The sequence below is a fragment of the Paenibacillus sp. NN59 genome, from assembly GCF_057597225.1.
Map to the genome: position 1 here is coordinate 4498109 of NZ_CP199678.1, position 115343 is coordinate 4613451.

102 protein-coding genes and 1 other RNA gene (2 of these 103 running past the window's edge) are annotated in these 115343 nt (G+C 46.4%); 7 read left to right on the forward strand and 96 right to left on the reverse strand.

Annotation, left to right across the window (positions count from 1 at the left end; all coding sequences use genetic code 11):
* The 30 genes from ACT89M_RS19740 to ACT89M_RS19885 all read right to left on the reverse strand — a co-directional run.
* Window positions 1–261 carry the 5' portion of a YggS family pyridoxal phosphate-dependent enzyme gene (locus ACT89M_RS19740; RefSeq protein WP_090923747.1) on the reverse strand. Its footprint begins 441 nt before the window's first position, so 261 of the gene's 702 nt are visible here — the first part of the coding sequence; the start codon lies at window positions 259–261; the stop codon falls past the left edge of the window.
* Window positions 262–267: 6 nt separating this feature from the next.
* A complete protein-coding gene (gene pgeF, locus ACT89M_RS19745) occupies window positions 268–1167 on the reverse strand; it encodes a peptidoglycan editing factor PgeF (RefSeq protein ID WP_154888125.1) in 900 nt (299 codons plus the stop codon).
* Between the two features lie 54 nt (window positions 1168–1221).
* Window positions 1222–1614, reverse strand: coding sequence for a YlmC/YmxH family sporulation protein (locus tag ACT89M_RS19750; protein ID WP_244159411.1), 393 nt, complete (start codon window positions 1612–1614; stop codon window positions 1222–1224).
* A 218-nt stretch (window positions 1615–1832) separates the two neighbouring features.
* Entirely contained in the window at window positions 1833–2615 is a 783-nt protein-coding gene (sigG, locus tag ACT89M_RS19755; protein WP_110898501.1) for an RNA polymerase sporulation sigma factor SigG, read from the reverse strand.
* Window positions 2616–2726: 111 nt separating this feature from the next.
* Window positions 2727–3449: an RNA polymerase sporulation sigma factor SigE gene (sigE, locus tag ACT89M_RS19760; protein ID WP_090923750.1), complete on the reverse strand. Its 723-nt coding sequence runs from the start codon at window positions 3447–3449 to the stop codon at window positions 2727–2729.
* Between the two features lie 11 nt (window positions 3450–3460).
* The gene (spoIIGA, locus tag ACT89M_RS19765) at window positions 3461–4441 is read right to left on the reverse strand and encodes a sigma-E processing peptidase SpoIIGA (protein ID WP_154888637.1); all 981 of its coding nucleotides are present in this window, start codon (window positions 4439–4441) and stop codon (window positions 3461–3463) included.
* A 355-nt stretch (window positions 4442–4796) separates the two neighbouring features.
* Window positions 4797–5906, reverse strand: a complete 1110-nt coding sequence (ftsZ, locus tag ACT89M_RS19770) for a cell division protein FtsZ (protein WP_090923751.1) — start codon at window positions 5904–5906, stop codon at window positions 4797–4799.
* Window positions 5907–6056: 150 nt separating this feature from the next.
* The gene (ftsA, locus tag ACT89M_RS19775) at window positions 6057–7331 is read right to left on the reverse strand and encodes a cell division protein FtsA (protein WP_308722815.1); all 1275 of its coding nucleotides are present in this window, start codon (window positions 7329–7331) and stop codon (window positions 6057–6059) included.
* 295 nt (window positions 7332–7626) lie between these two features.
* Window positions 7627–8394, reverse strand: coding sequence for a cell division protein FtsQ/DivIB (locus ACT89M_RS19780; protein ID WP_090923799.1), 768 nt, complete (start codon window positions 8392–8394; stop codon window positions 7627–7629).
* A gap of 59 nt (window positions 8395–8453) precedes the next feature.
* Entirely contained in the window at window positions 8454–9737 is a 1284-nt protein-coding gene (murA, locus tag ACT89M_RS19785; protein WP_154888123.1) for a UDP-N-acetylglucosamine 1-carboxyvinyltransferase, read from the reverse strand.
* A 412-nt stretch (window positions 9738–10149) separates the two neighbouring features.
* Window positions 10150–11259: an undecaprenyldiphospho-muramoylpentapeptide beta-N-acetylglucosaminyltransferase gene (gene murG, locus ACT89M_RS19790; RefSeq protein ID WP_154888107.1), complete on the reverse strand. Its 1110-nt coding sequence runs from the start codon at window positions 11257–11259 to the stop codon at window positions 10150–10152.
* Window positions 11260–11267: 8 nt separating this feature from the next.
* Window positions 11268–12365, reverse strand: a complete 1098-nt coding sequence (spoVE, locus tag ACT89M_RS19795) for a stage V sporulation protein E (protein WP_154888105.1) — start codon at window positions 12363–12365, stop codon at window positions 11268–11270.
* 48 nt (window positions 12366–12413) lie between these two features.
* Window positions 12414–13835 carry a UDP-N-acetylmuramoyl-L-alanine--D-glutamate ligase gene (gene murD, locus ACT89M_RS19800; RefSeq protein ID WP_154888103.1) on the reverse strand — a complete coding sequence of 474 codons (1422 nt, stop codon included), beginning with the start codon at window positions 13833–13835 and terminating at the stop codon, window positions 12414–12416.
* 3 nt (window positions 13836–13838) lie between these two features.
* Window positions 13839–14807, reverse strand: a complete 969-nt coding sequence (gene mraY, locus ACT89M_RS19805; RefSeq protein ID WP_090923756.1) for a phospho-N-acetylmuramoyl-pentapeptide-transferase — start codon at window positions 14805–14807, stop codon at window positions 13839–13841.
* A gap of 12 nt (window positions 14808–14819) precedes the next feature.
* A complete protein-coding gene (locus ACT89M_RS19810; RefSeq protein WP_154888635.1) occupies window positions 14820–16232 on the reverse strand; it encodes a UDP-N-acetylmuramoyl-tripeptide--D-alanyl-D-alanine ligase in 1413 nt (470 codons plus the stop codon).
* Window positions 16232–17719, reverse strand: a complete 1488-nt coding sequence (locus ACT89M_RS19815; protein WP_090923757.1) for a UDP-N-acetylmuramoyl-L-alanyl-D-glutamate--2,6-diaminopimelate ligase — start codon at window positions 17717–17719, stop codon at window positions 16232–16234. Before ACT89M_RS19815 ends, ACT89M_RS19810 begins: the two co-directional genes overlap by 1 nt.
* 173 nt (window positions 17720–17892) lie before the next feature.
* The gene (locus ACT89M_RS19820) at window positions 17893–19788 is read right to left on the reverse strand and encodes a stage V sporulation protein D (RefSeq protein ID WP_373323255.1); all 1896 of its coding nucleotides are present in this window, start codon (window positions 19786–19788) and stop codon (window positions 17893–17895) included.
* 152 nt (window positions 19789–19940) lie between these two features.
* Complete coding sequence (locus ACT89M_RS19825; protein WP_154888099.1) at window positions 19941–22289, reverse strand: penicillin-binding transpeptidase domain-containing protein; 2349 nt, start codon at window positions 22287–22289, stop codon at window positions 19941–19943.
* Between the two features lie 12 nt (window positions 22290–22301).
* On the reverse strand, window positions 22302–22727 hold the full coding sequence (locus ACT89M_RS19830) for a hypothetical protein (protein ID WP_145332060.1): 426 nt from the start codon (window positions 22725–22727) through the stop codon (window positions 22302–22304).
* Between the two features lie 26 nt (window positions 22728–22753).
* The gene (gene rsmH / locus ACT89M_RS19835) at window positions 22754–23704 is read right to left on the reverse strand and encodes a 16S rRNA (cytosine(1402)-N(4))-methyltransferase RsmH (protein WP_154888097.1); all 951 of its coding nucleotides are present in this window, start codon (window positions 23702–23704) and stop codon (window positions 22754–22756) included.
* A gap of 18 nt (window positions 23705–23722) precedes the next feature.
* Entirely contained in the window at window positions 23723–24160 is a 438-nt protein-coding gene (gene mraZ / locus ACT89M_RS19840) for a division/cell wall cluster transcriptional repressor MraZ (RefSeq protein ID WP_154888632.1), read from the reverse strand.
* 276 nt (window positions 24161–24436) lie between these two features.
* Window positions 24437–25702, reverse strand: coding sequence for an adenosylhomocysteinase (locus ACT89M_RS19845; protein WP_154888095.1), 1266 nt, complete (start codon window positions 25700–25702; stop codon window positions 24437–24439).
* 61 nt (window positions 25703–25763) lie between these two features.
* Entirely contained in the window at window positions 25764–27395 is a 1632-nt protein-coding gene (gene bshC, locus ACT89M_RS19850; protein WP_308722817.1) for a bacillithiol biosynthesis cysteine-adding enzyme BshC, read from the reverse strand.
* 156 nt (window positions 27396–27551) lie between these two features.
* A complete protein-coding gene (locus tag ACT89M_RS19855; protein WP_487344784.1) occupies window positions 27552–29321 on the reverse strand; it encodes an ABC transporter ATP-binding protein in 1770 nt (589 codons plus the stop codon).
* Between the two features lie 17 nt (window positions 29322–29338).
* The gene (locus ACT89M_RS19860) at window positions 29339–30220 is read right to left on the reverse strand and encodes an ABC transporter permease (protein WP_373323256.1); all 882 of its coding nucleotides are present in this window, start codon (window positions 30218–30220) and stop codon (window positions 29339–29341) included.
* Window positions 30221–30267: 47 nt separating this feature from the next.
* On the reverse strand, window positions 30268–31200 hold the full coding sequence (locus tag ACT89M_RS19865) for an ABC transporter permease (RefSeq protein ID WP_154888087.1): 933 nt from the start codon (window positions 31198–31200) through the stop codon (window positions 30268–30270).
* 191 nt (window positions 31201–31391) lie between these two features.
* The gene (locus ACT89M_RS19870) at window positions 31392–33092 is read right to left on the reverse strand and encodes a peptide ABC transporter substrate-binding protein (protein WP_154888085.1); all 1701 of its coding nucleotides are present in this window, start codon (window positions 33090–33092) and stop codon (window positions 31392–31394) included.
* A gap of 150 nt (window positions 33093–33242) precedes the next feature.
* The gene (locus ACT89M_RS19875; protein ID WP_253492593.1) at window positions 33243–33617 is read right to left on the reverse strand and encodes a DUF3397 domain-containing protein; all 375 of its coding nucleotides are present in this window, start codon (window positions 33615–33617) and stop codon (window positions 33243–33245) included.
* Complete coding sequence (locus tag ACT89M_RS19880; RefSeq protein WP_154888081.1) at window positions 33617–34588, reverse strand: ketopantoate reductase family protein; 972 nt, start codon at window positions 34586–34588, stop codon at window positions 33617–33619. The genes ACT89M_RS19875 and ACT89M_RS19880 overlap by 1 nt, the downstream gene beginning before the upstream one ends.
* A gap of 165 nt (window positions 34589–34753) precedes the next feature.
* On the reverse strand, window positions 34754–35404 hold the full coding sequence (locus tag ACT89M_RS19885) for an RsfA family transcriptional regulator (protein ID WP_090923771.1): 651 nt from the start codon (window positions 35402–35404) through the stop codon (window positions 34754–34756).
* Between the two features lie 313 nt (window positions 35405–35717).
* Between ACT89M_RS19885 and ACT89M_RS19890 the strand changes: the two genes are divergently transcribed.
* Both ACT89M_RS19890 and ACT89M_RS19895 read left to right on the forward strand, forming a co-directional pair.
* The gene (locus tag ACT89M_RS19890) at window positions 35718–35954 is read left to right on the forward strand and encodes a DUF2626 domain-containing protein (RefSeq protein WP_090923772.1); all 237 of its coding nucleotides are present in this window, start codon (window positions 35718–35720) and stop codon (window positions 35952–35954) included.
* Between the two features lie 178 nt (window positions 35955–36132).
* On the forward strand, window positions 36133–37212 hold the full coding sequence (locus tag ACT89M_RS19895) for a hypothetical protein (protein ID WP_154888079.1): 1080 nt from the start codon (window positions 36133–36135) through the stop codon (window positions 37210–37212).
* On the opposite strand, the gene ACT89M_RS19900 is transcribed toward ACT89M_RS19895, so the two are convergent.
* The gene (locus tag ACT89M_RS19900) at window positions 37209–38480 is read right to left on the reverse strand and encodes an ABC transporter substrate-binding protein (RefSeq protein ID WP_154888077.1); all 1272 of its coding nucleotides are present in this window, start codon (window positions 38478–38480) and stop codon (window positions 37209–37211) included. The two genes, ACT89M_RS19895 and ACT89M_RS19900, sit on opposite strands and share 4 nt — an antisense overlap.
* A 244-nt stretch (window positions 38481–38724) precedes the next feature.
* On the reverse strand, window positions 38725–40059 hold the full coding sequence (locus ACT89M_RS19905) for a PhoH family protein (RefSeq protein ID WP_090923774.1): 1335 nt from the start codon (window positions 40057–40059) through the stop codon (window positions 38725–38727).
* Window positions 40060–40286: 227 nt separating this feature from the next.
* On the opposite strand from ACT89M_RS19905, the gene ACT89M_RS19910 reads away from it, so the two are divergent.
* Window positions 40287–40943 (forward strand): YhcN/YlaJ family sporulation lipoprotein, encoded by a 657-nt coding sequence (locus ACT89M_RS19910; RefSeq protein WP_154888075.1) that lies wholly within the window; start codon window positions 40287–40289, stop codon window positions 40941–40943.
* A 7-nt stretch (window positions 40944–40950) separates the two neighbouring features.
* Here ACT89M_RS19910 and ACT89M_RS19915 read toward each other — a convergent pair whose 3' ends face one another.
* From ACT89M_RS19915 to ACT89M_RS19945, 7 genes are all read right to left on the reverse strand, one after another.
* On the reverse strand, window positions 40951–41403 hold the full coding sequence (locus ACT89M_RS19915; protein WP_090923776.1) for a pyridoxamine 5'-phosphate oxidase family protein: 453 nt from the start codon (window positions 41401–41403) through the stop codon (window positions 40951–40953).
* A gap of 95 nt (window positions 41404–41498) precedes the next feature.
* Window positions 41499–42557: an LCP family protein gene (locus ACT89M_RS19920; protein WP_154957772.1), complete on the reverse strand. Its 1059-nt coding sequence runs from the start codon at window positions 42555–42557 to the stop codon at window positions 41499–41501.
* Window positions 42558–42647: 90 nt separating this feature from the next.
* Entirely contained in the window at window positions 42648–42944 is a 297-nt protein-coding gene (locus tag ACT89M_RS19925) for a YlaH-like family protein (protein ID WP_090923778.1), read from the reverse strand.
* A gap of 56 nt (window positions 42945–43000) precedes the next feature.
* Window positions 43001–43198: a hypothetical protein gene (locus tag ACT89M_RS19930; RefSeq protein ID WP_222592167.1), complete on the reverse strand. Its 198-nt coding sequence runs from the start codon at window positions 43196–43198 to the stop codon at window positions 43001–43003.
* A 55-nt stretch (window positions 43199–43253) separates the two neighbouring features.
* A complete protein-coding gene (typA, locus tag ACT89M_RS19935; RefSeq protein ID WP_090923779.1) occupies window positions 43254–45101 on the reverse strand; it encodes a translational GTPase TypA in 1848 nt (615 codons plus the stop codon).
* A 187-nt stretch (window positions 45102–45288) separates the two neighbouring features.
* Window positions 45289–45789 carry a hypothetical protein gene (locus ACT89M_RS19940; protein ID WP_154888630.1) on the reverse strand — a complete coding sequence of 167 codons (501 nt, stop codon included), beginning with the start codon at window positions 45787–45789 and terminating at the stop codon, window positions 45289–45291.
* A 407-nt stretch (window positions 45790–46196) separates the two neighbouring features.
* The gene (locus ACT89M_RS19945) at window positions 46197–46856 is read right to left on the reverse strand and encodes a TerC family protein (protein WP_154888068.1); all 660 of its coding nucleotides are present in this window, start codon (window positions 46854–46856) and stop codon (window positions 46197–46199) included.
* An 87-nt stretch (window positions 46857–46943) separates the two neighbouring features.
* Here ACT89M_RS19945 and ACT89M_RS19950 point away from each other — a divergent pair, with 87 nt between their 5' ends.
* Window positions 46944–47645, forward strand: coding sequence for a TerC family protein (locus ACT89M_RS19950; RefSeq protein WP_154888066.1), 702 nt, complete (start codon window positions 46944–46946; stop codon window positions 47643–47645).
* 173 nt (window positions 47646–47818) lie between these two features.
* Here ACT89M_RS19950 and thiI read toward each other — a convergent pair whose 3' ends face one another.
* The 6 genes from thiI to ACT89M_RS19980 all read right to left on the reverse strand — a co-directional run bounded on the left by thiI (window position 47819) and on the right by ACT89M_RS19980 (window position 52715).
* On the reverse strand, window positions 47819–49060 hold the full coding sequence (gene thiI / locus ACT89M_RS19955) for a tRNA uracil 4-sulfurtransferase ThiI (RefSeq protein ID WP_308722943.1): 1242 nt from the start codon (window positions 49058–49060) through the stop codon (window positions 47819–47821).
* Between the two features lie 8 nt (window positions 49061–49068).
* Complete coding sequence (locus ACT89M_RS19960; protein ID WP_154888064.1) at window positions 49069–50217, reverse strand: cysteine desulfurase family protein; 1149 nt, start codon at window positions 50215–50217, stop codon at window positions 49069–49071.
* 161 nt (window positions 50218–50378) lie between these two features.
* Window positions 50379–51125 carry a lytic transglycosylase domain-containing protein gene (locus ACT89M_RS19965; protein WP_154888062.1) on the reverse strand — a complete coding sequence of 249 codons (747 nt, stop codon included), beginning with the start codon at window positions 51123–51125 and terminating at the stop codon, window positions 50379–50381.
* Between the two features lie 225 nt (window positions 51126–51350).
* Entirely contained in the window at window positions 51351–51770 is a 420-nt protein-coding gene (locus ACT89M_RS19970; RefSeq protein WP_373323245.1) for a hypothetical protein, read from the reverse strand.
* A gap of 35 nt (window positions 51771–51805) precedes the next feature.
* Entirely contained in the window at window positions 51806–52024 is a 219-nt protein-coding gene (locus ACT89M_RS19975) for a DUF1540 domain-containing protein (RefSeq protein ID WP_090914705.1), read from the reverse strand.
* 184 nt (window positions 52025–52208) lie between these two features.
* Window positions 52209–52715, reverse strand: coding sequence for a YpuI family protein (locus ACT89M_RS19980; RefSeq protein WP_090914707.1), 507 nt, complete (start codon window positions 52713–52715; stop codon window positions 52209–52211).
* 301 nt (window positions 52716–53016) lie between these two features.
* Between ACT89M_RS19980 and ACT89M_RS19985 the strand changes: the two genes are divergently transcribed.
* On the forward strand, window positions 53017–54891 hold the full coding sequence (locus ACT89M_RS19985; RefSeq protein ID WP_308722818.1) for a S8 family peptidase: 1875 nt from the start codon (window positions 53017–53019) through the stop codon (window positions 54889–54891).
* Window positions 54892–55066: 175 nt separating this feature from the next.
* Here ACT89M_RS19985 and ACT89M_RS19990 read toward each other — a convergent pair whose 3' ends face one another.
* Both ACT89M_RS19990 and pdxR read right to left on the reverse strand, forming a co-directional pair.
* Window positions 55067–55321 carry a hypothetical protein gene (locus ACT89M_RS19990; protein WP_261769237.1) on the reverse strand — a complete coding sequence of 85 codons (255 nt, stop codon included), beginning with the start codon at window positions 55319–55321 and terminating at the stop codon, window positions 55067–55069.
* 85 nt (window positions 55322–55406) lie between these two features.
* On the reverse strand, window positions 55407–56927 hold the full coding sequence (gene pdxR / locus ACT89M_RS19995) for a MocR-like pyridoxine biosynthesis transcription factor PdxR (protein ID WP_154888058.1): 1521 nt from the start codon (window positions 56925–56927) through the stop codon (window positions 55407–55409).
* A gap of 111 nt (window positions 56928–57038) precedes the next feature.
* Here pdxR and ACT89M_RS20000 point away from each other — a divergent pair, with 111 nt between their 5' ends.
* Window positions 57039–58268 (forward strand): aminotransferase-like domain-containing protein, encoded by a 1230-nt coding sequence (locus tag ACT89M_RS20000; protein WP_154888055.1) that lies wholly within the window; start codon window positions 57039–57041, stop codon window positions 58266–58268.
* 204 nt (window positions 58269–58472) lie between these two features.
* On the opposite strand, the gene rnpB is transcribed toward ACT89M_RS20000, so the two are convergent.
* From rnpB to ACT89M_RS20155, 31 genes are all read right to left on the reverse strand, one after another.
* Window positions 58473–58882, reverse strand: an RNA gene (rnpB, locus tag ACT89M_RS20005) — RNase P RNA component class A.
* A gap of 82 nt (window positions 58883–58964) precedes the next feature.
* A complete protein-coding gene (locus ACT89M_RS20010; RefSeq protein WP_308722819.1) occupies window positions 58965–60080 on the reverse strand; it encodes a Nif3-like dinuclear metal center hexameric protein in 1116 nt (371 codons plus the stop codon).
* Window positions 60056–60814 carry a tRNA (adenine(22)-N(1))-methyltransferase gene (locus tag ACT89M_RS20015; RefSeq protein ID WP_154957780.1) on the reverse strand — a complete coding sequence of 253 codons (759 nt, stop codon included), beginning with the start codon at window positions 60812–60814 and terminating at the stop codon, window positions 60056–60058. The genes ACT89M_RS20010 and ACT89M_RS20015 overlap by 25 nt, the downstream gene beginning before the upstream one ends.
* A gap of 184 nt (window positions 60815–60998) precedes the next feature.
* Window positions 60999–62138 carry an RNA polymerase sigma factor RpoD gene (gene rpoD, locus ACT89M_RS20020; RefSeq protein WP_090914720.1) on the reverse strand — a complete coding sequence of 380 codons (1140 nt, stop codon included), beginning with the start codon at window positions 62136–62138 and terminating at the stop codon, window positions 60999–61001.
* A 45-nt stretch (window positions 62139–62183) separates the two neighbouring features.
* Window positions 62184–64004, reverse strand: a complete 1821-nt coding sequence (dnaG, locus tag ACT89M_RS20025; protein ID WP_308722820.1) for a DNA primase — start codon at window positions 64002–64004, stop codon at window positions 62184–62186.
* 47 nt (window positions 64005–64051) lie between these two features.
* Complete coding sequence (locus ACT89M_RS20030) at window positions 64052–64519, reverse strand: YaiI/YqxD family protein (protein WP_373323246.1); 468 nt, start codon at window positions 64517–64519, stop codon at window positions 64052–64054.
* A gap of 227 nt (window positions 64520–64746) precedes the next feature.
* Window positions 64747–66822, reverse strand: a complete 2076-nt coding sequence (glyS, locus tag ACT89M_RS20035; protein ID WP_308722821.1) for a glycine--tRNA ligase subunit beta — start codon at window positions 66820–66822, stop codon at window positions 64747–64749.
* Window positions 66815–67702 carry a glycine--tRNA ligase subunit alpha gene (glyQ, locus tag ACT89M_RS20040; protein ID WP_090914724.1) on the reverse strand — a complete coding sequence of 296 codons (888 nt, stop codon included), beginning with the start codon at window positions 67700–67702 and terminating at the stop codon, window positions 66815–66817. Before glyQ ends, glyS begins: the two co-directional genes overlap by 8 nt.
* Window positions 67703–68119: 417 nt before the next feature.
* A complete protein-coding gene (gene recO / locus ACT89M_RS20045; RefSeq protein WP_154957782.1) occupies window positions 68120–68872 on the reverse strand; it encodes a DNA repair protein RecO in 753 nt (250 codons plus the stop codon).
* A 33-nt stretch (window positions 68873–68905) separates the two neighbouring features.
* Complete coding sequence (locus tag ACT89M_RS20050; protein ID WP_090914728.1) at window positions 68906–69046, reverse strand: YqzL family protein; 141 nt, start codon at window positions 69044–69046, stop codon at window positions 68906–68908.
* A 128-nt stretch (window positions 69047–69174) separates the two neighbouring features.
* Window positions 69175–70074: a GTPase Era gene (gene era, locus ACT89M_RS20055; RefSeq protein WP_308722822.1), complete on the reverse strand. Its 900-nt coding sequence runs from the start codon at window positions 70072–70074 to the stop codon at window positions 69175–69177.
* A 32-nt stretch (window positions 70075–70106) separates the two neighbouring features.
* Window positions 70107–70520, reverse strand: a complete 414-nt coding sequence (locus ACT89M_RS20060) for a cytidine deaminase (RefSeq protein ID WP_253492568.1) — start codon at window positions 70518–70520, stop codon at window positions 70107–70109.
* 561 nt (window positions 70521–71081) lie between these two features.
* A complete protein-coding gene (locus ACT89M_RS20065; protein ID WP_308722823.1) occupies window positions 71082–71459 on the reverse strand; it encodes a diacylglycerol kinase family protein in 378 nt (125 codons plus the stop codon).
* On the reverse strand, window positions 71459–71956 hold the full coding sequence (gene ybeY, locus ACT89M_RS20070; RefSeq protein ID WP_154957785.1) for an rRNA maturation RNase YbeY: 498 nt from the start codon (window positions 71954–71956) through the stop codon (window positions 71459–71461). Before ybeY ends, ACT89M_RS20065 begins: the two co-directional genes overlap by 1 nt.
* A gap of 33 nt (window positions 71957–71989) precedes the next feature.
* Entirely contained in the window at window positions 71990–74239 is a 2250-nt protein-coding gene (locus tag ACT89M_RS20075) for an HD family phosphohydrolase (protein ID WP_308722824.1), read from the reverse strand.
* 16 nt (window positions 74240–74255) lie between these two features.
* Window positions 74256–75227, reverse strand: coding sequence for a PhoH family protein (locus ACT89M_RS20080; RefSeq protein WP_090914740.1), 972 nt, complete (start codon window positions 75225–75227; stop codon window positions 74256–74258).
* Between the two features lie 6 nt (window positions 75228–75233).
* The gene (gene yqfD / locus ACT89M_RS20085; RefSeq protein WP_154888038.1) at window positions 75234–76427 is read right to left on the reverse strand and encodes a sporulation protein YqfD; all 1194 of its coding nucleotides are present in this window, start codon (window positions 76425–76427) and stop codon (window positions 75234–75236) included.
* The gene (yqfC, locus tag ACT89M_RS20090) at window positions 76424–76717 is read right to left on the reverse strand and encodes a sporulation protein YqfC (protein ID WP_154888036.1); all 294 of its coding nucleotides are present in this window, start codon (window positions 76715–76717) and stop codon (window positions 76424–76426) included. Before yqfC ends, yqfD begins: the two co-directional genes overlap by 4 nt.
* Before the next feature lie 188 nt (window positions 76718–76905).
* Window positions 76906–77517 carry a hypothetical protein gene (locus ACT89M_RS20095; RefSeq protein WP_487344785.1) on the reverse strand — a complete coding sequence of 204 codons (612 nt, stop codon included), beginning with the start codon at window positions 77515–77517 and terminating at the stop codon, window positions 76906–76908.
* Between the two features lie 7 nt (window positions 77518–77524).
* On the reverse strand, window positions 77525–78532 hold the full coding sequence (gene floA / locus ACT89M_RS20100) for a flotillin-like protein FloA (protein WP_253492557.1): 1008 nt from the start codon (window positions 78530–78532) through the stop codon (window positions 77525–77527).
* A gap of 163 nt (window positions 78533–78695) precedes the next feature.
* Window positions 78696–80021, reverse strand: coding sequence for an NfeD family protein (locus ACT89M_RS20105; protein WP_253499971.1), 1326 nt, complete (start codon window positions 80019–80021; stop codon window positions 78696–78698).
* Window positions 80022–80289: 268 nt separating this feature from the next.
* Window positions 80290–80733 (reverse strand): GatB/YqeY domain-containing protein, encoded by a 444-nt coding sequence (locus ACT89M_RS20110; protein WP_090914751.1) that lies wholly within the window; start codon window positions 80731–80733, stop codon window positions 80290–80292.
* Between the two features lie 15 nt (window positions 80734–80748).
* The gene (gene rpsU / locus ACT89M_RS20115) at window positions 80749–80922 is read right to left on the reverse strand and encodes a 30S ribosomal protein S21 (protein ID WP_005547957.1); all 174 of its coding nucleotides are present in this window, start codon (window positions 80920–80922) and stop codon (window positions 80749–80751) included.
* A 180-nt stretch (window positions 80923–81102) separates the two neighbouring features.
* The gene (locus tag ACT89M_RS20120; protein ID WP_308722826.1) at window positions 81103–81462 is read right to left on the reverse strand and encodes a histidine triad nucleotide-binding protein; all 360 of its coding nucleotides are present in this window, start codon (window positions 81460–81462) and stop codon (window positions 81103–81105) included.
* Window positions 81463–81683: 221 nt separating this feature from the next.
* Entirely contained in the window at window positions 81684–82028 is a 345-nt protein-coding gene (locus ACT89M_RS20125) for a hypothetical protein (protein ID WP_221788929.1), read from the reverse strand.
* Window positions 82029–82354: 326 nt separating this feature from the next.
* Entirely contained in the window at window positions 82355–85774 is a 3420-nt protein-coding gene (locus tag ACT89M_RS20130; protein ID WP_487344786.1) for an SbcC/MukB-like Walker B domain-containing protein, read from the reverse strand.
* On the reverse strand, window positions 85771–86955 hold the full coding sequence (locus ACT89M_RS20135) for an exonuclease SbcCD subunit D (RefSeq protein WP_253492539.1): 1185 nt from the start codon (window positions 86953–86955) through the stop codon (window positions 85771–85773). Before ACT89M_RS20135 ends, ACT89M_RS20130 begins: the two co-directional genes overlap by 4 nt.
* Window positions 86956–87056: 101 nt before the next feature.
* Window positions 87057–91430, reverse strand: coding sequence for a helicase-exonuclease AddAB subunit AddA (gene addA / locus ACT89M_RS20140; protein WP_253492537.1), 4374 nt, complete (start codon window positions 91428–91430; stop codon window positions 87057–87059).
* Complete coding sequence (addB, locus tag ACT89M_RS20145) at window positions 91427–94930, reverse strand: helicase-exonuclease AddAB subunit AddB (RefSeq protein WP_308722830.1); 3504 nt, start codon at window positions 94928–94930, stop codon at window positions 91427–91429. Before addB ends, addA begins: the two co-directional genes overlap by 4 nt.
* Before the next feature lie 225 nt (window positions 94931–95155).
* A complete protein-coding gene (locus ACT89M_RS20150; RefSeq protein ID WP_487344787.1) occupies window positions 95156–95821 on the reverse strand; it encodes a hypothetical protein in 666 nt (221 codons plus the stop codon).
* Between the two features lie 279 nt (window positions 95822–96100).
* Complete coding sequence (locus ACT89M_RS20155; protein WP_487344788.1) at window positions 96101–97477, reverse strand: class I SAM-dependent rRNA methyltransferase; 1377 nt, start codon at window positions 97475–97477, stop codon at window positions 96101–96103.
* A gap of 354 nt (window positions 97478–97831) precedes the next feature.
* On the opposite strand from ACT89M_RS20155, the gene ACT89M_RS20160 reads away from it, so the two are divergent.
* Window positions 97832–98833 carry a Na/Pi cotransporter family protein gene (locus ACT89M_RS20160; protein ID WP_253492522.1) on the forward strand — a complete coding sequence of 334 codons (1002 nt, stop codon included), beginning with the start codon at window positions 97832–97834 and terminating at the stop codon, window positions 98831–98833.
* Window positions 98834–98914: 81 nt separating this feature from the next.
* Here ACT89M_RS20160 and ACT89M_RS20165 read toward each other — a convergent pair whose 3' ends face one another.
* From ACT89M_RS20165 to lepA, 18 genes are all read right to left on the reverse strand, one after another.
* The gene (locus tag ACT89M_RS20165; protein WP_445667226.1) at window positions 98915–99352 is read right to left on the reverse strand and encodes an NUDIX hydrolase; all 438 of its coding nucleotides are present in this window, start codon (window positions 99350–99352) and stop codon (window positions 98915–98917) included.
* A gap of 103 nt (window positions 99353–99455) precedes the next feature.
* A complete protein-coding gene (gene mtaB, locus ACT89M_RS20170; protein WP_090914775.1) occupies window positions 99456–100802 on the reverse strand; it encodes a tRNA (N(6)-L-threonylcarbamoyladenosine(37)-C(2))-methylthiotransferase MtaB in 1347 nt (448 codons plus the stop codon).
* A gap of 2 nt (window positions 100803–100804) precedes the next feature.
* Entirely contained in the window at window positions 100805–101569 is a 765-nt protein-coding gene (locus ACT89M_RS20175) for an RsmE family RNA methyltransferase (protein WP_154957796.1), read from the reverse strand.
* A gap of 146 nt (window positions 101570–101715) precedes the next feature.
* A complete protein-coding gene (locus ACT89M_RS20180) occupies window positions 101716–102396 on the reverse strand; it encodes a site-2 protease family protein (protein ID WP_090914779.1) in 681 nt (226 codons plus the stop codon).
* Between the two features lie 3 nt (window positions 102397–102399).
* Window positions 102400–103365, reverse strand: a complete 966-nt coding sequence (gene prmA, locus ACT89M_RS20185; RefSeq protein ID WP_487344789.1) for a 50S ribosomal protein L11 methyltransferase — start codon at window positions 103363–103365, stop codon at window positions 102400–102402.
* A 168-nt stretch (window positions 103366–103533) separates the two neighbouring features.
* A complete protein-coding gene (locus ACT89M_RS20190) occupies window positions 103534–103926 on the reverse strand; it encodes a hypothetical protein (RefSeq protein ID WP_154888007.1) in 393 nt (130 codons plus the stop codon).
* A complete protein-coding gene (locus ACT89M_RS20195) occupies window positions 103919–104098 on the reverse strand; it encodes a YfhD family protein (RefSeq protein ID WP_090914785.1) in 180 nt (59 codons plus the stop codon). The genes ACT89M_RS20190 and ACT89M_RS20195 overlap by 8 nt, the downstream gene beginning before the upstream one ends.
* 23 nt (window positions 104099–104121) lie before the next feature.
* Window positions 104122–104490, reverse strand: a complete 369-nt coding sequence (locus tag ACT89M_RS20200) for a hypothetical protein (RefSeq protein WP_341181134.1) — start codon at window positions 104488–104490, stop codon at window positions 104122–104124.
* 216 nt (window positions 104491–104706) lie between these two features.
* Window positions 104707–105825, reverse strand: coding sequence for a molecular chaperone DnaJ (gene dnaJ, locus ACT89M_RS20205; RefSeq protein WP_090914789.1), 1119 nt, complete (start codon window positions 105823–105825; stop codon window positions 104707–104709).
* Between the two features lie 134 nt (window positions 105826–105959).
* Window positions 105960–107798 (reverse strand): molecular chaperone DnaK, encoded by a 1839-nt coding sequence (dnaK, locus tag ACT89M_RS20210; RefSeq protein ID WP_090914791.1) that lies wholly within the window; start codon window positions 107796–107798, stop codon window positions 105960–105962.
* 124 nt (window positions 107799–107922) lie between these two features.
* Window positions 107923–108513 carry a nucleotide exchange factor GrpE gene (grpE, locus tag ACT89M_RS20215; protein WP_139168822.1) on the reverse strand — a complete coding sequence of 197 codons (591 nt, stop codon included), beginning with the start codon at window positions 108511–108513 and terminating at the stop codon, window positions 107923–107925.
* 23 nt (window positions 108514–108536) lie between these two features.
* Window positions 108537–109568 (reverse strand): heat-inducible transcriptional repressor HrcA, encoded by a 1032-nt coding sequence (gene hrcA / locus ACT89M_RS20220; protein WP_090914795.1) that lies wholly within the window; start codon window positions 109566–109568, stop codon window positions 108537–108539.
* A 173-nt stretch (window positions 109569–109741) separates the two neighbouring features.
* On the reverse strand, window positions 109742–111094 hold the full coding sequence (locus ACT89M_RS20225; RefSeq protein ID WP_154957799.1) for a sensor histidine kinase: 1353 nt from the start codon (window positions 111092–111094) through the stop codon (window positions 109742–109744).
* Window positions 111091–111819, reverse strand: a complete 729-nt coding sequence (locus ACT89M_RS20230) for a response regulator transcription factor (RefSeq protein WP_251507280.1) — start codon at window positions 111817–111819, stop codon at window positions 111091–111093. The genes ACT89M_RS20225 and ACT89M_RS20230 overlap by 4 nt, the downstream gene beginning before the upstream one ends.
* A gap of 262 nt (window positions 111820–112081) precedes the next feature.
* Window positions 112082–112870 (reverse strand): hypothetical protein, encoded by a 789-nt coding sequence (locus ACT89M_RS20235; protein ID WP_308722834.1) that lies wholly within the window; start codon window positions 112868–112870, stop codon window positions 112082–112084.
* Between the two features lie 279 nt (window positions 112871–113149).
* Window positions 113150–113620: an N-acetyltransferase gene (locus ACT89M_RS20240; protein ID WP_487344790.1), complete on the reverse strand. Its 471-nt coding sequence runs from the start codon at window positions 113618–113620 to the stop codon at window positions 113150–113152.
* 117 nt (window positions 113621–113737) lie between these two features.
* On the reverse strand, window positions 113738–114922 hold the full coding sequence (gene hemW / locus ACT89M_RS20245) for a radical SAM family heme chaperone HemW (protein WP_145332173.1): 1185 nt from the start codon (window positions 114920–114922) through the stop codon (window positions 113738–113740).
* Between the two features lie 109 nt (window positions 114923–115031).
* On the reverse strand, window positions 115032–115343 hold the 3' portion of the coding sequence (gene lepA / locus ACT89M_RS20250) for a translation elongation factor 4 (RefSeq protein WP_090914807.1). The gene runs 1503 nt beyond the window's last position; only the last 312 of its 1815 coding nucleotides appear in the window; the start codon falls outside the window, past its right edge — the gene reads right to left on this strand; it ends in the stop codon at window positions 115032–115034.

The window sequence follows — 115343 nt, forward strand, 5'->3', positions numbered from 1 at the left end:
GTCTTTCACCTTGTTCGTCTGCAAATGACCAATAAAATGCCACGTGCCTTTCTGACCAAAGGCTTCCCATTTCGCCTGTGCATCCTGCCAGCGATTTTCTCCAATATGCTCAAGACCATGATCCAGCACAGCACCCGTCGTTTGCAATGAGACATATTTCGTGACCGCAATCACATTCACATCCTCAAAAGGGCGGTTACTGCGCTTACACGCATCTTCAATCTTCTGATTCACTTGTTGTATACGCTCCTCCAATGACACAGAGGGTCACCTCTCTTCCAGCCCAATCCAGCTTGCCATTCTCCCCGTTACCCCATTTTCCTTACGATAGGAAAAAAATAGTTCGGGATGACAACTTGTACACCATGTTGTACATTCGATATGATCCGGCAATATTCCTGCTTTCATCATAATGTGTCGATTACATTCTTTCAAGTTTAACATCGTTTTTCCGTTCGCAACAGGTGTATATATGCGCTTTGAAGCAGAATACTTGTATTCATCATTACCCTGAGGTTCATCCAGCCAAACCCGAACATGCCGCATAACAGCCTCATCCACTTCATAACAGCAATCCCCAATGGAGGGACCAATAGCCACACGAATGTCCTCTCTCCGGCTTCCATACTCCCGCTCCATCGTTTCCACCATAGAGACGGCAATACCCGCCACAGTCCCTTTCCATCCTGCATGAGCAAGACCTACAGCCTGATTCACCGGATCATAGAAATATAAGGGAACGCAGTCAGCATAAAACGAAGTCAGCAGTACACCAGGCACATTGGTAACCAGTCCGTCCGTATCCTGCAATGCCGATTGACGATCCAGCAGTCCTCTGCCTTTGTCTTTAGCTGTAATGACAGCCACCGCTTTACCATGCACCTGTTCTCCACAAGTCCATGCCTCCAGCGGAAAAGCAAGCTTCTCCGTCAGAAGACGGCGATTACGGAGCACTGCCTCCGCATCATCTCCAACGTGATACGCACAATTAAGGGTAGCGTACGGTTCTTGACCAACGCCGCCATGTCTGGTTGTAAATCCCGCCGTTAACCGCTCAAACAACCGTTTCCAAGGTTCAATATATAATAACAGCGGATCTTGATCACCATGATACGTTTTCTCTTCTATATCCTTCATGACATTTTTGTTCAATACAAAGGGTTCCATTCTTCATCACCTCACAACTTCCAGTTTACCAAATGCGGGTGCATTCTGTCTCATTTATATCGTTCTCCGTTGACTCCGATCCAGCCGTTCCAATCGTTCGGTACGCTCCGTGCGGCCCTGTTGCTGCTCATCATATAATCTTGCTTCTCGCTCACGCTCATCATAAGCTTGTTCTTTCACCTCATCCATTTTAACCAAAATGACATCCGAGCCGATCTTAACGATATTTCTCCAAGGTATAATCAGATCTGTCCCTCCTCCAAACAACCCCATAAAACGGCTATATCCTGGAACAACAATGGCTTCGATTCGCCCCTGTTTAAGATCCAGTTCCAGGTCACTGATCTGGCCAAGACGTTTGCCATCCGTAATATTTATGACATCCTTTGTTTGAAAATCGGAGATTTTCATACCTCGTGACGTTGCCTCATTCGTGTTCACTCTCATTCTACCCGCCCCCTGTTTACAGCTCATCTGTCCGTTCAGCATGCCTCTATACCAATATATGTTCTGTAGGCGAAAAATGTCCTGTTTTTCGCTTGTTTGTTACAACAGCCAACTCGGGCAAGATTACACTGGACTAGGGGGCTTCCCTTCCTTTTGCGCAAAAAAGACGATCAATGGAATGATTCTCCGACTGATCGCCTTTCTTGTCTAATGTCATCCTACGACTTTACATGTTTCTGCATCTGCTGTATAGCTGATTTCTCCAGACGTGAAACCTGAGCCTGAGATATCCCGATTTCATCTGCAACTTCCATCTGGGTTTTCCCTTCGAAAAAGCGCATCGACAAAATCATCTTTTCCCGTTGACCGAGACGGTGCATCGCTTCCCGCAATGCAATCTCCTCAATCCAGGACACATCCTTGTTTTTGTCATCACTGATCTGATCCATCACGTAGATCGGGTCTCCCCCATCGTGATAAATCGGCTCAAACAGCGATACCGGATCTTGAATGGCATCCAGTGCAAAAACAACATCTTCCTTCGGCACATTCAGTGCCTCCGAAATTTCAAATATCGTCGGTTCGCGTGAATTTTTATTCGTCAAGCTGTCACGAACCTGAAGCGCCTTATAGGCAATATCCCGTAGGGAACGGGATACCCGAATCGGATTATTGTCACGCAGATACCTGCGAATCTCACCGATAATCATCGGTACTGCATAGGTCGAAAATTTGACATTCTGGGATAAATCAAAATTATCAATGGCTTTCATCAGGCCGATACATCCAACCTGGAACAGATCATCGACAAACTCCCCCCGATTGTTAAAACGCTGAATGACACTGAGTACCAGACGCAGATTGCCATTCACCAATTTCTCTCTTGCTGAGCGATCATGGTGCTGCTGAAGGGAATGAAATAATTCCCGCATTTCAATATTGGTGAGAACAGGCAACTTTGCGGTGTCCACGCCACAAATCTCGACTTTGTTTCGGGTCATCGTGATTTACCTCCCAAGGAGAAACATTAATGTACATTATCTCCGGGGCAGGCTTTTTTATTCGTCGTTGGAACCCTTGCCAGTAATACCCATTCTTCTTTCCCCACTGGATCAGACCATTTTGTTGAACTCTTTTCGCAGCCTCTTAATGATTCTTTTTTCAAGTCTGGAGATATAGGATTGGGAGATTCCAAGCAGATCTGCCACATCTTTCTGCGTCTTTTCCTCACCATCCGTCAAGCCAAAACGAAGCTCCATAATCATTCGCTCGCGATCGGTCAGTTTTTCCAGCGCCTTATGCAGTAACTTTCGATCTACTTGTTCCTCAATATTTCGATAGATTGTATCGTTTTCTGTACCAAGTACATCGGATAATAAAAGCTCATTTCCATCCCAGTCAATGTTCAGTGGTTCATCAAAAGAAACTTCAGTACGAATTTTACTGTTACGCCGCAGATACATCAAAATTTCATTTTCGATACAGCGCGAAGCGTAAGTTGCGAGCTTTATCTTCTTTTCCGGATCGAATGTATTTACAGCTTTGATTAGTCCAATTGCACCTATAGATACCAGATCCTCGATGTTAATACCTGTGTTCTCGAACTTACGTGCAATGTATACCACCAAACGCAGGTTACGCTCAATTAACATGGCTCGGATCGCTGAATCCCCTGAAGATAATTTCTGTAGCAAGTACTCCTCTTCTTCCCGTGTCAATGGAGGTGGAAGTGCCTCACTTCCACCAATGTAATAGATCTCTTCACTTTTCAGCCCAAACAGGAATAACAGACGATAATATTGTAGCTGGGCAACCAATTTCCATTTCACAAGCATGTAGGTTCCTCCTATACCACATTCAGCGGCTTTTCTGTGGGTTCTGCGGATTGAGCCTTAGACTGCGCAGAAGCAGCTTCTTGCACCAGTTCAGGATGAATCACGGCCTGATATTTCCCATCCGAGGACAAAACGCCCCCATCCAGTCCAATCAGAACTTTTGTCGTCACATAATCTGTTCCGTCCATTGTCACCTTAACCCGATCGGGCTTGACCGCCATCATAAATGCTGTTCCTTTATTAATCCCCCGATAAGGAACCAATCGCAGACGATCCTGCCAGCGAAAATGTTTCTGATCTAGTTCCATGATGAGATTTTCCGGTGATTCGTGTTTCAGTCTACTGTTCCATGAATCAGGCAGCATCGTTTGCCACAATGAAACCTCCATAACCATCACCGGCATCCGTGATAAAGGGTCTGTGAGCTGATTCCCTGTATCCAAAAGGCCTGTACAAGACACAACAACCTCATCGATGCAAACCTCGACTTGACCAAGGTAAGTGGTCATGCGATCTGATTTACGTTTGGCTCCTTGCACAATTTTGAATAAAATGAGCACCGCGAAGAATACAATGAAAGTGAACCAGAATGCAATCTTCAGATCAAACGACATACCCCCAGATGCTGTGAACCAGATGCCATTGAACAGTTCTCCTGAATTCTGAAGCATATAATGCACACCCAGGATGCCTCCAGCCGCAACAAAATTAATAACGTAAAATGTACCCAGCGTCCTCAGAAAAGCTTGCAGTCCCTTATATCCAAACGCGATACTCAACATCACAAGAGAAAAACCAAACTTGATCAAAAACGTGAACAGGAAATCAAACTGTGGTACAAACATCATCACGACGTATAACGCCCCAACGATAGCCGATAGCAGCCATCTCCACCAGACCAGCTTCGTTTGGCGCATCCAGGCCGTCAGTCCAATGAGCGCTCCATCCATGCATAGATTTGTTAGAAAGATCAGATCGACATACACAACCACGCTCTTCACCTGCCTGCTTCCAACCTATCGAAACGAAAGGTTACAACGAATCTCACATGCTTTTAGATTGAATCGCCCTGAACGCTTCAGATTGAATCAACCTAAATGCTTCGGATTGAATAAACCTAAATGCTTCATCGTCTCGATATTCATGAGCATATTCCCAAGTATACGTAGCCTCCTGTTCAAAGTCTGTCTAAATGTGGGAGCTTGTCTTCAACTATTTTTGTCGGAATGACGCAGCCGAGTTGTTCAGAATTTGTTCATTCCTGTATGTTAAACTATATAAAAAAACAGCAAAAAACCCGGCAACTGCAAAAGCAGCACCGGGTTTTCCAAGTATAATACTACCTGATTATTCGTTGTTATTGTTGCGGGAACGATTACGTAAAAATGTCGGAATGTCCAACTGATCATTGCTTGGCTGATTTCCGAATGGACGAAGATTCGGTGAACGTGTCTCTGCCGGCTCTGATGCTGTAGCAGGTTTACGTACTGGCGGAGCAGAAGGTTTATCCTCAAATCCAGTGGCGATGACCGTAACCTTGATCTCCTCTTTCAGATCTTCGTCAATAATCGCACCAAAGATCATATTCACTTCCGGATCGGAAGCCGACGTTACGATCTCTGCCGCTTCGTTCACTTCATACAGGGACAGATTCACGCCACCTGTGATGTTCATGATTACGCCGCGTGCGCCTTCAATGGAAGTTTCAAGCAAAGGACTCATGATGGCTTTGCGTGCCGCTTCGGCTGCACGGTTCTCTCCAGTCGCTTCACCGATCCCCATAAGCGCAGATCCACGCTCGTGCATGATCGTTTTGACATCTGCAAAGTCAAGGTTGATCAAACCAGGTACTGCGATCAGATCGGAGATACCCTGTACCGCTTGACGCAATACGTTATCTGCTTGGCGGAATGCTTCCAGCATCGGCGTCTTTTTATCTACGATCTCAAGCAAACGGTCATTCGGGATGACGATCAGTGTATCCACTTTTTCCTTAAGTGCTTCAATGCCTTGTTCTGCATGGCTTGAACGCTTGCGGCCTTCAAAAGTGAAGGGACGTGTCACCACACCTACAGTAAGGGCGCCACACTCTTTGGCAATTTCAGCGATCACAGGAGCTGCACCTGTACCTGTACCACCGCCCATACCGGCTGTAACAAAGACCATGTCTGCACCTTTCAACGTGTTCATGATCAGGTCGCGGGACTCTTCCGCTGCTTTTTTACCTACATCCGGATTGGCACCTGCACCAAGACCACGAGTTAATTTATCACCGATTTGCAATTTATGCTCGGATTTTGCCAGGTGCAATGCCTGAGCATCCGTGTTCACCGTAATAAATTCAACACCTTGTACACCATTTTCAATCATTCGGTTTACAGCGTTGCTTCCGCCGCCTCCTACCCCGATGACTTTAATCTGAGCCAAGCTCTCCATCTCAAAATCAAATTCCAACATATTATTCCATCTCCCCCTCAATGTGCATGGATGGCCCGTCCAATTTTTGATTTGAACCGAATCAATTTCATATATCGACGAACGAAAGCGTTTATTTTAGTACCAGCGCATTCAGACGGCTTCAAGAATGTATGAAATGGATCCAACCTGTTATATAAATTCACTGAACATATTCTTCAGTCGTTCGAACAGACCGGGTTTTTGCTCCGATTCCTGTGCCGTATTTGGCTTCGGACGGTTCGTCGGTTTCTTGCTGTTAGTGTTGTTGTTACCGCCATTGCTGCTCGAGGGCCTGATACGCAAACTGCGAATAACATTGTGTAAAATACCAACGCCGCTTGTATATCCAGGGTCACGCACACCAATGTAATCCGGAACGGCGACACGCACCGAAGCAACAAGTTCATGCTGTGCCACTTGCAGAACACCAGGCATGGAGACCGTACCTCCCGTTAGTATATAACCGCCAGGAAGCTCGTTGTAACCAAGGCGTTTGACCTCTGTGCCGATCATCTGGAATATCTCCTGAACCCTAGGCTCAATAATAGCCGCCAGATCTTCCTGGGAAAACTCCTTGTCCACGTTGCTACCGATGCGCGTCACTTTGAACATCACATCTGCGGCAGCATCATCAAGCCAGGCACAACCATATTTCAGCTTAACTTTCTCCGCTTGATCGGTCAAAGTACGCAAACCATAAGCAATATCATTGGTTACAAATTCCCCGCCGATTGGCAGTGTTGAAGTCGCAACCAGGCTATCCTCTTCAAAGATAGCAATGGTTGTTGCTCCTGCTCCGATATCCACGAGCACAGAGCCCATCGTTTTCTCATCCTTGGACAGGGCCAGTTGACCTGCTCCGAGTGACATGAGGACCAGGTCGCTCACTTTTAATCCCGCTTTTTCCACGCAGCGCAACAGATTATGTATCGCGGTTTTAGCACCCGTAATGATGGTTGCTTCAACTTCCAGGCGAACACCAATCATACCACGCGGGTCTTGTATGCCTTCCAAGCCGTCTACAACATATTGCTTGGCGACAACATCAATAATTTCCCGTTCGGGCGGAACCGCAATGACTTCGGCTGCTTTCAACACCCGCTCCATGTCTTCTTCTCCGATCTCACGATCTTCGTTCGATACTGCCACCACACCGTGACTGCTCATCAGTCCGATGTGATTGCCTGAGATTCCAACATATACTTCGGATATTTGAATACCTACCATACGTTCTGCATGATCGACTGCATTGCGAATCGACTGCACCGTCTGATCGATATCTACGATTACACCTTTGCGAATTCCTTCCGAGTCGGCAGATCCAACTCCAATAATATTAAAGGTTCCATTATTAATTTCCCCAATAATAGCGCGAATTTTGGATGTACCGATGTCCAAACTAACAATGATGTCATTGTTGCTCAAGTCTGTGGCACCTCCTGACTCCAATAGTAAAATACGTTCGGGTTTAAACACACATTAAAACATATTCAACACAGCTTAGGCTTTCCCTCTTTTTTCTACAATTTTTTTGGGTGCCAAGTTCTGGATGTGAAACATAAAACTTTGAAGAAAAAAGAAGGAGGCAACTCATGTGCCGTAAGTTTAAGTGTACCATTTTTTCTTCATCTCAGAAAGAACAAGTTTCACACATCAACCGGTGCTAAAGCCCGATCCTGTCTACACTTTTACGCAATAAACCGCCAATCAGCAACATGCATCATTGCCCTGCTCCCGGCTCAGCGTCATCCTCAGGATTATCCGGTACAAACGGGACATACGTATCCGCCTCAAGCATCGTAATTTTACCAGGTCGTTCGGTCTCGATCACCTGATTCAAATACTCCACTTTATCCGTTAACAGCGATATCGTTGTAATCACTTCAAACTGTGATTTGGTGTACATGCGAATCTGATCCGGAAAAGAGGGTGTCGGATTCGGAATAATTTCGGATATGTCCGTTGTCAGTTCATTTGGAATTTGAGCCAGCGCCTCACTCAGCTTTGCCTTGAGCGGATCATTCGGTTTCCATTGTGTCAGAATCGGCTTCTCTACAGCAACACCGATCGTTGGCGGAACATTCAGGCTTGTCCCATTAGACAATATGGCTTTAAGCGCCCCGGTTGTGTCCAGTTCGTAAGCGACTGTAGGAAACTCCTGAACCTTGATATGAATCGTACCCGGAAATTGCTTGTCCACAGTAACTGTTGAGACAGCTTTAATCGTTTTAAGACGTTCTATGATTTCAGTAGCACTTGTTCCAAAAAACTGATCGCCTTCCCTCAAACCACTCTTTTCAAGTAAATCCGCAGTGGCCGTGTATACATTACCCGTAATTTCGATCGCTGATATGCGACTTACCGAAGAACGAAAGAATAATACAGCCAGCAATGCAATAAATAATAATAATAGGATAATTACAATCTTACGGCTTGTGTTTCCTTTTGGGCGATTCTCCTTGAGAACCGGAATTTGACTTTTAGGCATAATAACGCTCCACAAAGCCTCAGGCCCCCTCCTCTTCCAAGAAGGGGACGCCAAGGACGTTAATTGGCAAAATCCAACTGTTTCGAAACAGTCGACTGTCTCTCCACTGAGGCTCCAAGACTCTGGAATAACTTTTCGATCTGATCATATCCCCTGTCAATGTGATGTACTTGCTCCACAATGGTTTTACCTTGAGCCGCCAGACCTGCAATAACTAAAGCTGCACCCGCACGAAGATCTGTCGCCTCTACAGTAGCCCCATATAGTCTTGGAACTCCACGGATAAAAGCTGCATTCAGGTCAACCGAAATATCCGCTCCCATGACATTCAGTTCATCCACATGTTTAAATCTTCCTTCGAACACGGTTTCCTTCATCACGCTGAATCCATCTGCCAAACTGAGTAGCACCATGATCTGTGATTGAAGATCTGTTGGAAACGATGGATACGGGGAAGTCACAATACGATCCACTGATTTTGGGCGGGTCATACAACTCACAGTCATTATATCATTGCATACTGTGATTTGAACACCAGTGCGCTTTAACACATGTATAAGCGAAGTAAGATGTGCAGGATTGCAGTGTGTAAGCGTAACATTGCCTCGGGTTGCAGCAGCAGCAATCATAACGGTTCCAGCGACAATCCGGTCAGGTATGATTTCATAGGTGCAAGGTTGCAACTTCTCAACACCATTTATCGTGATTGTATCCGTGCCGGCACCCATAATTCGTGCCCCCATCGCATTCAGAAAATGCTGCAAATCCTGAATTTCAGGCTCTCTCGCTGCGTTGAAAATTGTCGTTGTGCCTTCTGCAAGCACAGCAGCCATCATGATGTTTTCAGTGGCTCCAACACTCGGAAAATCAAGATGAATATCCGCACCTGACAGATTAGCTCCATGACAGATAATTTGCTGATCTTGCTCTTCAATCTGTGCTCCGAGTGCTTCCAGCCCCCGGAGGTGAAGATCAATTTTACGTTCTCCGATCGCACAGCCACCCGGCTGATATACAGATACTCTCCCAAACCTCGCAAGCAATGGCCCCATCAGAAAAATGGAAGACCGCATTTGCTTCATAAGATCCTCTGGCACATCATGTGACCGGACAAGCGACGTATTGATCGTCACTGTTCCCTGCTCATGCCGACATGTGCATCCAAGTCGTTCCAGGATATACAGCATTACTTCGATGTCCAGCAAGTGTGGAACGTTGTGCAGCGTAATTTCTCCGTCTGCGAGCAAACTTGCGGCCATAATCGGTAAAGCGGCATTTTTTGCTCCATGGATGCGTATGGATCCTGATAGGGGTCTCCCACCTTCAATCACCAATTTGTCCAATGTATCACCTCCGGGGTTTACGCTCACCCACTGCGATAACATACGGTACCCGGTGGATACCGCCATGAGATGATATAGTGCTCTGAATAGACTGTATAAGGGTGATGACGTCCTCTGCTGTCGCTTGGCCTGATTGAACAATAAAATGGATATCCATTGTTCCCAGTCAATCTCAGCGAATTGAATTATCCGTGACACATCCGATCCATGAGGCTCCGCAATCCATCCCTCGGTTCGACCAGTCATTTCCAGCAATACCATGTCGGGAATTCACGGTCTTCACCCTAGTTGCACCTCTGCCGATATGATGCTGTACTGCGGTATCATGGAACGATTGTCACGATTTATACCGTATCTTATGTCAGTCCCGTCTGGTGTGTGACAATCGCCCATGAATGCGTCCAAACACCTATTATCGTTTTGCAACAAGACGCTTAATTTCGTTTACAAGCACTTTGGCCGCATCTGGTTTCCCTAATTTTCGAGAAGCCTCTGCCATCTGCTTACGTCCTGATTCGTCATTCATAATGCCTGCAATTGCTTCATACAGGCCTTTGCCTGTAAGCTCTCTCTCCAGCATTGTGAGTGAGGCTCCTCCTTTTTCAAGGGTACGCGCGTTAGCCTCCTGATGATTGTTGGTTACGTTTGGTGATGGAATCAGAATCGACGGAATACCAAGAGATGTAATCTCCGCAAGGAACGAGGCTCCTGCACGGTTCACAATCAAAGAGGTACAAGCGAGTACTTCGGGCATGTTATGTACATAAGGAAGTACATGCAGATGATTAGGCATCGTTCCCAAAGAACTACGGATCGCTTCACGGGTTTCATCAAAATAGGTCTCGCCTGTAACGTAAACAACATGTACATCATCCAGCTGTTCCAGCATCGGTGCCATTTCAATCATCGCCTGATTAATCGCTTTAGCCCCCCGGCTACCCCCAACGACTAGCACAACACGGCTGTCCATCGGAACACCTAATGTGGCGAATCCACGATCCCGACTGGCCTGGGCTACTGTTGTTGCCCGCGGGTTCCCAGTATAGATAACCTTTTTTGCACCAGAGAATGATTTTTCAGAACCTTCAAAACTGACAGCAACTGTATCTACATAACGCATGAGAAACTTGTTCGTCAGACCTGGAATCGCATTCTGTTCATGAATCACGCTTGGAATTCCCAGCTTTGCCGCCGCATATACAACGGGACCACAGACATATCCGCCCGTACCGATGACAACGTCCGGCTTGAATTCCTTCAGCATTTTTTTAGATCTCCTTACCCCTTGAACGAATCGCATGATCGTTTTCACATTTTCAAAGGATAACTTACGCCGAAAACCGGTGATGTCAATCGATTTAAAAGGTATATCTTCCTGAGGAACCAGCTTACTTTCAAGTCCTCGTGTACCGCCAATGTATAAAAACGTCGAGTCGGCATTTTCCGCCTCACATTGTCTTGCTATGGCTACGGCCGGATAGATATGCCCACCCGTGCCGCCACCACTAAGAACGACTCGCATCGTATAAGTCACCTCGCATAACGGGATAAATTCAATAATATGCCCAGTGCGGTGAGCATGAGTGTCAGTGATGAACCTCCATAACTGATCAGCGGCAGTGTAATTCCTGTGACAGGCATAAGTCCAATCACCACGCCGATATTAATAATGACCTGCACAGCAACCATACCGATAATCCCCACAGCTAGCAGGCTGCCAAAGGAATCTGGAACCGTCATCGCTACACGCATTCCTCTCCACACCAGCACCAGAAACAATAATAATACAATCATTCCACCAATGAAACCGAGTTCTTCCGCCAAAATACTAAATATAAAGTCCGTCTGCGGTTCAGGCACGTAACTGTACTTCTGTCTACTCATCCCCAGCCCGAGACCAGCCAGTCCACCTGGACCAATCGCATAGAGCGATTGAATGATCTGATAACCTGCACCAAGCGGATCTGACCATGGATCCAGAAAAGCTGTAATTCGTTGCAACCGATAAGGTGCCGCTGCAACAAGTGCCGCGAATCCTGCAACTCCACCCAGAGCAAGCAGAGCGAGATGTTTCATTCGTGCTCCGGTTGTGAAAATGATAAGCATGGATGCCCCCATCATCACGGTGCCTGTACCTAAATCGGGCTGTAACATAATTATGCCAAAAGCAAGCCCCATTAGCCCAAGCGGAGGCAACAGCCCCGTTGTAAAAGTTTTAATTTTACCAGGATCTTTGCTCAGCCAATGAGCCAAAAACAAGATCATGCCCAGTTTCATGAATTCGGAGGGCTGGATACCGAAAGAGCCAATCCCCAGCCAGCTACGTGCACCGCCGCGAACGACTCCGATTCCCGGAATTAATACGGCAATGAGCATAATAAAACAGATAATTAAAATCGGCTTGGCATACTTTCTCCATACCCTATAATCCACATTCGCTGTCACAAACATGGCTACCAGCCCAAGCACGGCGAATAAAATCTGCCTTTTCACAAAATAAAATGAGTCGCCATAGTTTCGGAACGCAAGTACTGAACCTGCGCTGTACACCATAATGATGCCGATGGCAAGCAGAGCCAAAATACAAATCAGGAGCCAAATATCCGGCGCCGGTCGCGTCTGTTTCATCAGGAGGCCACCCCTTGCATGGAAGTAGGGGCTTTTCCACCCCCCTACTTACAAGTTATGCGCCGCCTCTTTAAAAATGCGTCCCCGTTCTTCATAGGAGGCAAACATGTCCCAGCTTGCACACGCAGGGGATAACAAAACAACATCCCCTGGTTCGGCAAGACTTGCTGCTTCCTGAACAGCAACCGTCAACGTACGGGCAGCGTCCTCCTCATTATCGACGACCTTAATATGCTTTAGTCCCGCCAGTTCTGCGACTTTAGCAATTTTAGCACGGTTTTCACCAAGAACCACCAACGCTTTGACACGTTCCTCCAATACCGGCAACAGCTCCATCATATCTGAACCGCGATCTAGTCCGCCTGCAATCAATACAACAGGTTCCTTAAAGGAATTCAGTGCCATGACCGTTGCTTTTGAATTGGTAGCTTTTGAGTTGTTGTAATAAACTGAGCCATTATGCTTGAGCACATACTCCAGTCGATGTTCAACACCTCTGAAATCAGCTAGCGGATCAGCCAGCTGTGACGGGTCAGCACCCGCTGCGATTGCAATAGCTACTGCAGCAAGCGCATTGCCTACATTAAAACGTCCAGGTATGCCAATGTCCTGCACATCGATAATCACTGCTCGATTGCCTGCACCATCCGCATAGATCACCTGACGTTTCACATCATCCTCTTCTCCGTCGACATAAGGCGGATCTGCATACACGCCTGTTTCCAGGTTTTCCGTTAGTGAGAAAGGAATCACCCTCGCCTTGATGTAAGGAATGAGTTCACGACATACCGCATCATCCCAATTGAGAACAGCGACGTCATCTGGTTTCTGATTGGCAAACAGCTTTGCTTTGGAAGCCACGTAATCTTCCATACCGCCATGATAATCCAGATGGGTCTCTGCCACGTTAAGAAGCGCAGCAATACGCGGACGAAACTCTACCGTGCCTTTGAGCTGGAAGCTACTTAGTTCGACGACCATCCAGTTATCAGCGGTAGCCTGCTCTGCAGCTTCACAGAGAGGGGTTCCAATGTTACCAGCAACAATGGGATTCAAGCCCGCTTGTTCCAGCATATTTCCTACCCAAGTTGTGGTCGTTGTTTTTCCGTTAGAACCGGTGATACCGATCATAGGTGCCCCGCAAAGGTGATATGCAACCTCCACCTCGGTTACCACCTCAATACCTAATTCAAGAGCTTGCTGCACAGGAGCAGCCTGATAAGGAATGCCGGGGTTTTTGACGACCAGCTTCACATCACTATGAATGAGATCATCCGGATGGCCCCCGCATACAACAGAAATTCCCAAAGCCTCCAATTCGGAAGCTTCGGGACACTGTTCCCTGTCTTTTTTATCATTTACGATAACGTTAGCCCCGGCACGATACAGCACCTTGGCAACTTGTACGCCGCTCTTCGCAAGCCCAAGCACGACGACTTGTTGTCCGCGATATGTTTCTGGATGATTCATAATTTACAACCCCTTGTTGAGATAAAGTCCAAGAGCGGCCAAAATAGCACCTACCGCCCAAAAGGTAATGACAACCCGCCATTCTGACCAGCCACTAAGCTCGAAGTGATGGTGGATCGGGCTCATTTTAAATACACGTTTACCGCGGGTTTTGAAGGATACAACTTGGATCACAACGGAAAGGACCTCAATTACGAAAATACCGCCGATAACCAGAAACAGAAGTTCTGTCTTCGTAACGATTGCAATCGCGCCGATTGCACCGCCGATTCCGAGCGAACCCGTATCGCCCATAAACACCTTGGCCGGATGTGCATTGTAAACCAGGAATCCGAGAACAGCCCCAATCATGGCAGCTGCGCACACCGCCGCCGGCATCGACGTTGCCTGCATGGCCACAATAGCAAACGCGCCAAAAGCAATCGCACTGACACCGGAGAGAAGACCATCCAGGCCATCCGTAAAATTAACCGCATTGGTAATGGCCAGCATCATAAAGACAACAAACGGATAATAAAACCATCCTGTCCAGTCAAACGAAACCGAAGTTCCCGGGATAGAAATCGCGGTGCTGTGTCCATTTTGAATAAGTAAATAACACATGAGGGCACTGAAGAACAGCTGCCCCAGCATTTTTTGTCTGGCTGTCAATCCAAGCGAACGCTTGAATACAATTTTGATATAGTCATCCAAAAAACCAATGAGACCAAATCCAAGCGTAGCGACAAGCAACACATAAAAGTCTGTGTTTTTGACCGCTGAGAATTTAAGAAACGCCAGCGTGAACGCAAGTAAAATAACAACTCCGCCCATCGTTGGTGTTCCGCTTTTTTTCAAATGGCTCTGAGGCCCGTCTTCCCTGACCTGCTGTCCGAACTTCATCCGCCGCAGAAGCGGAATAAGTAGCGGCGCGGCAATCACCGCCAAAATAAATGAAACGCCGATTGTTAACAGTAATACCTGAAAATCCATGGGTTCACCCCTCTAGTCTACTCGATTCTGTAATGGTGCCGTCTGCAGTGTTTGAACTACATCCTCCAGTTTCATGCCTCGCGAGGCTTTAAACAAAACTGCATCTTTCGGATGAAGATTCTCCAACAGATAACGGGTCAATTCTTCTTTATTATCAAAAGCATGCACAGCTTCAGCTACCATATGCTTTTTTGCTCCCTCAGCAATATGCAAGGATAATGGACCGTATACCAGCACTTTATCCAATTTATCAGGAGTAATATACATCCCGATCTCATGATGAAGCTGCTGCTCCTCCGAACCTAACTCCAGCATATCTCCCAGTACAGCCACTTTCATCCGATATCCTTTTAACCCTTCCAACACATCTATAGCAGCCTTCATGGAAGTCGGGCTTGCATTATATGCATCATTCAGGAGAGTAAGTCCGCTGACCGCCTGGGTGACCTCAATACGCATCCCTGTCAATTTTAGCTGCGACAAGCCTTTTGCCATATTTTCCTCAGTCACCCCAAAATGACGTGCTACGGCCATGGCAGCCAGACAGTTAATTACATTGTGCGTACCCAGCAAGGGAAGGTTATAAGCTTTGTCGCCAGACTGCTTGGTTGTAAACACCATCCCGTGCTGTGCATTCATAAGCCCAGTTGGATAATCGTTATTATCCGTTTGTAATCCAAACCTAAACCGCTGCATGCCTTCAGGTTGCTTCGTTGCAGACTCTTCAAGCACCTGCGCGATTAAAGGCTCGTCTCCGTTGTATATGAGTAACCCGCCAGGTTTCATACCAGCAGCAATTTCAGCCTTGGCTCTAGCAATTTCAAGTCTTGAGCCAAGCTGAAGCAAATGGGATTCGCCAATATTCGTGATGATTGCTACATCCGGCTGAGCAATGACAGAAAGGTCATAGATTTCACCGCGACCGCTCATGCCCATCTCCAAAATAATGATCTCCGTATCCGGTGTCATACTCAATACCGTTAGTGGCAGACCGATATGATTGTTGAAATTCCCCTGCGTTTTATGCACCTTGAATGTGGTAGAGAGAAGCGCGTTTACAATATCCTTGGTTGTTGTTTTCCCGTTACTGCCTGTAATGCCAACAACAGATGCCTTGTTCTCACAAAGATAAGCCGATGCAAGTGCCTGTAATGCAGTCAGGGTATCGTCCACCAAAATAACAGCTCCCTGCGGCGGAGCACCATGATTTTTTTGCCACAACGCCCCCGCAGCATCTTGCTCCAGACAAGCTTGCACAAACTCATGCCCATCAAAACGTTCACCTACCAAAGGGATAAACAAACTGCCTGCCACCGGTTTACGTGAATCGGTAAATACCCCTTCGGCGATAACTTCACTATGAACTGCGGCATCACTTAGTGTGCCACCACACATGTCGGCGATTTGCGCCAATGTTCGTTTTATCAATTGGATTTGCCCCTTATCGCTTCTTTAGCTATGATCCGGTCATCGAAATCGGTCTTGGTTGTTCCGATAATTTGATAAGTCTCGTGACCCTTGCCCGCAATCAATACTACATCGGCCGGGCTTGCCATTTCAATAGCTTCATGAATGGCCTGACGCCGGTCCACGATCATTGTGTAACGCTCAGACGGAACGGACTCTTCCAGCAAACCTTGCTCAATGTCTTTTAGAATCAGATCGGGATCTTCCGTCCGCGGGTTGTCAGAAGTCACTAATACAAAGTCACTGTACTTCGCAGCAATTTTACCCATCAATGGGCGTTTTGTGCGATCCCGGTCACCGCCGCACCCAAATACGCAGATGACACGGCCCTCCGCAAACTCATTGACTGTACGCAATACATTCTCAAGTCCATCAGGTGTATGGGCATAATCAACGATGACCGCGAATGCCTGACCTTCATTGACAGCTTCCACCCTGCCATCCACACCCGGTACGGTCTCCAGACTACGCTTGATCTCTTCCAGTGGCACACCTTCCACCAGCGTTGCCGAGATGGCCGCCATTGCATTGTACACGTTGAACTTGCCTACCATACGCAGTTCAATGTCTGTGCTACCCGCAAAGGTATCTACATGGAAGGTCGTCCCCTGAGCTGTGATTGAAATTGCAGATGCACGAACATCCGCCTGTTCTCCCATGCCGTATGTAATAACCTCAGCAGCCGTTACAGAGATATAATAATCCGCAGCCGGATCATCCGCATTGATCACTGCATACTTCCGCTCGGAAGCATCTTCTGCATAACCGTTACCCAGGCGAGCAAAAAACAACCCCTTAGCTCCGCGATATTCCTCCATGGAATGATGGTAATCGAGATGATCCTGCGACAGGTTTGTAAATACTGCTGTACGGAAATCCGTGCCTTTCACCCGCCCTTGCTCCAATGCATGAGAAGAAACTTCCATCACACAGCATTCCGTACCAGCCTGAACCATATCATGCAAACTACGTTGCAAATCCAGAGCTTCAGGTGTTGTTCCCGACATCGGGTAAGTGCGTCCATCATAACGCATCTGGATGGTTCCGATCAGCCCGGTTTTCTGACCGTAGTCGCTCATAATTTTTTCAATCAAATAAGTCGTTGTTGTTTTGCCGTTCGTTCCCGTTACTCCGATCATTTTCATCTTGTGACTCGGTGATTCGAAAAAGAAGTCCGACAAAACAGCCATAGCAAAGCGACTGTCTCTTACAATCAATTGTGGTACAGGCAAGTCAAGCTGCCGCTCCACAACGAGAGCAGACGCTCCGGCCTGCACTGCTTTATCTGCATAATCATGTCCATCGACCGTATGTCCCGGAAGACAGATAAACAGATCCCCCGGTTTGACTTGCCGGGAATCTGTCTGAAGGTTGTGACATTCTGTATGGGGGTCGCCCACGAGACGGGCGGTAATCAACTTGGATTCAAACTGTTTTAAAAGCACATGAATAACCTCACTTTTCCAAATATACTTCTGTATCCACAGATTCCTATAGTATTAATATCGACCAGACCACCAAATAATGAAACGCGATCCCCTGAATTTTGTTGCGGTCGGAGTAGGAAACTCCGCTTAAGCCTACATTGCATCCTTACTTAAAGCTCCATTTGAGAACTTTATTCGTGCTTCGAATGATCATGCCCATCATCTTTCAGGACGTTACCCATATAGATACGTATCGTTGAGCCTTGCTCTACTCTTGCTCCTGGTTTAGGGGCCTGATTAATTACGTATTTGCCACTGCCCGACTTCGCGAGCATAAAATTCATGTTGAGATCCTCGTACAAATCTTCCACTGTAGCCCCAGTAAGATCAGGAACCGTCACAATTTTGGTTTCACCATATTTGTACTCTTTCGCGAGCTGGTCCTTACGCACAGGCACTTTCATATAATGCAGCGAATCTTCCAGAATGTTTTGTACGATTGGGGCTGCAACAACACCGCCAAACTGAATCCCCTTCGGATTGTCTACAGCGGTGTACACCACGATCTGCGGATCATCAGCCGGAGCAAATCCAATAAACGAAACGATGTGTTCACTCGACGAATAACGACCATTAATAACTTTCTGGGCTGTACCTGTTTTACCTCCAACCCGGTAGCCATCGATAAAAGCTGGACGTCCTGTTCCTTTGGCCACGACACTTTCTAGTGCTTCTCGTACTTGTTTGGACGTATCCTCCGAGATGACTTGACGAACGAGTTCAGGCTGTACTTCTTCCAGTACCTCTCCGGTTTCTGGATGTACCCAGGCTTTCGTAACGTAAGGTTTATAGAGCTTCCCACCATTGATGGCAGCCGATACCGCTGCTACTTGTTGAATAGGAGTTACGGATACACCTTGCCCAAAGGCGGTCGTTGCAAGTTCAACAGGACCTACGTTTGCTAATTTGAAAAGAATACCACTTGCTTCTCCGCTAAGATCAATCCCGGTTTTGGCACCAAAACCGAAATTTTTAATGTAGGAGAACAACGATTCCTTACCAAGCTTCTGCCCCAAAGCAACAAATCCGGGGTTGCAGGAGTTCTCCACCACCTGAAGGAAAGTCTGGCTTCCATGTCCACCTTTCTTCCAACAGCGCAAGCGTGCTCCGCCGACTTCTACAAATCCGGGATCAAAAAATTGATCCTTTTGCAGATTTACCTTTTTTTCTTGCAACGCAGCAGCCAGTGTAATAATTTTGAAAGTTGAACCTGGTTCATACGTCATCCAGATGGGCAAGTTCCGGTTATAAATTTCTGAAGGATATTGCTGATAATCTGCCGGCTCGTAGCCCGGTCTGCTAGACATCCCTAGAATTTCGCCTGTTTTGGGATTCATTGCAATAGCCAAAGCGGAATTAGCCTGAAACTTAACCATCGCCTGATCCAATTCCCGTTCCATAATCGATTGAATGGATTTATCAATGGTCAGCTTGAGGTTGAGCCCGTCCTTCGGTTCCACATACTTCTCAGATGAGCCCGGCATGAGCCTTCCGGCCGCATCGGACAAGTAGGATACACTGCCATTTAAACCATTCAGCTTGTCGTCATATCTTTTTTCAACACCAGTCAGTCCCTGATTATCAATCCCTGTAAATCCGAGAATATGAGCAGCCAGATCATCATACGGATAGAAACGTTTGTTATCCTCGGCAACAACGATACCCGGGAGCTTCAAATCACGGATGCGCTGAGCTTTCTCCATCGTAATTTTGCGGCCACCGGGTTGTAGTCTTACAATCAATTCTCGTTTCTTGATGGTTGCCAGTACTTTCTCTTCTGTCATACCTAGTAGCGGTGCCAGCGCCCTGGCTGTGGTCTCCGCTTCTTTAACTTGAGCCGGGATCGCCATGATTGTTGGGGTTGTCACATTGTAGGCTAAAGATGTCCCGTTTCGATCCAGAATCTCTCCCCTTTTAGCTGTGTACGGAATATTACGACGCCAGGATTCTTCCGCTTTGGCCGATAGTTCCGGCCCTTTCCCCAACTGAACATAAGCAAGCCTGATGACCAAGGCCGAAAATAACATAACCAGAATTAACAAACTCCACAGCAACCTGCGGCGCAGATTCACACTTGTTCCCTTCACGAAAAGATCCCCCCACTCGTCCCAAAATCATGAACTGTCTCATTCATGAATATTCAGGACAACCGGGGGTTAGAACAAGCTGTCTATACAGTCTATGGCAGGGAAGCCCCTTCAGTGGCTGGTTTACCAGATGTTTCGTCTTGACCCTTTTGCTTGTCAGACTGACTCTGATTTGAGGCACTTCCCGGCGGATCATCCCCATCCGCTTTCCCCTCATCAGCTGTTTTCGTATTCTTGTCCTGGTTTTTCGCATTCGGATCAGAAGAATCTGGAGCTTCATCAGCTATACCGGTTACCGCTGCCTTCGCTGTCTGTAAGGTTAACTGTACCGTTCGTTGCTCACCCGATACCTGCTCCTTCTGTTTCACGACATATCCCTCACCCTTGACTGTTACGCCTACCTTCATCAGTGAGAGAACCTCCAACGCATCACGAAGCGATTCACCCGTCAGATCTGGAATCTTCATTTTACTGCTCTCTTCCGTCAGTAGGTAGACTCGTTGTCCTGGATTCATCGAAGCACCTGCTTGTGGATACTGGCGAATCACATTTTCACCCTGACCAAGCGTGACATAAGCAATTCCGGAGTTGAGAAGCTGGCTTCTGGCCTGTTTGGCCGTTTTACCACTCAAGTCTGGAGCCTTAGCCTGTACAACAGGAGCTTCTTTTGACTTTTTGTCTGTCGTTTTGGCTGTATCTTTCGGTATACCCATATATTGCAACGTCTGGCTCACAACCTTCTTGAACACTGGAGCCGCTGCAGTTCCTCCGCCAATGTTTGTGCCATCTGGCTGGTCAATCACAATCAACATCGCAATCTTCGGATTGTTGACTGGTGCAAATCCAATAAACGAAACGACGTCTTTGTTTTTGCTATACTGACCGTTGATAACTTTTCGCGCTGTCCCTGTTTTGCCTGCAACCCGGTATCCTTCAATATAGGCATTACGTCCTGTACCGATCGTCTGATCTGCTACGACCTGCTCCAGATACCCGCCAACAAGCTTGGCCGATTCTTTAGAGATGACCTGTCGAATCACTTTGGGTTTGATTGCTTCCGTTGTGCCATCATTCGGATTAATGATCTCCTTCACGAGATGGGGCTGGAGCAACTTACCGCCGTTTGCAATGGCCGAGATGGCTGATAACTGCTGGATCGGCGTCACTTGTACGAGACCGTGACCATATGCAGCGGTAGCAATCTCTGATTTGTATACCAAGGGTTTGATTGGCGAAGCCGCTTCACTTGGCAGGTCAATGCCCGTCTTTTTACCAAAACCGAACTGATCGATATAGTGACGCAGCCGCTCTCCCCCGAGCATGTTGTACCCCAGATTAACAAAAGCGATGTTACTGGAGCGTTTGACACCTTCAAGGTAAGAGATTCTTCCGTACGTATGTCCGTTATCACTAATCGGGAAACCACCGATGTATATGCGCTTGGATTCAAACGTTGCATTCGGATCAAACAGTTTTTCCTCCACGGCTCCCGCAAGTGTCACAATTTTGAACGTGGAACCTGGTTCATAGATCGACTGCGTTGCATGGTTGATAAAATTTTTCTGATCCGGTGTGCTCGCATACGTATTCGGATTAAAGGTCGGCCAGTTGGCCATCCCCAGAATCTCCATCGTGTTTGGATCAGCCGCAATGACGGTCATACTCAGCGGGTTATATTTCGCAATTGTCTCTTTCATTGCACTTTCAATGTAAAACTGGATCGTATCATCAATCGTCAGCTTCAGGTTTTTACCGTTTTTCGGAGGCAAATAATTATCCTGTGAATCCGGAAGTTTGATGCCTTTGGCATCCTTCTGGTAATTCAGGAAACCATCTGTGCCTGTCAGCACGTCATCATACGAGACTTCAAGCCCATTGACAGCTTTACCGTCACGACTCATATAACCTAGCACATGAGAGGCCAGCGACTCTTCCGGATAAAAACGTTTGGACTCCTGCGTCATGACGATCGCATTTTTTGCCTTGTGTTGCTCCTGAAGCTCTTCGCGCAACTCATTGACCTTTTCCGCAAGTGCAGGACTAATTTTGTATCCTTCACTGCGTACTTCGCGTTGTTGAAAAAAATCACCATCACTTTTTTTCGCTGTAACAAGAGCTCGCATCTCACTCTCGTTTTTCTTGAGCAGTGCCGATAGCTTCTTCGTCACTTCATCCTCAATACCTAGTTGATTAATCAAAAGCGGGTTAACCGAAACCGTGTAAGCCGGCGAATCCGTAGCAAGCACATTCCCGTTTCGATCCGTAATCGTTCCGCGAGCAGCCTTGATCGTCTGTTCCCTTTCGATAAGACCCGCCGCACGCTCCTGCCATTTGTCACCATTAACCACCTGAATGAAAAATATACGGGTTACGAGTACAAGAAAAAAGAGGGTAATGAATCCCCCTATTAACAACGTGCGCATTTTTATTCTTTTTACCATCGAAACACCTCTTTACTTGCCACTGGTTGCATTCGAGGATGATTCAGTACCTGTCGATGTATTCGTTGTTGAGCGTGGTACAAAAATAACATCCTTATCGGAAGCTTCCACGTAACCCAGTCTTTTTGCATTCTCGACAACCTGATTATTCAATGTTTCTCTCTCCACCTGTAAATCGGCAATGGTCTTCTCAGCCTCTTTAATTTTTACAATGGTCGACTGAGCCTGCTTGTTCAGTTCATAAATATGAGCGTAACGAGACATCAGGGCACCACCCACAATAATGACGGCTAAGAGTGTGATCAGGTATAAAAACTTTTCGCGGCCTGGCAGACCTGTGCGACGTGTCACAACTTTAGTAGTTTCCTTGTACCTTTGCTGCGTTACACGTTCCTGGGCTTTTTCTTTGACCGCTAGATTGCCACGTGTATATGCCATTTGAAGGCTCCTCCTCCTCTTTTGTTCTACAATTTCTCAGCTACACGCAGCTTGGCTGATCGCGCACGAGAGTTCTCGGTCAGTTCCGCTTCTGATGGAATCAACGGTTTTCGGTTCACGAGACGTAAAGTCCCTTTACCACCGCATACACATAACGGAAAGTCAGGTGGACATGTACATTTTTCAAGATAGCTGCTGAAGATCTGTTTACATATCCGGTCCTCAAGGGAGTGGAAGGTGATAACAGATACGCGCCCCCCTGGCGCTAAACAACGAACAGCCTGATGCAGTCCTTCTTCAAAAGCCCCCAGTTCATCATTTACAGCAATACGCAGCGCCTGAAAACTTCGCTTCGCAGGATGTCCACCTGTACGGCGGGCTGCTGCAGGAATACCCTCTTTGATCAATTCCACAAGTTCACCTGTCGTTTCGATCTCGGACTGGCTACGTCGACCCACAATAACACGAGCAATCCGTTTGGAAAATTTCTCTTCACCATAGCGATACAGAATTCGCGCAATCTCTTCTTCCGGCCATTCGTTCACTATCTCTTTGGCTGTCAGAAGTGCGTCCTGGTCCATACGCATATCAAGCGGTGCATCGTGATTGTAACTGAATCCGCGTTCTCCTTCGTCAAACTGTGGTGACGACACCCCAAGGTCATACAGAATTCCGTCGACCTGTGGTATACCGTCCTTCATAGGAACATCAAGGTCTTTGAGAACCTGCTCCAAATCTCTAAAATTGGTTTTCACCAATGTAACCTGGTTTTCATAAGCAGCGAGCTTCTCGCGTGCATTGTCCAAAGCCCAGTCATCCTGATCAAGTGCGATCAGACGTCCCCCCGGACCTAGCTTGGATGCAATCACGGAACTGTGTCCCGCCCCTCCTAAAGTGCAGTCCACGTATATACCGTCCTGCTTGATGTTTAATCCCTCGGTTGCCTCTTCTTTGAGTACGGTTATATGGTGAAACAACCTGCACCCCTCCTTACTTTATAAGTCAAAATTGAAATCGACCAGCTTTTCGGCAATGTCGTTGAATGCTTCTTCGGATTGATTAAAATAACTTTCCCATATGCCTTTGCTCCAAATCTCCACCCGGTTCGACACACCAAGAACAACGCAATCCTTGTCCAATTTGGCATACTCTCTCAGGTTACCCGGCAGATTTACCCTGCCCTGTTTATCCAGTTCACATTCAGTGGCACCTGAGAAAAAAAACCGGGTAAACGCACGTGCGTCGGATTTCATCAGCGGCAGTGCTTTCAGTTTCTGTTCCATGACCCCCCACTCCTCCATGGGGTACACGAAAAGACACTGGTCCAAACCTCGTGTGACAACGAAAGTGGATCCGAGAGATTCGCGGAATTTAGCCGGAATAATGACCCGACCTTTATCATCAATGCTATGTTGAAACTCGCCCATAAACATTGCCGCACTCACTCCCCCACCCATTTCCCCCACTTTGCCCCACTTTCCACCACCTAAGCATAATAGATTCGATTAAAAAAATCAAAACCCTTCTTGACTTTTCTGTTTTTTTATTTGATTTCACCGAAAAAAACGCCTTCGATCCTGTCATTCAGGACCAAAGACGTTTCCCGGTTACGGGTGATCGTATGTGCACCCGTACATGAGCCATATCGTCAATACACCATTCTACTACTTTTGAAACAGTTTATCCGTTTGTAATTATTGGATAACCCTTTAAAATTTCCAACTATCGAGGTACTTTTCTTGCTCAGCGGACAAAGAATCAATGGCAATATTCAGGCTCTCCAGCTTGTAACTCGCCACTTGCTGGTCAATTTCGTAAGGAACGTTCACTACGTTTTTACCAAGAGATTCATAGTTTTCGCTCACATAACGCAAACCTAGTGCCTGCAGTGCAAACGTAGTGTCCATGATCTCGGCCGGATGTCCGTCAGCAGCTCCCAGATTTACCAAGCGTCCCTCCGCGAGCAGATACATTTTACGACCATCTTTGAAACGGTACTCCTCAATGTTGCGACGAACGGTACGAATAGACTCAGAACGTTTGGCAAGCTCCGGTTTGTTAACCTCAACATCGAAGTGACCTGCATTACTCAGAATAGCTCCGTCTTTCATAACATCGTAATGTTCACCTGTAATAACGTCCTTGTTGCCTGTCACAGCAATAAAGAAATCACCCAACTTTGCTGCTTCCAGCATCGTCATAACCCGGAAACCATCCATATGTGCTTCCACGGCTTTGATCGGGTCGATTTCAGTTACAATGACATTGGCACCCAAACCTTTTGCACGCATAGCCACACCTTTACCACACCAGCCATACCCAGCTACGACAACATTTTTACCTGCAACCACCAGGTTCGTTGTCCGAATAATACCGTCAAAAGCGGATTGCCCAGTGCCATAGCGGTTATCAAACAAATACTTGCAATATGCGTCATTTACCGCAACCATCGGGAATTTCAGTTGTCCTTCTTTCGCCAGTGCCTTCAAACGAATAATGCCTGTTGTCGTTTCTTCTGCGCCCCCGCGAATCGTAGCTGCAAGATCAGGACGTTCGGAAGCAATAATGGTTGCAAAATCCCCACCATCATCAATAATGAGATCAGGCTTCACTTCAAGAGCACGGAGTTGCAGTGCTTTGAATTCAGCCGGCTCAGGGTTATATTTCGCATAAACAGTCACACCGTCTTCTACCAAAGCCGCACATACATCATCTTGAGTAGACAATGGGTTACTATGTGTGATCGTCACTTCAGCACCGCCAGCCTGAATGACTTTTGCCAGATATGCGGTTTTAGCTTCCAGGTGAAGACAAATCGCTACCTTTAGACCTTTAAAAGGCAAATCCTGTTCAAATTGACGACGAATCCGGTTTAAAACCGGCATATGCGCCTCAACCCAATCAATTTTCAAATGGCCCTCAGCAGCAAGTCCCATATCTTTGACGATGCTGTTTTGTAATGAAGATGTGGTCACTTTATCTCCTCCTCAAATGTGTTTCTTCTATTATAAAGATCAATATAGTCTAAATAGATACTTACAAGGATATAACCTTGTGTTCGCCCCGGAATTCAGCAGATGCTTTAATCAATTCCTCAATCCAGTCCGTTCCATAACGATTCAGGTAAAAGAGTGCATTATGTACTCGTTCCTGGGGTTTGCCCATTGGGAATAGAGCATTCTGAATACCGTTCCAATGCCTCAAACTCACTTGATGTTTATCCTCAATTGCCTTGCGAGTCTGACGTTCCAGATACTGAATCTGTTCATTCATTTTGGCTAAATTCGCTTCACCAATCCGGTTCAATCCGGGATGCACTTCTGCAACCTGATCCAATAGCGGACGATAGAGCGTCATAAACTGCTCACGGATCTGCGTGAATTGTTCATCAACTTGGAAGGTTTCCTGCTGCGTTAGCCATTGTGCTTTCTTTTCTTCCAGTTGGTTCTGTACATCCTGGAAAGAAAGTCCGTATTGTTTCATATATTTGTGTTGCACTTCCTCCATAATCGTGAAGGATAGACGAGGCAGTAATATCGGCATTTGTAGCCCAAAAGTACGGAACGCCTCACGTGTAAGACCCCAATATGCAATTTCTCCATGCCCTAAAATAACTGCAGCGACAGGCAACAATGAATCTTGCATCAAAGGACGGGTGAGTACGTTGTTACTAAAACGCTCAGGGTGATCTTCCAATTCTTGTAACAAACGTTCTTCTGTAAAGGAAACTAACCCCTTACGATCCTGATACAAGTTATCTTTCAGCATCAAAAGCAAACGGGTGCCTTCATGAATATAAAAGAGGTTGGCCCCATCTTCCGCCACTTCTGCTGATGTCGAATAACCCGCTTGTTCTACAAGCGATGCTCCTTGTAAATAGGCTTCCCGCAACGAATCATTCTTCCGGATCAACCGCTCGAATATGGGCTTTTCTAACTTACGCAATTCAGGATCGGCAGCATCCATGAGTACCAGTCCAGTCTTTGCAAACAAGGCCGATATCATTCGGGCAAACGCATCACTTAGATTTGTACTTGACTGATGGATTTCCGTAATCAGCTTTATTAATCCAGGCTTATGCATGGTATCAGGCAATAATTGTTCCACTTGATTCAACACCGTTTCCCACTGATCCCACTTTACTTCCACATAACTTACCGAATCCTTACCTTTAAAATGCCCTTGCAGTTTAACTTTGTGAATCTGTCCTTGCTTATCAGGCAAATACGTATGATTTACCTCATCCCAGTCATGGTCTTCTCCCGCAATCCAGAACACTGGAACTACAGGACGTTTCAATTGCTGTTCAGCTTCACGCGCAGCGGCGACCACACTGGCTGCTTTGTATATCACAAACAATGGTCCGGTGAACAAGCCACTCTGTTGTCCACCTGTAACGACGAGTGCATCTTCTTCAACTAGGCGGGTAATCGAAGCATGAACCTTGTCATGATCATTTACTCGCTTATTATATAAACGTAAATACGCCGCCAGTTCATGACGGTCAACACGTGTATGCTCCGATTGTTTCAGCCATTCAGCACGCGCGTGGAGGCCGTTTTCCCAGCGAATGTCATATTCATAAAGGCTTCGCGCAGCATCTGTCGTACAGAGATAATCCTCTGCAAGCTTTGATCCGCTGCGGAGCGCCTCGGTGATCCCTTTCATGAGGTCTGCCTCCTATTCTGCTTCTAAAGAGCCTTCCTTGATTGTACCGAATTCAGTAGCTCTTCGTCAAAACAAAGTCACAAATATATGAAAAAAACCGCCGATTTAAATCGGCGGTTATGATGTATATAATAGCATATTCGTTTTTCGAAACTATTATACGTAAGGTTCTGAAACCCAGTGTCCTTTGGAAACCTCAATCAATTGAGCATTTTCCAAATTATACGGATCATTTTTAGGACCGCCCGAAGCATTCTGGATTGGTCCAGATTGTTCATCTGGCAATAAAATGCGGCGTTTATTTGCTTCTACTTCCGGATCCGGAACAGGGATCGCAGAAAGCAATGTTTTGGTGTATGGGTGAATTGGATTCGCGTACAGTTCTTCACTCTCGGCCAATTCTACCACTTTACCCATATACATAACCGCAACACGGTCACTGATATGTTTAACCATGGACAAGTCATGCGCGATAAAGAGATACGTCAATCCGAGACGTTGCTGCAACTCCTCAAGCAATTTAACGACCTGAGCTTGAATGGATACATCCAGCGCAGAAAGCGGCTCATCACAGATGATAAATTTCGGATCAACAGCAAGAGCACGCGCAATCCCGATCCGCTGTCTTTGTCCACCGGAAAATTCATGCGGATAACGCAAAGCATGACTTGGATTAAGACCTACGAGGTCCAACAACTCTTCTACACGTCTCTTACGCTCTTTAGAGCTTGTTGCCAGCCCGTGAATATCCAAAGACTCTCCGATAATATCCATAACGTTAAAACGCGGGTTCAGTGAGGCATACGGATCCTGGAAAATCATCTGCATGTCTTTACGCATTTCTTTCATCTTGCGTGGGGACAATTTGTAAATATCCGTACCATTGAAGTTCACACTTCCGCCAGTTGGCTCATAAAGGCGCAGAATGGTGCGTCCAGTCGTCGATTTCCCGCAACCTGACTCACCTACAACACCAAGTGTTTCTCCTTCAAAGATGTCGAAGCTCACATCGTTTACAGCTTTAAGGATGTTACCTTTGCCAAGGTTAAAGTATTGTTTCAGATTTTTCACTTGAACCAAAGGTTTGTTACTTCCTTTGACAATACCAGCCGGAGTTGGCTTTTCTTTTTTCGGCTCGTCCAGACGCGGGAGAGCGTTCAACAATTTAATCGTATAAGGATGTTGTGGGTTACTGAAAATCTCAGCTGTTGTCCCTGTTTCTACAACTTCGCCTTCCTTCATGACAACCACACGGTCACACATGCCGGCTACAACGCCAAGATCATGCGTAATCAGCATAATGGATGTACCAAGCTTTTTCTGCATGTCTTTCATGACATCCAGAATTTGTGCCTGAATGGTAACGTCGAGTGCCGTTGTCGGCTCATCTGCTATCAGCAAAGATGGACGACAAGCAAGTGCAATTGCAATCATCGCACGCTGACGCATACCACCAGAGAATTGGTGCGGATAATGATTCATACGAATCGCTGCATTTTTAATTCCTACAAGTTCAAGCATCTCAAGAGCAGCTTTGTTCGCTGCTTGCTTGGACATGTTTTGGTGTTTACGCAATACTTCGGTAATCTGTTTACCAATTTTAATCGTAGGATTCAAGGAAGTCATTGGATCCTGGAAGATCATACCAATATCTTCACCACGAATGGCTTCCATTTGTTTATCTGTCTTATTCAGCAAATCTTGCCCGTGAAACGTAATATCTCCGCTCTTAACCTTCGAAGGCGGGGAAGGGATCAATTTCATGATCGTCTGGGCGGTAACACTCTTACCACTACCGGATTCACCTACGATCCCCAGTGTTTCTCCTTTGCCAATTTCGAAACTCACATTTTTAACGGCATCAAATTCACCCGAGCGCGTCGAAAACGATACACTTAAGTCTTTGACTGTTAAAATCGGCTCCATAATCCCACCTCCTCTTTCTATTTACGTAATTTCGGATCAAGTGCGTCCCGCAGTCCATCACCGAGCAAATTAAATGCAAGCATTGTAATAACCATCAAACCAGCCGGGAACCACATCCGCCATGGATACAGTGTCCAGCCTGTAAGTGCATCGTTAATCATGGATCCAAGGGAAGATCTTGGTGCAGATACACCCAGACCGAGGAAGCTCAAGAACGCTTCTGCAAAGATCGCATTTGGAATAGACAATGTCAATGTAACGATAATCGGTCCAACCGCATTTGGCAACAAGTGGCGGAACAATTGACGTCCAGTACTTGCACCCATCGATCTTGCAGCAAGGATAAAGTCTCTATTTTTCAGTTGCATAATCTCACCACGTACAATCCATGACATACTAATCCAGCCTGTAATGGTAAGCGCAATAATAATCGTTGTAAGACTTGGCTCCAAAACAACCAGCAACAGGATAACTACAAGCATGTAAGGCAAAGAGTACAAAATCTCGGAAAACTTATTCATAATTCCGTCAACTCGTCCGCCATAGTAACCCATGATCGCACCGTAGATAACCCCGATCACAAGGTCAATCAGGGCCGCAGCAAGACCTACAGTCAAGGAAACACGTGCACCGACCCATGTTCTTACCCATACATCACGACCCAGATCATCCGTGCCGAACCAGTGTTCCGCACTGGGAGCAGCATTCGAATTAAGCAAGTCATTAGAATAATAATTGTACTTCGTAAACAAAGAAGTTGGTCCAAATATAGCAAACAGTACAACAAGCACCAGCACACTAAGGCTAATCATTGCAGCTTTATTCGTTGCCAGTCTGTACATTGCGTCTCTAAAAAGGGAAATACTTTCTTGCGGCTTCACCGCTGCCTGACTGTTCAGGTCAGTGTTCGCCGTTCCATTATTGTTATTATTCGTGCCAGACAACGTTATGCCCCCTTCCGGCTTTCCAGCTTAATTCTAGGATCTACCAATACGTAAGCGATATCTGTAAGGAAACGTGCAAACATCAAGAGAATACCGTAGAAAATAGTAATCCCCATAATCATGGTGTAGTCACGGTTTGTGATACTCTCCACAAACACTTTACCGATTCCGCCAATGTTAAAGATTTGCTCAATAACAACAGAACCTGTGATAACGTTAGCGGTCATTGGACCTACATACGTAACAACTGGCAAAATACCGTTCCGTACAACGTGCTTAAACATGATGGCAGGCCATTTCAAACCTTTAGCTTTCGCGGTTTTAATGTAGTCTGCATGTAGAACTTCCAGCATGCTTGAACGCGTTAGACGTGCGATAAAGGCAATTGGTGATGCAGATAGAGCGGCAACCGGAAGCACATAGTCAAGCGGACCATCAAAGCCCATAACGTTGAACCATCCGAGTTTGAATGCAAACACATACTGCAATAAGGATGCGAGCAAGAAGCTTGGTACAGCAATCCCGATAACAGCAAGAACCATCGTTACATCATCAATTAGTTTGCGATGATACACTGCTGCAAGAAGTCCCAGCAGAACCCCTACAATAATGGAAATAACGATCGCAAAAATACCAATTTTCAAGGATGCTGTGAATGTTTTCGTAATCATGTCTGTGACACCTTGGTTGAGGTAGTTCATCGAAACCCCAAAGTCGCCTTGTACAATATCACCAATGTATTTGAAGTATTGTACATACATCGGCTTGTCCAGACCATATTTCTCTTCAAGAAGGGCCCGAATCTCAGGTGATACTCTTTTCTCCGATGTAAAAGGGTCACCAGGAATGGCTTTCATCAGGAAGAAAGTCATCGATGCGAGTATGAAAAGCGATAGCAGCATAAATAGCAGTTTTTTCAAAACGTACTTAACCAACCCTTGCACACCTCCACAAACAATATTTTGTATACAAATCGATTGTAGAATCAGACCGCAATAAAGTCCAATCCATTTATCGGAAATTTCAAGAATTATAAGGAAAATCAACGCACATACAAAAAAATCGGGATATATATGGAATTCCACATATATATCCCGAAGCAATCATATTAGACTTCAGAACAAACTTACTTCTCTTCCAGATATGCACGAGTGAAGTCAATTGCTCCACTGAAATCAAGTTGTACACCTTTCAGGTAAGGCTTAGTCAAAGATACGTTAGTGTAGTAGTAAACTGGCATTACGCCCATTTCATCTTGAATCAGAACTTTTTCTGCATCAGCAAAAGCAGCCATACGTTTAGCTACATCTGTTGTTTTCACAGTATCTTCGAGGTCTTTATCATACTGTGCATTGCTGAACTTAGAGTCGTTGTTTGTGTTTCCAGTTTTCCACATTTCCAAGAAGTTGAACGGATCGTTGTAGTCCGCAGACCAGCCCGCACGAGCGATTTGGAAGTTTTGTTTCTGACGGTTATCCAGAAAGACTTTCCACTCTTGGTTTTCTGTTTTCACATCAACACCAAGATTCTTTTTCCACATATCAGCAATGGCCAAAGCGATTTTCGCGTGACCGTCACTTGTGTTGTAGATCAAAGTGACTGCAGGCAGAGTAGTATAACCTTCTTCTTGCATACCTTCAGCAAGCAACTTTTTAGCTTCATCTACATTTTCAGTAAAGTAATCATCTTTGTGCTCCGTACGGAATTCTTCTTTTTCACCACGGATACCAGGAGGTACAAAACCGAATGCTGGAATTTGTCCACCTTGTGTTACTTTATCAACAATCAGTTGACGCTCAATGGACATTGCAAATGCTTTACGAATTTTAGCGTTGTTAAACGGTGCTTCATTTACGTTAAACTGGTAGTAATAAGTACTTGCAATACCAGTAGCTTTAAACTCGTTTGGCAGTTCAGCTTTCAAAGAAGGAATTTGGTCAGAAGGGATCTCACCGTTAGGTGCACCTGTGTAGTCCAATTGTCCTGATTTGTAAGCTTGCAGTTCGGAAGCACTGCTGTTTGTCAAAGACATATCAATTTCAGACAATTTAATGTCGGATGCTGCATGGTAACCATCGTTTTTCTTCACAACAATTTTTTGACCTTTAGCGTATTGATCCATTACAAATGGTCCGTTAACGATCATGTTTTTGAAGTCAGAGAAGAATTTATCGTTAGTGTCAGCAGATTTGTGTACTGGATAGTACGTATAGAATGCTGTCAGACCCAAGAAGTAAGGAGTTGGGTTTTCCAAAGTTACTTCAAGTGTGTGCTCATCCGTAGCTTTCACACCTACTTGGGAGAAATCAGTGATTTTAGTACCTTTGAAGTTTGCATCTTTGCTCATGTTAAAGCCTTCAGCACCCTTAATGTAGTACAATTGGTATGCGTAAGGAGAAGCTGTTTCCGGTTTCAAAGCACGTTCCCAAGAACGAACGAAATCTTCAGCCGTTACAGGATCACCGTTGCTCCATTTTGCATCTGGGTTCAGGTTGAACACGTATTTCAAACCATCTTCAGAAATTTTCCAGTCTTTAGCAACACCAGCAGCTTCTTTGCCGTTTTCATCGATGCGTACAAGACCTTCATACAAGAATTTCAAAACTGTGTTAGTTTGGCTGTCTTTGGCTTGAGCCGGGTCAAACGTAGGAGGTTCAGCTGACAAGTTAATTTTCAGAACTTGATCTTTGGCAAGACCCTTTTCTCCGCTTGCAGAATTGTTATCTGGTGTGGTACCTGTGCCTTCATTTTTCGATCCGCACGCTGCAAGTACGGTACCGAACGCCAAGATCAGCGTCAAAAGGACTAATAGACTTTTCCTTTTCATCTAACTTTTCCCCCTAAATTGATGTGGTTTATGTTTATAGATTATACAACCACCGGTCAAAAAAATCTACATTACTTTTTCAGAAAGTAATGTTTTTTTCAGTTTTCGACAAAATCGCCACATTTTTTCGGGATTTTGCGTTATGTAACCTCACATCTGATTCATAATGTATCTAAATAATCCAAATAAAGTAAACAAAACATATCCAAAACTCATCATCACAAACGATATGCGCCATACGGCCCGGAACATTCTTCCCCCATCGACCTTTCCTTTTAGTCGATTTTGCGCACCTCCGATAAAACCAAGCGCTATTAGTATGAGTATTAATGTCAGATAAAAACCAAAATTCGAATCAAATGTTAAGTTGAATAACGCAGACACGGAGAAAATAAGGAAAAATGTAGTGACGTCCATAGCTGCTCGCAATGCAATCGCCTTATCTTTCTTCCATACCATCATGCCCCAATACACGAGTAAAAAAGGAAAAAAGGGCAATAAACTCAATACGATGAAAAACCCCATTAACTCACCCCTTCTGATTGCATCCCTTGAATCAAATGAAAAAGCATTTCATGTGTAGGTACCTTCAGATTGAACTCCTTTGCCATTCTGATAATTGATCCGTTAATTGATTCAACCTCTGTTATGCGTTTATGTAGTACATCTGCCAGCATGGAGGACGTATTCGAAGCAGTGTCGCGGCATACCCCCTGAATTTGATCCCATAAATCGCCTTCCAATTGTACGTTCATAGCTCCATACACGGTCATTGCCTCATCATACAACTGGTGCATAATGCTAACTCGTTCCTTCATGTGAAGCAATTCACCATTGGGGATTCTCCATATTGCCGTAAGCGGGTTGATAACCGCATTAATGAGCAGTTTTCTGTATATCAGCTTATCGATTTCATTCGACACTGTACAGTCAAATCCTGCCTGTTGCACAACCCTGGCTAAAGTAAATATTTGTTGTTCATCTATTATTCCCACGTTCATTTTCGCCAAACTCATACTCAGGCCCAAATGTGTTTTTCCGTAACCTGCCCGGTTCACCTCACCCTTGGTACGTTTAGCCCCTTCGGTTGTAATCGCACTGCACAGCAATGCACTCGGCAAAGCAGCCTGTAGCTTCTCCAGATGACCAAGACCATTTTGATAACAAGCAATCTTGAATGGCTGCCGTATCTCTAACGTTAACGTTGCTGCCTGTTCAATAAAATCATTAATATGAGTTTGCTTCACAGTAAGCAGCATCCAGTCTCCAGGTGTCTTGTTCCAATGATTCGCCAGTTGGGATATCGGGTAAGCTTGAATCTCGTACGGCCTGATGTGAATTTCCGCATCCTTCTCGGTAATCCTAATTCCGTCTCGTTTAAGCTGATCGGCCTGCACTGATGTTCTAGTCCAAAAACGTACTCTTTCACCCGATGCTTGCAACTTCCCTCCATATAGAAGTCCTAGCGAACCTGCTCCTACTACATCTATAATCATCTGATCCCCCTGTTCTGGTCATTTCCTGTACCTTTTGAATCAAACCGAAAAATCTTCTTCTATAATAGTACAAAATGCACACAACTAAAAACCCGTCATACCAGCCGTATGATTACGGAGGTTTGGCGGGCAAATATTACAAGGTTACTTTAATTTTGAATATCGCTACTCGATTCGTTCCAGATTTCCGTTAGCATCCATTTTGAACCTTGTCTTGAGTTCTTCTTCTTCTTCGGATAAAAAAGCAAGCCTGCGTGCACGATCCATAATCTGGATCAATGCTTTGTAATCATCGTTCACGACACGATAATCGGTTTGAACCTCATTAACTTCTTTGGAAAGTCGGTCGTTCTCACAACGTAATTCAAGCAATTCGTCTTCCTTCTCACGCAATTCCTTCTCAAGCATTTTAAGCTGACGATTGCTCTCCTGTGCAGTTCCTTTCCACTGCCTTAGGAAACGGATGACCGCATCCATAGATAGGGTTTCATCTGACACACCTTCCGTCTTAAAGAGACCTTCCTCGGCGTCTAATGTTGCCAGTGCAGCAACCTGTGGACCAAGCATTGCCGGCTGTTTTCTAAGATAGCTCCGCTTCTGCCTTTGTGCTTTAGCATTGCTGATCGCTGATTCATACTTCTTACGCACACAGCTGTTCCAACGGAACCCACAGGCGGCCGAAGTTCTGCCTATTTTTTCTCCCACTTCTTCAAAAGCGGCTAGCTGCGTACTGCCTTCCCGAATATGACGCAATGTAACCTCTGCCAAAATCAAATCATCCTCTGTGCTCCAAGCATCCTGTCTCACTGCAGTCATGCTATAATACCCTCCTAACACCATCCTGAAATAACCGTCCCCATAACCGGTAACCCGTTATGTGAATTAGGTATAAAAGTTGCTTTACTCAATCTTATGCCTCTCATAGAGTTCATAGAATTGATTTCATACTAAAATGTATTTCCACATTCAGGTTCCCTCATACGTGATCGGTATAATTCTGAACACTTTAATCCTAAGCTAATAAAAAAAGAATTCGCTTTCATACCCAAATTTGTTTACACGTTTTTCCTTTGTCGGTATAATATTATGTAGACAATCTATGAACGTACATAAGAGAGGAGGATTTACCGTGGCACGCATGTTTCGGGTACTCGGGTTCTTCACGCTTGCGATTGGCCTGATGGCTTTTGCAGGAGACTTAGTTGAAATGGCTTTGCTTTTCTTCCTGCAGACTGCGTTTTTTGTCCTTTTGGGATACTTGAAGTTTACAGAACGTACGTATATATTGCTCTTCTGGGGTTATATGATCGTAACGTTCACAGGGTTCAGCTACTGGACTGTATTTCAAATGGGACTGCCGCTCTAATCCGCCAGCAGCATCAAAACAATCCGGCTCTTGTCGGATTGTTTTTTTGTTGTCAGATTACATATGAAGATATAATGGTATGTAACCACTAAGGATATTTTTCGTATGGATTTCATATATTGTTTGGAAGAGTTCTCATCTGCATGATTTTACAAGGATGAAAGAAAGGAGAATGATTGTGAAGCATCGATATGGCCTAATCGCCATCTTGTTCATTATCATATTGTTTGTGCAATCCGCCTCATCATACGTTTATGGAGAGACTTCGCCCGAAGACACGCAAGCCATTCTTCAAAAAACATTATCTATTGTAGAGATTGATCATGAAATTAAACGTATTAGTGAACAGCAGACGCAATTAGCCAAGCAACATGAGACATTATCTGCCCAACTGCTACAACAGGAAAAGGAAATACATATCCAGCAAGAACGGGCCGGAGCTGTCGTAAGATCCTATTACACAGGAGAGCGCGATAGCCTGCTCATGACAGTGCTTGGAGCAAGATCATTTAAGGATTTGTTTGTTCTATATGACTACTATCAAATCATCATTGGTAAAGATCAAGCTGTTTTGGACAAGTATCAGACTCGCTATAATGAATTGCAACATACGTCTGATCGAATCCGCCAAACCTCTATGGAGCTTACCCAGATGAAAACCAATCTGGAAAACCAGCGAACAAGGGTGGCCCTGCTGCAAAAAGAAGTGGATAAGCAAATAACCGCCAGCGGTGACGCGGCAGCTATTCAAAAATTAATGAATGAATTAACGCTGTATTGGGAGAACGTGGGCATTTACGAGGTAAAACGTTATTTCAAGGCATTGGCGTCAGCCATGCAAAACTTGCCTGATTTTGTACAAAAACAAAACGGAGCGATATCCACCACAGGAACAACCTATACCATTCGTATTGCTCAGGACGAACTAAATACGTTTCTGCGTTCACAAAATGAAATTTTTAACGATTTTGCGTTCACATTTGATTCGAATAAAATTACAGCTTCGGGTAAGCGTGATCAGTTGCAATTAAGCATTGAAGGTCACTATACGGTCGAGAACGAACCGCAAAATTCAATTCGTTTTCATGTGGATAAGCTGGTGTTCAATCAGCTTGAACTGCCTGACACAACACGCAACATGTTGGAGAAAGAGTTTGATCTCGGTTTTTATCCGCAAAAAATTCTGTCCTTTGTCAAAGCTACGGATGTTTCTACAGATGAAGGGGTTTTGGAAGTGAAATTAGCAATTTCATTCTAGGGGTTAACCGTTTTTCTGATGCTGCTCACATACTGGGCAGCACTGATCTCCCCTTCGAGAACCTGTTGAACCCGTTTTTGAAAACGTTCGATCATCGTTTTGTTTTCAATCCATTGTACCGGAGACTCTTTGCCAAACCAGGGTTGATTTAGAACCATACTGTACCGACTTCTAACCTCCCCAACTTCCTTCTCACTCTCTTGTTGTCTTGCAGGCAAACGTTTGGTTTGTTTATACCACTTTTTCTGCGTTACTGCCGAAGCCATGCCTTCAATCCACCGACTTGCTGCATCGGCTTCCGTAGTTCCTGCTGTAATGACCAGACTTCTGGATTCTACCGCCCGCAAAGCCTGCAAAGAGACAGGTGAACTAAACGTCCCCCGACCTTTGGCAACCTCATCTGCATGTAAAATACGAGATAGTGTAGATACAAACATCGGAGTTTGCACCTTATAATCCGAAGCAGATAATACTGGATCTACTGACATAGTCACAATATGGGGTTGAAGCTCGCCGAGTAAGCTTACCCCCTGTTGAAATTCATTTGTCATAGAGGTAAGTTGCATGGTTAGTATCTGGTCGGGACTCATTCCTGGCGGCAAATAACTCAACCACGCACTTGCTTCGTAAATATCATCTATATTTAACGAAATCAAAGGTGCGCTCTTTGTTTGAGATTCCTTGATCAATTTGGACCATTGCTCCCTATTCTGTGGAAAGCCCTGCAATCCAGCCTCATTCAAGTATGAGGGTATTATTCCCATCACATAAGGATCTACATCAAAGGGCATTGCCCATTGATATCCATTCCACTCTGTCATTCCTCGCAACTCAGCAGCTGAATCACCAAGAGCTTTGGAAAGCGTTGTCGCATTCAAAGGAAGCAAATATCCTTTTCTGGCATAATGTTGTACTTGGTCACTATCCAATAAAATAATATCTCCGTTCTCTCCCAAAGAAAACTCCCGATCCAGCACCTCTTTATACTCCTTCGGTTCCACATTGCGGAGATTAACCTCAACATAAATAGAAGCCGCTACTTCTTTAGCCACTTTTTGAAAAGACGCAAACTCCTCTTCTGACATAGATACCAATACATCGAGAGGGGCACTTGTATCCTCATTACGGGATGAAACACCCGTGTATGTATCTTTCTCTTGATTTCGTCCCTGATTATGCTGCGAACCTCTAAAATCAAAGCTAGGTGAAAGGATGGTTAGCGAAAGCAGTAAAACTGCAAATAAAACAACCTGATGTCTACGCTTCATTCACTCTCCCCCTTGAAATAACTTGTTTTATATTTTCTCGCAACCATTATTGTAACAAATATGTAGTGCTCTTGTCCTACCCTGCCAAAAAACACTTTTCTTGTATTTTGCATATTAAGAGCATATCCAGTTCTGTATAACATTTGATTTTAATTTTTTCAGCAAAAAAAGCCGACTTTAAAAGTCGGCTTGCTTTAAAACATTTTCCGGGAAATAAATCCAGCTATCTACAATCAAATTCTTGTTATAACAAGTCTGCCGCAAGCTGTGCCAGCTTGGAACGTTCTCCTTTTTCAAGCATAATATGCCCACTGATTCCCTCTTGTTTAAAACGTTCGACAATGTAGGTCAATCCGTTACTTGCGGAATCCAGGTAAGGGTGGTCAATCTGCTCAGGGTCACCCATCAAAATAATTTTACTACCTTCCCCCACCCGGGATACGATCGTTTTTACTTCATGACGAGACAAGTTCTGAGCTTCATCAATAATGATGAATTGGCCGGGAATCGATCTTCCGCGGATATACGTCAGTGCTTCAACTTGGATACTGCCGAGACCCATCAGTATTTTATCTATATCTCCGGCCTTTTTCGTATCAAATAAAAATTCAAGATTATCATAGATCGGCTGCATCCACGGACGAAGCTTCTCTTCCTTTTCCCCTGGCAAATACCCGATGTCCTTGCCCATAGGTACTACAGGACGCGCGATCAGCAGCTTTTTGTATTTGTGATCATCCTCTACTTTCAGCAATCCTGCTGCCAAGGCGAGCAGTGTTTTACCCGTGCCAGCTTTACCCGTTATCGTCACAAGCGGAATATCGTCGTTCAGCAGAAGCTCCAGCGCCATCCGTTGTTGTGCATTTCGGGCGCTGATCCCCCAGACATTATCATTACTGAGGAACAATGGCTCCAGTTTTGTACCTTCAGTATTCACTTTAAGCAAAGCGGATTTGTTCGTACCCATCTCATCTTTCAGAATGACAAATTCATTCGGGTAGAGAGAATAGGACAATTGCAACGGTTTGATCGGCAAGAAACGATATGTGTAAAACTCATCAATGACAGACGGGTGAACTTTCAGCGCTGTATATCCAGGGTACAACTCGCTAAGCCCAGCAGTCCGATCCGATAAGTAATCCTGTGTGTTCAGTCCAAGTACGTCCGCCTTGATCCGTACCAGAACGTCTTTACTGACAAGAACAACTTGTCGCTCCACCACTTCTTTTTCATTCTCTTCAATCTGATAATTCAGCGCGACGGCCAAGATTCGATTGTCATTGGACACTTCCCCGAACATTTCCTGAACTCTCACAAAACTGCGGTGATTAAGCTCAACTTTTAGATTGCCTCCATTCGCAAGAGGTACGCCACTGTGCAAGTGACCCAGTTCCCTGAGTCCATCCAGCAGTCTGGACACGTTGCGTGCATTACGGCCGATCTCATCGGCATTTCTTTTTTTGGAGTCAATCTCCTCCAGTACAACCGCGGGAATGATTACCTCATGTTCTTCAAAGGCAAATATGGCATTGGGGTCATGCAGAAGCACGTTGGTATCCAATACAAAAATCTTTTTCATTCAATCCCCTCCAAAGCGGCGTCGTTAAAGGCATGGGCTGGAACGTGTTCTCGGGAATGACGAAGTTGCTCTTACGAGCCTTCCGTTTCCCCTCATTCCCGAGTTCATCTTGATCGTGTGATCTTCAGCAGCGGCATGGACAATCATGCTCCCATACATAAATGTATTCGACTAGGGCAAAATAATTGTCAACCATTCTGAAAAACTCCAAGAAAGGATGAACATTTATGAAAATGGGGATATGCACGCTGCTTCTAATCTTTGTTCTTACCGGCTGTAATACTTCTACACGTAACGCTTCACAGGAACCGCATGAGATGCATCCTAGAAGTTACGGAGGAAACATAACAACACAGCAAGAAGATCGAATGAATCCTTCACGCTTAGATCACTTCAACGAAAATACGGGCGAGGTACATGATCTCAATGGTGCGGATGATACAGAAATGGGCCGAATGACAAATAAAAAACGAGTGAGTCACCTCAAAGCACTCGCCAAGCAAGTTGAGGGTGTACAGGATGCTAACTGCGTTATACTCGGCAACACAGCAGTTGTCGGCATTGATGTTGATGGTGATCTCGAACGGGCACGCGTTGGCACCATTAAGTATGCCGTTGCAGAAGCTTTGCGCAAAGATCCGGAAGGTGTAGATTCCATCGTAACCGCCGATGCTGATGTCACGGAGCGTATCAAAGAAATTGGTGAGCATATTCGTAAGGGCCATCCCATTTCCGGTTTTGCTTCAGAACTTGCCGATATGGTAGGCCGTATCATTCCACAGCTTCCGAAAGACGTCAAAGTTCGTCAAAACCCGGATGAACCTGCCCAGGATCAGTACATGCAACAACACACATCGGAAAAAAGACAACAAAAAGCCCAGTGATCTCTCACTAGGCTTTTTTCATGGCCGCAAAGACTTGCTCATCGAGCTTCTCAGCAGCACGTTGGTCGTATATTTTGACAAATTGAGGCACAGAGGACAGTTGAGCGCCATAAAACAACGCATTCCTCACCGCTTCAATTCGAATGTCGAAACAGCACATATTAAAGGGTACGTCTTGCAATGGATCTTGTTGCACGGAAGCACGTCCATTGACTGCATACACCATTTCTTCGCCAAAAACAGTAATTGTAACCAGCGGATTGTGTTTCATGTTATTTACCAGACGGGAACGATGATCAATCGCCAAACGAAAAGTTGATGCATTTTCAGCATAAATCCAGGAGATTGCTGTAGAAGTCGGACCTCCAGATTCCACATCCACGGTGTTAAGAAGCACAAAGGTCTCGTCTTTAAATTGCTGTAAAAGCGATTCTGTTAACTGTGTGACGGCTTCGGACATTCAACCAGCCCCCTAACCTTCTTTATGCAATTCTCATCTTGGTTGATGTTATTATATCACACCGCGAACCGAGCTTCCAATCCCCAAAACGATTGCTATTCTTTTGGAGATGACGCTGTGACTTTACCTGAAAGTGTATCTTGCAGTGCCTGTTTGGCATTGGCCAATTCTGTCTCATTGATATATACATAAGGACTTCTCCACTCCCCTGTAACCGGAGTAAAGTGTACATCTGCGGTGGAAATGTTCCAATAGGTTGCTATAAAGTTTTTCATTTGTTCGGATTCCACATCCGTGGTCATATTTTTATCTACCGCACTGATCACTTTGCCAATCTTGGTGATTCCGCCAAGCGACTTCATCTGATCCAGCATGGCATTCATTACCTGGCTCTGACGTTTATTCCGATCAAAATCATTGGACTCCGCCGTCTTTGGCTTACAGTTGGACTTACGATAGCGAACAAAATCAAGTGCTTCTTTTCCGTCCAAGTGCTGAGCTCCTGCCTTCAGATTAATATCTGTATTGTCAGCCGTATCTCGGTAACACATGTTTTTATCCACCGTAACATCTACTCCACCGACAGCGTTTATCGCATCACGAAAAGCCTGAAAATTAAGAACAGTTGTATAGTTAATATCCACACCGAGGTACTTACCCATCATATCCTTCATCTGGTCTTCTGCCTTCTTGCCAGATGTTTTTTCTTGTGTTTTAAACCGCGGATAATAGGCGTTCAGTTTGTTCGACTTATATCCGTCCAGCTGAATACGCGTGTCACGCGGTAAAGATACCACGGTGGCAGTCTTTGTATTCGGATTAAGTGCAGCAACCATCACAACATCTGATAAAAACGTACCTGTTTCGGGACGATTATCTGTACCAAGCAGCAACATCGTAAGCGGTTTGGTTGTAGCCGACATGCCTGGAGGAACGGGTTTATCTATTCCCGTATTCGCAACTTGGTTGTATAGCCAGTACATATATCCCCCACCGACCAGAATACCGATCACAAGCAGGCTGAGGAACACCCTGAAGAATGCGCGCATACGTTTCTTCTTCGGCGCCTTACCCTTACCGCTCTTGTTGCCTGAATTACCGGATGCATTCGAAGGTTGTCTTCGTGGAGGCAGTCCGTTTGAATTTGAAGTCATGTTCTCAACACCTTTATCACATCTGTTTGGTCTACATAAAACACAACCGCTTTCCCAAGGGAAAACGGATGTGTTTATGCATAGACAGCATTATGAGTTTCGAGCGGAAGCTTCCGCTTTTTTCTTTTGACGACCTTCAACGAAATAACGCACGCGCACTAACAACATCAGACCTACAGCTACCAACAAACATTGAATGATGGGCAACTTATCGATCTGAAAAATAAGAAGCATGAACGTACCCATCGCCATCAAGATATACAACACAATTTCCTTACCGATTGGCAATTTCTGACGTACCCGAAAGACCTTGTTATACACGTAAGTAATCAGTACAAAGATGACGATATAGGCGATGATCGGGTGTGATGCAAACCATGCTTGCATGTTAAGGCATCTCCTTTCATGATCATGCTGTACAAAACTCAACCATTGGCGGGACTTTACTGCTGCACAATGAGATTCTTCGTCGCTCGTTCGACCGTTCCGAGATCGGATCGTTCTTTTGATCGCTGTTGTCCCCGAATTTCTGTGAACACTCTATCAAGTGTTGAAATTCGGGGACAAAGGCGAACGCTTCGCTTCTGCAGAATCGATTCCTCTCCCTCCACTACCGTGGCGAGAGACAGGAATCGTTCCATCGTGCAATAATGTCCCTTCAAACATTGACTTTTGTATCTCTTAGAGTAGTGGGTATTACGCGTTATTTTGAGCCATTTTGCGTTGTTTTTCTGCACGCTCACGCTCGGATTTGTTCAAAAGCTTCTTACGAAGACGAATGGATTTCGGCGTGATTTCACAGTACTCATCATCGTTCAAATATTCAAGCGCTTGTTCCAACGAGAAGATAATTGGCGTTTTAATTTTAACCGTATCATCTTTACCGGAAGAACGAACGTTAGTCAGTTGTTTTTCTTTACAGATGTTAACAACGATATCATTGTCACGTGTATGCTCACCAACAATCATACCTTCGTAAATTTCTGTTCCAGGCTCAAGGAAGAGCGTACCACGATCCTCAACACCCATCATTCCGTAGAATGTAGATGTACCCGTTTCCGTTGAGATCAGTACACCTTGGTGACGTCCACCCACTTGACCGGATACGACTGGAGCGTAGCTGTCAAATGCATGGTTCATTACGCCATAACCACGAGTCAATGTGAGGAAGTTCGTGCTATAACCAATCAGACCACGTGCAGGAATCAGGAACTCCAGACGGACTTGACCGCTACCATTGTTGATCATGTTAACCATCTCTGCTTTACGTGCGCCCAGGCTCTCCATGACGGAACCCATGCTTTCTTCAGGGATGTCAATCAACAAGCGCTCAACAGGCTCCATTTTCTTACCGTCAACTTCTTTGATGATAACTTCTGGTTTGGATACTTGGAGCTCATATCCTTCACGACGCATATTTTCAATCAGGATACCAAGGTGAAGTTCACCACGTCCGGAAACGATAAATGCATCCGGGCTCTCTGTTTCTTCTACACGAAGAGATACGTCAGTTTCCAATTCTTTCAACAAACGCTCGCGCAGTTTACGGGAAGTAACCCATTTACCTTCGCGGCCTGCGAATGGACTGTTGTTTACGAGGAATGTCATTTGCAGTGTTGGCTCATCAATTTTCAGAACCGGCAAAGCTTCAGGGTTGTTCGGATCAGCAATCGTTTCACCGATGTTGATATCCTTAATACCTGCGATCGCCACGATGTCACCTGCGCCAGCTTCCTCTGTCTCTACACGTTTCAGACCTTGGAAACCGAACAGTTTCTCGATACGAGCTGTTTTGCTTTTGCCATCACGCATAATAACAGTAACGGATTGGCCTTGACGGATCACACCGCGGTTTACACGACCGATAGCGATACGTCCAAGGTATTCATTGTAGTCCATCAGCGTAACGAGGAATTGCAGTGGCTCTTCAACGTTCTCTGTTGGATGAGGGATATGACTTACGATGGTATCGTAGATCGCCATCATGTTGTCATCTTGTTTGGCAGGATCGTCTTCCATGCTGGATGTTCCGTTCAATGCGGAAGCATATACAACAGGGAATTCAAGTTGTTGATCGTTGGCACCCAGTTCGATGAACAGGTCAAGTACTTCATCAATAACCTCAGCCGGACGAGCCGCTGGACGGTCAATTTTGTTTACAATTACGATTGGAGTCAGGTTGTGCTCCAGTGCTTTACGAAGTACGAACTTCGTTTGTGGCATGCAGCCCTCATAAGCGTCAACAACGAGCAATACGCCGTCAACCATTTTCATGATACGTTCTACTTCACCACCGAAGTCGGCGTGTCCAGGTGTATCTACAATGTTAATCAGGTAATCTTTATACGTTATAGCCGTGTTTTTGGCCAAAATCGTAATACCGCGTTCACGCTCCAAATCGTTGGAGTCCATTGCGCGCTCCTGTACAGTCTCGTGGTCACGGAATGTACCGGATTGCTGGAGCAACTTGTCGACGAGTGTTGTTTTCCCGTGGTCGACGTGGGCAATAATCGCAATATTGCGAATGTGTTCTCTTGAATGCATGGTTTGTATCCATATCCTTTCCAATTTCAATTCTTATCTACTAAACTTCCCGCAAAATCGCAGGTTACTCACAAAATAAGCGTCGGTGATAACCCGACGCATGTCTATATCCCTTATATTATAGTTTATCATAGGTAAAAATCAAGATATTTCGCTCGAAAACTCCATTGGTTAAGACCGGAGATGTTTACCATCCCCTGCCTCGGCCTATACGCCCTCGCCCAGCAAGCAACCAGACTCCACCCAAAATAAGCAGAACAGCAAGTACATAAATGATCCCTGTCTGTAACAGCGTAAACGCCAACAATACGATGGATACCGCTCCGATAATTAGGGCAGCAGGATAGACAAATTCGGGTCTTCGCCGCTCAACTGCACCATATCCAAGCAAGCCGACAGCTATTCCAAGCAATAGGATTGGCCACAAATTTCTCATTAGCCCGGCTCCCCATATGTTCGTTATGCTGAACAGTACACCATACACCGTGAGAACTCCCGCAGGCATTAACGACCAGGACGGCGCAATTCGGGCATAAAACAATGCATAAAGAGCAATACCTGGCAGCAATAGCAACAGAGGCCAGAAATTTCGACCAATAAACCCAAACACTCCTAATTTACCGAGCAAAATGACAAGACCAGCAACTACAATAAATAATCCGATCGCTCTTTCATTCTTCATTATAATCACCTCTGTTTTCGTTAATTATGTAATTCCGAACTATGCTGACTCTCCCAGTACTAAACACATTTTGAATTGTAAAAACAAGCTATAACCTGATGTTAACAGTGTATCTGATGTTTCCACAAAAAACTATACTGATGTCGAAAATGAGTCGTCCTAACTTAAGCGAAATATACATTATGCCTCCAACCTTAATCTGTATTCCCCTTAGAGACACCATATATAATATCAGATAAACTTACGATACGAAGATTACTTCCCCTCTTCATTGCTCTATCCTTTATCGTTCACATGCGAAAAAAAACGCCGACTCTTCTTGGCGGAACGCCTCAGGCATATTAAAAAACAGAAAAGGTATCCCTTATGGGACACCTCTCAAACAAAAAGCTTATTCTAACTCATGTTGTCATCTAAGTATTTCGGCGAACGAATCTATGTGCCCCTCCCGCCGCTATAACCAGACAAGCTAAAGCTGCTGGCAACATTGCATGAGCCTGTGCTGCCATTCCGCCCAGCCACTCCCCTAGCTTCGGGTCTCTCATCAACATTTCTCCTGCGGTAAACGCAAGTATTCCTGATCCCGCATACACCAGAATCGGAAAGCGTTTGAGCAGTCCCACAATGACACCACTACCCCATACTACAATAGGAATACTAATAGCAATCCCGATAACAATTAGAGCGAGGTCTCCATCCGCCAATGCAGCAATCGCTAATACATTATCCAGACTCATCACAAAATCAGCAACTAATATTGTCTGAATCGCTTTCCAGGTTGTGGATGCGTTACGGATATGTACCTCTTCATCGTTTTGAAGCAGCAGCTTCAGCGCAATCCAGAACAATAACAACCCGCCTGCCGCCTGAATAAAAGGAATCCCCAGCAACAGTACAGCCGCGAAAGTAAGTATGCAACGTAGAAGTACTGCACCAAGTGCTCCCCACCATACTGCTTTTTTACGTTGAGCTGGAGGTAAATCTTTGCTCGCCATTGCAATGACAACCGCGTTATCGCCACTCAATACCAGATTGATCATTAAAATTTGTGTTAACAGCCATAGCGTATCCATCTCCTCATCCCCCCACTCTAACTTGTATGTGAAAGATGTACATGCTATTCTTAGTGTTTGAAGAATATATAAGGAGTGACATATCACATGGAGCTACTTAGTCCAACATTCTGGCTGTCTTTGTTGAATGTTGTCTTTATTGATCTGATCCTGGCTGGCGATAATGCCATCGTCATTGGTCTTGCAGCTAGAAATCTCCATCCTTCCGTGCAAAAAAAGGCGATCCTGTTCGGCACAGGCGGTGCACTTCTCATTCGGATTGCAGCCACCGTCGTTGTATTATGGTTGCTCAAAGTGCCTTGGCTCTTACTCGCAGGAGGCCTACTCCTGGTCTGGATTGCCTATAAACTGCTGGCAGATCAGGGAGATGAGCACAATGACATTCAAGCCGATACTTCCCTCTGGGCCGCTGTTCGTACAATCATCATTGCGGATGCAGCCATGGGACTAGACAATGTGATTGCCGTAGCGGGGGCTGCGCAACAACATCTGGTACTTGTTATCCTCGGATTGCTGATCAGTGTCCCGATTATCGTTTGGGGTAGCACCTTGTTCATCAAACTGATGAACCACTTTCCCTGGATTATCTATGTTGGCGCTATGGTACTAGGTTATACTGCTGCAAATATGATTACTGAAGAGAAACGGATTATGCCTTTTTTCACGGAGCATCCGGCAATCCGCATCCTGTTCATCGCTGTAGTGATTGGAGGTGTTGTTTTTCTTGGTTACCGTAAACGAACTACAAGTAAGAAAGCCCAAGCTAAACAGCAACGTTCCTATTCATAGACGAGCCAAGGAAATAGAGGCAATACAAGCAATTCATTTACGAAATAACGTCTCACAAAAAGAACAGGACTCCCCCCTTCTCACCCTGGTTAGTCCTGTTCTTTTTGTGTTCTATTTACATTTCATTTGTTATGTCTACCTCTAATTTGGCATGCCCCAAATAACCACCACATTTAAAACCAGTCATCCTTCATTTCACTGTTCTCTGGCTGCCCCGTCAATACTGAAGCTTCCCCGGCATACAAAGTTATCGTTTCTGTATGTTCTACCGCTTGATCCAGCCATTCCGGCAGATGGCTCATCGTTGCTTCGATTTTATCCACAATCCGCAGATTCGGATTGGTGGATGGTGATTTTGGAACAAACAATGTACAGCAATCTTCATAAGGCAGAATCGAGATATCATACGTTCCAATCTGTTTGGAAAGTGAAATAATTTCCTGCTTGTCCATCATGACCAGCGGTCTCAGCAGAGGCAGGTCCGTAGCGCGGCCGATGACATTCATGCTCGGAAGGGTTTGGCTTGCCACCTGACCCAGACTATCACCAGTAATCAGCGCGAGAGCACGTTCACGTTCTGCCAGCTTGGTGGCAATTCGTAGCATGGAACGCCGCATTAAGGTAATAATCAGATTATCTTGACCCAACTGGGTGAATGCGGTCTGAATCTCTGTAAATGGAACCAGGTGTAATTTGATCGAACCCGCGTGATCTGCAAGCGCACGGGCAAGATCAATCACTTTTTCTTTGGCCCGCTGACTGGTAAAAGGATAACTATAAAAATGCACACACTCGACTTCGAGTCCCCGGCGCATGGAAGACCATGCAGCTACGGGACTGTCTATCCCTCCAGACAAGAGGACCATTGCCTTGCCATTTGTTCCAAGCGGGAATCCGCCTGCGGCAGGAATGACTTCACTGAAAATATAAGTGCCTTGTTCCCGGATTTCTACACGTAACTCGATATCAGGGTCACGCACATCGACCTTCAACTGCTGAAATTTGCGCAGAATCGGTGAACCGACGAGATGATTTGTTTCATGAGAAGAATGCGGGAAGGCCTTCCACACTCGACGCGCGTTTACCTTGAAGGTCGTGACTTCACCGAATTCTTCAGCTCGTTCATCCATAAACGCAACCGCAGTTTGAACAATTTCGTCAATCTCGGAAGGTGTTACTTTCACAGGACTGATAGACGCTACACCAAATACACGTTTGAGCACGGGAATAAGCTGTGTGTGGGATTCACCACCAAGATCCACGTAGACTCGTCCGTATTCTTTACGCAGACTTGCCCCTGGATAAGGCTTAAGCAGTGCCTTGACTTGAGTGATGATCGTTTTCTCAAATCGCGCACGATTTTTTCCTTTTAACATAAACTCTCCAAAACGGAGAAGTAGCATATCATAATTCAACATTTAATTTACATCCGCCTTTCGAGTGGCCGTAATTGTGCCACCATCTGATGCAGTGCCTTTTCCAGCATGGCTGCATCCTCTTCTGTATGTTCGTCACCGAAACTAATTCGCAATCCCCCAGCGGCACAGGCAACATCTCTTCCCATGGCAAGCAGCACCCGGCTTGGCTCAGCCGAACGCGAGGAGCATGCCGACTGGGTAGACACCGTACAGCCAAGTTGCTCTAGGGTATGCAAGGCTACTTCTGCTTTCATAGCAGGATAGGAAAAATGTACAATATGTGGCGCTCCGTCATGCGTACTGTTGAGCTCGAGCTCCGGGATAGCAGCAATCGTCTTCATCACCCGGTCTCGAAGTATGCGAATTCGACTCGAAAAATCAATCTGCCTTTCTGTTGCGATCCGCATTGCCTTGGCCATACCCACAATCAGAGCCGTATTCTCTGTGCCTGCCCTGAGCCCATGCTCCTGTGAGCCACCGGATAGCAGTGGTATAAGCTCTACGCCACTTCTCACATAGAGGAGCCCGGCACCTTTCGGCCCACGGATTTTATGAGCGGACAAACTGTACAGATCCGCTTTCCATTTGGCTGGTGCAACGTGCACTTTTCCGAAACCTTGTACGCCATCTACATGAAAAAGGACCCGTGGCGCGTTTTTTTTGAGCAGATTACCAATCTCTTCTACCGGATGAATCGCACCCGTCTCATTGTTCACATGCATCAGACTAACAAGCACGGTGTCCGAACGAACAGCTTTTAGTACCTGCTCAGCAGTAACGACACCTCTTGAATCTACAGGGATAAAGGTTACATCCCATCCCCATTGCTGTAACTGCAACACACTCTCATACACAGACGCGTGCTCCGTTGCCGTAGTTATAATATGTTTTCCCCGTGAACGATACCGAAGTGCAGCCCCCTTAATCGCGAGGTTATTACTCTCCGTTGCTCCGGATGTAAATATGATTTCATCTGCTTTTACACCGATTGTGGCTGCACAGCCTGTCCGCGCTCGGCGTAGTAATTGATCTGCACGTTCACCGTATCCATGAATCGACGACGCATTTCCGAACTGTGTTTCCATAATTTCCGCCATCGTGCGAACCACATCGGGATATGGAGGAGTCGTTGCAGCATAATCAAAATATTTCAAAACAAGGTGCACCTTCCTTATTCGTTCGTTCATTAACTTATAGTGAGCATTGTACCACGATCTTCGTACAACACAAAAAAAGACCAACTGAAAGTAGGCAATGAAGGCCTGCCTTTTAAGCTGGATCTCTTTGTTTGGGACATGCTCAGAAGATGTCCTTTTTAGATCGAATATTTGGAACGAGCCCGTTCCACTTTGGTAATATAATTTTGCGTTTCCACAGGCAACAAATGGAGCATGCTCATCAGTTCATTATCATTGGTAACGCCCAGTCTGGACAACCGACCTGGACCAGCATTATAGGCTGCCAAAGCCATTTTCTCCTGCCCGCCAAAACGCTGAAGCTGAAGGGATAAATATTTGGTGCCTGCATCGATATTTTGACCCGGGTCGAAGGAGTCACTCACACCAAGTCCGGCTGCCGTACCATCCATTAATTGCATCAGCCCCTTCGCACCTGCCGAAGAGACAACATTCGGATTAAAACCGGATTCTGTATCGATGACCGCTTTGATTAAAGATTCAGGGACCCCGTACTTCGCACTGGCCTGTGAGATCAGTGATTCGAAATCCGTAGGCACGGATTTGCCGGAATCAGCTTGTCCTGTATTACTCAAGGCAAGCAATGAATCCAGATTACCTGCTTGGGAAGAACCCGTTATATTCATATCCGGACTATAGGTACTGCCAAGCTGCAACCACAACAAACCGTCATTGGATCGCTTAGAGGTCGAAGTTTGATTTTCCGCATCGCTCAGACTACGATTATCCGCATTTAACAATCCATCCATCATATTTGAAAAGTCAGTCGTCGAACCAGTTGGCACAGCTGATCCGTTCGTTTGATTATTAATATTGGACAATTGCAACTCCAATAATTGCCGCGAATTGCGTGGATCAATTTGCATGAGTTAACTCCACTCCCGTTTCATTCAAGCTAGATGACTTTATTCTACATGGTTTTACAGACAGGTTCCATCATTTTCATAAAAAATAGCTGATTAGACGTTAAAAATATGCGTAAATGTGAAAAAACCTTCTGATTCACCATAAGGAAGTGAATACAGAAGGCTTTTCTATTGTCCTGAGATCCGAGGATACCTCTCCCATCCCATGAACGAATGTCGCTTTTTTTATCGTGCAAAAGGAATCATAAAAAAGTAACTCAGTGTAGCGACGATTCCTAGTCCGATGGACCAGGCTCCTGCTGTCTTACGTCCATTCACATAAGCATAATAACCAAGTACAGCCGCAGCGGGACCCAATACAATGGACCACATGAACAACGATGCGATACCAAAAGCAAGACCCATATACCCTGCAACACGGCCTGTTGATTCCATTACACGATCAGCCTCATGTTTCTGCGGTACTGCATCTGAATGCACACGGTCGCTCTCCCTGGTTCGCACGGTTGCTCGCGGCGTAATCTCCGCACCGTATTCCTCACGATATGCTTTTCTTGGATAATCCACACGCTGGCGCTGTTGTTGACTCTGCGATTCTGTGTTGTAACGATCCAAATGTTCGTCATTGAAATCATCATTCTTCACGTGAAAGCACCTCCGTTAATGGATTGGATGACTGCTTACTTGGGTCTGAATGTGTGACAGCATGTTGCTGAAGAGGTACGCGCATGATCATGATGATCGGAGTCAAAAGTCTCTCCGGCAAATTCCTCATGCAGACGACGGGTAGCGTGCTGGTCAATGTCAATCATGATGGCATCGGCCTGGCAAAAGTTGTTTTCTCCCCAGAAATGACAGTTGGAAACGCTGCATTTGACAATTGGTTTGTCATGGCTCATTTTTTATCACCTCGACATCTAATGTTCCCACGCGCCAAATCCGATATTCTTCGCCGAAATGCCAGATGATAACATGTATCAGGATACGTATTTATCTAAAGTCATTCACTTCGAAACGAACGTTCCATCCTTACATCCAAACAAAAAAAAACCGCCACAAGGGCGGTCTGTCTGTTACGAAATATTAGGCGTGGTTACGTTGGCTTTGCATACGACGCTGGGTCAGATAATCACTCTCGTAATAGGCCAAGTCGTCACGAAGTTCTTCATAAGTCTTGGAAATTTCCAAAATGACGTCGCGTACAGCCCGAATCGGCTTATCACGGAAACGGATGGCATCCTGACCTGTATAAGCATATCTTCCGTCCTCAGAGTAGCACTCATTTTTCGGATAGAAAAAGCTGTTCACACTTTGGTGATACGTATTATAAAGAGCCTTTTCGGCAAATTCGACATCAAAGTTGGCACGACGCAGCACAACGCCAAGTTTTTCGTAAGAAACTTCAGAAAAAACGAGCAAATGACGGAGATCTGAAAGGAAACCTTTGTAGAAGGCGGTTGACTCCTCCGTCTGGTTCTGATCCAGTTCAGGCAAAGCATTTTCATTCAAAAACTTTTCGATCCGATCGATCGCCGGTTTTAACTTTTCTCTGGTTGACTCACATGTTTTTTGTACATTGGCTGCTGACATAAAGGTAGCTCCCCCTTAAATAAGTCCTTACATTTTTACATCTAGGTAGGCCAAACCATGTTTGTTTCCTGACCTTTTGAATACTCAGATATAATCCTACCATAAAAAGTTGACGAGCGGTATCCCTTAATCGTGCTTTCCATTCCTGTCATGATATATGCTTCGGAACATGCAATGACTCGAAACTCTTTTGTATAAAAATATGTGCTTCTCCTAACGATAACTACATCCGTGACAACGACGATGCGTTCAAGCACGCCGTATAAGCCATTGTCCAAAATGAACGAGGAGGTTCTGTCTTATGTCCAGACCAAGGTGGATCAACTGGGCTCTCGCAGCAGGTGCGGGCGCCTTAGCGCTGACCTTACTGCTTCCAACATCAAACCGTACCGTACCCAAGCCAAGCGCTATGCAGGAGAATCCTCAGAAGGAACATGCAAGCAAGCAGCGTCTGAAAGTTCAGGATATCAAAGCCACCGATCTGCTGACCCGTGTAGATGCCAAACAGCACCTCGGGATCATACTGGATAAAACGAACACGATGACAGATGCACAGGTGACCCGTTATATGAAAGATCTTCAAGATTCACACGGGCACATGCGGTCTATTCAATTAATGAATATGGATGACTCATCGAGTAAACGATTTGATCGTGCGTTCAAAGAAGGCAGTAAACTGGAGCAACAAAAATTATCTCATGCAATGAATTTGGCAAAAAAAGCGGTACACAAGCGTCAAAGCTTCGAGTCCTCTTCGTTTCCACTTGGAAAAGAAAAATACTTTGTCATGGGACAACCCTCCAAGGATGGCAAACGAGCCATCATCGCTCTGTTTAGTCAAAGTGTATTAAATGCCGTGGAAGAGCATCAGCGTAAAAATTTGCGGATGATTCCTTATCCACGTGAAGGGAAATTCAAAATCGAATCGGTTCATCCCGACACATTAAACGAAATCACGGTAAAAACCGGGCATGACAACGCCAATGCAAGCCATTTTTACGAAAATGAAATCGTCATTCGTTTCCGGCAAGATCCGGGTGAACGAGATATGCGCATCATTCGTTCTGACGTGAAGACGCAGTCTGCTCGCAAGCTCGGTTATACGTATGTTTTTCGGTCTGAAACGATGAATTATAAACAATTGCGAGATTATTTCGGAAGTAAATGGAATCCGCAGTATATGGAACCCCACTATATGTACTTAACCAATGAAACGGCCGCTGAACAACCGGATGTACCCATCCCTAACGATGTACTGTTCTCGGATTATCAGTGGAATCTGCCTGCCATTGAGACAAATCGCGGGTGGAATATTACGAAGGGCAACAAAGATGTTATCGTAGCCGTGGTAGATACAGGTGTTGATGTGAATCACCCGGATCTCAAAGGAAAATTGCTCGAGGGATATAATGTCGTGAATCCGGGCAACAAACCGCTCGATGATGTCGGTCATGGTACCCATGTTGCCGGTATCATCGGAGCGATTGTAAACAATAACGAAGGTGTAGCTGGTATGAGCTGGTACAATAAGGTGCTTCCTGTCAAAGTACTGGACAACTCGGGATCAGGTACAACGTATGCGGTCGCTGAGGGCATCATTTGGGCAGCCGATCATGGCGCCAAAGTCATTAATATGAGTCTTGGTAACTATGCAGACGCTCAATTTCTCCATGATGCTATTAAATACGCTTTTGACCGGGATATCGTACTTATCGCTGCAACCGGCAACGATAATACCGAGCGTCCGGGATACCCTGCTGCTTATCCCGAAGTTTTTGCTGTCTCTGCTACAGACCCGGATATGAATAAAGCCTCCTACTCCAATTATGGAGACTATGTGGATGTCATGGCTCCCGGATCAAGTATTGCCAGTACGTACCCGGACAATCAGTACGCTGCTCTGTCAGGCACATCCATGGCTAGTCCGCACGTCGCAGCACTTGCAGGATTAATTCGCTCGTTGAACCCGGATCTGACCAATACGGAGGTTATGGATCTGATGCGGCAAAGTGTAATTGATCTAGGGGAACCCGGCCATGATAAGTACTACGGTTATGGTCAGATTGATGTATACAAAGCGTTACAAGCCGCATCGGGAAGCAGTGCTCCGTTACAGTTCTGGCCTCAGCATGTCAGACAGCAGATGGATAACACGATGAAAAAATATATCCAATAATATCTTATTGAATAACCTTAACTTCTGGGATAAGCGCTATTCTCCAGGTTATTCGGACATCAGAGTGGACTGTGTACGTTTTTCTGGTCGAATTATACCAAAAACAAAAGCAGCTGCGCCCCGGGGCGTATGCTGCTCTTTGGTTTGATTCTTTTTCCCGGGGCGTTAACTGCGATTAGCGTTTGCGAGAAGTCGAGCGGGCTTTGCTAGATTTTTTCAGTGATTTTTTCTTATGGCTGGATACATACATTGGACCTTCTTCTCTGATAACAACGGGATACATATGATGAGGTATTGGAACACAGTGGTGTTGCTTCACAACTTCAATCGGGTGGATTACAGGTACGATCTGTGGAATGTAATAATCCTGAACAACCTGAATCGGGTCACATACAATCGGTGAAACCTCTGGACAACAATGGTTCATCATTTCAAACCAACTCCCTTTCAAGTGATACTATAACCTATTGCAGTGAACCCGATGTGGTATGGATGGATGTCCATATTCTTAAAAATTAAATGAGCGGTAGCCTGTCCGCCGTTGCCCCAGCATGTTGTGATGAGACCCTCTCAATGACAGTACACAGAATTCGAAGCCCTTGCTTCAGCGCTTCACTACTCGTCACAGTGAAACATATTCGTAAACTCGTTGTGTCACTTTCCGCAACATAACAGGCTGAACCAGGCAAAAAAGAAACGCCAGCAGCGAGGGACTGCCGATGCAGTTCATGCATGTCCATATTCCCCTGCAATTCGAGCCATAAATTAAGCCCTCCCTCAGGAAGACGCCACTGCATCTCGTTCGTTGCATACTGCTCGAGCACCTCTGAGGCAACACACAAGCGCGAGTAGAGTTCTTCTCGGAGCTGATAAACGTAAGTGTCATACTGTTCCTGAATATAAGCTTGAAGTGCTTTTTGAGTTAATAACGGACTCCCAAGATCGGCCGTAGACTTCGCGGCCACAAGCCGGGTAAGCACACTTCCATCGGCTATAGCACAAGCTACACGGCAACCGGGGGAGAGTACTTTGCTGAAACTTTTAATGTAAACCACATGCCCCGCACTATCCATGGACTTAATCGAAGCCGGTGGCGGCTCACGAAAGTATAAATCTGCAAACGGGTCATCTTCCAGAATGAGGCAGTGATAACTTTGTGCGATATTTAGCAATTGGGCCCGTCTCTGAGTACTCATCGTCACACCTGTCGGATTGTGATATGTAGGGATCGTATAGATTAGCTTGGGCGGATATGTATCACACAAGCGGGTAAGCAGATCGATACGCATACCTTCATTGTCCATAGGAACGGTAATGATTTTGGCTCCTCGACTCGTGAACACATCTATAGCCCCTGTATACGTTGGTGCCTCCATATATACGACATCTCCAGGACCGATAAATGTACGAGCTACCAGATCAATCCCCTGCTGTGCTCCGCTTGTAATTAACATTCTTTCGGGCGTAACTTGCAGTCCGCGAGAAGCAAAATGTCTTGCAAATGTCTGTCTTAGTTCCCAATCCCCCTGAAATGATCCATAGGCCGCCATGCGCTCTGCATGATCTGAGGACAAGTGATAGGCGCTATTGATAATATCACGCGTAGGTAATAACTCAGGCTGAATCGCTGACATATGCAGTTCATATCGGACTTGAGGGGATGCGTCAAAATGTCTCCACAGTTGTGCTCTGGGTAAATAATCTACCAGTGTCATCTGCCAGTTCAACGAAACACCGGAGTCGCTGGTGCTCATTTTGCTATGGGCAACTGCTTCTCTGGACATTTGATCCGAAGGCTCTGTTCCCCTTACATAACAGCCTTTTCCCTGAGAGCAACGAACGAGTTGTATAGCCTCCAGTTCCGCATATGCTTTAGTTACAGTTACCAAACTAACGCCTAAATCAGCGGTCATCTTACGAACAGATGGCAACCTCGTTCCCGGTTCAATCAAACCTGAGCGGATACGATCTGCAATGGTCAGAGCAATCTGCATATATAATTTGGTACTGCTTCCCCTTTTAAGCTCAATATGCATGTCTGCTCATCCCCCTAACTGTTATGATCGTTGTTTTACTGTTATAGTGCGCTACGTCTAATATAGTTTATAATATCAGTATAACAGTGAATAACAGGAGATGAGAATAATATGAGTACACCTTGGTCTAAAATGGCACAAAACACCCCGTCCTCTGTCGTTCGCGACATGTTGCAGGCTGCTCAGGCACCTGGAATGATATCACTTGCTGGTGGATTGCCAGCACAGACTTCATTTCCACTGGAAGCTATACGCCTGGCGTATGAAAAAGTATTTATGAGCGGATCAGCCGCTCTTCAATATGCTGAAACGGAAGGTTACCGTCCTCTTCGTGTCAAAATCGCCGAGCGTCTGGAATCGAAAGGACTTGCGGCCTCACCTGATCATATGCTTTTGACTACTGGATCACAGCAATCAATTGATCTCATCTGCCGAATTCTTTTAGATCCCGGTGATCGCGTGCTCGTGGAATCACCCACTTATCTAGCTGCCTTGCAAGTCATTCAATCCTATCAAGGAGTATCTTATGGAGTCGCTTGTGATGATCACGGCATGTTGCCTGAATCACTCGAGGAACAGCTTCAGTTGCATCGTCCTAAACTCGTCTACATTAACCCAACGTTCTCCAATCCGACAGGAAAAGTCTGGTCACGGGAAAGAAGACAACAAGCCGTAGATTTGTGCCGTAAATATGGTGTACTTATTCTGGAAGATGACCCTTACGGCGAAATCCGCTTTAACCCGGAACAGCTGGACGTACCCGCTCTCGCTGCACTCGATGCCGCTTCCTATGAAGGACCATCTAACGTGATTTACACCAGCACCTTTTCCAAAACAGTAGCCCCAGGTCTTCGTACAGGCTGGATTCTGGCTGCTCCCGACATTGTCAAAATCGCTGCTCGGGCCAAACAAGGCGCAGATTTGCATTCGAGTAGCATTGATCAGCGGGCACTCCATGCCTTGCTTGAGACCTTTGATTTGGATGGCCACATTCGCCACATCTCTCAGGACTATGAAGAGCGCATGAAAAAGCTAACCACACTCATGGCTTCTAAATCCTGGAATGGCATTACATGGAACTCCCCACAAGGCGGAATGTTCCTATGGCTACAATTACCTGAAGGTATGCTCGCCAGCAATCTATTTACTTATGGCATTCAGGAAAAAGTGTGCATCGTGCCTGGAGATTCCTTCTATGCCGGCACGCCAGAGCTTAACCGGATGCGTATCAACTTTACTCATACTGACCCTGAACTTCTTCCTGAGGCCGTGGAGCGAATGGATCGCGCGATTCAGCGCTGGCATGCTTCCAATCAATCAGACCATGTCGTTACCATGTAACTGATCGGTAAAGCATGAAAACTGTAATCATCTGTAATTGATCACCATAACCGTTGACCGCTTATTCCATATATGGGATAGGCGGTTTTCTTAAAGACAAAAAAATAAGGCGGCAAATTCGTTAATCCGAATCTGCTGCCTTATTTTATATAACCTGTCCCGTCGTGAACAGGAACATTTCATTTTAAAAGTTGTTGTTGCAGTTAGGAAAGCTTACCGTAAGCCGGGTTCTGTGCTCTTCGTGGTTCAAACGGGAACTACCCTCCCACCAGAAGCGACAATCATCTATCTAGGCCATGCATTGCTACACAGCTCAAGCGACCAACCTAGACACACCTCGGGCTAAGGCTGTCTCCTCCAAAGAGGCGACCGTGTCCCATTAGGTCTTGCTCCAGATGGGGTTTACCAGGAACGAAGTCACCAGCGTTCCTCGGGGTCTCTTACACCTCGGTTCCATCCTTGCCTGTGCCGGGAAACCCGGCCATCGGCGGTCCATTTCTGTGGCACTATCCTTCAACTCGCGCTGACTGGACGTTATCCAGCATCCTGCCCTGTGGAGCCCGGACTTTCCTCTCGTGGCAACAAAGGCCACCAGCGATTGTCTGTCAAGCTTTCCGAACAACATTACATAGTATACAGGCATTTGCTGCCCCACACAAGCTAAATATTAATGGAAATCAGGCTACATGCTCTCTTTTACAAGAAACGAAATACTTCAGTATCCACCTCGGATGCAGTGACCTGTGTCTCGTATCGCTGATCCGCTAGTCGGCCACGAAGCCAATCTGCTGTTTTCGGTTTCATGATCTTCTCCGTGTTATGACCCGGATCAATAATGCACATCCCTGCCATTAACGCGTCATGTGCCGTGTGGTAATCAATATCTCCGGTTACAATGACATCCGCACCCTTGAAACGTGCAGTGAGCACATAACGGCTACCCGAGCCGCCTAGCACGGCCGCTTTCTTGATTCTTTTGTTCAAATCACCGACAACGCGCACATGAGGCACATTTAATTGGGCTTTCACGACCTCTACCAGCTCGCCAAGTGTTTTAGATTCCCGAAGAGGTCCAAGACGTCCTAGGCCAAGTGTACGCCCTTTTAAATCCATTTCATAAAGGTCATAGGCCACTTCTTCATAGGGATGCGCTTGTAACATCGCCTGAATGACCTTGCCCCGCAAACTTTGAGGTACAACCGTTTCAATCCGCATTTCTTCCACACGTTCCATCTGTCCCTGTGATCCGATAAAAGGCTGAGTCCCTTCACTAGGTACAAATGTGCCTGTTCCTTCGGTGCTAAAACTGCATTTATTATATTGACCGATACTACCTGCTCCAGCTCCCAAAATCGCCTGCAGTACCTGCTCATGATGCGTCCTAGGCACAAATACCGCCAGCTTGTACAACTGATCTGTGTGCACATCCTCGAGTGCTTCCTTGCTCTCAATGCCAAGCGCCTCAGCCATCCAGTCATTGATACCACCTTCAGCCACGTCGAGATTCGTGTGACTGATGTAAACCGCAATATCATGCTTGATCAGCTTTTCATACAATTTGCCCATAGGCGTATCCGTGCTGAGTGATTTTACGGGACGGAAAATAATCGCATGATGGGCAATAATCAGATTGGCCCCGATCCGAATCGCTTCATCCACAACCTCATTCGTGACATCCAGCGCTACAAGCACATGGGTAATGTCCTTTTGCAGACTTCCCAGCTGCAAGCCAATACGGTCGTCGGGTACTGCCAGATGTTTAGGAGCAAGTTGCTCCATAAATTGAATTACGGTTTGACCTTTGGCAAACATGCCAATACCTCCTTCAAACTCGTGATAAGTTGTTCCACCTCTGCTGCTTTGTCCCTGGAAGAATCCTGATCGGACTTGGAGATGGACTTCAACACGCTCTGTAATTTGAGTATCTCACTTTCCCATTTGGCAAAAAATACGTCTGTTGCACGGTCCACCAAGTACGGCCCCATACGCAATAGCAAATCTTCGGTTAACTCCACGTCACCCTGTAACGGGCGAGCACGATATACCTCTTCATTCGTGATTGGGCTGCTTGCTTGCGGCATTGCGGTAATAATTTCATAAATCTTGCCATCCTCTTCAATAAGCTGCTCGGCCACGACAACCCAATGATGCTGAAGTAGCCAGCGTCGCAAAATATCTTCGCCTACATTGGGTTGCAGAATCAGAAGCTGTACACCTTCAAGTTTGGAGATTCCCCGGTCTAGAATGGAAGCGATCAGTGCGCCGCCCATGCCAGCAATGGTAATTACATCGACTTCTCCAGCAGTAATGACATCGAGACCATCTCCACGACGTACCGTGATTTGCGATTGAAGTCCGGCATCACTGACCTGTTTAGAAGCCGCATCATAAGGACCCGGATTGACTTCCCCAGCTATTGCACTCACCGCTTTTCCACTACGGATTGCAGCGACGGGTAGTAAAGCATGGTCTGATCCAATATCCGCCAGCCGACTACCTTCAGGAATTTGGTCATGTATTTGTTGTAATCGATTCGAAAGTTTCATGGGGCACCTACACCATTCATTTAATTTATTGATTTGCATTGCGTAAAGAAAAGCGATAAAATAAAATCCAATCAAACATTTCAAGGATGAATTTCCAAAAGAAAGAAATCTAACCGTTCAAATTAAAACGAAAGGAGACCCCGCCGCCGCCAAAGCGTCTCGCAGAAAGTCTCCTACAGTTTAATTATTCGAGGAAATCCTTAAGTCGTTTGCTTCGACTCGGGTGACGCAATTTACGAAGAGCCTTGGCTTCAATCTGACGAATACGCTCACGAGTAACACCAAAAACTTTACCAACTTCTTCAAGTGTTCTCGTACGTCCATCGTCCAGACCAAAGCGCAGACGAAGAACATTTTCTTCACGCTCCGTCAATGTGTCCAGAACATCTTCAAGTTGCTCTTTCAAAAGCTCATAGGCAGCAGCATCTGCTGGAGCCAATGCTTCCTGATCCTCGATGAAATCACCCAGATGGGAATCGTCTTCTTCACCAATTGGTGTTTCCAAGGAAACCGGTTCTTGAGCAATTTTTGTAATCTCACGCACTTTTTCTACGCTTAGATCCATCTCCGCAGCGATTTCTTCAGGAGTCGGTTCGCGTCCAAGTTCTTGCAATAGTTGACGGGATACCCGAATCAGCTTATTAATGGTTTCTACCATGTGCACAGGGATACGGATCGTACGTGCTTGGTCAGCAATTGCACGTGTAATCGCCTGACGAATCCACCATGTCGCATACGTACTGAACTTGTAACCCTTTTTATGGTCAAACTTCTCTACCGCTTTAATCAGACCCATGTTACCTTCCTGAATCAGATCAAGGAACAGCATTCCGCGTCCTACATAACGTTTCGCAATACTTACAACGAGACGAAGGTTCGCTTCAGCCAGACGGCGCTTCGCTTCTTCATCCCCGTTTTCGATCCGTTTTGCGAGTTGCACCTCGTCATCAGCTGACAACAAAGGTACACGTCCGATCTCCTTCAGGTACATCCGTACAGGGTCATTAATTTTGATTCCAGGTGGCAAGCTCAGATCATCGTCAAAGTGGAACTCATCGTCGCCATCTCTGCCGCCATTTTCGGAATCCTCGCTAGGACGAAGGGTTACCTCTTCATCATTTTCGTTAACAACATCAATACCGAGGTCACTGAGTTGTTCGTAAAACTCATCCATTTGTTCTGCATCCTGCTCAAACGGAGAAAGTTTCTCAATAATTTCCTTATAGTTGAGTGAAGCTCTTTTCTTACCTGATTCAATCAATTGATCTTTAACCTGATCCAGTGTCAATTCTGTTTCTAGTTCAGTATGCTGATCATTCGCCATAACTCGACTCCCTCCTCCCTAGAAACATCCAAGTCATCCAGACGTTCACTGTCTCTCTAGGGCAATCATCTCAAGTGCAATTTGTGCCGCGCGTACAGAATCACCTGCCCGCTCTGCAGCAATCATTTCTTCCTTTTTTAAATCGTACTGTTTTTTGCGCGGATACTTCAACACTTCCCTGATGCAATCATCGAGCACTTGGACGCTCCATTCACCCGGGCCATCCATCATCGAGATTGAGCTGACCGTCTTTTCCAGACGATCATCATGCAACGAAGACATAAAACGACTTGTATCCGGCGGTTTGCCCTGTGCATAATAGGCATATAGATAAGCAGCAATTGCTGCATGATCATCCAAGTTAAAAGCTTCGCCAAGATGTTCATTTACATACTGAGCCGCTTCATCATCCTGTAACATCCAGGCAATCAGTTTGCGCTCAGCAGCATGGTATGCCGGCAACAGATTGGGTGTAGGCACCTGCCTATTTTGTTGCCTACCATTATTCCACCTTTTCGGGTTATTATCCCCATAATCCTCGTTATTTTTCATCGCTTCCCGTTCCTCGTTACATTCTTGCTTCAATGTTTCGAAAGATACATCGACTTCAGCAGCAAGTTCACGAAGATACACTTCACGCTCTGTTGGTGAGGACAAGGGAGCAATCAATTTCACTGCTTCTTTGGAATAAGCGATTTGTCCGCCGCCTTCTAGCAGTATATGGTTTTTCTTGAGGTTTATAAGCTTAAATTTTGTAGTTGTTACGGCGCCATCAACAATCTGGTTACGGAATCGTTCACCGCCGTGCTTGCGAATAAAATCATCTGGATCAAGTCCCTCAGGAATGAGTGCCACCTTAACCTGCAATCCAGCCTCCTCCAAAATGGGGAAGTTTTTCACTGCGGCAGCCTGTCCGGCTCGGTCGCCGTCATAACAGAGGATAACCTCATCACACATGCCCTTGATCATTAAAGCCTGATTCTCCGTAAGCGCCGTTCCCATGGCTGCGACACCATTCTGAACGTCCTGATCCCACGCGGAGATCACATCACCGTAGCCTTCAAACAAAATGACCTGTCTCTGTTTCCGTATTGCATTTTTAGCTTGGTGCAGATTGTAGAGAACACGGCCTTTGTTGAACAACCTGGTTTCTGGCGAGTTCAAATATTTCGGCTGTCCATCCCCCAAGATTCGCCCTGCAAATGCAATCGGCTTGCCACTTCTACCATGGATCGGAAACATGATTCGATCTCTGAACTTGTCCACATATCCGTGACCTTCACTTCGTTCTGACAGAAGTCCGCCTCGTTCCATCTCATCGAGTGGATAAGTGCGCTTCTCCAGAAATTGTACGAGCGTGTCCCAACGATTTGGCGCATAACCAATCTGGAACTGATCAATCAATTTGTCACCAATACCTCGCGAGCGTAAATATTCCATGGCCACTTTGCCATGCTCTGTATTTTTCAACAGAAAATGATACAGCTTCGAGGTAAGCTCATAAGCTTCCAGCAGACGTGCCGTCTCCGGATTTACATGAGCAGATTCACGACCCTGCCAGTCACCCATGGAGATATGACTTTCTTCTGCCATCGTTTTGACAGCCTCGGGAAAGGATAACCCTTCGATTTCCATCCTAAATTTGATGGCATTTCCGCCCGTGCCGCAACCGTAGCAATAGAAAATCTGTTTCTCAGGTGTAACGGTGAACGAAGGCGTCTTCTCGGAATGAAAAGGGCAGAGGCCTTTCATATATTTCCCCTGCTTGGTCAGATGCACAAATCGGCTTACCGTATCGACGATATCATGCTGTTGCAATACCGATTCAATAATACTTTCGGGTATTCCGCCTTGTCCGGTACTCATCTCGGCCACCTTCATCTCTTCTAACACGTAAATATAATTCGATAAACTTACACATTCTCCTGCAAATCTTTCAAAAGTTTTGTCAGTTTATGTTGAAAAATTTCTCGATCCTGCTCTGTAAAGGGTTTTGGGCCTTTCCCATAATGCCCTCTGCGCCTAGCTTTGGCCGCAGTATGGCGGGAATCGAGCATAAAATCAATATCTCGATCGTTAAATTCTCGGCCTCTAAAAGATAAAACATAACAACGTTTGCCAAGAGCCAGCGCCGCGAGTCCATAATCCTGCGTAATAACCACATCATATGGCTTAATATGATTCGCGATGTACAGATCTGCGCTCTGATCACTACGATCCACTTGCACGGTTCGTACACCTTCCCCCCCTTGCAACAAATGATCAAAGGAAGAAACAAGTAATACAGGAACCTGAAAGAGACGTGCAGTGTTAGCGATCTCCGTCTTGACCGGGCAAGCATCTCCATCAACTACGATGTGACGTATATTCAATTCACTCAAACCTATACCACCCGGTTTCATAAAATATCTGCATATTGTAATATACGACCTCAGTCATTGAAAATCCTTCTGAGTCTAATGGAGAAAAAACAGAGGCTAAAAATACGGAGCGGTTGTCCAAATCATTGAGCAACCCGTTCCGTATATTTATACCCTCATATTTCGTTCTTTAATACTGTATTTATGTTTTGCTGAATTGTACAAAGATAATCATTGAACTGCAGTACTTATCCAACCAGTTTGGAGAAATCAGCAAAGCCTTTCAAATCTTGATCTATGGCAGCAAGAAGAGCCAGTCGATTCGCACGTACCGCTTCATCTTCGGCCATGACCATAACAGAGTCAAAGAACACCGTGATGGCTTCCTTCCATGCTGAAGCGATAGCCAAAGCTTCTGAAGCGTTATGTTTGGACAATGCATCGCGATAGGTTTCGTTCGTTTGATTCCAGGCATCAAATAGCTGACGCTCTCCATCTTCTACAAACAGTTCAGGATGTACCGAAGCGTTCGATGCTTTGCTAGCCAAGTTTCCTACACGGTTGAACGATTCCAGTGTTGTTTTGAATTCTTCCGCTTCCAGTACGGCTTTCATCAACGCTTCACCTTTAGGAACGATTGCACTAATATCATCGAATCCGGAAGCAATCACTGCATCAACAACGTCATAACGAACCGTTTCCGACAGCAATTTTTTCACACGCAATGCGAAGAAGTCCTGTAAATCTTTACGCACCTCTGCATCTGCACGTTTCAACAGATTCATCTGAGCGTGAACTTCAAGTGCTGCGCCGAAGACATCAGACAAGGTCAGCGGAAGTTGATGATCCAGCAAAATTTGTACAATACCTGCTGCCTGGCGTCGAAGTGCGTACGGATCCTGAGAACCTGTAGGAATAATATTAATAGAAAAACATCCTACAATTGTATCCATTTTATCTGCCGCACTAACAATCGCACCCACAAGAGATGCAGGAGATTGATCACCAGCAAAACGAGGTTGATAATGCTCGAATACAGCCTTAGCAACTTCTTCTTTTTCACCAGCTTTATGAGCGTAATCCTCACCCATCACACCTTGCAACTCAGGGAATTCGCCAACCATCAGCGTAACCAGATCGAACTTGCAGATATCTGCGGACCGGCTAACCGATTCAGCCACATCACCAGATACTTGCAATTTCGTAGCCAGGCTGTCAGCAATTTTGCGAATGCGGCGAACCTTATCTCCCACTGTGCCAAGTTCTTCTTGGAATACGATGCTTTCAAGTTTGGACAATGCGTCCTTAATCTCCAGCTTCTGGTCTTCCTCGTAAAAGAATTTTGCATCTGACAGACGGGCACGCAGCACCTTCTCGTTTCCTTTGGCGATAACATCAAGGGAATCAGCGCCCCCGTTACGAACCGTAACAAAGTAAGGCAACAGCTGACCTTCCTGATTGAACACAGGGAAGTAACGTTGGTGCTCACGCATTGAAGTAATCAAAACTTCCTGCGGAATGTTCAAGAACGAGGAATCAAATGTACCAAACAGTACGGTTGGTGTTTCGACAAGGAATAGTACCTCTTCAAGCAAATCTTCTTTGATTGCAATATTCCAGTTTTTCTCGGCAGCCAGCGCCTCAATCTGGGATACAATCATCTGCTCACGTTCAGAAATATCTGCAATGACATGCTGAGCACGAAGCACATCTACGTACACCGAAGGCTCAGATACCACAGCTTCATTGCCCAGGAAACGATGCCCACGCGTTACGTTACCCGCTTTTACACCCGTTACTTCAAGATCAATCACTTCCGTGCCAAACAATGCAACAATCCAGCGAATAGGACGAACAAATTTGAAATCGTAGGACGCCCAGCGCATAAATTTCGGGAAAGTCATTGCGTGTAATACGGATAACAAACCTTCGCCAATAACGGATGCTGTCTCTACACCTTTGCTACTTTTCGTTGCATAAATGTATTCAACACCGTTCAGTTCTTTGAAGGTAAATTGATCAGGCTCAACACCTTGACTGCGTGCAAATCCGAGTGCTGCTTTGCTCCAGTTACCGCTGTCATCCAGCGCTATTTTGCGGGAAGGCCCTTTTACCTCTTCTTCCACATCTTCCTGTTTGTCGGCTACGTTCTGAATCAGAATGGCTAGACGGCGTGGTGTCGCGTAAGCCTGCACTTCACCATAGGCAATACGGGATGAATCAAGCCATTTCACAATGCGTTCCTGAAGTTGTGCGATAGCTGCGCGCATAAAACGAGCAGGCACTTCTTCCAGGCCAATCTCAAACAACAGATCCTTAGACATTCTCGGCTCCCCCTTTCTTGATCAGCGGGAAGCCCAGCTTCTCACGCTCTTCCACATATGTTGCTGCCACTTGACGAGCAAGGTTGCGGACACGGGTAATGTAACCTGTGCGTTCTGTAACACTGATCGCCCCGCGCGCATCGAGCAAGTTGAACGTATGGGAACACTTCAACACATAGTCATATGCCGGGAATACCAAGTGCTGTGCCATCGCTTTGTTCGCTTCTTCTTCATACATATTAAAAAGGGTAAATAGCATTTTTACGTCAGAGATTTCAAATGTATACTTGGAATGCTCATATTCAGGTTGACGGAATACGTCGCCATAGGCAATACCTTCGACCCATTCAAGATCAAATACATTTTCTTTTTCCTGTATGTAAGAAGCAAGACGCTCCATACCATACGTGATCTCCACTGCTACTGGATTCGTTTCGATTCCACCGACCTGCTGGAAATACGTAAATTGCGTAATCTCCATCCCGTCAAGCCACACTTCCCAACCAAGACCTGCACAACCAAGCGAAGGGTTCTCCCAGTTGTCTTCAACAAACCGGATATCATGCTTGAGCGGATCAATTCCCAGACGATTCAAACTTTCCAAGTAGATTTCCTGGATATTATCCGGAGAAGGCTTGATAATGACCTGGAACTGGTGATGCTGATACAACCGGTTAGGGTTCTCGCCATAACGTCCATCGGATGGACGGCGGGAAGGCTCAACATAAGCCACTTTCCAAGGCTCTGGTCCAAGTGAACGTAAAAAGGTCATCGGGTTCATCGTGCCTGCCCCTTTTTCCGTATCATATGGCTGAACGATAATACAGTTATGCTCGGCCCAGAATTGTTGCAGCGTCAAGATCATCTGCTGAAAATTCATAATCATGCTCCTTTTCGGGTAGTTTGTTAGCAAGCATAGGAGGTGTGCAGGCAATAATAAATAGCCCTCGCCCACTACGCCTGATGTACAGACGTAGGGACGAGAGCTATTCCCGCGGTTCCACCCTACTTGGCCTGAGTCAAACAAATCCTTGTCTGATCCGGCCCACTTTTCCGTGTCCATTCATGCTCCCGAGTGCCCTGTTCACAAACCGATTCAATCAGGCTCTCACCGTCCCTGACTCGCTTATCATTGATGCACAAGCAAATTATCTCACGCTCATACGTGTATCAATCATATTCTAAATCGAGTTTCCTACTTTCTCGTTCAATGCATGTCTCCAAAAAGAGAATTTATATTTCATAATATATAAATTTAAAGATGAAGTCAATAACTATTTTCATGTGTGACCACAGTTCAAATCCCGTACTTTTCCATTTGATCCAGGAAAGAACGGGACTTGAGATGCAAACCTAGCTGGTGATCCATGAAGGCACGCATTATTTTTTTAATTTCATTACGGGTAGAGTCACTTACCGATATATTTCCCAACCGCTGTAGATCCAGCTGTACAAACAACCGAAGCAACTTTAAGGTCTTTGGACTAACGGACATCGCTGGCGGATCAAAATGTTTACATGCCCTGCATAAGACACCGCCAAGTCTGGGGCTGATAAATAACTGCTCATCCGGCCGCTCTTGGTTGCACGAGATACACTCATCCAGCTGTGGTCCGTAACCAGCTGCCTGTAATATTTTCATCTCATACAGACTTATAATGACCAACGGATCTTTATCTTCTTTCAAAGCCTGTAAACAGGCTTTTAGTTGCTTGAACCAAAACGCTCCCGTTTCTTCATCCTGAAGCACTCGATCGAGCAGTTCACATCCATAAGAAGCATAAGCAGCCTTCACCAAATCTTCTCTGAGCTCATGATTGGATTCGATAATTTCTCCAGCATTCAGTGTACCGAGACCAGTATTGCGAAAATAAACGTATTGACCATAAGTAAAGGGCTGCACTAGTGCAGCATGCCGACTTTTGGGCTTTTTGGCACCCCGAACGAGTACACCTGCTTTTCCACCGCTTTCAGTGCAAAGCGTTACAATCTTATTTCCCTCACCATAGTCCATGCTGCGGATGACAATGCCTTCCACTCTGTATAACATGCCTCGTCACCTAACCATTCCTGAATCAGCTCTTTATTCTTTCGCTTCTTCATCTTCACTCACTTCCCTTGCAGTATCTGACTCCTGTCCTGACGAGTTACACGTCTCGGTATATAACAAATAGGATTCTACATCCCCTGTCATTGAAAATACCTTCCATGAAAAATCCCGCATCGGAAATTCATCCTCTCTTCGGAAATGACGTCTGGTTATACCCGATAGGATGGAGTCCTGCAAGGAAAACTATGTGTTGCAATTAATGGATAAACATTTTGCCCCGAGATCACATTTCGTAGTAACAACTACTCTCGGCCGAAACCAAGGTCACGCAAAACGCGGTCTTGATTTCTCCAGTCTTTTTTCACTTTAACCCACAGATCCATAAAAATTCTGGAGCCCAGCAGATTTTGGATATCTTGACGAGCACGCTTACCTACTTCTTTAAGCAACGCCCCTTGCTTGCCGATAATGATCCCTTTTTGGGAATCACGTTCTACAAAGATAACTGCGGATATATAAACGACACCATTATCCTGAACTTTCATATCTTCTATCGTCACGGCAATGGAGTGAGGCACTTCTTCACGTGTCATTTGCAAAATTTTCTCACGAATAAGCTCTGCACAGACAAACTGCTCAGGATGATCCGTCACTTGGTCTTCAGGGTAGTACTGAGGCCCTTCCGGCAAATACTTACCGATTTGCTCCAGTAGCGTGCTCACATTGCTACCAAGCATAGCTGAGACAGGCACAATTTCTGCAAAATCATGCAGTTTGCGATATTCCTCAATCAGTGGCAGCAACGCCTCCGGTGCAATTTTGTCAATTTTATTCATGACCAAAATGACAGGTGTCCGCACATTTCTCAGTTGTTCCGCAATGTATCGATCTCCGCCCCCCATACCTTCAGATGCATCAATCAGGAATAAGGCAGCTTCAACCTCACCAAGTGTGTTCAAAGCTGTTTCATTCATGTAATCCCCGAGCTTGGATTGACGTTTGTGAATACCCGGCGTGTCCAGGAATACGATTTGTTGTTCTTCGGATGTGTAAACCCCATGAATTTTGTTACGCGTGGTTTGCGGCTTGTCAGACATAATTGCAATTTTCTGGCCAATCACCTGATTCATTAAAGTAGACTTACCCACGTTAGGACGTCCAATAATTGCAACGAATCCGGATTTAAATGCTTGTTTTTTCATATGTTCCTCCTCAGGCGCCTAGGCCTGGAATTTTATTTTTTGGCAGAGTTCAGATCTGAGGGACCAAACGCCCATGGTAGCAATTCAGCAACTGTTGTTTCTAACAAGTCACCTTTTAAATTACCCAAAATGACTTTCATATCCGGCTCACACAATTCATACATCACTTGACGACATACGCCACATGGAGCAATTGGTCCTTCGGTATCTCCAACGATAGCCATCGCTTTGAAACTGCGCGGCTTGTGCCCTCCGGCAATAGCACTGAACATCGCGGTGCGCTCAGCACAATTACCCGGTGTATATGCCGCATTTTCAATGTTGCAACCATGATGCACATGTCCGTCGCTATCCAGCAAAGCTGCGCCTACCCCAAAATGGGAATATGGCGTGTACGCCTTTGTACGTGCCTTTATTGCTTCCTGCATTAACAAACCATTATCCATTTATTTTTTCTCTCCCTTAGGGTGTGTATAAAGGTGTGCTCTTTGAGTTAAGTTGATTCGAACCTTTGGGGATTACACTGGGGCACTCCGATGACAGAATAACCTTCCGATCGCTGTTATCCTCGGATTTCTTCAATCACTTTTTCCAAAGTGAAAATCCGATGATAAAGGCGAGCGCTTCGCTTCTCCTGGTTTTTTCTGTCCTCTCCGTTCTCGTGTAATCTCTGGGAAACCAACTTAAAAGCAGAGGCACACTTTATTGGTGGTGTGCAATTAAAACATTCAAACCTTAAGATTACACTGGGGCACTCCGATGACAGAATAACCTTCCGATCGCTGTTATCCTCGGATTTCTTCGATCACTTTTTCCAAAGTGAAAATCCGAGGATAAAGGCGAACGCTCCGCTTCTTCAGGTTTTTTCTGTCCTCTCCGTTATCGTGTAATCTCTGGGAAACCAACTAAAAACAGAGGCACACTTTTATTGGTGGTGTGCAATTAGAACATTGGAACCTTTGATTACACTAAGTCACTCCGATGACAGAATGACCTTTTGATGGTTGTTATCCCAACAAAACTCTCAACCAAGCAAGCGCTGGTTTGAGAAAAACAATACATCCTATGATCACAGCGAACACCGCAGCCAGTAAAACTGCTCCAGCCGCGGTGTCTTTTGCCGCTTTTGCGAGCGGATGAATATCAGGCTGGGCCAAATCAACCGCGGCTTCTACGGCTGTGTTCATCAATTCAGTCACCAGCACCATAAATACAGCTGTCAACACAAACATCCAGTCCGTTCTGGAGATGTGGAAAAAAAATCCGGCTGCGCACATCAAAATAGCTACTCCTGTGTGAACTCTAACATTCCGCTGCGTACGCAAGCCGTAAGCAATTCCTTCCAGAGCGTTGAGAAATACAAGACCCCAGGAGCGCCTCTTCATTATCGTGTCAACCCGGCTTGAGCAAGAACAGCTTCCTGTTTCCCCATCATCTCTGCCTCACTTGCTTCATCTTGATGGTCATAACCAAGCAGGTGCAAGAAGCCATGAACAAACAGGAATCCAAGCTCACGCTCAAAAGAGTGTCCATACTCCTCACTCTGCAATATCGTCCGCGGAACAGAAATGATGATGTCTCCAAGGACATCTGGCATTTCTTCCATTTCCTCGTCCTCATCAAGCTCGTAAATAATGTCGAGCTCTTCATCCACCGATTCGTTCATCGCAAAAGACAATACGTCTGTAGGACGGTCGATACCACGATAATCACGGTTCAGTTCGTGAATCTGCTCATCATCAACAAACGTGAGCGCAACTTCTCCTTCCGTGATTCCTTCAGCTTCACCTGCGAGAGTCAACAATTGCTCCAGCATCGCGATCATCGGTTCTGTAATTTCTTTATCCTGTTGTTCATTATTCCATGCTAGGTTAAGACTCATTCTTTCATAACTCCTGTCTGCTCGTAATATTGATTAACCGGCTTCAGGTGCCGTCGGTTTAGGTTTCTTGATCTCTTCCGGATACTCGATTCTGGAGTGGAAAATGCCCATGACCGTTTCCTTTAATGTTTTGGCCACGATATCCAGCTCACGCATCGTAAGGTCACAATCGTTAAACTGATGATCATCCAGGCGACTTTTGATAATTTTTTCAATCATAGACTCTACCTGCTCCACCGTAGGCTTGCGTAACGAACGAACGGCCGCTTCAACACTGTCGGCAATCCCTACAATAGCAGACTCCTTCGATTGTGCCTTCGGTCCCGGATAACGAAAATCTTCTTCCGTGAAATCCGGTTCAATCCCCGCTTCTTCCGCCTGACGTAGCGCCTTGTGGTAGAAGTAATGGAGGAATGTAGTACCGTGATGTTGTTCGGCAATATCCCGTATCGGCTTCGGTAGCTTATAGTCCTTCTGCATCTCAACGCCATCCCGCGCATGCGCTACGATAATGGACTTACTTAGTTTGGGATCAATCGAATCATGCGGATTCTCCATGTTGTTTTGGTTCTCAATAAAATAGATAGGCCGCTTGGTCTTCCCGATATCATGATAATACGACCCTACGCGACAGAGCAATCCATTTGCACCTATAGCCTCGGCAGCCGCTTCGGATAGATTGCCAACCATAACGCTATGGTGATACGTACCCGGTGTCTCTGTAAGCAGCTTGCGAAGTAATGGATGATTCGGATTCGAAAGCTCAACCAGTTTAAGTGCGGATAGAATGCCAAACGACGTTTCAAAAAACGGCATCAGCCCGATAACCAGAATAGCTGTCAGTACCCCGCCTGCAAATGCGTATCCGATGCCGTACAGCGTTGTTGTTCTGTTCCAGTCCCCTGTGTCAATTAAAGCCAATGTAAAGACAGCCAGAGATCCGAACAGACAGACCATGATAGCCCCTTTTAAGATGGTTGACCGCTGGCTCGCTCGGTGCGTTGCAAAAATCGCCACAAACGAAACGACAACTGCAAAGAAGCCAAGTTCAAAGTCAAAAAGCTGACCCTGGTGTGTATTCAAAATAATGCTGGACAGCATACCGATAAGAATCGAGCACACAAATGCAAGGGATGTATCCAGTAATAGCGCGATCAGCATCGCTCCGACAGCCACCGGTGCTAGAAACCCAATAAATGGTCGTTCATTGGTCTGAATTAAGGCTGTCACATGCATGACAACAATTGAAATAATAAAGATGAGAACAAGCATAAGCAGTTGGGCATTATTATATTTGAAATGTGTTCCACTGCCTTGCTGAATAAACATTAAAATCGCTGCCGACAGCATACAGGAGAACAAAAGCAATCCCAGCTGCGGCCAGTAGTTGACTTCGTTTTTCAGCAAATCATTTTCATTAAGCAGCGCATACATTTCCGGGGTAATCATCTCCCCTTTAGATACAAGCGCGTCCCCTTGCTTGATAAACACCGTCGGTGTATTCTCACGAGCTTGGACCTTCGCTTCCTTGGTACCCTCTTCATCATAAAAACGGTTAGCCGTTACCACCAGCCGCGTAAGTTCTTGTACCACTTCACGCTGCGTACGTTTGCTAAGCGAGCTTGCGCTGACCATCTCCGCCACTTTCGCCCGTGCAGTTGTAGCCTCACTAACCTGATCTGTCATCAATCTCGCCACAATGTCTCGTGCAACAGGTTTCATTTCCTGAATATCATCTGAAGTCAGACGTGAGATTTTGATATACGTTTCTTCAGGAATACGGTAACTTTGTTCCTGTACGACGTTTCGGATCTCTTCCAGTAAAGTGTCGGAGTATGTACCTGTTTTCCGATTGTTATTAATATAGTTAGACACAAAGTCTTTCTGACGTTGCGGGATCTCATCCCGATAGATATCAATCTTATCCTGGCTTGAGATCTGGTCGTCCTGATTCAAACGGTCAATGCGATCCAGTAGCGTTGTCATCAGGTTTTCGTTACGCATCTGCACGATCTGATATATTGGCTGCACACGTTCGGCCGCTTCTTCCTGTGCTTTCAGTGTAGCCTTGTTATTCGGAATCTGCATTGGCGCAACAATGTCTACCTCACTGCGAGTGCCTTCCTGAATGTCGTAGCGCTCAGGTAACAGTTTGGAAGAAAGACTCACGTAAAAGAGGATCACTAAAAACAAAAAGAGAAGATAGCGCGCCCACACGCTATACTTCCATCCTGTCGCTCTATTTTGAAAAGATTTGCCTTTTGACATTTCTTTCGAGGTCACTTTAGACAATCCCTTTCTATGCTTGATTTTCTGCGGCGTGGTTGTAAGCCACAATGATTTTCTGGACGAGGGAGTGACGCACGACATCCTGTTCGGCGAAATGCACGAATCCAATTTCCTGAACTTCACCCAGGATCGTACTCGCTTCCACAAGTCCTGATTTTTTGCCACGCGGTAAATCAATCTGTGTCACATCTCCGGTGATGACCATCTTGGAACCAAACCCAAGACGGGTTAAAAACATTTTCATCTGTTCAGGCGTTGTGTTCTGTGCCTCATCCAGAATGATAAAGGAATCATCGAGCGTACGCCCACGCATATAGGCCAAGGGAGCGATTTCAATTAATCCGCGTTCTAGAGCCTTAGCCGTCTGTTCTTGTCCCATAACGTCGTATAGAGCGTCATACAGAGGTCTTAGGTACGGATCTACTTTCTCCTGCAGATCCCCTGGCAGGAAACCCAGACTTTCGCCCGCTTCGACCGCAGGCCGTGTAAGCACAATGCGTTTGGCACTACCCTCTTTGAGAGCGGCTACAGCCAGCACAACAGCCAGATACGTTTTACCGGTTCCGGCAGGACCAATCCCGAATACAATATCCCGTTTTTTAATCGTGGTTACGTAATGTTTCTGTCCAATCGTTTTTACACGAATTGGTTTACCACGGTATGTCGTCGTAATTTCACCTTTAAACAGATCCAGCAGCTGATCCGCACGCAAATCTTTAGCAAGCTCTATCGCATATTGGACATCTCTTTCAGTCAACACATACCCATTGCGAATCAATTGCAGTAATACATCAAATAGTTGTTCAAGTGATTCCACCTGTTGCACAGTACCAAAGATATTAATCTCTGCTTCGCGTGAAGCGATCTGGGCTGGAATCTCGGATTCAATCAGTTTCAGAAAAATATCTTGGGGTCCAAACAGAGATTGCCCCTCTCCCGCACTTTGGAGCGAGATTTGTATACTGCGTGTTTGCTCTGACAAATATCCTCATTCTCCTTGACTATGGACTAACGGAAGTTCTTCCGCGATGCTTTCTTCCACTTCAAATAATACTTTCATATAAACTTTACCATTCTCTTTCTTCTCATGCAAAATTTTTTCACTTAAAATTTTTGTGCCTTTACCGTTTTTGGCTAAAATATCATTTCTTGCCCCTTCCAATCCCTTCGTTTTAGCCCAATCCACACCTTGCTCTTCCTGATGGAAATTCGTTTCCATATCCTTTTCCGTCATCCATCCCATCGGCAAGGTAAATGAACGCCAGGTCAGAGGTTTGTGATACGTATCCGTGTCATATGAACTAAAAGGAGTTTTTCCGTACCCCCATAATTGAATTGCCCAATCTCCCAGCACCACGTAAAACCGCTCTTTGCTTTCTCCGGTCATCGTCTGATGTTTCTGAATCAAGGGAACCTGTATATCATATTCCCGCCAGACCATACCCCGGACTTCGCCTTTGGCAACAATCGTTTTTGTATTTTCCTCATCACCCAGAATGCCTGAGATCAGCACTTGTCCTTTCTTTACACGCGCGTTCTTCTGTACTACGGGACGTCCCTGTTCAGCATAGATCTGAGTGACCACCGCATCTGATTTACTGATGAGATGTCTTGGATTCAGTAGAGGCTCGCGCTTAGGCTGTGCTGACTCAACGACCTGAATCGTAACCCTTGTCCCCTCTTTCGTTACGCCAATCCAGGTCACATCGGGCAATGCCAGCGCCAGCTGTCTGGAGAGCTTGTCCTGACTTTTCATTCGAAACCCCCATTGAAAGGGGTAGATGCCTTCTTTTTTAGCCGCGGCCAGCACTTCGTCTGTCGGAATCGTTACATTCCCTTTCACTTCTACATTCCAGATCATAGACGATAGCGCAAATAATGCCGCTACAAAGAACAGCATGCCCCCTACAAAAAACTTTCTGCGAAACAGACGAGCCAGAAAAAAAGGAAAACCGCTACGGTGCATAATTTTCACTCTGCAGCCTGTCCCTTTTACAATAGGACGCAGTCTGAAAAAATGCGGAAGCAAAATGCTCATCTCCGCCTGGCGTCCATCCTGTGCACGTAGATCCCATACACTCAGTCTCTGCTCCGTTATCGTATTAATCAATGTCTCGATATCTCCGCCTGTAACTTTGATCCGCACGGCTCCACGCAATTTATACAGACTAGGCTGCTTCATCCGTTCCCCTCCACTCCATTCATATGAATATCCAGAATCGTACCTTCTATAGCTACTTCATCTGGCAAAATGTTACGTATGACCAAAGCGTTACCTCTAATCTCCAATTGACCTTGTGAAAGAGCCAGTACGATGCGATCCGGCGTGAAATGGATGACACCGCGATGATTTTCTATATACAGTTGCTTACTGCCGATCAGGGTTAACCGTGGCATATCATAAAGCACATCCTGCGGCAGATCCAGCACCTCACTGGTCCATCTGCGCAGCTTGCGGCTGATCCGGGTCATTCGAAGGTCTTCCCCCTTCCTCTACAGTTCAACTTATGCGCAAATTCAGGAAATTATGAAGAATTGGTGAGAGGTTACGTACATATTTTGCTGAAAATAAAGGCATACGAAAAAAGCCTTTTCTGGAGGCTTTATGCTCCCAGAAAAGGCTTCGTTTCTTCTTCCATATTTGCATGAGTTAGCACCGTCTACAGCTTACCTCTTGTACCGAAAGGCTGCTTCGAACGGGGAGGACCGAGTACCTCTGCCCATAACACCCCTGTCTTGATATCTTCCGGTCGGATACGGGATGTACCTGTATTTATATTATCTGTATCTTCCAGACTTGAACTTGATACAACTGGAGCACTTGCTGACGAAATTCGATTCAATCTTTTCTGTACCGCACGTTGTTGCTCTTCCATCAATCTCATCTGCTCATCTACCGAGCTCCGCATATTTTCCAAAGCGTGCTCACCCATGTCACCAGACGCTTGACGAGATGACGTAGTAGGCTCTGTTCGCGACGGATCATATCTTTCGTCATACCTTTGGTCGTCATAACGTTCCTCGTCATAGCGCTGATCATACTGCTCTTCATAACGACGGTCATCCGATGCAGATGACTGCTGTGGAGTAGCATCTCCTGAACGACGATTGACGTCATCACCACCGCCAAATGTCGGCATTCCGTTACCGGGACGCTTCTGATTGGGGTTTGCTGACTTCCCAAGCTTTCCAAGGACTGAAAAGAGGGCAAAAGCAATAACTGCTACAACATATAGATTGTTAAAGATCCATTCGAATAGGCTCATATGCATTCACCGCCTATCTTCCGTTTTTGGAATCACCTTGATCGCTGGAATTCGAACTTTCAGCTGGTTTTCCCAACGTGTTGCGCATTTGAGTATCCGCTTCAATATTTTTAAGATTCATGTAATCCATGACACCAATTTTACCGTTGCGGAGCGCTTCAGCCATCGCAAGTGGTACTTGGGATTCAGATTCAACAACACGTGCTCTCATCTCAACAACGCGCGCTTTCATCTCTTGCTCTTGCGCTACGGCCATCGCACGACGCTCTTCCGCTTTTGCTTGTGCAATCCGTTTATCTGCTTCAGCTTGCTCTGTTTGCAAGAAGGCACCAATGTTTTTACCTACGTCTACGTCCGCGATGTCAATAGACAAGATTTCAAACGCAGTTCCAGAATCCAGTCCTTTGGATAAAACAGTCCGTGAAATAAGATCCGGATTCTCGAGAACCTCTTTATGAGAGTTTGATGAACCGTTTGTACTTACGATACCTTCACCTACACGTGCAATAATGGTTTCTTCCCCAGCACCACCGACAAGGCGATCAATGTTTGCTCGCACTGTAATTCTCGCTCTTACGTTGACTTCAATACCGTCTTTTGCGACAGCAGATACAACCGGAGTTTCAATAACACGCGGGTTAACACTCATTTGAACAGCTTGTAATACGTCACGCCCCGCAAGGTCAATGGCTGCAGCACGTTCGAATTCGAGTGGAATGTTAGCACGTTGCGCAGCAATAAGCGCATTAACAACACGGTCAACATTACCCCCAGCGAGGAAGTGACTCTCCAACTGATTCATTGTTAATTGAAGGCCCGCTTTCGTTGCTTTGATCAACGGGTTAACGATCCGGCTTGGTGTTACACGTCTCAATCTCATCGCTACCAGTGTAATAATACCTACACGTACGCCGGATGCAATAGCCGAGATCCAGAGCATAACCGGGAAAAAGCTGAAAAATACGCTCAGTACGATAATAGCCAGCACCGCGATGAGCAAAATCGTGATCATGGGATCCATAGATTAAATTCCTCCGTTTGCAATATGTTTTTTGTAAAAGAGAGCATCAGAACTGACGCTGATTAATCCGCTGCTGAAACATCACTTCACCACGTTGCTCGCAGCTTGGCAACATGGTTATGTAGGCCGCCGAAGAGGTGTCATCACTCCGGCAACCACGGGATTACACCGGTAGAGCCTGTTGAACAACGATCCGGGTTCCTTCTGCTTTGATCACAATAATTGGCGTATCTACAGGAATAAATCCACCATCTGTGACCACATCAATTCGCTCACCATCAAACATCGCTGTTCCTGATGGGCGAAGTGGTGTAAGGCTGATTCCCTGCATTCCGATCAATTCCTTACGCTCCGTAGCAGAGGAATACCCTTGATCGGCAGATAAACGGTCACTTAGTATAAACCGGTTCCATATGCCTCTGTCTTTGAACACAACAGCGATAATCGCTACAACGACAAGTGCGGCTCCAAAGGCAATTCCAAGAGAGATAAACGCATCACTTGTGTCGTACGCCGCCCGAACTACACCGGCCACGAGCGCGATTGAACCCAGAATACCGAGAATCCCCATGCTGGGAATAAACATCTCCAGAATCATCATAATCAGCCCGACCGTAAATAATACCCATGTTTCCGCTCCGGCAAACCCCGCAATATAATTGCCAGAGAAATAAAGCACAAAACATACAATCCCTACAATTCCCGGAACGCCAAATCCAGGCACAATCAATTCAATGATGACACCAGCAATACCAAGGAATAGAAGTATGGTCATCACGATTGGATTGGTCAAAAAGGTGGAAATATTCTCTGCAGCAGAGCGTTCCAATTTGAACACATCTCCTTGACTATATCCAAGCCATGCTGCTGCTTCCTCAGGCGTGTTGCTGATATGGTCTGCATAACCCACTTTCAGCGCTTCCTCAGCAGAGAGAGCAATAATTTCACCTTTTTGTTTGGTTTTATTGATCTCCGGCATCTCTACAACCATATTGACGTCAGTCATGCCAGCTGCGATCTCGCCATCACGGCCACTCTTCTCTGCCGCTCCTTGCATTTTGCTCTTCCAGAATGCAACCAGCTTGGGATCGTCAACATGTTTGCCTGTGCTGTCTACCATGGCCGCAGCACCAATCATGCTACCTGGTGACATTACGATCTTATCCGCATTCAGCGCAAGAAAACTTCCTGCGGACGCAGCATCACCCCGGACAAATGCCAACGTTTCAATAGGAGCATCTTTAATCATTGTACCTAGCGCTTCTGCTGTATCCACACGGCCTCCCGGCGTGTTGATATCAAGAACAATCAAGCCTGCATTCATTTCTTCTGCTTCCTTGAATCCGCGCTCCATGAATTTGCCTAATCCCTGCTCGATTGGTTTATCCACCGGAATTACGTATACGGCGCCGCTTTTCTCAGCTGCATGCGCTGACGGCATTCCAATCCAGACAGGAAGTAAAAGCGTCAGCAGCATCAAGAGCATCATTGACCCCGTAAGCTTCTTCCGGCGCTTTCCCCTCACATCAGTCCCCCCTTTTCCAATAATGTTATACTGTCCAGCTTATGGTATTTATTACGTACAATGCAACATTACGTTTCAAAAACTTAAAATTATATTTGAATACTCCAGCAAATGCAAGAAATATATATCCAAAATCATGTTTTATAACCAATATTTATAATTTTTATGCACATTCGATGAGAGCATGAAAAAACACCCCCTGACAAGTCAGGAGGTGTTTATTGAATTTGCTTTATTGCAGAAATTGTTGAACTGCTTGATTAACCAGTTTGCCGTCCGCTTTGCCTTTAACTTTCGGCATAAGGGCCGCCATCACTTTCCCCATCTCGGCTTTCGAAGAAGCACCGGTTTCCTGGATGGTCTGCTGTACAATAACTTTAATTTCTTCTTCGGTAAGCTGTGCAGGAAGATACTGGATAAGTATTTCAATTTCCGCTTCGGCATTTGCCGCGAGTTCTTCGCGACCTGCTTTGCCAAATTCTTGGAGGGCATCTTTGCGCTGTTTGATTTCACGACTCAGGATATCAAGCACTTCGTTGTCATCCAAATCTCTTTTCAAATCTATTTCAAGATTCTTGATCGTCGAACGAATCAACCGAATGGTGGAGAGTCTGAACTTGTCCTTACTCTTCATCGCTTGCTTCATATCTTCGTTCAATCGTTCGCTAAGATTCATGTAGTTAAAATCCTCCTAAAACTTTCTCTTACGAGCAGCCTCGGACTTTTTCTTGCGCTTTACGCTTGGCTTCTCATAATGCTTACGTTTCTTCACCTCAGCCAAGACGCCATCTTTAGCGATGGAACGTTTAAAACGGCGAAGTGCAGCATCAATAGTCTCGTTTTTGCGAACTTTAGTTTCAGACACCAGTTTTCCCTCCCTCCGACCAGACCGTCCAAGAGCAATAACACGGTTCATCATCTTTCATTATAGGCGAAAGGCAATAAAAGTGTCAACCTTAACGTGATCCCTTAATATTAGCTGAGCTACAGCAATTTATCAAGTGCAAAAACCAATATTGCAACCTGAGTGCATCATATCGCGATCTTATTGGTGTGAATCAGACAAACTTGTGAGCGCCCCAAGTCTGGTTCCGCCCAGCAAATGGTAGTGCAAATGGTGCACTGTCTGCTCGCCATCTTGGCCGCAATTGTTAATCAGGCGGTATCCCGATTGCTGTATGCCGAGCCGATTGGCAGCCTCCTGTGCAGCCATATGGATTTCTCCGATCAAGGGCAGATCCTCTGCGGTTACATCATTCATGGAAGCGATATGTTTCTTCGGAACAATCAACACATGGGTCGGTGCCGCAGGATGAATATCGTGAAATACGACTACATGATCGTTTTCCAGTACTTTGTTGGAGGGAATGGTGCCCTCTACAATTTTGCAAAATAAGCAATCCATCGTACAATCCCTCCTTCCTATGAGTTCGAATTATGTATACTCCTATATCATACTAAAAGTAAAATCGTACGTCCAATGCCTGGCAGATAACTTCTTTCCTCTCTGTAATCATCTGTAAAAGAAAAAGCCACACCTGAAGGCAGGGGTATCCCATTGCCGAGGTATGACCGTGATTGTATTATGATTTCTTTGATACGGATTAAAAAGGAATTTAAACCATTTTAATAGTACGGCAGTAAGGTTAACGCCGTCAGGGCAAATAAAGGCAGAACCAGCCTGTTGAAGCGTCTGCGGCCATATCCATAATAAGGGTAAGGAGCAGGGTACCCGTATCCAGGATAAAATCCACGAGCAGTTGTCGCCGGATACTGAACCATCGGCATCATATTTGGAGCTCCGTTTGCATGGCCTGCCATGACTTCATTGCCAACCGGAACAGCCAAATAAATCATCTCATCATCCACGTTCTCTACAATACCATCATAATGTGAACCATCATTCATCTGAATACATACATAACGATGGATATGATCCTTACACAGTTTCTTTGCCGTACTTTTATCCATGCCTAATCGCCTCCCAGTTCAGCTCTTCTTCACCCTTCATCCTATTCAACTCTGGGCGGATTGACACTGTGTTAAAGACGATTTGAAAAAGAGCGAAAAAAAGAAGCCCCTCGTGAGCGGCCTTCCGAAGAAGTCCGGCTGCGCGGACATCTATTCAGGAGTCTTCCTGAACAGATGTCAGGGCGAGGGGCTTAAAACAAGTTTGTCGGCTTAGCTGTAGTATAACAGCAGGTTGAACCTGTATCTGTGATGAAACTCACTTGTTATCGTGAGATATCAAAAAAAGAAATATTATCACAAATGAATTATTTATTAACTTCCTGGACTCATAAGTTTTCCATTACAACCCTGGAGCCTGTCCCCGCATCACCAGCCGGAATCACGACCAGTTTGCGTTGCAAACGCGCACGCAGTTCAGGAACGTGACTGATGATGCCCACAGCCAATCGATCGTCATGCAATTTTTCCAGTGAAGTAATGACCGTATCCAGCAGTTCCGGGTCCAATGTGCCAAACCCTTCATCCAGGAAGAAAAATTGTAGCGGATACTGCCCACGCAACTGAATCTGGGCGGATAGTGCCAGCGCCAGCGACAACGAGGTCAGGAACGTTTCTCCACCAGACAAGGTTGATACCGGACGTTTCACACCACCGTTGGCATCGTCACAGATCACAAAGCCGCCGCCCGAATCCACTTCTAGGGAATACCTCTGCTTGGTAAGGAAGCGCAGACGCTGTGAAGCCGCATGACTTACCTGCATCAACTGCTCTTCGGCAATGTACTCCACAAATGTATTCCCCCGGAACGCGGTCTGCAACTTGCTAAGCAACTCGCCCTGGTGACTGATCTCCAGCCGTTTCGTCTCCAGCTCCGTCCAGCGAACATGACGTTGCTGTACATCCTCCAGATCCCTTTCGGCACGTGCTTTCACTTGCAAGGCAGTTTCATCCTCATATCTGGCTTGTTTCAAACGTTCTGTGCAAGCGATCCACTGTTCCTCCGTCACAACCGCACCATCCAGTTTCCGCTCCAGTTCACGTAACTGAGAAGCAAGTTCACGTTCTCGTTCACGATGATGCTGAATTTCTTTCTGTAGCCGTTCTGCTTCCTCGGCAGCCAGCGCCGCCTGAGTGACAGCGATATCTGTCTCGAACGCGGATTGCTCCAAGAGCAGCCGCCAGCGCTCCTGTGCCAGCTCCAGATGTTCTGCAGCTGATGCGGCGGCCTGCCCAGCCATTACGTCACGTTTCACCGATTCCTGCTTCTGTGCATCCGCTTGTTTGAATCGCTGTGCAGCTAGCTCAGCAGTCTTGCGCAGTCCATCCAGACGAGCCTGTGTCTCGCGGATCAGATCTTCTACCCGTTGCTCTCCTACCCACTGGCGCAAACGCTCTTCTTTCTCGGCCAGTTGTTTGCTGCCGCCTTGCCATTCGGTCTGCCACTGGATCAGCTGCTTGTCGAGTTCCACCAGCTTCTGTTGCAATGACTGGACAAGCTGCTCTTTCTCCTCAAGGAACGTCACGCTTTTGGCTAGACGTTCCTTGATGTCTTCGGCGCGTGCATCGCGCTCCTGCATCGCTTGATAGAGGCCTGCGGCCTCCTCCTGTGCGATGTCAGGCAGTTCCGCGGCCCAGCGGCCCTGCAATGCAGCCGCCGCGGCTTCGCTCTCGGCCAGCTTGCGCTCCGCCTGAGCGAGCCCGGCACGGCCGGCCTCCTGCGCAGCTGCCGCTTCCATGCGGCGCTGCTGCGCGCCTGAAGCCGCCTGCTGCAACGCTGCGGCTTCGCTCTGCAGCGGCGCTGCTGCGGCAGCCAGCGCCTGCGCGGCTTCGCGCAGCGCAGCGGCACGCGCTGCCCAGCCCGCCGGAGATCGCCCATCCTCGGGCGATCCGGCAGGCTCGGGCTCCGCTGCCGCAGGCGCGGCCTCGGCTGCGGCCGTGGCATCGCCGGCCGCGGCGCCAAGCTGCGTCAGCAGGCTGCGACGTTCGTGCAGCTGCTGGCGCAGCCCAAAGCGCAGCTCCTGCAGCTCCGCGTGCAGGCTGCGCAGCAGTTCCAGGTCCGCATCGTCTGCGTGCGGACCCTCTCCCGGCGGCGCAGCCGGGAGAGGGTGGTGTGCGGAGCCGCACACCGGGCATGGCTCGCCGTCCCGCAATTCGGCGCGCAAGGCAGCGGACAGCCGGTGCATCTCCTGCTCACGCATCGAACGGCGTAGTTGCTCCTCCGCACGGCCCAGCAAGCGCTGTTCACTGTTAATATCCTGCTCACAGGCAAGCAAGGCCTCAAGACCTGCTGACGCCTGTTCCACCAATTGCTGGCGCTGTTCGGTCAGGCGTCCCTCTTCCGCAGCCGCCGCCTCCAGTTTGGCAGCCCCTTGTTCTGCAGACTTTTGATAGGTCTGCATGTCCGCGTTATGCTGTTTCACCTGCTCGAATGCTGTATCGATCCGATGTTTCAGCTCAAGTGCTGTTTGTAGCCGTCTGCGCTCATCAGACTTCACTTCATTCGGTTTGAGACTCTCCTGCAATTCCTCACGCCGTTTGCGTCCACGCATTTGCAGTTCCTGCTCTTTATCCAGCTGTTGTCTCAGCGTTGCCTGTTCGGCCTGCCCTTTCTCCATCAACTGCGCAAGCCGTGAACAATCCGCCTGCAAAACATCACGTTCCCGTTGCAGCTCTTTGGCCTGTTCCAATTGATCCAGACGCAGGAGCAGTTTGGGCTCTTCTGCTCCAAGCTGTTGCCTTGCCTCTTCTGCCTTTTCAGCTTCCTGCACAGCCAAACGTTCATGCTCCGCCGCCTGTTTTCCAGCAGTTTCTGCCTCCAACTGTCGCTGCTGGTGGGCTTCTGACGCGTCCCGAGCTGACTGAAGCGCAGGTAGCATCTTCTCGGCTGCTCCCGACCGTTTCAAACGCTCCTCATCGGCTTCAATCTGTTCCGCCTTGGCATGGAGTTGTTGCTGTTCTTGCAATCGCACTTGTTGTTCCTTACTCAGCTCACGAATCCGGCCGAATTGTTCTGCTTCCTTCACCGCCGAATCCAGCTCTTTCCGTGAGGATTCGGCGTGCTGAACCGCTGCCTTAAGCAAATGTTTTGTTTCTTCAAGCATTTCTTTACTGGCATTGCCAAGTCCCTGCTGCTCCGCAGCAAGGGATTGATGAGCCATATCATTATCTTTGACCCGCCGACTTAATTTAATGGCGAGTTGATCCCCATACTTCTCCAGATGAAAGAGACGTTGCAGCATCTGCCTCCGCTCACTGCCTTTCAGGGAAAGGAACTCGGCAAATTTCCCTTGCGGTAATACTACGGCTCTCGTAAAATCATCCATTTTCAGACCAATGACGTCTTCAACGCACCGATTGACTTCTGCCAGCTTATCAGCAAGCACTTGATCTTCCCCATCAATCGTTTCAATAAACTTGCTGACCGTATTACTAACGGACACTTCATTGTTACGCTTAAAACGCCGTTCGACCCGAAATCTACGAGTTCCCGCTGCCGAAGCAAGCTCAAATGTAAAAGCAACCGATAGCGAATCTTCAGCATGGTTCATAATGCCTTGTGTACCATTGACTGCCCGTTCCACCTTGCCATACATGGCAAGGGTGATCGCATCAAGCAAAGAAGATTTTCCGCTACCGGTAGGCCCGAAAATACCAAACAAACCTGTTTCGGTCAGTACCGTAAAATCAATCTCCTGCATCTCACGATAACTTTGTAGCCCGGCGACTTTCAATAAAATCGGTCTCATCGGCCTTCGACCTCCTCACGTACGCCTGGCTCATCTTCATCGACCAGCTCCAGGAAAAGCTGTACCAGACTGTCTTCTGGTAGGGCTCCACCCGTTTGGCGCTGGTAAAACTTGCGAAAAAGTTCATGAACAGGCAGTTCTGAACGCTGTTCTATGAACCCTGCGGCCTCCATCTCCGGATATACTGGACGAATATGGATAATGCCCTCATGAGCTTTACGCAACTGCTGAATCTCTTTTAGAGACATTGCATCCTCCAACCAGACCTCCATATCAATGTATGCCTGTGAGTCACGCCCCTCATCCAGCCAACGGTACACTTCTGCCAGACCACCTCTCGCCTTCCAACGAACAAGCGGGTTGCCTGAGGTAAGCAATACTTCTTCTACTTGTGCAACTCCGCCTGGCGTAAGATCAACCATTGTAACGGATTTGCTCTGCCCTGCTTCCGAGAAGCTGTACGCCAGGGGAGAACCACTATACCGAATCACACCGTCCCCTTTGACGGCTTGCGCACGATGGAGATGTCCCAGAGCCGTGTATTGAGCCCCTATAGACAGGGAAGAAGGATCTACAGTGTACGCTCCCCCCACCTGAATAGGCCGTTCAGAATCGCTTTCTACTCCGCCTAGTACATATATATGACTCATAGCAAGATTCACTGTATCCGGACGAAAGGAAGAAGCCAATCGTTGCATTAACATCCCTACTCTGCGGCTGTATGCTTGACGTAGTACATTTTCGTCACCATCTGTAGTTAACAGCTCATTTAATCTCGCTTCTGATGGATAGGGCAAAGCCGCAATATGTGCTGTCTCCCCGGTTCGACGAGTATGAATAGTCACAGCCTCTGACACCGGTGTGCCTACTAACGTAATTCCTTGTCTGTTCACAAGCGGAGTTACCGAGGCTACACGTTCGGGTTGATCGTGGTTGCCTGCAATGACAACAAGTGGCCTGCCGTTTTCAGTCAAACGTGCCGCCGCTTCATAAAACAGCTGTTCCGCCGACGCAGGCGGATTTACCGAATCGTACACATCCCCAGCCATCAATATGGCATCAGCCTGCTGATCGTCGGCTATTTTGACGAGTTCATCGACGAAATCCTCCTGTTCACGAAGCCGGCTTCGTCCCTCCAGTGTTTTCCCCAGATGCCAGTCTCCCGTATGCAAGATACGCATCGTCCGCTCCACCTCTTTCCACTACATCTTCTATCATTACATCTCTCGCCCGTCGCTCATTGAACAAGAGGTATTCAAAACACAAAAACTCTCTAAACCTTTTATAATTTAACCGCATGACCGCCATCGAAAAAATAAAGCCACATGTGGTCGACTTGGCGACCCAATATATCTTCAATTGCCCGTTTATACAGCCGTAGCTGGAAACGATAGTTTTCAACCAAAGGTTCCACTCCTCCGCGATGTTCAAGCACTCGATCCGTCTTGTAATCTAGCAGAACAAGTTCACCGTCAACCTCATAGAGACAGTCAATAATCCCCCTGACGAGCACCGTTTCATCCTGCAGCACAGCCTGTACTCTATCGTTTTCACTGTGTATCTCCTGCTCCTCGTTTGGCCGTAACCCACGAATCCATTCCTCAGGAGATTGATCTGCCGGGAGACCATACGTGAACGGGATTTCCCTTCGAATCCACGCCGCACGCAACATCTCCATTCCTGGTTGTGTATCAAAAAAAGCAATCAATTCACTTCGTTCAATCGCCTCTGCTTGATAAGGAAGCAATATTTGAATTGCCAGCAGGCGCGAAATCGTCTCATCAACAATCGCTTCATCCACAACAGATCCGTCTACAGGGAGATGCTGCATGAGCGTGTGGTACACCGTTCCCCGTTCTGTTCCTGTCAGTTGCCGCTCTCCCATGAATTTGGGACGACGCAAGTGTAATTTGAACGAAGCTTGTGTCGCTGGACTCGTCTTACTATCATTGCTTCCATTCCACTTACTATCACTGCCTCCAGTCCAAGCTTGCTCCTGCAGCTCTTCCATAACGGGGTATGAAGTATCCTCCTGCGTCGATAACAGACTCTTGATTTCGGTTACTGAAGTGCTCGCCGCCACTTGTGAAGCTGATTCATATGGATAGGTCCAGGAAAGCCGCTTATCTATCTCACGCACAAGTGCATTTTGAACATTAACTTCCAGAACCTCTTCACTGTTCGCTTTTAATTCTGTCCGTTCATCCGTCTTCTGATCTGCCGTTACCGATTCAATCTCTGAAACCGGATTGGCCTGTACGCCCTCTGTATGATCGATCACTTCTGTCGATGGGTTTAATCTGACGGGTTTCGCCGCATGCAGAGCATCCAATCGTTCTCTCCGCAATTCAGTTAATTCATCTTCTTCACTCTCCAAAAGGTCGGCGTGTTGCTGGAGAGATACCCGATCCGCAGCAACCACGGATATGCTCCAGCGTGATTCATCACTCGCAAGGCAAGCCGCATAAGAATCACGATCACCTGCAAGCTCACGCAACACCGCGGCGTCCCGGTGTCTGATCAGCGCTGGCCCGATCCAATCCAGATAATTTCGTCCCGCAGCAAGCAGATAATCGGGTAGCGCAAGCTCTGGACTGTCTTTAACCTGTGACCAGGTTTGTGCCTTTTTGGCAGCGTCCTTCACGGTGCCTACCAGTACCATCTTTTCTTTTGGACGGGTTAAAGCCACATACAGCACTCGCATTTCTTCCGCCAGCAGTTCAAACTGAGCACGGCGACGAATAGCCAGATTGGCTAATGTAGGATAAGCCACCCTGTTGTCACGATCCACAAACCTCGGCCCAAAGCCAAGTTCCTTGTGCATCAGAAACGGTGCATGCAGATCTTGTTGATTAAACATTTTGGAGATACCGCCAACAAACACAATCGGAAACTCCAACCCTTTGCTTCGATGGATCGTCATAATTCGGACCGCATTATCCTGTTCCCCTGAACCGCTGGCTACGGTGCCCAGGTCTCCGCCATTTTCCCGCAGTCTTGAGACATATGTCAGGAACCGGAACAGCCCGCGGTTTGCAGTTGCTTCCTCATACTGACGCGCCCGATCATACAGAGCCTTCAGATTACTTTGGCGCTGCTGACCACCAGGAAGTCCGCCAACCCAATCCAAATATCCGGTTTCCCGATAAATACGCCAGATTAGCTCACTTAAACTGCCTTGTCTTGCCTCGAGTCTCCACTGTTCCAACTGACGCATGAAATGAATGAGTTTCTGTTGCAACTGCGAGTGCGCGAGTTCTTTTCCTTCTTTTCCATCCGTAAAGCCTGCCTCTTGTTCACTCGCTTCCGTGTGCAGATCAACTCCCGAATCAACATTCATCTCCGCAGTAACGGCTGATTGGCGCTGAGCCTGTTCGATTTCTGACCAGCCTTCTGGCCACTGCATCTGAACCAAATCGTCCACATTCGAACCCTGTCCAGGCTGAGAACGTTGACCAGTCATATCGGAGGCACTTCTCCACTCTCCTGTAGCAGAGACAACGGCATCATAGAAGGACTGTCTTTTATCCCCCAGACGAATCTGAGCAAGCTCTTCTTCATCTAACCCAACCATGGGAGAACGAAGTACGGAGGCCAGAGGAATATCCTGTCTTGGATTGTCCACAAGCTGCAACAGAGATAACATCACTTCCACTTCCGTAGCTTGAAAATATCCCTTGCTCTGCTCTCCACCTGCAGGGATACCCTGCTGTCTGAATTCCTCAATCATCAGCGGTGCCCACATCAGCGTGGAACGCAACAAAATAACAATGTCTCCATAACGTGCCGGACGCATCGTTTGCAAAGCCTTGTCATACACACTCAGCGCAGGCTTGTCTGTCTCTCCGACCATCTCTCGGATACGCCCTGCGATGGCGCGCGCTTCCAATTGAGCCGTTTCGAGTTCGGCACTCTCCAGTTCTGCAACTGCGGTTGCATCCACACCGTCTTCCGTACCTTCCGATACATCGATTCCGCTGCCTTGGCGATCAATTAACACAAGCTCAGGTGTGTAGGCCTCACTTCCAAGTGTATCTGTTGGAAAGGAAGCCCCGTAAGCCAGCTGAGCCCGTTCATCATAAGCGATCTCAGCGACCCCTTCATTCATCAACTGTCTGAATATGACGTTGACGGAATGCACCACCTCAGCACGACTACGGAAATTGCGGGCAAGGTCGATTCGTTTCCCCGTTCCCGTTGCTATCCCTGTTCTTGTACCATTCTCTCCGTTGTTCTCCGTATCCACATGAATACTTGGAGTATAGTTACGATACTTGTTCATGAACAGGCCGGGTTCAGCCAAGCGAAAACGGTAAATGCTCTGCTTAACATCACCGACCATAAATCGGTTACCTGGATTCTCTCTGGAGATCAGCCTAACGATATCCTCTTGAACCGTGTTGGTATCCTGGTATTCATCCAGCAGTACTTCATCAAAACGTGCACGATATTCCATCGCCGCATCCGAAGGCATCGAATGTCCAGGTGTGGAATCCTCATGGCGCAAAATGTGCAGACAATAGTGCTCCAGATCGTTGAAATCCACTTGTCCGCGTTCCTGCTTCGCCTGAAGATAACGCTCGCCAAAGGTGCTAACCAGACGGGAAAGCTCCTGCATCAGCGGTGCAGCTTGTTCCAGCTCCTTCCAGAAGGAGAAGGCACTCCTTCCAAAAAGTGAACCTTTCAGATCAGCAACAGCCTTTTTGGCTGTTTCCCGCAACTCCTTCACCTGTTCCTGTAGCCCAGGGTCGGTCTGATCTTTTTTACAAGGCTTCAATTTGCCAAATGCAGCTGGCTGGAACACCTCAGGCAACCTATCCCAAGGCATGACCTCAACAGCGGATAAAAGCTCTTCAACCATCGCCAAATCCTCTTTGAGTGTCTCCGCATAAGGTGCAGGACCCTCCGGTTGCAACGAAATCTGAACCCCTTGCCGCAACAAACCCGCCGCCCCGCTCAAAGCGAGAGCCGCATCCCGTAAAATGCTCTGTACCCATGCCGATTGCCCCAGTGCCTCTACACTTTCCACCTGAAAAGCTTCAGCCATCTCCATCAGCCAGTGATCTGGCCAGGAATGGCTTCGCGAGAAATCGTATAAACGCTGTACTAGCCGGTGCATTGCATCATCATTTCGCTCTCCACTGAACCAGTCCACCAATTCGCGAAACGTACTGCCCTCGTCTTCTTCGCCATACTTTTCTTCAAACAACTCCTCCAGCAATTCCTGACGAAGCATCTCAGCCTCATTTTCATTCAGAATTCGAAAAGCCGGATTTAGCGGAATCTGCTGATAATACCTGCGAATGACTTCCATACAAAAGGAGTGCAGCGTTGTAATGGATGCTCGTCCAAGCAACGACAACTGCCTGCGCAAATGCTCCTCCTCCGGTTGCTCCTCAAGCGCACGCTCCAGCGCTTCGCGAATACGCTGTTTCATCTCGGCCGCCGCCGCCTTCGTGAACGTGGCTACCAGCAAGCGGTCCACGCTGAATCCTTGGGAAGGGTCTGCGATTTTGCGAATAATCCGCTCCACCAGAACAGCCGTTTTTCCCGATCCTGCAGCCGCGGCGACCAGAATATCTTCTCCATGTTCAGCAATGGCGCTCCACTGATCATCACTCCAGAAGCTGCCTTCCGGTTTAGGCATATGCATCATAACGTTTCCCCTTCCTTGCTGTGAGACAACATATCCCAAACTTGCTGTTTGCCCGGTTTGGACAGCAGTTTATAGTCGTTCCCCTCAATATTTTCATCAAACTGACAGAGTGATTTGTATGAACAGAACGTACAGGCGATCTCCTGCTGTATCCGATACGGTTCAATGGCTGTATCTCCATCTGTAATACGAGTTCCAATCTCACGAATATTGCCGCGAACAGCAGCAAGCAGCGTATCCCATTGTTCTGGCGTCGCGACAGCAGCACTGCTATAAAAGCTGCCATCTGCTTTTAATGCCACCGGAATAATGGCGGAATGTCCTTTATCAAGGGTATTATCCATTTGAGCAACAGCATCACGGTCAGCGAGCAGCAAACCCTTCATTTTAAAACGTTTCAGAAGTTCTTGTTCTGCCTGTTCCGATGTCATGCCGTTTGCGGATTGCAATAGTGGATTATGCACATGGAAATAGAGGGTGCCTCCTGGCATCGCCGTTTCTCCTAACCACTCTTCAGCAGCGCTAAGCAACACCTCCAGATAGGTGAGCATTTGCAACGATAGCCCGTAGTAGACTTCATGAAGCTTGAGATCGGTCTGACTTGATTTGTAGTCAATTACTCTTAACAACAGACCGTTCTCTCCTTCAGCGACATCCACGCGATCGATCCGGCCGACAATCTCCAGTACACACCCATTCTCCAGTTCAAAACGCAACGGCGGCAAAGGTTTCCCTGGACCAAAATCCAGCTCCAATCCAATCGGTTCAAAACTACCGCGTCTGGACTGTTCGCCCAAAATAACGGATGCCCGGCTGACGATATCTTTTAATTTGCGGAAGATATACCCATAACGCTTTGTGCTAAGCAAAATTTCTCCTTGGAGTTGCGGAGCGATCTGCTCCACCGTCTGCTCGGCTTCCTGGCGACATTGTTCGGGTGTCAGACTGCCCCAGCTCCGATTTTCCTCACGCAGGCGCATCGCCAGTTGACTCAGTGCAGCATGGAATAGTTGCCCGATATCCGGAGCTTGGAGGCGATATAATTGCCGATCCTTCAGCTTCAGTCCATGTGATGCAAAATGAGAGAATGGACAGGCTACAAACCGCTCCATCCGTGAAACACTCGTTCTCACCTCCGTACCGTACAGCCTGCGGCTGGTCGAAGTATCCAGTCGCCGCGCACGGTTACGATAAAAGACAGAACCCAGCAACCGCTCCAGCTGAGGACGACTCGCTTCCCGGTTCACATGCCAATTGTAGACGGCCCACCATATTTCAGGAATGTCTTCTCCTCTACGCCATCTGCGCAATTGTCCAATCAGCATGGAGAGGCTTTGTTCTGGATGAATCGCGTAAGAGAGGTGCACGGATTCCAGATCCGAGACGGGCGGCTGAGCAAGCAAAGGCTGCTCTTGCAATCCAAACATTTTGCGTACATGGCGCACAATCTCGGAAGGGAGTAATGACTTACCCTCATCATCTGCGACAGGATAGCTCAGCCATAACTGCTTGCTGGCAGCGGTCAGAGCGGTATAGATGAGAAAACGTTCATCCAGCATCAGTCTCGTTGCACCAGGTCCCAGACCCATACCTCTCTCTGTCAGCAACAATCTTTCCTGCTCCGTTAGTACTCCGTTGTCCTGAGGGATCGCTGGCAATTCCCCATCAACCGCCCCAAGAATAAATACATATTTCATATCACGCAGACGAGTACGATCCATCGAACCAAACAGCACCTGGTCAAGGGCCGGGGGAACAAGCCCCAGCTTGAGCTCAGTCAGTCCCGTCTCCATCATGCCCGCAAACAAAGTGATGTCCAGGCGTTCATTGCCCATCATATCGACCATCTGGTCAAGAAGATCCAACACGGCCCCCCACATTTGACGATGCTCTCTGGAACGCTCCGGGTCTCCCTGTGCCTTGGCTTCAGCAGACATCTGATCCAGCTTATGCGCAATATCTGCATCCTCTAACAGTCTGAATAATGCCTCACACTGAGCAGTAGCCGTTTTTGCTTTTTTCATTCGTTTCTCAAACGTGCCGAGTGCCGACGTAATCAAGGTTCTGCAGCTTTCCATCAGCGATAACACCGCATCTCGTCCTCGGCTTCGTTCTTCCTGTGCATTATCCTCCAGTGAGAGACTCGGCACATATTTCCACGGCTTTCCATCGTTCCACCGATATCCATGAATACCGCAAGCAAGCACATAGTTCTCCAGCTGATCCATATCCTCACGCGTGATGGAACCATCGAGCGGAAGCAGCAGATCCGTCTTGACACAGCGAAAAACATCCTCATAACGCCAGTTACGGCGGACGATATCTAATGCAGCACGAATAAATTCGGATAACGGATGATGTAACTCACTTCGTCTTCGGTCCAGAAAGACCGGAACATCATAATCCCTGAATAACGGTTCCGCAATATCAGCATAGGTCTCCAATCCGCGAACCAATACCGCCATATCCCGATATCTTGCTCCTTCTTCTTGGGTTAGGCGACGCATCTCACGTAGTGCACCCTCCAGCTCTGCCCGGCGATTCTCCGCAGCCATCAAGCGTATACCTGAATCCTCACCCTGACTTCTCCAGCGAATACGCCGATCAAAACCGGCCTCCAGATGGGCAAGCCCTGGCCGCTCCTTGAATCTCGGCAAGACTTCATCATGGAGAACAGTTGTATCGGCAGACACACCCAAATGTTCAGCCATTCCTTTGAGACGCACATATGCACTTGCCGTTGGATAAAATAATTCAAGTTCCCCAGGGAGCACACCTTGTTCGTACGTGCGATCAAGCGTCAGGGAAATCGTTACAGACGAAGCTTGTAACATGAGCTGTCCTATTACACTCATCTCCTGCGGAGTAAATCCATGGAATCCGTCAATCCATACCTCGGCCCCCTGCAACCATGTACTTTCTGGCAAACGACCTGTCAGTTCATTCAGTGTATCTTCATCATCTATATATAAATCCGCCAATTCCTTCTCATAATCATGGTAGATCAGATTCAAATCATGGAGCTTATCTTCCAAAATAGGTGAAGCCGATGCGATGCTCCATGTTGCAAGCCCTTCTTCGAGTGCCGAAGCATGAACTTCATAACGTTTAAACTCACTATATAAATTAGTCAATTCCCCGATAAAGCCAAGCTGGCTTCCCGAAGCAGCAAACAGTCTCAGTTCTTCTTTCCTACGCTGAATGACTTTATATAAAAGCATCTTTTTGCCCTCGGCTCCGATCGGAACGCGAGCAGAACCGCCAGCCTCCTGCATGACGCGATAAGCCAGACGACGAAATCCAAGAACTTCGGCACGCATCGTACCTTTGATATCTCCCGAAGATACCAGCGCCTGCTCTGTCCGGAACGAGCTTTGTTCGGGAACGAGTAAAATCAACGGTTTTCCTTGGGGCTCCTGCCTAAGCAGAGATGTGATTTCTCGGGTAATCAGTGTGCTCTTACCACTGCCTGCCCGGCCAATAACAAAGCGTACGGACATGTGTCATCCTCCAAACTGCACGTACAAGATTTTAATTTCCAGTATACCATACCTTCTCCGCTTCGGAACATACGTTTGCCATGATCCACCTAATAAGAACACAATATGGCTATTAAAAAAAGCCGCCGCCTGTTCATTACAGCCAGCAGCTCCCTATGGATTGACGTTTATTACCAAACTCGGTGACAGATACGCCAAGTAGTTGTTTTCAAGTTTACAATTTCGTTAAATGAATTCATGCTCTACAGCCTTCTGTAAGGCCTCGAAAAAATCCCGGTTTCTCTGGCTATATCCAGGCTTATTCAAAATCTCAAATGTACGTTCGATCCCCTTTTGCACTAATGCCCGATCATTGGTAAGCAACCCGTAGCTTAAAATCGTTACACAGCAGTTAAAAAGATCACCCGTAGGCCAGTGATGCGGTCGTTTGGTCAAATATTCATCAACAGCAACAGCTTGATCTATGCGCGGCAGCAAATACTTGCTTTCAGCTTCCTTGAACCTGTCTGCTGTTTGCTGAGCAGCTTCTTGTATATTTTCAGAGGAAACAAGAACAGAATGTTTTTGCTGTGTATACCTTTCAACACTATTGCCGAAGCCGACTGGAGCATTTGAGATCAACGTTATTTGATGCTTTTCAAGAAAAGTACGTAAACGTTCAGTGGCAGCTTCATAACGGCAGGCCATGACTGTAAACACAGCATACGGAGGTTTTGAATGAGTCAGATGACTATGTAAGCTCCAAACAATGCCCGGCTTGACATTTTTCTTGAACGCATAGTCCGTCGGGCTAGAATCAGGCTCTCTATATTCCACATACCCCTCTGGTGCAATGAATTTCCCTAATTCAGTATAAAACTGTTTTCGAATTCCCTCTTTTAGATTACGCATGTCAATGTACGCCTGCCACGTCTATCATTACGCGTTTCAAATAACATACCCGTAAACATAGCGAGCAGACCTCCTCCTTTTTTCAAACTAAATCCTGCGGTTGCCAACCTAGATATAAATGAGTCGGGATGAAGACTGAACACTGTATCCTTTTCAATCAATAATATAAGCTGTTCGCCAAGAGCAAGCTCTTCCTCATAAATAAAATACCCTATAAGATGGACTTTTTAAAGTGTCTATCTCACAGGGTACATGTGTCATTCTATAAATAGAGTATTCTTAATTTTTTTTGCTTCTCACTTCAAAAATAGCGAATTTCAGGTAATGACCTTCATCTACGCCCAAAATTTGCGGGTGATCCTTACCGGCTGCTTTCCAGTCGATTAAACGTAATACCTTACCTGCATCTTCAGCTGCATCCGCAATCGTTTCCAGGAAGAGGTCAGAACGCATGTGGAAGGAACAGCTTGCGGTTACCAAATATCCACCCTCGTTGACCAGTTTCATACCCTGCAAGTTGATATCCTTGTAGCCGCGGCATGCCCCTTTGACAGCTGATTTTGTTTTAGCAAAGGCAGGTGGATCAAGGATAACGACATCAAACGTTTTTCCAGCACTGGACAACGCTTTGGAAGTATCTACCTTTTGCTCAGATGCTCGTGCTCGCGCATTGCGCTCATCAAGTCCTTTGACTTGCTCACGCAGATATTGAAAGGCGTCGGCTACCACGAATTCGACCCGATCTGTGAATCCATTTAGCTCCACATTCGTTCGCGCACTCTCGATCGCATGCTCGGAAATATCGAGGCAGGTTACTTTTTTCGCTCCATATTTGCACGCATTCAGCGTAAAGCTGCCGGTATGAGAGAAACATTCAAGCACGGTGGCACCGTCCCAATACGGAAAAGTAACCACCTTGCCACCCTTGTTCACAGGCAACAGCTGTTCTGTTCCTTCATGCTCGACCTGTTGCACGGTGATGCCGCTTTTGTACCCCCAGCCTTTCATCAATGGTTCAATGGCAGCCCGGTTTTCACGCTGGTCGAAGAAGTAACCTGTTTTCTGTCCTTCCACGATATCCACCTTGATAAGTAGCCCATTTTCAGTCACAGTCACATGACGCGGGCATTCCCCATAGAGTGGTCCTTTGATCTGCTCCAGGCCTTCGAGTTCACGGATCGATACATCACTGCGCTCAAAGATACCTTCCGGCTGCATCACTTCAATAAGAGCCTGCACAATGGCTTCACGACAACGATCCATACCCAGTGTAAGAATCTGCACAACTAAAATGCTACCAAAACGATCAACGATCAATCCAGGTAGGAAATCAGCTTCACCATAAACAAGACGGTAGGCTTCGCCATCCTGAATGAAGCGTTCCCGGTGACGCAGACAGTCATGGAAACGAGCCGCAAAAAAGGCGGTATCCATCTGTTCAAACTCCAAAGGCTGGTACGAGACTACACGAACGGTAATCTGGGAAGCCGGATTGTAATACCCTGTCGCCAAGTAGCGACCTTGATGATTCAGTACATTGACGATATCGCCCGGTTCCGGGTTGCCGTCTACGGATGCAATTTCATTATTAAAAATCCAGGGATGCGCATGTTCCAGCCGCTTTTTGCGGCTTCGTTCCAGTGTTACGGATGGCAAGATTGATCCACTTCTTTCGTAAGTTAGTTGAAAAGATAGGTTTGGGCGGCAACGAGACGCTCCAGGAACGAATTGATTCTAGGATCGCTGTTGTCCTCGGATTTTTCTGATTCCCTTCTCCAAAGGGAAAATCCGATGTCAAGCCTATGCTTCCGATGTAGCTTTCTTTCAGAAAGCTCTCAGGCGAGCGCTTCGCTTCTTCGAATTCAATTTCGTCCCCTCCGCTACGTTTGCCGAATCACCGTATCTTTTGTATGGGGGATGGCAGTTTCAATTCCTCTTGTGCTTGTCATGCTTGTCTCTGCTTCCTCATAGGATAAGTGATAAGGAATGGGACGGGAGGAATGATTCGGAATGTTCAGAGAAGTAATTCTGCCTCTGTTATATGGACTTATAATCTTTTTTGGCGGTATGAAGCTGATGGAGACAGCGCTACAGCGCATGGCGGGACCGATGCTGGCAGGCTGGTTAAACCGAGCCACTTCTGCCCCATGGAAGGGCATGGCATTCAGTGCAGGCGCGACCGCTCTACTACAGAGCAGCACTGCCGTAACGGTACTCACCATAGGACTAGCTAATGCGCGCTTAATTACCTACGGACGCACACTCGGCATTATCTTGGGAACCAACATTGGAACTTGCTTAACGACAGAGCTTGTCGGTCTTCAGATCGGACGTGCCGCACTGCCTTTGTTGCTTATATCTCTAACAGGCTGGGCTGTTTTTGTTATCCTTGGTGAACGCAACCAGATTGCTCCTGAACGTACTCGCCGTACTTTAGCGACGATCCAATTCAACTTTCTTGCAGCAGCAGGTTTTGCTCTCGTCATGACGGGCATTCAAGTCATGCAATCCATCGCCGTTCCACTTCGGAGCATGGGTGTATTCCAATGGTTTCTGGAGCGTTCGACCGATAGCCTATGGTGGGGTTTTCTTGCCGGTGCGTGCCTGACTGCGCTGATTCACAGCAGTGCCGCAGTTATTAGCATGGCGATTACACTAGCAGCGACAGGCGTACTGCCTGTAGAGATCGGCATCGCCATTGTGATCGGGTCTAACGTCGGGACCTGTATCACCGCTGTTATTGCAGCCGCGGGCGGAGCTTCCGCAGGCCAATTTGTAGCAGCCTCCCATGTTGTACTCAACATTGCGGGAGCACTGCTGTTTATGCCGCTGATTGGCCAGCTGCATGCAGCGTCAGCCTGGCTGTCAGCGGACCACGGGGCACAGATTGCGCATGCCCAGACCCTTTTTAACATCATCAGCTCATTGCTGGCTTTACCGTTCTGTTACTTGCCCATCTGGCACAAAAAAACACCTGTGCTTGCCCCGTCGGCAAAGAAACCTGTCGCTTAATAAGTCCTCACGATATCCGCATTATTGGCGACAGAATGTGTAGGTCAGTAGACCATCATTCAAACGTAATGTCGTGCTGTTTTATACGTTAATGCCCAGTTTGTTCAAGCCAATGCGCAAAATGTCATCGTTATTATCGTATCCATTCTGCCGCTGTTTGGACCATGCCTCTTCCGGAGCATACCAATCCACACCTTTAATCTCTTCGATCTGAGGCTGCAAGTCACCACTTTCTGCTGCCACGAGGTAATAGTGCACTTCTTTGTCCACTGGACCAAACTCGGCATGCTCGTACGTATAGGCAATAATATTAATAGGCTCCACAATGCAGCCCACCATACCCGTTTCTTCCAAAATTTCTCGGAGCGCCGTCTGTTCGATCGTTTCTCCATCTTCCATTTTGCCCTTGGCAAGTGTCGTTTTACCATAACGGTCTACGATGAGCTGGATTTGAATCTGGCCATCCTCAGCTGTTCTGTATACAACGCCGCCTGCTGAAATTTCTTTTTTGTTCATAATGTTTTCCCCCATCTGACTTCAATTTCTTTTCTTGGCAAAGAAGGACCTCATCTCCTCGGGTATTTTCCCCAAGGAAATGAAATCCTTGTACATAGCGCCTGAATTACATCGCGGCGGGTTTCACATTCTCTTCCAGTACACGAACCAGCGTACCTTGGCTTTCATTGGCACCGGCTTCAGTCAACTTCACGCGGCAAACCTTGCCTACCATATCCGGCGTTCCATCGAACACCAGTTGAATGTAGTTGTCACTGTATCCGTGCAACTTGCCACTGCCTTCGCGGCCTTTTGCTTCACCTTCAGGAATAACCTCGAGCACTTGCCCAACGAATTTCTCAGCATACTCCAGTTGCATCTGCTCAGACAGTTCAATCAGCTCATGCACACGTGCATTTTTGATTTCGTCATCCACTTGGTCCTCCATGCGCGCTGCCGGAGTACCTGTACGTTTGGAGTATGGGAATACGTGCATTTCCGAGAAACCGATTTTACGCATCAACTCGTAACCGTTACGATACATCTCATCTGTTTCGCCAGGGAAACCAACGATAACATCGGTCGTGATCGCAACATCCGGCATAGCCTCACGTATACGCAACATTTTGTTATAGAATTCTTCGGTTGTATATTTGCGGCGCATACGTTTCAGAACCGTGTCATCTCCTGCTTGTAGCGGAATGTGGAAATGACGGACCAATTTATCCGAACGTTTAATAACATCCAGCATCCGGTCATCAATCTGGCTTGCTTCAATCGAACTGATCCGGATACGTTCCAGACCTTCCACTTTGTCTAGATCCCACAGCAAGTCGGTCAGATCATAGTTATCCATGTCATCTCCATACCCACCTGTATGAATACCCGTCAGGACAATCTCTTTGTAACCCGCTTGTACGAGCTGATGTGCCTGCTGAACAATGCTGTTTGCCTCACGGCTACGGGACAATCCACGGGACCACGGAATGATGCAGAAGGTACAGAAGTTATTGCAACCATCCTGAATTTTGAGGAACGCACGCGTACGATCCGCGAAATCCGGTACATCCATTTCTTCAAATACACGTGTTTTCATAATGTTACGGACCGCATTGACGGGCTGACGGGATTCCTGAATTTCATTTACATATGGCAAAATTTTATCCCGATCCTGGGTTCCGATGACCAGGTCCACGCCAGGGATATCCAGAATCTCGGCAGGAGATGTCTGTGCATAACATCCGGTTACCGCTACAATCGCATCCGGATTGCGACGGATGGCACGGCGGATAATTTGACGACTCTTTTTATCACCTGTATTCGTTACGGTACACGTATTAATCAAATAGACATCGGCTGTCTGTTCGTCGAAGTCTACCTGTTCGTAGCCCTCGTTTTTGAACAATTGCCAAATCGCCTCTGTATCATAAAAGTTAACTTTGCAGCCCAAGGTGTAAAACGCCACGGATGGCATAATTACATTCCCCCCATTTCTCCAGATTCATATAAAACACAAGTTAGTGCAGCCATACCAGCCGTCTCGGCTCGCAAAATGCGCTTGCCCAGTCCAACAGATATCGCACCTGCCTCATCGGCCTGAGCCGTTTCCTTCTCGGAAAATCCACCCTCAGGTCCAACAACAATCAACACATTTGCCCCTGCATCAGGAGCAAGCTCTCCCACAAACGGCTTCAGAACATCTCTAAGATGTTTGCCGTCCTCTTTTTCATAACAATAACATACAAGATCGTAGTCCCCAAAAGAAGATAACAGCCCTTTCCAGGAAAGCGGCTGCTCAACGGTTGGAATGCGGTTACGATGGCTCTGTTCAGCAGCTTCCTTGGCGATTTTCCGCCAACGCTCCAGACGTTTGCCTTCTTTCTTAGCGTCGTATTGCACAATCGTACGTTCGGATAGAAAAGGCACAAAGGATACGGCGCCGATCTCCGTACATCTCTGAATGACCGTCTCCATCTTGTCCCCTTTGGGCAAGCTTTGTGCTACCGTTACATTCAACCTTGCTTCGCGATCCATAACCAGCGGTTCCAGGATAGTCGCTTTTACTTCCCCTGCCTCAATACTATCGATGGCGACCAATGCTTCTTTGGAGCTTCCGTCGCTGACAATCAGCTTGTCTCCGGGTTTGCCACGCATGACTTTGCCGATATGACGGGCATCATCGCCTGTTATCACCACTGCATGTTCACTGAACTGCTCTGCAGATACAAAATATCGCTGCATATGTTGTCCACCCATTCTTTCCTGTTATGACTGGAATTCTTCCTGCTGGAAGCAGGCAAGAATCCAATCGCCACAGATGATCATACAACTTTTATGTGCTTATGACCAGCACTACGGTTCGATTACTGACCATTTATGAGCTTATATTAAAGATATAATTCAATAACGAGACCAACTAAATCCCGGTACATGTCATTAGCAAACAAATATAGGGGTTGAATTGTGACTGCCTGTAATGGCGGAATAATTAAGATCAATAGAAAGACAATGATGGACCATTGTTCCACACCTTGCAGCTTGCGACTGATTGAAGGCGGCAACACATCTTCAAGAATACGATAACCGTCCAGTGGTGGTAACGGGATGAGATTAAACATAAACAGGAAAAAGTTCGTAACACTGAACATCGGCAAAAATGTCATCACAGCTGTGACTACCCGCTCATTTTCAATGTTCCCCAGCACGCCTGATCCAAACAATATTCCATAGATTACTGCCCCAATAATAGCCAGTAGCAGATTGCTGAGTGGACCTACTACAGAAACAATCGTTCCCATGAGTCTCGGTTTGTCAAAGTTCGCACGGTTTACAGGTACAGGACGTGCCCATCCAAAACCTGCAATCACAAGCAAAAGCACCCCAAGCAGGTCAAAGTGCGCCACCGGATTCAAGGTGACCCTTCCAAGCAACTTGGCTGTTGGATCACCGAATTTATTAGCAAAATACGCATGCGAAAATTCATGAATCGTAAATGCAATCAAAATGGTCACCAGGAAAAACGGCAATTGATCCAGCGGAAGGCGGAAAATCCGATCTAAGAAGTCCATAGACTACCTCTTTCTGGCTTCAAAGGCTAGCCAGTCCTCTTCACGCTCGATCGCACGAACTTCAAATCCTGATGCCACCAGTGCATCATGTACAACCTGCTCCTTGTTCTTCCAAATGCCCGAAACGATATAGATCCCACCAGACTCCAGTGCATTATACACATCATCAACGAATAGCAAAATAATTTCAGCCAAGATGTTGGCCACAATAATTTTGACTGGCAGCTTGACACCTAGAGCGGGGTCTTGACTTCCAAGCACAGACAATAGATCACTTTCTTTGACCGTGATCTGCTGCTGCATCTTGTTCAGCTCCACGTTTTCCATCGCACTTGTTACCGCAACCGGATCAAGATCAAGTGCCAGCACATGCTTAGCACCTAGATGTACCGCGCCGATGGCCAAGATACCGGAACCTGTACCCACATCAATCATTTCCTCGCCACCCTGAATGACCTTTTCCAGTGTACGTAAACAGAGCGTTGTCGTTGGATGCGTCCCGGTACCAAAAGCCATTCCTGGATCAAGTTCAATAATTTTTTCATCTGGGCTCTCCGGTGTATATTCCTCCCACGTTGGCTTGATCGTCAGACGCTCGGATATGCGCACCGGTTTGAAGTATTGTTTCCAAGCCGTTGCCCAGTCATTTTCATCCACCGTACGTGTTTCGTAACGAATCTCTCCGACATTAATTCCAAAGTCGGGCAATTCTTCAATTCTCGAATTTACTTCTGCCTGCAAGGCAGTCATGTCTGTACCTTCGGAGAAATAACCTTTGATGACCGCAAAACCTTCGGGAATATCATTCAAAGGAACGTCATATAACTCGCCATACGTCGTATCCCGTTTTTTATTTAAAGTACCGGACTCTTCAATCGACACCCCTCCAGCACCCGCTTCATGCAAAAAATTCGAAATCATCTCCACAGCTTCTTCTGTGGTATGTATTGTTAGTTCATGCCATAACATACGTGGTTTTGCCTCCTCATTATTCAAACATCCCAACTATTGTACTACACTTGCGAGCCGAAGCACAAAGCATACTCGTAAAAGAAAACAAAACAGGATATCCGCAGTGAAACCGCTCGAATATCCTGTCCCATTTTTCGGTGCTGTCGATCTTTCTCTTGAACACAACTAATAAAAACGTCCGCCGTTCTGTGTGATCATCTCTGCAGCTTGCGGTAAAGAATCGTGAGAAACGGATACCGTCAGCAAAATGCCCTGCTTCACACTTCGCGTTGCATCTTCTGGTGTATGTTCATACACCTGTCCTCCCGATAACATCTCGGTCTCATCACTGATTAGAGCGAGTACATTTAGCTCGCCGCTGAAGCCGCCAACAACCGCTGTTGGTGAATGCTCTTCTTTCTTAATATCAGTTGAGCCACCTGTTCCTTCATGCTCACGCAGACTCTCGATACGTAACTGGTTCGGATGCAGCAACTCCAGAGCTCTGCGAGCAGATTCAGCTTCAGACCAACTCGTGAATACAGCCTCTAGTGTGACCGCAGAGCGATCTTCAGTCATTGATTTCTCTTCCTTGACGACGATCCGCTGCCTCACTGCGGCGCAAAGCTTCGATATCCTCGTGATCGGCCAATTCTGCGCTGAACTCCACATCCTCATTTTTCGCAGACTGCAGACGCTTCATCTTTTCCGTTTTTGTTAAAATTTCACCTGGTCGTTGTCGATTAGCCATGTTGTTCTTCCTCCTTTTCAAAATCAGATCATTCCACCGGCTTGTTCAATAATCGACATTGCTCGGTGATGTACCTCTTCATCTACAACGACAGTTAATAGGATGTCCCTGCCTGTAGGGCCGCCTTGTCCGCCATCACTCATTCCGCTTGCAGCAGGGTCTGCCGCAGCCATAATGCCTGAGCTACCACTCATTTGCATCGCATCAGGTATCCATGATGAGTAACTGCCGGAGACACCTGGTTTATAGGAGGCTCCGCTTGGCCCAACACCCGCATAACGGCTAAAACGATTAATAGACAAGTCTTCCACTCGCAGCGCCTCCAATTTTTTGACCGCTCCCTGTGCCTGCTCAGGGCTATGAAAATAGGCCAAAATATTTTTCTCCGTCATTCGCTTCACCTGCTTCCTGTAATTCTGTCAATCTGTATCTATTTCACAGATCGTTCCCGCCATGCTATCTTTCCGCAACCGAGTCCAGAATATACCGAATTTCTGACATGTGGGAACACTTGGGAACACTTCGAAGCAAACTAATTTACATACAAAAAGACACCATCGATCATCAAAGATCATCGATGGTGTCCTCATAACTACTTCATATATGAATCAGTCGCCGCGAAAGGCGCGTTTTACTCGATCAAAGAACGATTGCTCATGCTCATGAGTTTGTTCTCCATCCAGTGCAGCAATTTGACGAAGCAGATCTTTCTGTTCGTCATTCAGCTTACTTGGTGTAACCACAACAACCTTCACATGCTGATCTCCTTGTCCCATACCGCGCAGGCGTGGCACGCCTTTACCTTTGAGACGGAAATACGTTCCGGTTTGTGTACCCGCCGGAATTTTCAGCTTCACTTTTTCGGTCAGTGTCGGGATTTCAATCTCGTCTCCGAGCGCGGCTTGAGCAAACGTCAACGGAATTTCACAGTAGATGTCATCGCCTTCGCGCTCAAAGAAGTCATGAGACTTCACACGAATAACAATGTACAGGTCGCCTGCAGGACCACCGCGCAGACCGCCTTCACCCTCACCTGTCATACGTAACTGTGCACCGTCATCCACACCAGCTGGAATGCGAACATTGATTTTGCGCTGTTTGCGAACTTTGCCGCTACCGCTACACGTTGTACATTTTTCTTTGATAATCTGTCCAGTACCGCTACAGTTCGAACAAGCGCGGCGATTGACCATACGACCAAATGGTGTATTCTGAACGACTTCCTGTTGTCCACTACCCTTGCAGACCGTACATGTTTCCGGCTTCGTTCCTGGTTTGGCACCTGAACCGTGACAAGTGTCACAGCCTTCCGTACGCGGAATCGTAATATCCGTTTCCTTGCCAAATACAGCTTCCTTGAACTCAATGGTCATGGTGTATTGCAGATCGTTCCCCCGTTGCGGAGCATTCGGGTCACGGCGCCCGCCACCACCGCCAAAGAACATATCAAAGATGTCGCCAAATCCGCCGCCACCAAAGTCTCCACCGCCAAAACCACCTTGGTTCGGATCGATGTGACCATACTGGTCGTACTGAGCACGCTTCTGGCTGTCACTTACGACATCATAAGCTTCTTTTACTTCTTTAAATTTGGCCTCTGCATCTGCTGCCTTGTTTACGTCAGGGTGATACTGACGGGCGAGCTTGCGGTAAGCCTTTTTGATTTCCTCGTCGCTTGCATTTTTGCTTAGTCCGAGTACCTCATAATAATCACGTTTTTCAGCCACTCTTCCACCCCCATAACATTCACCTTATCGCACATCGTGACAAAAGGAAAGTCAAAGCACGGGAGCCCCGGCTATGACTTTCCCTTTAATCCGAACGTCACCGATGTTTTAACTCGCAGGCTATCGCGAATTAATTATTTTTTATCTTCGTCTACAACTTCGTAATCAGCGTCTACGACGTTGTCACGTTTAGCAGAACCTTGTTGCTCTTCAGCACCCTGAGTCGCTTGTGCATCAGCTTGAGCTTGCTCATACAATTTAACAGACAACTGTTGAACAATCTCAGTCAGTTCTTCTGTAGCGGCTTTGATGTCTTCCAGATTGTCGGAAGCCAGTACGCCTTGCAATTTTTCTTTGGCAGCATTTGCTTTTTCTACTTCGCCTGCATCTGCTTTTTCACCAAGATCTTTAATCGTTTTGTCTACAGAGTAGATCAATTGGTCTGCACTGTTTTTCGCTTCTACAAGCTCTTTACGTTTTCTGTCTTCCTCAGCATGAAGTTCAGCATCTTTCATCATTTGCTCAACTTCAGCATCGCTCAGACCGCTGGAAGAAGTGATTGTAATTTTTTGTGTTTTGTTTGTACCTTTGTCTGTTGCAGACACGTTAACGATACCGTTAGCATCGATATCGAAGCTAACTTCGATTTGCGGTACACCCCGTGGTGCTGGAGGGATATCTCCCAACATGAAGCGACCAAGCGTTTTGTTGCCAGCTGCCATCTCGCGCTCACCTTGCAGGACGTGAATCTCAACGCTAGGTTGATTATCTGCATAAGTGGAGAACACTTGAGATTTGCTTGTAGGGATCGTCGTGTTACGCTCGATCATTTTCGTAAATACGCCACCTGCAGTTTCAATACCCAGGGACAGTGGAGTTACGTCCAGCAATACTACGTCTTTCACGTCACCTGTCAGTACGCCCGCTTGTACAGCTGCACCCAAGGCAACAACTTCGTCCGGGTTAACACCTTTGTGCGGCTCTTTACCTGTCAGTTTTTTGATCGCTTCCTGTACAGCAGGAATACGAGTGGAACCACCAACCAATACGATTTTATCGATATCGTTAGGTGTCATGCCCGCATCGCTCAATGCACGGCGAGTTGGTTCAAGCGTACGTTCAACCAGACCAGCAGAAAGCTCTTCGAATTTCGCACGGCTCAGGTTTAATTCCAAGTGCTGAGGAACGCCATCAGCAACCGTGATGAACGGCAGGGAAATCGTTGTAGTCAATACGCCGGAAAGCTCTTTTTTCGCTTTTTCTGCTGCATCTTTCAAACGTTGTACCGCTGCTTTATCTTTGCTCAGATCAATACCTTGATCTTTTTTGAATTCATTTACGAGATAGTCGATAATTACTTGGTCGAAGTCGTCACCGCCCAGTTGGTTGTCGCCACTAGTCGCTTTAACTTCGAAGAAACCATCGCCCAGTTCCAAGATGGATACGTCGAACGTACCGCCACCCAAGTCATACACGAGAATCGTTTGATCTTCGGATTTTTCCATACCGTAAGCCAAAGCTGCTGCTGTTGGCTCATTGACGATACGAAGTACTTCCAGACCTGCGATTTTACCTGCATCTTTCGTCGCTTGACGCTGACTGTCATTGAAATAAGCTGGAACGGTAATAACCGCTTGAGTTACCGTTTGGCCTAAGTATGCTTCTGCATCAGCTTTCAATTTTTGCAGGATGATTGCAGAGATCTCTTGTGGAGAATAATCTTTGCTATCGATCGTTTCTTTGTGGGATGTACCCATGTGACGCTTAATGGAAATGATCGTACGATCCGGGTTCGTGATCGCTTGACGTTTCGCTGTTTCACCAACGACACGCTCTCCATCTTTTTTGAAACCTACAACGGAAGGAGTAGTACGCGCACCCTCCGGGTTTGGAATAACTACAGCCTCGCCGCCTTCCATAACGGCTACGCATGAGTTGGTTGTTCCTAAGTCAATACCAATTACTTTGCTCATCCGAAAATTTCCTCCTCGACAATTTAAAATGAATAGGCACTTGTCAGCCTTATTGTGTTAGTCAGTTAACTGCTCTATGTGTATAAAACCTGTATATTAAACTTCGCCATTTATTACACTTAGATTAAGAACTAACCTTAACCATAGCCGGACGAAGCACTTTATCTTTCAGCATGTAGCCTTTTTGAACTTCTTCCACAACGATGCCTTCTTCATGCTCATCGCTCTCCACTTGCATAATCGCTTGGTGGAATTCAGGATTAAACGGTTGTCCAACGGTTTCCATTGGAGTCAGTCCTTCGTTCGTCAGCACGGTTTCCAATTGACGCAAGATCATTTGAAATCCTTTGGCAAAAGATTCAGTCTCCGTACCTTCCGGTACAGTAGCCATAGCGCGCTCGAAATTATCCATAACTGGAACCAGTTCGGTGACCAGCTTCATCGAAGCGTATTTGGCAAGCTCTTCTTTTTCCTTCTGGGTGCGACGACGGAAGTTATCAAAATCAGCTTGCGCACGTACAAAACGTTGCTGTGTTTCCTCAGCCTCTGCTTTCAAACGTGACAATTCATTTTGCTCCTGATCCGTTATCTCCTCAGCCTGTGCTTCTGCAGCTGCAGCCTCATTGACCGGTTCCTGCTCAGCGGCTGTTACTTCTTGCTCTTCTGTGAATGATTGCTCCTCTTTCAAGATGTTCACCTCCTTATAAGAATGAATCGATGAATCGTAATTCCCGTTGCTTATTTGAAGCGAGTCGTCAGCATCGTTGTAAGATCACGGGATAATGTATTTAGAATATGGATGACACGTGCATAATCCATGCGGGTTGGTCCCAGAATTCCAATGGAGCCAAGTGCCTCGCCGTCCAACGAATATGACGCTGTAATCAAGCTACAGTTCGCAAAGGCCTCATGATCATTCTCTGTGCCAATTCGCACCTGAATCCCAGACCCGCCGGGCACTGGCATCATCAATTTCATTAATGTTGGTGTCTCATCTAACAAGTCTAGAATGTCCTTAACCTTTTCTACATCTCTGAACTCAGGTTGTGTCAACATATTGGTAGCGCCGCTGAGGAATAGACGATTGTCATGCTCATTGTCAAACGCGCTATTAAGTACCTGCATAACTTCCTCATAACGTGTAATGTGACGCTCCATCTCTTGGCCCAGCTCGGTATAAAGACGTGACTTCAGCTTGTAGATTGGTACGCCTACCAATTTGCTGTTTAACAGACGAACCACATTCTCCATCTCAGCAACCGAAATCTCGGGTGGGATCTGAACTGTCTTGTTTTCCACCTGACCGGTGTTCGTCACAATAATCGCTACAGCTTCATTCTCATTCAGCGGGAGCAACTGGAAGTGACGCAGTGAGGTGTGGAAAACCTCAGGTCCAAGCAGAATCGAAGTATAATTGGTCATATGAGACAAAATGTTGGAAGCATGCTGAATAACCTGTTCCATAACATTCAGCTTCTCTGCAAAAAATGACTTTAGATCATCCAGTTCCTGTGGCTCCACCTGATTCCAGGGAACCAAATGGTCGACATAATATCGATAACCCTTATGAGAAGGAATGCGTCCAGCCGAAGTATGCGGCTGTTCGAGAAAACCCATCTCTTCAAGGTCGGCCATTTCATTACGAATCGTTGCCGGACTGTATCCAACATCTCCTCTTTTGGAGATGCTTCGGGACCCTACGGGCTCAGCTGAACGGATATAGTCATCCACTATAGCGTTCAGAATCATTCGTTGACGCTCTGTTAACATGGTGAGTATTCCCTCCTTCTGACTGTACTGTCCCATGTCGTTAGCACTCAAGTTAGATGAGTGCTAATCGGTAATACAAAAATACCAAACTGACATGATCATTGTCAAGTCAGTTTGCGGAATGGGATCATCTATTTATAGTATAGGCCAATAACCTTCACTTATAACGTATATTATGCACCTTGATGCTGGATTTCTCGCTCCGCAGGATAATGTCTCAGACTGAAACGTGCCCCACCTAGCGGTGAGTCACTATACACCAAATCTGCATGGAGACGCGTTGCCAGTTGCTTGCTAATGGTTAGCCCCAATCCTGTCACACCATTATTTCCTGTGTAAAAACGACGGAAAATATGCTGTCCATCATGCTCATTCAAGCCTGGCCCATCATCATCGACATGAAAAATCCAGTCCGCGTGATCATCAGCAGAGAGTTCCAATGTTAATTTCACTTGCGTTTCGGTATGGCGCACAGCATTTTGCAACAAGTTTAGCAAAATCTGAAACAATTGCTCACCTGCTGTTTCCACGATGAACGAATTGGCTTCCGCTGTCAAATGTATTCCTCGCTGAAGCGCAGTTGGCATAAGCAGATACACTGCTTCTTCGGCCATGTTTTTCAGGTCAATGACTGCCACAGGCCATTCCTCATCCACAGTTTCCAGTCTGGAGAGCTGAATCAGTTTTCCAACCATGTCAATGAGGCGTTGCGACTGGGTAGCAATAATATCAAGTCCCTGATCCGTGGATACGACCTGATCCTGAATGGCATACACGTAACCTTGAATGGACATCAATGGTGTCTTAAGTTCATGGGATACATTTTGCAAAAACTCCAGCTGATGCCGGTGATGGTCATCAATTCTGTTACTCATTAATTGAAAGGTCTGGATCAATTCGCCGATTTCTGTATGGTCAGCCTGTAGGAATTGATCTCTGTCAGGCATGTTTGGCTCATACTTGTTAACAGCCTCTTTCAACCGATTGAGCGGCTGTACCGTTCGCCACACGGCGAATAATCCTATCAACAGAATGACAACAAAACTTGCGGCAATCGACAGAAGGGTTGTTCGAAACAACGGAATGTACATTGCCCTGAGTGACGATAGCGGAGAATACAAGATCACTCGAAACTGTTTATGTGACAACTCAGCCTCACTGTATAGGACCTTTTTTCCATTTAAAATCATATACCCTTCGTGTGTACCTGGAAATCCTTCCAATTTCATCCCCACACGCCCCGCACTGCTTGAGGCGACAATTTTATCCTGCCCATCAATTACAAAATAGTCCGCATAAAAGAGAATATCTTTAATAAAAAAACGAAAACTGTCATTGTCCAGATCCTCCAGATCATCTACACGAATGATCTTGACAGCCTTCTTCGTTTGTCCATTTAATTGCTCTTTGACCTGATTGAGCAAAATATCATCAAAGAGGTGTATAAAAAACAGTACCGTAAACGCCACAGTAACCAGCATACTTGCAAACAAGGCGAGCAGCATTTTGCTGCGTATTGTCTTCATCGTGTATGTACAGCTGCTTTATAGCCGAACCCCCACACGGTATCAATGGTCAGTGTAGCTTGAACCTGTGCAAGCTTTTTACGAATCCGTTTCACGAGATCATCCACTACACGCACTTCACCGTAAAAATCATAATTCCAGACCTGCTGGATCAACTGTTCACGGCTGAATGGACGATCCAGGTGTTGGGATAGAAATAACAAAAGCTCGTATTCCCTTCCGGTTAGCCCCAATTCTTCTCCACTAACATTGACACGTCGGAATTCTTCTGAAATCTGCACGTTGCCTATACTAAAATACGACCCTTCCTTAGGCTGATGCCGCTCCGTTTCTTTTAGTTCAATCCCTTGTGATAAACGACTGCTGTGTATCAAACGAAGCATACCTTTTACCCTCGCAACCAGCTCACGAGGATTGAAAGGTTTGCTCAGAAAATCGTTACATCCCAGTTCAAGCCCATTTAAACGATCAATTTCCTCTCCTCGAGCCGAGACCATAATAATGGGAATTTCAGTGAAGGTTCTCAGTTCCGTCAAGAGTGTAAGCCCATCAACCCCTGGCATCATAATGTCGAGAATCAAACAGTCCGGCTTTCTCAAGCGCACTTCCCCGACCAGCTCTCTGCCGTGTGCAAAGGAGGTCACTTCATATTGTTCCTTCTTCAAATAACCTGCAATAAGTTGCAAAATATACGGATCATCATCCACTACAAAAATATGCGGCATCGGCGTTCACCTCGGCATGAATATAACACTTCTGATATGTTTTTTATTAAATATATTACTACTAATGTAACAGAGTCTGTACTCAGATTCCAAACTTCCATGAATGGCCTAAATATAACGTTACAAACACCCGATTCAACATGAAAAAGACGGAGTTCCCCCCTAAGAGAGCTCCGCCTGTGTACGCCGTATATCATAATGTCACTGATGCGTTAAATTATGGACTGGATCTGGTACAGTGAGAGCATCAGAGCACAACTTCTTATTTATGGGATGAGCTTGATTTTGCTGCCTCGTTTTTGTTTGTAACATTTGTTTTGGCTGGTGCTTTCGTAGCAGATGTTGCAGCTTTATGAGTTGTCACGGTAACTGTTTTATGTGTTGCTGTTTTTGGAGTTGTTGTTTTCACTCCAGTTTTTGGCGAAGTTGCTTTGTGCGCTGCGATTTTGTGAGCGGCTTTTTTCGCTTTGTGTGCCGTTTGTTTTGCTTGATGCGCAGTAGCCTTTGCTGTTGCTGAAGCTTTGTGTGAAGCCTGTTTGGCGTTATGAGCCGCAGCTTTGGCTTTATGTGTCGTTGTTTTTGCTTTGTGTGTTACTGTTTTTGCTTTATGAGCAGTTTTTCTGCCCTTGTGATGCATTGCTGTTGTTTTATGAGAAGCCCTTTTTGCTTTGTGAGTCACTTTTGATTTGTGCACAGCTTTTTTCGCTTTATGCTTCGCCACTTTTGCTTTATGAGCAGTCTTTTTGGCTTTATGCGTTACTTCGCTCGCTTTGTGAGTTGTTGTTTCCTTCTTGGTTGTAGCTGTTGTTTTGGAAGGGTCCGCTTTAGCTCCTGTCGTTTTTGTCGGCGCTACAGTAGATTTGGCTGCTGGAGTGGTTGTTGATTTTGTTGTTGTAGATTTGCTCGTTGAGCTAGCCGATGCTCCAGCTTTTTGTGTTTCAGACGGTTTTACGGAATTCACAACAGGCGTTGCGGCAAAAGCACTACCTGCTCCACCAATTACACTCATCGCTGTTACCAAAGCTGCTACATGTTTTGTCCATTTTTTCATGATCGGTCACCTCATTCTTAAGATTGAGCTATCTGCAATACTCCCTGCTTCGTACGTTGAAAACCTTGTTTTTATCCGTGTTCTTCAACTGTTCCACTGTGAAGTTTTTTGCAGATCGCTTATGTAAGTTCATCTTAACAAGAGGATGTGTGAGAATAATGGAATAAGTGTGTGAAAAGTATATGAAAAAAACGAGCACCAAAAAAAGACCACAAGCCCTTTGAAACCTTAGGTTTCTTGGGTTGTGATCTTTATCTTTTTATTCATATAAACGTATAACTACGCTGACACATTCAGTTCTTTTAGAACCGCAATCTCGTCACAGCAATCCTGCTTGCTGCAATGAACACAGTCCGTCCATACTTTCTCAGGGAAGATTTCTTTTTCCACAACAGCAAAACCATTTTTCAGAAAAAAGGAAACTTCATACGTGAGAGCCATCACCTTTGGAATCTGTTGTCTCTCCGCCTCTTCTACAAGCCGGTCAAGTAGACGGGACCCGATGCCAAGCCCTTTATACCCCTCTGAAATGCCCAGTGATCTTACTTCCACCAGGTCATTGCCCAGACGACATAATGAGCCGCAGCCTACGACAACCCCATCCACCTCAGCCACAACAAAATGCTCCAGCTGTCGATCCAGTACTTCCCGTGAACGCGGAAGCATGATCCCACGCTCTGCATATCCCTTAATCATTTCAAACAGTGGTTCAACATCTTCCGGTACAGCTTTCCTGCATATAACCGACATCCAGCTCTCCTCCTATAACGACGCTTTCCGAGGAAAGCTAGCTTCGTAGTTGTTTAAATTAACACGCCCTGTAAAACAATATGAATAAATATACAACAGAGCGTATAGAATTTCAAGCTACGAATTTAGCGATATAGAGCCGATAAACTCCGCAAAAACGTCATTGCCGAACAGAATACCTTGTTCACTCAGTTTAAAGCCGTCTGCTGTCCGCTCAAGCAATCCTGCATGCAACATTTTGCCCAGCGGTTTCGCAAATACATCCTCCATGGATTCCCCGAACTGATTATGGAATCTTGAAGATGAAGCGCCCTCCAACATACGGAGTCCTACCATTAAGTAATCCTCCATCGCTTCCGCACGGCCAATCTCGAAATGATCCAAACGAGGCAGTCCCGCACGTGAGGCTTCCACATAAGGATTAATCCCTTTAATGTTCATATGGCGTTCACGGCCCACGTAACCATGTGCACCTGCACCAAGTCCGTAATAATCCTCATTGCGCCAATAGGTGATATTATGACGGCTCTCGAAGCCAGGTTTGGCAAAGTTACTGATCTCATACTGTTCATAACCTGCTTCTTTCATGCGCTTCATTAATAGAAGATACATCTGCAACTCATCATCTTCGTGTGGAAGAGGTAATTGATTTTTTTGGTACAGGGTATGGAAAAGTGTATTTTCTTCTACCTTCAGGCTATAGATCGAATAGTGTTTCAGATCCAGTTCCAGCGCTTTATCGATACTTTCATTCAACATCTCCACCGTCTGGTTTGGCAATCCAAACATCAGGTCAATCGACAGGTTATCCAGTCCCGCCTTACGTGCGTTCTCTAAACTGCGATATACATCATCTGTATTATGAATCCGGCCAATGCCCGTCAGTAGATCATTCTGAAAAGCCTGTACGCCAAAGCTGACACGGTTAACACCGCCCTCTTTCATCGCCGCAAGCTTCTCCGCATCGGTCGTTCCCGGGTTGGCTTCCATCGAAAATTCAATATCGTCTGCCCAATTCGGGAAGTAGGTTTTGACCGAACGCAGGAAATAAGCCATCTCGTCCGGTTTCAATGCGGTTGGCGTTCCGCCGCCGACAAAGATCGTTTTAATTTCGCCTGGCGGATTCGCCTTGACGGTATGTTCCATCTCCCGTTCCAGCGCCTCCAAGTATTGCATCACGGGCTGATCTTTCAGAACATAAGAATTAAAGTCACAGTAAAAACATTTATTTGTACAAAATGGAATGTGAAGGTACACCGCTTGGGGCGCACCTGTTTTCTGGTTGTGTGCTGCAAGTGTCACGGTAAGTCCCCCTTGATTTGAAAAAAGGAAAGCCAGTTGGCTTCCCTTTCAGCTAAAATGGTAATTCAATTTCAATACGCAAAGTCTTGATGTACCCAGAGATTGCATTTTAATCATCAATTTTCAGTACCGCCATAAATGCCTCTTGTGGCACCTCAACGTTACCAACCTGCTTCATCCGCTTCTTACCTTCCTTTTGCTTCTCCAGCAGTTTCCGTTTCCGCGAGATGTCACCGCCGTAACACTTGGCAAGTACGTTTTTACGCATCGCTTTAACTGTTTCACGAGCCACAACCTTGGTGCCCACAGACGCCTGAATCGGTACTTCAAACATTTGCCGCGGAATCAGTTCGCGCAGTTTCTCACAGATGATACGGCCGCGATTGTATGCACGATCTCTGTGAACGATAAAGGACAAAGC

Excerpts from the sequence above, each read along its gene's own strand:
- pgeF (WP_154888125.1), bottom strand. The coding sequence starts at position 1,167 with ATGGAACCCTTTGTATTGAACAAAAATGTCATGAAGGATATAGAAGAG.
- ACT89M_RS19750 (WP_244159411.1), bottom strand. The coding sequence starts at position 1,614 with ATGAGAGTGAACACGAATGAGGCAACGTCACGAGGTATGAAAATCTCC.
- sigG (WP_110898501.1), bottom strand. The coding sequence starts at position 2,615 with ATGACCCGAAACAAAGTCGAGATTTGTGGCGTGGACACCGCAAAGTTG.
- sigE (WP_090923750.1), bottom strand. The coding sequence starts at position 3,449 with ATGCTTGTGAAATGGAAATTGGTTGCCCAGCTACAATATTATCGTCTG.
- ftsZ (WP_090923751.1), bottom strand. The coding sequence starts at position 5,906 with ATGTTGGAATTTGATTTTGAGATGGAGAGCTTGGCTCAGATTAAAGTC.
- ACT89M_RS19780 (WP_090923799.1), bottom strand. The coding sequence starts at position 8,394 with ATGCCTAAAAGTCAAATTCCGGTTCTCAAGGAGAATCGCCCAAAAGGA.
- murG (WP_154888107.1), bottom strand. The coding sequence starts at position 11,259 with ATGCGAGTCGTTCTTAGTGGTGGCGGCACGGGTGGGCATATCTATCCG.
- spoVE (WP_154888105.1), bottom strand. The coding sequence starts at position 12,365 with ATGAAACAGACGCGACCGGCGCCGGATATTTGGCTCCTGATTTGTATT.
- murD (WP_154888103.1), bottom strand. The coding sequence starts at position 13,835 with ATGAATCATCCAGAAACATATCGCGGACAACAAGTCGTCGTGCTTGGG.
- mraY (WP_090923756.1), bottom strand. The coding sequence starts at position 14,807 with ATGGATTTTCAGGTATTACTGTTAACAATCGGCGTTTCATTTATTTTG.
- ACT89M_RS19820 (WP_373323255.1), bottom strand. The coding sequence starts at position 19,788 with ATGTTATTTTCGGCCTTGGTCATCAGGCTTGCTTATGTTCAGTTGGGG.
- ACT89M_RS19825 (WP_154888099.1), bottom strand. The coding sequence starts at position 22,289 with ATGGTAAAAAGAATAAAAATGCGCACGTTGTTAATAGGGGGATTCATT.
- ACT89M_RS19830 (WP_145332060.1), bottom strand. The coding sequence starts at position 22,727 with ATGGCATATACACGTGGCAATCTAGCGGTCAAAGAAAAAGCCCAGGAA.
- mraZ (WP_154888632.1), bottom strand. The coding sequence starts at position 24,160 with ATGTTTATGGGCGAGTTTCAACATAGCATTGATGATAAAGGTCGGGTC.
- bshC (WP_308722817.1), bottom strand. The coding sequence starts at position 27,395 with ATGAAAGGGATCACCGAGGCGCTCCGCAGCGGATCAAAGCTTGCAGAG.
- ACT89M_RS19855 (WP_487344784.1), bottom strand. The coding sequence starts at position 29,321 with ATGGAGCCGATTTTAACAGTCAAAGACTTAAGTGTATCGTTTTCGACG.
- ACT89M_RS19870 (WP_154888085.1), bottom strand. The coding sequence starts at position 33,092 with ATGAAAAGGAAAAGTCTATTAGTCCTTTTGACGCTGATCTTGGCGTTC.
- ACT89M_RS19875 (WP_253492593.1), bottom strand. The coding sequence starts at position 33,617 with ATGGGGTTTTTCATCGTATTGAGTTTATTGCCCTTTTTTCCTTTTTTA.
- ACT89M_RS19880 (WP_154888081.1), bottom strand. The coding sequence starts at position 34,588 with ATGATTATAGATGTAGTAGGAGCAGGTTCGCTAGGACTTCTATATGGA.
- ACT89M_RS19885 (WP_090923771.1), bottom strand. The coding sequence starts at position 35,404 with ATGACTGCAGTGAGACAGGATGCTTGGAGCACAGAGGATGATTTGATT.
- ACT89M_RS19900 (WP_154888077.1), bottom strand. The coding sequence starts at position 38,480 with ATGAAGCGTAGACATCAGGTTGTTTTATTTGCAGTTTTACTGCTTTCG.
- ACT89M_RS19905 (WP_090923774.1), bottom strand. The coding sequence starts at position 40,059 with ATGAAAAAGATTTTTGTATTGGATACCAACGTGCTTCTGCATGACCCC.
- ACT89M_RS19910 (WP_154888075.1), top strand. The coding sequence starts at position 40,287 with ATGAAAATGGGGATATGCACGCTGCTTCTAATCTTTGTTCTTACCGGC.
- ACT89M_RS19915 (WP_090923776.1), bottom strand. The coding sequence starts at position 41,403 with ATGTCCGAAGCCGTCACACAGTTAACAGAATCGCTTTTACAGCAATTT.
- ACT89M_RS19920 (WP_154957772.1), bottom strand. The coding sequence starts at position 42,557 with ATGACTTCAAATTCAAACGGACTGCCTCCACGAAGACAACCTTCGAAT.
- ACT89M_RS19925 (WP_090923778.1), bottom strand. The coding sequence starts at position 42,944 with ATGCAAGCATGGTTTGCATCACACCCGATCATCGCCTATATCGTCATC.
- ACT89M_RS19930 (WP_222592167.1), bottom strand. The coding sequence starts at position 43,198 with ATGGAACGATTCCTGTCTCTCGCCACGGTAGTGGAGGGAGAGGAATCG.
- typA (WP_090923779.1), bottom strand. The coding sequence starts at position 45,101 with ATGCATTCAAGAGAACACATTCGCAATATTGCGATTATTGCCCACGTC.
- ACT89M_RS19945 (WP_154888068.1), bottom strand. The coding sequence starts at position 46,856 with ATGGATACGCTATGGCTGTTAACACAAATTTTAATGATCAATCTGGTA.
- ACT89M_RS19950 (WP_154888066.1), top strand. The coding sequence starts at position 46,944 with ATGGAGCTACTTAGTCCAACATTCTGGCTGTCTTTGTTGAATGTTGTC.
- ACT89M_RS19965 (WP_154888062.1), bottom strand. The coding sequence starts at position 51,125 with ATGCAAATTGATCCACGCAATTCGCGGCAATTATTGGAGTTGCAATTG.
- ACT89M_RS19975 (WP_090914705.1), bottom strand. The coding sequence starts at position 52,024 with ATGAGCCATGACAAACCAATTGTCAAATGCAGCGTTTCCAACTGTCAT.
- ACT89M_RS19980 (WP_090914707.1), bottom strand. The coding sequence starts at position 52,715 with ATGTCAGCAGCCAATGTACAAAAAACATGTGAGTCAACCAGAGAAAAG.
- ACT89M_RS19985 (WP_308722818.1), top strand. The coding sequence starts at position 53,017 with ATGTCCAGACCAAGGTGGATCAACTGGGCTCTCGCAGCAGGTGCGGGC.
- ACT89M_RS19990 (WP_261769237.1), bottom strand. The coding sequence starts at position 55,321 with ATGATGAACCATTGTTGTCCAGAGGTTTCACCGATTGTATGTGACCCG.
- pdxR (WP_154888058.1), bottom strand. The coding sequence starts at position 56,927 with ATGCATATTGAGCTTAAAAGGGGAAGCAGTACCAAATTATATATGCAG.
- ACT89M_RS20000 (WP_154888055.1), top strand. The coding sequence starts at position 57,039 with ATGAGTACACCTTGGTCTAAAATGGCACAAAACACCCCGTCCTCTGTC.
- ACT89M_RS20010 (WP_308722819.1), bottom strand. The coding sequence starts at position 60,080 with ATGTTTGCCAAAGGTCAAACCGTAATTCAATTTATGGAGCAACTTGCT.
- ACT89M_RS20015 (WP_154957780.1), bottom strand. The coding sequence starts at position 60,814 with ATGAAACTTTCGAATCGATTACAACAAATACATGACCAAATTCCTGAA.
- rpoD (WP_090914720.1), bottom strand. The coding sequence starts at position 62,138 with ATGGCGAATGATCAGCATACTGAACTAGAAACAGAATTGACACTGGAT.
- dnaG (WP_308722820.1), bottom strand. The coding sequence starts at position 64,004 with ATGAGTACCGGACAAGGCGGAATACCCGAAAGTATTATTGAATCGGTA.
- glyS (WP_308722821.1), bottom strand. The coding sequence starts at position 66,822 with ATGTCTAAGGATCTGTTGTTTGAGATTGGCCTGGAAGAAGTGCCTGCT.
- glyQ (WP_090914724.1), bottom strand. The coding sequence starts at position 67,702 with ATGAATTTTCAGCAGATGATCTTGACGCTGCAACAATTCTGGGCCGAG.
- recO (WP_154957782.1), bottom strand. The coding sequence starts at position 68,872 with ATGTTATACAGAGTGGAAGGCATTGTCATCCGCAGCATGGACTATGGT.
- ACT89M_RS20050 (WP_090914728.1), bottom strand. The coding sequence starts at position 69,046 with ATGCGGGATTTTTCATGGAAGGTATTTTCAATGACAGGGGATGTAGAA.
- era (WP_308722822.1), bottom strand. The coding sequence starts at position 70,074 with ATGAAAAAACAAGCATTTAAATCCGGATTCGTTGCAATTATTGGACGT.
- ACT89M_RS20060 (WP_253492568.1), bottom strand. The coding sequence starts at position 70,520 with ATGGATAATGGTTTGTTAATGCAGGAAGCAATAAAGGCACGTACAAAG.
- ACT89M_RS20065 (WP_308722823.1), bottom strand. The coding sequence starts at position 71,459 with ATGAAGAGGCGCTCCTGGGGTCTTGTATTTCTCAACGCTCTGGAAGGA.
- ybeY (WP_154957785.1), bottom strand. The coding sequence starts at position 71,956 with ATGAGTCTTAACCTAGCATGGAATAATGAACAACAGGATAAAGAAATT.
- yqfD (WP_154888038.1), bottom strand. The coding sequence starts at position 76,427 with ATGAAGCAGCCTAGTCTGTATAAATTGCGTGGAGCCGTGCGGATCAAA.
- yqfC (WP_154888036.1), bottom strand. The coding sequence starts at position 76,717 with ATGACCCGGATCAGCCGCAAGCTGCGCAGATGGACCAGTGAGGTGCTG.
- ACT89M_RS20095 (WP_487344785.1), bottom strand. The coding sequence starts at position 77,517 with ATGCATATGAGCCTATTCGAATGGATCTTTAACAATCTATATGTTGTA.
- floA (WP_253492557.1), bottom strand. The coding sequence starts at position 78,532 with ATGGATCCCATGATCACGATTTTGCTCATCGCGGTGCTGGCTATTATC.
- ACT89M_RS20105 (WP_253499971.1), bottom strand. The coding sequence starts at position 80,021 with ATGATGCTCTTGATGCTGCTGACGCTTTTACTTCCTGTCTGGATTGGA.
- ACT89M_RS20110 (WP_090914751.1), bottom strand. The coding sequence starts at position 80,733 with ATGAATCTTAGCGAACGATTGAACGAAGATATGAAGCAAGCGATGAAG.
- ACT89M_RS20120 (WP_308722826.1), bottom strand. The coding sequence starts at position 81,462 with ATGGATTGCTTATTTTGCAAAATTGTAGAGGGCACCATTCCCTCCAAC.
- ACT89M_RS20125 (WP_221788929.1), bottom strand. The coding sequence starts at position 82,028 with ATGGATAAAAGTACGGCAAAGAAACTGTGTAAGGATCATATCCATCGT.
- ACT89M_RS20130 (WP_487344786.1), bottom strand. The coding sequence starts at position 85,774 with ATGAGACCGATTTTATTGAAAGTCGCCGGGCTACAAAGTTATCGTGAG.
- ACT89M_RS20135 (WP_253492539.1), bottom strand. The coding sequence starts at position 86,955 with ATGCGTATCTTGCATACGGGAGACTGGCATCTGGGGAAAACACTGGAG.
- addA (WP_253492537.1), bottom strand. The coding sequence starts at position 91,430 with ATGATGCATATGCCTAAACCGGAAGGCAGCTTCTGGAGTGATGATCAG.
- addB (WP_308722830.1), bottom strand. The coding sequence starts at position 94,930 with ATGTCCGTACGCTTTGTTATTGGCCGGGCAGGCAGTGGTAAGAGCACA.
- ACT89M_RS20150 (WP_487344787.1), bottom strand. The coding sequence starts at position 95,821 with ATGCGTAATCTAAAAGAGGGAATTCGAAAACAGTTTTATACTGAATTA.
- ACT89M_RS20160 (WP_253492522.1), top strand. The coding sequence starts at position 97,832 with ATGTTCAGAGAAGTAATTCTGCCTCTGTTATATGGACTTATAATCTTT.
- mtaB (WP_090914775.1), bottom strand. The coding sequence starts at position 100,802 with ATGCCATCCGTGGCGTTTTACACCTTGGGCTGCAAAGTTAACTTTTAT.
- ACT89M_RS20175 (WP_154957796.1), bottom strand. The coding sequence starts at position 101,569 with ATGCAGCGATATTTTGTATCTGCAGAGCAGTTCAGTGAACATGCAGTG.
- ACT89M_RS20180 (WP_090914779.1), bottom strand. The coding sequence starts at position 102,396 with ATGGACTTCTTAGATCGGATTTTCCGCCTTCCGCTGGATCAATTGCCG.
- prmA (WP_487344789.1), bottom strand. The coding sequence starts at position 103,365 with ATGTTATGGCATGAACTAACAATACATACCACAGAAGAAGCTGTGGAG.
- ACT89M_RS20190 (WP_154888007.1), bottom strand. The coding sequence starts at position 103,926 with ATGACTGAAGATCGCTCTGCGGTCACACTAGAGGCTGTATTCACGAGT.
- ACT89M_RS20195 (WP_090914785.1), bottom strand. The coding sequence starts at position 104,098 with ATGGCTAATCGACAACGACCAGGTGAAATTTTAACAAAAACGGAAAAG.
- ACT89M_RS20200 (WP_341181134.1), bottom strand. The coding sequence starts at position 104,490 with ATGACGGAGAAAAATATTTTGGCCTATTTTCATAGCCCTGAGCAGGCA.
- dnaK (WP_090914791.1), bottom strand. The coding sequence starts at position 107,798 with ATGAGCAAAGTAATTGGTATTGACTTAGGAACAACCAACTCATGCGTA.
- hrcA (WP_090914795.1), bottom strand. The coding sequence starts at position 109,568 with ATGTTAACAGAGCGTCAACGAATGATTCTGAACGCTATAGTGGATGAC.
- ACT89M_RS20225 (WP_154957799.1), bottom strand. The coding sequence starts at position 111,094 with ATGAAGACAATACGCAGCAAAATGCTGCTCGCCTTGTTTGCAAGTATG.
- ACT89M_RS20230 (WP_251507280.1), bottom strand. The coding sequence starts at position 111,819 with ATGCCGCATATTTTTGTAGTGGATGATGATCCGTATATTTTGCAACTT.
- ACT89M_RS20235 (WP_308722834.1), bottom strand. The coding sequence starts at position 112,870 with ATGAAAAAATGGACAAAACATGTAGCAGCTTTGGTAACAGCGATGAGT.
- ACT89M_RS20240 (WP_487344790.1), bottom strand. The coding sequence starts at position 113,620 with ATGTCGGTTATATGCAGGAAAGCTGTACCGGAAGATGTTGAACCACTG.